The sequence below is a fragment of the Brevibacterium oceani genome (genome assembly GCF_013623835.1).
In the GTDB taxonomy this organism is placed as follows: Bacteria; Actinomycetota; Actinomycetes; order Actinomycetales; family Brevibacteriaceae; genus Brevibacterium; species Brevibacterium oceani.
The window spans coordinates 114,518-229,860 of record NZ_JABKDE010000005.1; the positions used below are offsets into that span (position 1 = coordinate 114,518).

At 65.9% G+C, this 115,343-nt stretch carries 95 protein-coding genes and 2 pseudogenes (1 of these 97 cut by a window edge); 41 read left to right on the forward strand and 56 right to left on the reverse strand.

Annotated elements, in window-relative coordinates; genetic code table 11:
- Positions 1-401 carry the 5' portion of an SDR family NAD(P)-dependent oxidoreductase gene (locus HK401_RS12455; RefSeq protein ID WP_181274990.1) on the reverse strand. The gene continues 361 nt to the left of window position 1, outside the view, so the window shows 401 of its 762 coding nt (coding positions 1-401); it begins with the start codon at positions 399-401; its stop codon lies beyond the left edge, outside the window.
- Positions 402-666: 265 nt separating this feature from the next.
- Complete coding sequence (locus HK401_RS12460) at positions 667-1,245, reverse strand: NADPH-dependent FMN reductase (RefSeq protein ID WP_181274991.1); 579 nt, start codon at positions 1,243-1,245, stop codon at positions 667-669.
- A 292-nt stretch (positions 1,246-1,537) separates the two neighbouring features.
- On the opposite strand from HK401_RS12460, the gene HK401_RS12465 reads away from it, so the two are divergent.
- Entirely contained in the window at positions 1,538-2,200 is a 663-nt protein-coding gene (locus HK401_RS12465; protein WP_181274992.1) for a TetR/AcrR family transcriptional regulator, read from the forward strand.
- A 69-nt stretch (positions 2,201-2,269) separates the two neighbouring features.
- On the opposite strand, the gene HK401_RS12470 is transcribed toward HK401_RS12465, so the two are convergent.
- The 4 genes from HK401_RS12470 to HK401_RS12485 all read right to left on the reverse strand — a co-directional run bounded on the left by HK401_RS12470 (position 2,270) and on the right by HK401_RS12485 (position 7,959).
- Positions 2,270-4,033 (reverse strand): dipeptide ABC transporter ATP-binding protein, encoded by a 1,764-nt coding sequence (locus tag HK401_RS12470; protein ID WP_181274993.1) that lies wholly within the window; start codon positions 4,031-4,033, stop codon positions 2,270-2,272.
- Positions 4,030-5,106: an ABC transporter permease gene (locus HK401_RS12475; protein ID WP_258234184.1), complete on the reverse strand. Its 1,077-nt coding sequence runs from the start codon at positions 5,104-5,106 to the stop codon at positions 4,030-4,032. Before HK401_RS12475 ends, HK401_RS12470 begins: the two co-directional genes overlap by 4 nt.
- Entirely contained in the window at positions 5,106-6,197 is a 1,092-nt protein-coding gene (locus tag HK401_RS12480) for an ABC transporter permease (protein WP_181274994.1), read from the reverse strand. Before HK401_RS12480 ends, HK401_RS12475 begins: the two co-directional genes overlap by 1 nt.
- Before the next feature lie 127 nt (positions 6,198-6,324).
- Positions 6,325-7,959: an ABC transporter substrate-binding protein gene (locus tag HK401_RS12485; RefSeq protein WP_181274995.1), complete on the reverse strand. Its 1,635-nt coding sequence runs from the start codon at positions 7,957-7,959 to the stop codon at positions 6,325-6,327.
- A 476-nt stretch (positions 7,960-8,435) separates the two neighbouring features.
- On the opposite strand from HK401_RS12485, the gene HK401_RS12490 reads away from it, so the two are divergent.
- A complete protein-coding gene (locus HK401_RS12490) occupies positions 8,436-9,974 on the forward strand; it encodes an alanine/glycine:cation symporter family protein (RefSeq protein ID WP_181274996.1) in 1,539 nt (512 codons plus the stop codon).
- Between the two features lie 26 nt (positions 9,975-10,000).
- Here HK401_RS12490 and HK401_RS12495 read toward each other — a convergent pair whose 3' ends face one another.
- From HK401_RS12495 to HK401_RS12505, 3 genes are all read right to left on the reverse strand, one after another.
- Positions 10,001-10,141 (reverse strand): hypothetical protein, encoded by a 141-nt coding sequence (locus HK401_RS12495; protein WP_181274997.1) that lies wholly within the window; start codon positions 10,139-10,141, stop codon positions 10,001-10,003.
- A 74-nt stretch (positions 10,142-10,215) separates the two neighbouring features.
- Positions 10,216-11,241: a class II fructose-bisphosphate aldolase gene (fbaA, locus tag HK401_RS12500; protein WP_181274998.1), complete on the reverse strand. Its 1,026-nt coding sequence runs from the start codon at positions 11,239-11,241 to the stop codon at positions 10,216-10,218.
- 264 nt (positions 11,242-11,505) lie between these two features.
- Complete coding sequence (locus HK401_RS12505; RefSeq protein ID WP_181274999.1) at positions 11,506-13,416, reverse strand: BCCT family transporter; 1,911 nt, start codon at positions 13,414-13,416, stop codon at positions 11,506-11,508.
- A gap of 175 nt (positions 13,417-13,591) precedes the next feature.
- On the opposite strand from HK401_RS12505, the gene HK401_RS12510 reads away from it, so the two are divergent.
- On the forward strand, positions 13,592-14,914 hold the full coding sequence (locus HK401_RS12510; protein ID WP_181275000.1) for an MFS transporter: 1,323 nt from the start codon (positions 13,592-13,594) through the stop codon (positions 14,912-14,914).
- A gap of 30 nt (positions 14,915-14,944) precedes the next feature.
- On the opposite strand, the gene HK401_RS12515 is transcribed toward HK401_RS12510, so the two are convergent.
- Positions 14,945-15,433 (reverse strand): SRPBCC family protein, encoded by a 489-nt coding sequence (locus HK401_RS12515; RefSeq protein ID WP_181275001.1) that lies wholly within the window; start codon positions 15,431-15,433, stop codon positions 14,945-14,947.
- A 159-nt stretch (positions 15,434-15,592) separates the two neighbouring features.
- Between HK401_RS12515 and HK401_RS12520 the strand changes: the two genes are divergently transcribed.
- Genes HK401_RS12520 through HK401_RS12530 form a run of 3 tightly spaced genes read left to right on the forward strand, consistent with a single transcriptional unit; the run spans position 15,593 to position 18,975 of the window.
- Positions 15,593-16,303: a TetR/AcrR family transcriptional regulator gene (locus HK401_RS12520; protein WP_181275002.1), complete on the forward strand. Its 711-nt coding sequence runs from the start codon at positions 15,593-15,595 to the stop codon at positions 16,301-16,303.
- Positions 16,300-17,235, forward strand: a complete 936-nt coding sequence (locus tag HK401_RS12525; RefSeq protein ID WP_181275003.1) for an ABC transporter ATP-binding protein — start codon at positions 16,300-16,302, stop codon at positions 17,233-17,235. Before HK401_RS12520 ends, HK401_RS12525 begins: the two co-directional genes overlap by 4 nt.
- A 3-nt stretch (positions 17,236-17,238) precedes the next feature.
- Positions 17,239-18,975 (forward strand): ABC transporter permease, encoded by a 1,737-nt coding sequence (locus tag HK401_RS12530; RefSeq protein ID WP_181275004.1) that lies wholly within the window; start codon positions 17,239-17,241, stop codon positions 18,973-18,975.
- Here the strand turns inward: HK401_RS12530 and HK401_RS12535 are convergent.
- Positions 18,965-21,256: a helix-turn-helix transcriptional regulator gene (locus tag HK401_RS12535; protein ID WP_181275005.1), complete on the reverse strand. Its 2,292-nt coding sequence runs from the start codon at positions 21,254-21,256 to the stop codon at positions 18,965-18,967. The genes HK401_RS12530 and HK401_RS12535 overlap by 11 nt on opposite strands.
- A 489-nt stretch (positions 21,257-21,745) precedes the next feature.
- On the opposite strand from HK401_RS12535, the pseudogene HK401_RS12540 reads away from it, so the two are divergent.
- A pseudogene (locus HK401_RS12540) lies at positions 21,746-22,543 on the forward strand (type III PLP-dependent enzyme domain-containing protein); the annotation flags it as partial.
- Between the two features lie 444 nt (positions 22,544-22,987).
- Here HK401_RS12540 and HK401_RS20745 read toward each other — a convergent pair.
- The 7 genes from HK401_RS20745 to HK401_RS12570 all read right to left on the reverse strand — a co-directional run bounded on the left by HK401_RS20745 (position 22,988) and on the right by HK401_RS12570 (position 30,999).
- Positions 22,988-24,028, reverse strand: coding sequence for an ATP-grasp domain-containing protein (locus HK401_RS20745; RefSeq protein WP_258234185.1), 1,041 nt, complete (start codon positions 24,026-24,028; stop codon positions 22,988-22,990).
- A 10-nt stretch (positions 24,029-24,038) separates the two neighbouring features.
- A complete protein-coding gene (locus HK401_RS12545; protein ID WP_181275007.1) occupies positions 24,039-25,484 on the reverse strand; it encodes an oligosaccharide repeat unit polymerase in 1,446 nt (481 codons plus the stop codon).
- A 48-nt stretch (positions 25,485-25,532) separates the two neighbouring features.
- Positions 25,533-27,080, reverse strand: a complete 1,548-nt coding sequence (locus tag HK401_RS12550) for a tyrosine-protein kinase domain-containing protein (protein WP_181275008.1) — start codon at positions 27,078-27,080, stop codon at positions 25,533-25,535.
- A gap of 87 nt (positions 27,081-27,167) precedes the next feature.
- Positions 27,168-28,346: a glycosyltransferase family 4 protein gene (locus HK401_RS12555; protein ID WP_181275009.1), complete on the reverse strand. Its 1,179-nt coding sequence runs from the start codon at positions 28,344-28,346 to the stop codon at positions 27,168-27,170.
- 4 nt (positions 28,347-28,350) lie between these two features.
- The gene (locus HK401_RS12560) at positions 28,351-29,712 is read right to left on the reverse strand and encodes a lipopolysaccharide biosynthesis protein (RefSeq protein WP_181275010.1); all 1,362 of its coding nucleotides are present in this window, start codon (positions 29,710-29,712) and stop codon (positions 28,351-28,353) included.
- Complete coding sequence (locus HK401_RS12565) at positions 29,699-30,382, reverse strand: sugar transferase (RefSeq protein WP_373563653.1); 684 nt, start codon at positions 30,380-30,382, stop codon at positions 29,699-29,701. Before HK401_RS12565 ends, HK401_RS12560 begins: the two co-directional genes overlap by 14 nt.
- Positions 30,382-30,999, reverse strand: coding sequence for an arsenate reductase/protein-tyrosine-phosphatase family protein (locus HK401_RS12570; protein WP_181275011.1), 618 nt, complete (start codon positions 30,997-30,999; stop codon positions 30,382-30,384). Before HK401_RS12570 ends, HK401_RS12565 begins: the two co-directional genes overlap by 1 nt.
- 457 nt (positions 31,000-31,456) lie before the next feature.
- Here HK401_RS12570 and HK401_RS12575 point away from each other — a divergent pair, with 457 nt between their 5' ends.
- Entirely contained in the window at positions 31,457-32,524 is a 1,068-nt protein-coding gene (locus HK401_RS12575) for an ATP-grasp domain-containing protein (RefSeq protein ID WP_181275012.1), read from the forward strand.
- On the opposite strand, the gene HK401_RS12580 is transcribed toward HK401_RS12575, so the two are convergent.
- The 7 genes and pseudogenes from HK401_RS12580 to HK401_RS21195 all read right to left on the reverse strand — a co-directional run.
- The gene (locus HK401_RS12580) at positions 32,513-34,000 is read right to left on the reverse strand and encodes a phenylacetate--CoA ligase family protein (RefSeq protein ID WP_181275013.1); all 1,488 of its coding nucleotides are present in this window, start codon (positions 33,998-34,000) and stop codon (positions 32,513-32,515) included. The two genes, HK401_RS12575 and HK401_RS12580, sit on opposite strands and share 12 nt — an antisense overlap.
- On the reverse strand, positions 33,918-35,138 hold the full coding sequence (locus HK401_RS12585) for a DegT/DnrJ/EryC1/StrS family aminotransferase (protein ID WP_181275014.1): 1,221 nt from the start codon (positions 35,136-35,138) through the stop codon (positions 33,918-33,920). The genes HK401_RS12580 and HK401_RS12585 overlap by 83 nt, the downstream gene beginning before the upstream one ends.
- Positions 35,135-37,036 (reverse strand): nucleoside-diphosphate sugar epimerase/dehydratase, encoded by a 1,902-nt coding sequence (locus HK401_RS12590; RefSeq protein ID WP_181275015.1) that lies wholly within the window; start codon positions 37,034-37,036, stop codon positions 35,135-35,137. Before HK401_RS12590 ends, HK401_RS12585 begins: the two co-directional genes overlap by 4 nt.
- Positions 37,037-37,294: 258 nt before the next feature.
- Positions 37,295-39,982, reverse strand: coding sequence for a helix-turn-helix transcriptional regulator (locus HK401_RS12595; protein ID WP_181275016.1), 2,688 nt, complete (start codon positions 39,980-39,982; stop codon positions 37,295-37,297).
- Between the two features lie 283 nt (positions 39,983-40,265).
- Complete coding sequence (locus tag HK401_RS12600) at positions 40,266-42,839, reverse strand: LuxR family transcriptional regulator (RefSeq protein WP_181275017.1); 2,574 nt, start codon at positions 42,837-42,839, stop codon at positions 40,266-40,268.
- Positions 42,824-43,573 carry a helix-turn-helix transcriptional regulator gene (locus HK401_RS21190; protein ID WP_258234195.1) on the reverse strand — a complete coding sequence of 250 codons (750 nt, stop codon included), beginning with the start codon at positions 43,571-43,573 and terminating at the stop codon, positions 42,824-42,826. Before HK401_RS21190 ends, HK401_RS12600 begins: the two co-directional genes overlap by 16 nt.
- A 1,380-nt stretch (positions 43,574-44,953) precedes the next feature.
- Positions 44,954-45,457, reverse strand: a pseudogene (locus HK401_RS21195) (ATP-binding protein); the annotation flags it as partial.
- Between the two features lie 217 nt (positions 45,458-45,674).
- Between HK401_RS21195 and HK401_RS12610 the strand changes: the two are divergent.
- Both HK401_RS12610 and HK401_RS12615 read left to right on the forward strand, forming a co-directional pair.
- Positions 45,675-46,868 (forward strand): acyl-CoA dehydrogenase family protein, encoded by a 1,194-nt coding sequence (locus HK401_RS12610; RefSeq protein WP_181275019.1) that lies wholly within the window; start codon positions 45,675-45,677, stop codon positions 46,866-46,868.
- A gap of 37 nt (positions 46,869-46,905) precedes the next feature.
- Positions 46,906-48,054, forward strand: a complete 1,149-nt coding sequence (locus HK401_RS12615) for an acyl-CoA dehydrogenase family protein (RefSeq protein ID WP_181275020.1) — start codon at positions 46,906-46,908, stop codon at positions 48,052-48,054.
- Between the two features lie 180 nt (positions 48,055-48,234).
- On the opposite strand, the gene HK401_RS12620 is transcribed toward HK401_RS12615, so the two are convergent.
- The 4 genes from HK401_RS12620 to pyrE all read right to left on the reverse strand — a co-directional run bounded on the left by HK401_RS12620 (position 48,235) and on the right by pyrE (position 52,164).
- Complete coding sequence (locus HK401_RS12620; RefSeq protein ID WP_181275021.1) at positions 48,235-48,882, reverse strand: TrmH family RNA methyltransferase; 648 nt, start codon at positions 48,880-48,882, stop codon at positions 48,235-48,237.
- Positions 48,879-50,519 (reverse strand): ABC transporter permease, encoded by a 1,641-nt coding sequence (locus HK401_RS12625; protein ID WP_181275022.1) that lies wholly within the window; start codon positions 50,517-50,519, stop codon positions 48,879-48,881. The genes HK401_RS12620 and HK401_RS12625 overlap by 4 nt, the downstream gene beginning before the upstream one ends.
- On the reverse strand, positions 50,519-51,400 hold the full coding sequence (locus HK401_RS12630; RefSeq protein ID WP_181275023.1) for an ABC transporter ATP-binding protein: 882 nt from the start codon (positions 51,398-51,400) through the stop codon (positions 50,519-50,521). The genes HK401_RS12625 and HK401_RS12630 overlap by 1 nt, the downstream gene beginning before the upstream one ends.
- 182 nt (positions 51,401-51,582) lie before the next feature.
- Entirely contained in the window at positions 51,583-52,164 is a 582-nt protein-coding gene (gene pyrE / locus HK401_RS12635) for an orotate phosphoribosyltransferase (protein ID WP_181275024.1), read from the reverse strand.
- Positions 52,165-52,500: 336 nt separating this feature from the next.
- Here pyrE and HK401_RS12640 point away from each other — a divergent pair, with 336 nt between their 5' ends.
- Entirely contained in the window at positions 52,501-52,773 is a 273-nt protein-coding gene (locus tag HK401_RS12640) for a GlsB/YeaQ/YmgE family stress response membrane protein (protein ID WP_181275025.1), read from the forward strand.
- Between the two features lie 172 nt (positions 52,774-52,945).
- Here the strand turns inward: HK401_RS12640 and HK401_RS12645 are convergent, their stop codons facing one another.
- Genes HK401_RS12645 through HK401_RS12655 form a run of 3 tightly spaced genes read right to left on the reverse strand, consistent with a single transcriptional unit; the run spans position 52,946 to position 54,439 of the window.
- Positions 52,946-53,302: an Asp23/Gls24 family envelope stress response protein gene (locus HK401_RS12645; RefSeq protein WP_181275026.1), complete on the reverse strand. Its 357-nt coding sequence runs from the start codon at positions 53,300-53,302 to the stop codon at positions 52,946-52,948.
- Complete coding sequence (locus HK401_RS12650; protein WP_181275027.1) at positions 53,295-53,879, reverse strand: hypothetical protein; 585 nt, start codon at positions 53,877-53,879, stop codon at positions 53,295-53,297. Before HK401_RS12650 ends, HK401_RS12645 begins: the two co-directional genes overlap by 8 nt.
- Positions 53,876-54,439 (reverse strand): RNA polymerase sigma factor, encoded by a 564-nt coding sequence (locus tag HK401_RS12655; protein ID WP_181275028.1) that lies wholly within the window; start codon positions 54,437-54,439, stop codon positions 53,876-53,878. The genes HK401_RS12650 and HK401_RS12655 overlap by 4 nt, the downstream gene beginning before the upstream one ends.
- Positions 54,440-54,703: 264 nt before the next feature.
- Here HK401_RS12655 and HK401_RS12660 point away from each other — a divergent pair, with 264 nt between their 5' ends.
- From HK401_RS12660 to HK401_RS12680, 5 genes are read left to right on the forward strand one after another with little or no spacing between them, the layout of a single operon-like run.
- A complete protein-coding gene (locus HK401_RS12660; protein WP_181275029.1) occupies positions 54,704-55,177 on the forward strand; it encodes an Asp23/Gls24 family envelope stress response protein in 474 nt (157 codons plus the stop codon).
- A 51-nt stretch (positions 55,178-55,228) separates the two neighbouring features.
- The gene (locus HK401_RS12665) at positions 55,229-55,411 is read left to right on the forward strand and encodes a DUF2273 domain-containing protein (protein ID WP_181275030.1); all 183 of its coding nucleotides are present in this window, start codon (positions 55,229-55,231) and stop codon (positions 55,409-55,411) included.
- 4 nt (positions 55,412-55,415) lie between these two features.
- Positions 55,416-55,847, forward strand: a complete 432-nt coding sequence (locus HK401_RS12670) for an Asp23/Gls24 family envelope stress response protein (protein WP_181275031.1) — start codon at positions 55,416-55,418, stop codon at positions 55,845-55,847.
- Positions 55,844-56,425: a DUF6286 domain-containing protein gene (locus HK401_RS12675; RefSeq protein ID WP_181275032.1), complete on the forward strand. Its 582-nt coding sequence runs from the start codon at positions 55,844-55,846 to the stop codon at positions 56,423-56,425. Before HK401_RS12670 ends, HK401_RS12675 begins: the two co-directional genes overlap by 4 nt.
- Positions 56,422-57,015 (forward strand): Asp23/Gls24 family envelope stress response protein, encoded by a 594-nt coding sequence (locus tag HK401_RS12680; RefSeq protein ID WP_181275033.1) that lies wholly within the window; start codon positions 56,422-56,424, stop codon positions 57,013-57,015. The genes HK401_RS12675 and HK401_RS12680 overlap by 4 nt, the downstream gene beginning before the upstream one ends.
- 545 nt (positions 57,016-57,560) lie before the next feature.
- Here HK401_RS12680 and HK401_RS12685 read toward each other — a convergent pair.
- Entirely contained in the window at positions 57,561-58,406 is an 846-nt protein-coding gene (locus HK401_RS12685) for an SDR family NAD(P)-dependent oxidoreductase (RefSeq protein WP_181275034.1), read from the reverse strand.
- Positions 58,403-59,227, reverse strand: coding sequence for a thioesterase family protein (locus HK401_RS12690; RefSeq protein ID WP_181275035.1), 825 nt, complete (start codon positions 59,225-59,227; stop codon positions 58,403-58,405). Before HK401_RS12690 ends, HK401_RS12685 begins: the two co-directional genes overlap by 4 nt.
- Positions 59,228-59,337: 110 nt before the next feature.
- Between HK401_RS12690 and HK401_RS12695 the strand changes: the two genes are divergently transcribed.
- A complete protein-coding gene (locus HK401_RS12695; RefSeq protein WP_181275036.1) occupies positions 59,338-60,132 on the forward strand; it encodes an exodeoxyribonuclease III in 795 nt (264 codons plus the stop codon).
- 108 nt (positions 60,133-60,240) lie between these two features.
- Positions 60,241-61,155 (forward strand): GTP pyrophosphokinase, encoded by a 915-nt coding sequence (locus HK401_RS12700; protein WP_181275037.1) that lies wholly within the window; start codon positions 60,241-60,243, stop codon positions 61,153-61,155.
- Positions 61,156-61,231: 76 nt separating this feature from the next.
- On the opposite strand, the gene HK401_RS12705 is transcribed toward HK401_RS12700, so the two are convergent.
- Both HK401_RS12705 and HK401_RS12710 read right to left on the reverse strand, forming a co-directional pair.
- Positions 61,232-62,104 (reverse strand): DUF1707 SHOCT-like domain-containing protein, encoded by an 873-nt coding sequence (locus HK401_RS12705; protein WP_181275038.1) that lies wholly within the window; start codon positions 62,102-62,104, stop codon positions 61,232-61,234.
- A 1-nt stretch (position 62,105) separates the two neighbouring features.
- Entirely contained in the window at positions 62,106-62,978 is an 873-nt protein-coding gene (locus HK401_RS12710; protein WP_258234196.1) for a DUF1707 SHOCT-like domain-containing protein, read from the reverse strand.
- Positions 62,979-63,055: 77 nt separating this feature from the next.
- Between HK401_RS12710 and HK401_RS12715 the strand changes: the two genes are divergently transcribed.
- The 5 genes from HK401_RS12715 (at position 63,056) to HK401_RS12735 (ending at position 68,662) form a co-directional block, all read left to right on the forward strand.
- The gene (locus HK401_RS12715) at positions 63,056-63,934 is read left to right on the forward strand and encodes a DUF5926 family protein (RefSeq protein WP_181275040.1); all 879 of its coding nucleotides are present in this window, start codon (positions 63,056-63,058) and stop codon (positions 63,932-63,934) included.
- Positions 63,934-64,713 carry a glycosyltransferase family 2 protein gene (locus tag HK401_RS12720; protein WP_181275041.1) on the forward strand — a complete coding sequence of 260 codons (780 nt, stop codon included), beginning with the start codon at positions 63,934-63,936 and terminating at the stop codon, positions 64,711-64,713. Before HK401_RS12715 ends, HK401_RS12720 begins: the two co-directional genes overlap by 1 nt.
- Positions 64,710-65,648, forward strand: coding sequence for a prephenate dehydratase (gene pheA, locus HK401_RS12725; RefSeq protein ID WP_181275042.1), 939 nt, complete (start codon positions 64,710-64,712; stop codon positions 65,646-65,648). Before HK401_RS12720 ends, pheA begins: the two co-directional genes overlap by 4 nt.
- A 363-nt stretch (positions 65,649-66,011) precedes the next feature.
- Positions 66,012-67,829, forward strand: coding sequence for an FAD-binding dehydrogenase (locus tag HK401_RS12730; protein WP_373563654.1), 1,818 nt, complete (start codon positions 66,012-66,014; stop codon positions 67,827-67,829).
- On the forward strand, positions 67,826-68,662 hold the full coding sequence (locus tag HK401_RS12735; protein WP_181275043.1) for an SDR family oxidoreductase: 837 nt from the start codon (positions 67,826-67,828) through the stop codon (positions 68,660-68,662). The genes HK401_RS12730 and HK401_RS12735 overlap by 4 nt, the downstream gene beginning before the upstream one ends.
- A 29-nt stretch (positions 68,663-68,691) precedes the next feature.
- Here HK401_RS12735 and HK401_RS12740 read toward each other — a convergent pair whose 3' ends face one another.
- Positions 68,692-69,624, reverse strand: coding sequence for an NAD-dependent epimerase/dehydratase family protein (locus HK401_RS12740; RefSeq protein ID WP_181275044.1), 933 nt, complete (start codon positions 69,622-69,624; stop codon positions 68,692-68,694).
- A 47-nt stretch (positions 69,625-69,671) separates the two neighbouring features.
- Positions 69,672-70,451: an enoyl-CoA hydratase gene (locus HK401_RS12745; protein ID WP_181275045.1), complete on the reverse strand. Its 780-nt coding sequence runs from the start codon at positions 70,449-70,451 to the stop codon at positions 69,672-69,674.
- 109 nt (positions 70,452-70,560) lie between these two features.
- Here HK401_RS12745 and HK401_RS12750 point away from each other — a divergent pair, with 109 nt between their 5' ends.
- Together HK401_RS12750 and clpB are read left to right on the forward strand one after the other, a co-directional pair.
- On the forward strand, positions 70,561-72,138 hold the full coding sequence (locus HK401_RS12750; RefSeq protein ID WP_181275046.1) for a Na+/H+ antiporter: 1,578 nt from the start codon (positions 70,561-70,563) through the stop codon (positions 72,136-72,138).
- Between the two features lie 250 nt (positions 72,139-72,388).
- A complete protein-coding gene (clpB, locus tag HK401_RS12755; protein ID WP_181275047.1) occupies positions 72,389-74,995 on the forward strand; it encodes an ATP-dependent chaperone ClpB in 2,607 nt (868 codons plus the stop codon).
- 100 nt (positions 74,996-75,095) lie between these two features.
- On the opposite strand, the gene HK401_RS12760 is transcribed toward clpB, so the two are convergent.
- The 3 genes from HK401_RS12760 to HK401_RS12770 form a co-directional block, all read right to left on the reverse strand.
- A complete protein-coding gene (locus tag HK401_RS12760) occupies positions 75,096-76,397 on the reverse strand; it encodes an HTTM domain-containing protein (protein WP_309135982.1) in 1,302 nt (433 codons plus the stop codon).
- Positions 76,387-77,175: a DUF5819 family protein gene (locus HK401_RS12765; protein ID WP_181275048.1), complete on the reverse strand. Its 789-nt coding sequence runs from the start codon at positions 77,173-77,175 to the stop codon at positions 76,387-76,389. The genes HK401_RS12760 and HK401_RS12765 overlap by 11 nt, the downstream gene beginning before the upstream one ends.
- Positions 77,176-77,416: 241 nt before the next feature.
- The gene (locus HK401_RS12770) at positions 77,417-78,592 is read right to left on the reverse strand and encodes a CaiB/BaiF CoA transferase family protein (protein WP_309135983.1); all 1,176 of its coding nucleotides are present in this window, start codon (positions 78,590-78,592) and stop codon (positions 77,417-77,419) included.
- A 211-nt stretch (positions 78,593-78,803) separates the two neighbouring features.
- On the opposite strand from HK401_RS12770, the gene HK401_RS12775 reads away from it, so the two are divergent.
- The gene (locus HK401_RS12775; protein ID WP_373563655.1) at positions 78,804-79,841 is read left to right on the forward strand and encodes an agmatine deiminase family protein; all 1,038 of its coding nucleotides are present in this window, start codon (positions 78,804-78,806) and stop codon (positions 79,839-79,841) included.
- A gap of 167 nt (positions 79,842-80,008) precedes the next feature.
- Positions 80,009-80,482 carry a hypothetical protein gene (locus HK401_RS12780; RefSeq protein ID WP_181275051.1) on the forward strand — a complete coding sequence of 158 codons (474 nt, stop codon included), beginning with the start codon at positions 80,009-80,011 and terminating at the stop codon, positions 80,480-80,482.
- Positions 80,483-80,637: 155 nt separating this feature from the next.
- Here HK401_RS12780 and cls read toward each other — a convergent pair whose 3' ends face one another.
- On the reverse strand, positions 80,638-82,134 hold the full coding sequence (cls, locus tag HK401_RS12785; RefSeq protein WP_181275052.1) for a cardiolipin synthase: 1,497 nt from the start codon (positions 82,132-82,134) through the stop codon (positions 80,638-80,640).
- A gap of 342 nt (positions 82,135-82,476) precedes the next feature.
- Here cls and HK401_RS12790 point away from each other — a divergent pair, with 342 nt between their 5' ends.
- Positions 82,477-83,178, forward strand: coding sequence for an NUDIX hydrolase (locus HK401_RS12790; RefSeq protein ID WP_309135984.1), 702 nt, complete (start codon positions 82,477-82,479; stop codon positions 83,176-83,178).
- Between the two features lie 31 nt (positions 83,179-83,209).
- Here HK401_RS12790 and HK401_RS12795 read toward each other — a convergent pair whose 3' ends face one another.
- On the reverse strand, positions 83,210-84,193 hold the full coding sequence (locus HK401_RS12795) for an enoyl-CoA hydratase-related protein (protein WP_181275053.1): 984 nt from the start codon (positions 84,191-84,193) through the stop codon (positions 83,210-83,212).
- 100 nt (positions 84,194-84,293) lie between these two features.
- Positions 84,294-85,583, reverse strand: coding sequence for an MFS transporter (locus HK401_RS12800; protein ID WP_181275054.1), 1,290 nt, complete (start codon positions 85,581-85,583; stop codon positions 84,294-84,296).
- Between the two features lie 206 nt (positions 85,584-85,789).
- On the opposite strand from HK401_RS12800, the gene HK401_RS12805 reads away from it, so the two are divergent.
- From HK401_RS12805 to HK401_RS12820, 4 genes are all read left to right on the forward strand, one after another.
- Positions 85,790-86,269 (forward strand): TM2 domain-containing protein, encoded by a 480-nt coding sequence (locus tag HK401_RS12805; RefSeq protein WP_181275055.1) that lies wholly within the window; start codon positions 85,790-85,792, stop codon positions 86,267-86,269.
- Positions 86,270-86,397: 128 nt separating this feature from the next.
- Positions 86,398-87,981, forward strand: coding sequence for an FMN-binding glutamate synthase family protein (locus HK401_RS12810; protein ID WP_181275056.1), 1,584 nt, complete (start codon positions 86,398-86,400; stop codon positions 87,979-87,981).
- Between the two features lie 46 nt (positions 87,982-88,027).
- Positions 88,028-88,615: a dienelactone hydrolase family protein gene (locus tag HK401_RS12815; RefSeq protein WP_181275057.1), complete on the forward strand. Its 588-nt coding sequence runs from the start codon at positions 88,028-88,030 to the stop codon at positions 88,613-88,615.
- Positions 88,616-89,171: 556 nt separating this feature from the next.
- Positions 89,172-90,140, forward strand: a complete 969-nt coding sequence (locus HK401_RS12820; protein WP_258234186.1) for a hypothetical protein — start codon at positions 89,172-89,174, stop codon at positions 90,138-90,140.
- Positions 90,141-90,531: 391 nt separating this feature from the next.
- Here the strand turns inward: HK401_RS12820 and HK401_RS12825 are convergent, their stop codons facing one another.
- Positions 90,532-91,335: a 3-oxoacyl-ACP reductase gene (locus HK401_RS12825; protein WP_181275058.1), complete on the reverse strand. Its 804-nt coding sequence runs from the start codon at positions 91,333-91,335 to the stop codon at positions 90,532-90,534.
- A gap of 352 nt (positions 91,336-91,687) precedes the next feature.
- On the opposite strand from HK401_RS12825, the gene HK401_RS12830 reads away from it, so the two are divergent.
- The 4 genes from HK401_RS12830 (at position 91,688) to HK401_RS12845 (ending at position 97,587) form a co-directional block, all read left to right on the forward strand.
- The gene (locus HK401_RS12830) at positions 91,688-92,734 is read left to right on the forward strand and encodes a hypothetical protein (RefSeq protein WP_181275059.1); all 1,047 of its coding nucleotides are present in this window, start codon (positions 91,688-91,690) and stop codon (positions 92,732-92,734) included.
- A 123-nt stretch (positions 92,735-92,857) separates the two neighbouring features.
- Complete coding sequence (locus HK401_RS12835) at positions 92,858-93,886, forward strand: 3-oxoacyl-ACP synthase III (RefSeq protein WP_181275060.1); 1,029 nt, start codon at positions 92,858-92,860, stop codon at positions 93,884-93,886.
- A 7-nt stretch (positions 93,887-93,893) separates the two neighbouring features.
- Positions 93,894-96,620: an alpha/beta fold hydrolase gene (locus HK401_RS12840; RefSeq protein ID WP_181275061.1), complete on the forward strand. Its 2,727-nt coding sequence runs from the start codon at positions 93,894-93,896 to the stop codon at positions 96,618-96,620.
- Between the two features lies 1 nt (position 96,621).
- Entirely contained in the window at positions 96,622-97,587 is a 966-nt protein-coding gene (locus HK401_RS12845; RefSeq protein WP_181275062.1) for an NAD-dependent epimerase/dehydratase family protein, read from the forward strand.
- A 27-nt stretch (positions 97,588-97,614) separates the two neighbouring features.
- Here the strand turns inward: HK401_RS12845 and HK401_RS12850 are convergent, their stop codons facing one another.
- From HK401_RS12850 to HK401_RS12870, 5 genes are all read right to left on the reverse strand, one after another.
- Positions 97,615-99,084 (reverse strand): hypothetical protein, encoded by a 1,470-nt coding sequence (locus HK401_RS12850; RefSeq protein WP_181275063.1) that lies wholly within the window; start codon positions 99,082-99,084, stop codon positions 97,615-97,617.
- Between the two features lie 69 nt (positions 99,085-99,153).
- Complete coding sequence (locus HK401_RS12855; protein WP_181275064.1) at positions 99,154-99,492, reverse strand: P-II family nitrogen regulator; 339 nt, start codon at positions 99,490-99,492, stop codon at positions 99,154-99,156.
- Between the two features lie 69 nt (positions 99,493-99,561).
- Positions 99,562-100,833: an ammonium transporter gene (locus HK401_RS12860; RefSeq protein ID WP_181275065.1), complete on the reverse strand. Its 1,272-nt coding sequence runs from the start codon at positions 100,831-100,833 to the stop codon at positions 99,562-99,564.
- A 56-nt stretch (positions 100,834-100,889) separates the two neighbouring features.
- Positions 100,890-103,379, reverse strand: coding sequence for an allantoate amidohydrolase (locus HK401_RS21060; protein WP_309135985.1), 2,490 nt, complete (start codon positions 103,377-103,379; stop codon positions 100,890-100,892).
- Between the two features lie 82 nt (positions 103,380-103,461).
- Entirely contained in the window at positions 103,462-104,652 is a 1,191-nt protein-coding gene (locus HK401_RS12870; protein WP_258234187.1) for a tyramine oxidase subunit B, read from the reverse strand.
- Between the two features lie 183 nt (positions 104,653-104,835).
- On the opposite strand from HK401_RS12870, the gene HK401_RS12875 reads away from it, so the two are divergent.
- Together HK401_RS12875 and HK401_RS12880 are read left to right on the forward strand one after the other, a co-directional pair.
- Positions 104,836-105,777 (forward strand): LysR family transcriptional regulator, encoded by a 942-nt coding sequence (locus HK401_RS12875; RefSeq protein WP_181275066.1) that lies wholly within the window; start codon positions 104,836-104,838, stop codon positions 105,775-105,777.
- Between the two features lie 42 nt (positions 105,778-105,819).
- Positions 105,820-107,751: an acetate--CoA ligase gene (locus HK401_RS12880; protein WP_181275067.1), complete on the forward strand. Its 1,932-nt coding sequence runs from the start codon at positions 105,820-105,822 to the stop codon at positions 107,749-107,751.
- An 18-nt stretch (positions 107,752-107,769) separates the two neighbouring features.
- Here HK401_RS12880 and HK401_RS12885 read toward each other — a convergent pair whose 3' ends face one another.
- Entirely contained in the window at positions 107,770-108,849 is a 1,080-nt protein-coding gene (locus HK401_RS12885; protein ID WP_181275068.1) for a hypothetical protein, read from the reverse strand.
- A gap of 86 nt (positions 108,850-108,935) precedes the next feature.
- Between HK401_RS12885 and HK401_RS12890 the strand changes: the two genes are divergently transcribed.
- Entirely contained in the window at positions 108,936-109,535 is a 600-nt protein-coding gene (locus tag HK401_RS12890; RefSeq protein ID WP_181275069.1) for a MarR family winged helix-turn-helix transcriptional regulator, read from the forward strand.
- A 12-nt stretch (positions 109,536-109,547) separates the two neighbouring features.
- Here HK401_RS12890 and HK401_RS12895 read toward each other — a convergent pair whose 3' ends face one another.
- From HK401_RS12895 to HK401_RS12915, 5 genes are all read right to left on the reverse strand, one after another.
- On the reverse strand, positions 109,548-110,033 hold the full coding sequence (locus HK401_RS12895) for an SRPBCC family protein (protein ID WP_181275070.1): 486 nt from the start codon (positions 110,031-110,033) through the stop codon (positions 109,548-109,550).
- 175 nt (positions 110,034-110,208) lie between these two features.
- Positions 110,209-111,678 carry an LssY C-terminal domain-containing protein gene (locus tag HK401_RS12900; RefSeq protein WP_181275071.1) on the reverse strand — a complete coding sequence of 490 codons (1,470 nt, stop codon included), beginning with the start codon at positions 111,676-111,678 and terminating at the stop codon, positions 110,209-110,211.
- Positions 111,679-111,702: 24 nt separating this feature from the next.
- The gene (locus tag HK401_RS12905) at positions 111,703-112,890 is read right to left on the reverse strand and encodes a MerR family transcriptional regulator (RefSeq protein ID WP_181275197.1); all 1,188 of its coding nucleotides are present in this window, start codon (positions 112,888-112,890) and stop codon (positions 111,703-111,705) included.
- Positions 112,891-113,085: 195 nt separating this feature from the next.
- The gene (locus HK401_RS12910) at positions 113,086-113,775 is read right to left on the reverse strand and encodes a HEAT repeat domain-containing protein (protein WP_181275072.1); all 690 of its coding nucleotides are present in this window, start codon (positions 113,773-113,775) and stop codon (positions 113,086-113,088) included.
- 83 nt (positions 113,776-113,858) lie between these two features.
- A complete protein-coding gene (locus tag HK401_RS12915) occupies positions 113,859-114,071 on the reverse strand; it encodes a hypothetical protein (RefSeq protein ID WP_181275073.1) in 213 nt (70 codons plus the stop codon).
- A gap of 136 nt (positions 114,072-114,207) precedes the next feature.
- Here HK401_RS12915 and HK401_RS12920 point away from each other — a divergent pair, with 136 nt between their 5' ends.
- Entirely contained in the window at positions 114,208-114,795 is a 588-nt protein-coding gene (locus HK401_RS12920; RefSeq protein ID WP_181275074.1) for a peptidoglycan-binding protein, read from the forward strand.
- Positions 114,796-114,944: 149 nt separating this feature from the next.
- On the forward strand, positions 114,945-115,304 hold the full coding sequence (locus HK401_RS12925; RefSeq protein ID WP_181275075.1) for an ArsR/SmtB family transcription factor: 360 nt from the start codon (positions 114,945-114,947) through the stop codon (positions 115,302-115,304).
- Positions 115,305-115,343 lie beyond the last annotated feature (39 nt).

Below are 115,343 nucleotides of genomic sequence, written 5' to 3' on the forward strand. Positions count from 1 at the left end.
TCCGCTTCCTGCTGCTGCATCGCGGCGGCCGCCAGGCGGCAGACGTTGACGGTGCCGACGATGTTGATGCCCAGCACCTTCTGGAAGGCGTCGAGGGGCAGCGGGCCTTTCCGCGAGACGAGCTTGCCGGGTGTGGCCACGCCGGCGCAGTTGACGACGACGCGCAGAGTTCCGAGTCCGGTCGCGGTGTCGACGGCGGCCTGGACCTGGTCTTCGTTCGTGACGTCGGCGGTGACGAAGTGGGCGGCGTCGCCGAGTTCGGCGGCGACCTGCTGCCCCACCTCGGCGTTGAGGTCGACCATGACGACCTGGGCGCCGGCGGCCAGGAGTCGTTCGGTGGTGGCGCGGCCGAGCCCCGAGGCTCCGCCGGTAACGAGGGCGACAGTGTTCTGCAGATCCATGGGTGTCCTTCGCATCTCTGAGTGAACGTTTCTTCGGTTCGACTCTAGCCCAGCCCTGTGTGACCGGTCACTCGCGGTGCGGCTCTCGATTCGGTCGCGGGGATCGGTCGCCTGATAGCCACCTCGGCGAGGGTGCCGACGGTCGCAGGAACCAGACGGTTCGGGTACGACGAGGCCCGCCGGTCATTCGGTCGGCGGGCCTTGATCCGATTGCCTGCGGTGTCGCGTCCCTGGTGGGGGCGAGCTCAGGCGAGCACGATGAGGCTCAGGCGGCCTGCTCCTCTGCGGCGGTCTCACGTACGGACTTCAGGGCCTCGCCCCAGGCCACGATGTCGGCGACCATCGAGGCGAACGGAGCGGCAGAGACCTCTGTCGGGGCGAACTGACCGTCGGCGACGTCGGTGAAGATCGAGAACGAGGTCTGGTCGCGGACGACGGCGAGCTTGTAGTTCGCGAGGATGTGGCGCAGGTGCTCGGCGGCTCGCACGCCCTTGTCGGCGCCGTAGTTCACGATGCCGGCGACCTTGTGGTTGAACTCGGTGGCGACGAAGTCGAGGGCGTTCTTCAGCGAACCGGAGATCGAGTGGTTGTACTCAGGGGTGACGAAGATGAAGGCGTCGAACTCCTCGAGCTTCGCGCCCCAGGCCTTCGTGTGCTCGTTGGTGTACATCTTCGCGCCGGCCGGAACCACCTCGTCGAGGAGGGGCAGATCGAAGCTGCCGAAGTCGACGACCTCGGCGCGGACGTCGTCGTTGCCGGCGAGCTGCTGCTCGACCCAGGCGACGATCTGCGGGTTGAGCGCCTGCGGGCGCGAGGTTCCGGGGATGATGGCAATGTTGAGCATGGACGTCCTCAAATCGGTTGGCGGTAACGGCCGGTGAACGACCTCGGTGGTCGAGTTCGCGGGCAGAGCACGGGGCGCTGGAGTGCCCGGCTCCACCTCACCGAACATGCTTGAACTCTCAATCATTCCCGGTCGTGCACGTGTCCCTGGTCACATCCTCGGCGCTCGCTTCGTCGACTTCCTTGCGAGTTCGGGCCCGACGGGACCGTTCGTCGTGTATGGTCGTGGGGCAAGTGAAAGATTGTTCGATAGAAGAGCAGGCTTCGACGGAAAGCCGGCAAGGAGCCCGACCATGGCGCGCTCGACCAACGGCCGCAACAACATCCTCCGCTCGGCCCGGGACACTTTCGCGGACAAGGGATTCGACGGGGCATCCATCCGCGACATCGCCCAGACGGCGGGGCTGAGCCTCTCCGCACTCTACTACTACTTCCCCTCAAAGCAGGAAGCTCTCTACGAGCTCGTCCACACCGCCTACTCGTGGTACATCGGACACGCTCGCGCCGTCATCGCCGAGGTCGACGACGACCCGGTCGATCAGCTGGCCGTGGCCGTTCGCTACCTCGCCCGCTACCGCATGGAGAATGTCTCGGTCTCGACCGTGCTGCTGCGCGACACCGAACGGCTGACCGGAGACAACGCCGTGACGGTCAAGGAATTGCAGAAGGAGGCACGCGAGGTCATGGGCGACATCGTCCGGGCCGGCATCGACACGGGAACCTTCCGCGTCGAGAGCTCCACTCTGGCCACCCGCGCGATCCACTCGATCTGCAACTCGCTCTCGCTGTGGTATCGGCCCACCGGCGACCTGACCCCGGACATGATCGAACGCGACTTCACGCAGTATTCGCTGCGCATCCTCGGCATCGATCCTTCCGAAGAGGAGCTAAACCGTCTGCTCGGCCTGCCGGTCAACCAGGCGGGCATGCTCGACTTCATCGCCGACACCAAATAGCCTCCCCGCACTACCTGACGGCGGCCCAGCACCCTCGCGCGAGGTTGCTGGGCCGCCGTCGGGTAGTAACTAGGGGGTGCGGAGGGTGCGGGCGAGCTCTCTGCGCTTCGCCTGCTCGGCCGGATCCGGGACCGGGAGTGAGGCGATGAGGCGCTTCGTGTAGTCCTCACGCGGCGCACCGAGTACCTGCTCCCCCGTGCCCTCTTCGAGCAGCTCCCCGTGGAAGAGCACTCCGATGCGATCGGAGAGCATGTCGACGACGGCGAGGTCGTGGCTGATGAACAGGGCCGCGAAGTCGAACCGGTTCTGCAGTTCGACGAACAGCTCGAGCACCTTCGCCTGCACCGACACGTCCAGCGCCGAGGTCGGCTCATCGGCGATGAGCAGCTCCGGATCGAGTGCCAGACCACGCGCCAGTGAGGCCCGCTGCCGCTGCCCGCCCGAGAGCTCATGCGGGTACCGGGAGGCATACTCGTTCGGCAGCTGCACCGAATCGAGCAGCTCGCGCACCCGCTTCGACCGGTCCGCGGCACTGAGTTCCCGACGATGGATCGCGAACGGTTCGGCGATGCATTCGCCGATCGTCAGGTGCGGGTTGAACGAGGCCGCCGGGTCTTGGAACACGAACCCGATCCTGCGCCGGATCTTCGAGAACGCACGCTCCTTGAACCCGACCATCTCGTGTCCGAGCACGGACAGGCTGCCGCCGCTGGCCCTGGTCAGGCCCGCGATCGCACGACCGATCGTGGTCTTGCCCGACCCCGATTCGCCGACGAGTCCGTAGACCTCCCCGGCTCGGATGTCGAAGCTGACCTTCTTCACCGCGTGGAAGTCCGATCGGCCGATTCCGCCGGGGTAGACGATGTCGAGGTCGCGCGCGGTGACGATCGACTCGCGCACTTCCCCCTCCCCCGCCGAGGCTGTGCTGGCTGACGTCTCCCCCGCCGAGGTGGCGCCGGCCGATGCCTCCCCCGCCGAGGTGGCGGCGGCTTTCCGGCTGCCGACCACGGTCGAGCCGATCCGCGGCACCGCGGCGAGCAGCTCACGCGTGTACTGCTCCTGCGGGTCGCTGAAGAGCTGCTCGACAGAGGACACCTCGACGAGGTCGCCGCGGAACATCACGGCCACGCGGTCGGCGAGGTCGGCGACGACGCCCATGTTGTGGGTGATGAGCACGATGGCGGTACCTGTCTCATCCCGCAGCTCGCGGAGCAGGTCGAGGATCTCGGCCTGGACGGTGACGTCGAGCGCCGTGGTCGGCTCGTCGGCGACGATGAGCTTCGCGCCCAGCGCGAGCGCCATGGCGATGACGATGCGCTGCTTCTGCCCGCCGGAGAACTGGTGCGGGTAGTAGTCGAACCGGTTCTCGGCATCGGGGATGCCCACCTGCTTCATCGCGGCGACGACACGAGCCTTGAGCTCGGCCCTGCTCGCCTTCCTATCGTGCGCGCGCAGGCCCTCGGCGATCTGCCAACCGACGGTGTAGACGGGGTTGAGCGCGGTCGAGGGCTCCTGGAAGACCATCGCCACATCGGATCCGCGCATCGACCGCAGCTGCTCGGCGGAGACGCTGAGCACGTTCTGGCCCGAGATGACCACGGCGCCCGAGCGCTGCGCGGTCTCCGGCAGCAGGCCGAGGATGGAGCGTGCGGTGACGGTCTTGCCCGATCCGGATTCGCCGACGATTGCGAGCACCTCACCGGGTGAGACGCTCAGCGAGACATCCTTGACCGCGTGCACGTCGCCGCCGTCGGTGGAGAAGGTGACGTCGAGGGCGTCGATGTCGAGGATGCTGCCGGTGGTCCGGGCAGCGGTGTCGTTGCGCTTGCTCATGCCGTGACCTCCGCAGGTTTGACGTTCTTCGTCTTCGCTTTCCGTCGCACGCGCAGACGCGGGTCGTTGAGATCGTTCATCGACTCACCGACCAGGGTGATGCCGAGGACCGTGAGCACGATCGCCAGGCCCGGGTACACCGCGGTCCACCACACTCCGGACGTCACGTCCGGCAGCGCCTTGTTGAGGTCGTAGCCCCATTCCGACGCCGAGGTGGGTTCGATTCCGAATCCCAGGAACCCGAGCCCGGCCAGGGTCAGGATCGCCTCGGAGGAGTTGAGCGTGAAGATCAGCGGCAGCGTGCGGGTGGCGTTGCGGAAGATGTGCTTGGAGATGATCCGGGTCTTCGAGGCACCGAGCACGATCGCCGATTCGACGAACGGTTCGGCTTTCAGACGTAGAGTCTCGGCGCGCACCACGCGGAAGTACTGCGGAATGAAGACCACGGTGATCGAGAACGCCGCCGCCGCGATGCCGCCCCACGCACTCGACTGCCCGCCGGAGATCGCGATCGACATGACGAGAGCCAGCAGCAGGGTCGGGAAGGCGTAGACGGCGTCGGCGATGACGACGAGGATGCGGTCGAGCCAGCCGCCGATGTAGCCGGAAACGAGACCCAGGATGACTCCGGCGAAGATCGACAGGATGACGGCGACGATGATGACGGCCACAGCGGTCTGTGCTCCCCAGACGACGCGGGAGAAGACATCGTAGCCGCCGACCGTCGTGCCCCAGATGTGAGTGCCCCCGGGCGGCAGCTTCGATCCGAAGTTGCCCTCCGAGGTGCCCAGCTGGTTGAACCCGTACGGGGCGATGAGCGGGGCGAAGATCGCGCAGATGAGCACGACACCGCACAGCACGAGGCCGGTGATGAGCATGCCGCGCTGCAGACCGACCGACTGGCGCAGGTGGGAGACGATCGGCAGGCGGGAGAACCAGGACTTCTTCGCCCTCTCATCGAAGGCGAGGGCGGGGGCACCGGGCCCGGGCGCCGCCTCGGCGAAGGTGTCGGTGGGTTCTGTCGCCTCGGCAGTCTCTGCCGATTTCGGACTGGGATTCTCAGGAGTGGACATCAGTACCTCACTCGGGGGTCGATGAAGGCGGCGATGACGTCGACGAGGAAGTTCGTGATCGCCACGATGACGGCGAGGAACACGACGATGCCTTGGACGGCCACGAAGTCGCGGGCGGTGAGGTACTCGGCGAGTTTGAAGCCGAGCCCCTTCCATTCGAACGTCGTCTCGGTGAGCACGGCGCCGGCGAGCATGAGGGCGATCTGCATGCCCATGACGGTGATGATCGGGATCAGCGCCGGGCGGTAGGCATGCTTGGTGACCAGGCGGTATTCGGAGATTCCGCGGGAGCGACCGGAGTCGATGTACTGCTGCTCGAGCGTGCCGATGAGGTTCGTGCGCACGAGCCGGAGGAACACTCCGGCGGTGAGGATTCCCAGCGCGATGGCCGGCAGCAACGCATGGGCGAGGACATCGCCGAGGACGGAGAAGTTCCCGATCCGGATCGCGTCGATGAGGTAGAAGTGCGTCGGGCCGACGACTCCGGACATGATGTATTCGGTCTCTGTGGTGCCGCGTCCGGCCACCGGCAGGATCGGCAGGAAGACGCCGAAGACGAGCTTGAGGATCATGCCCGCGAAGAACACCGGGGTCGCATAGCCGAGGATCGCGAGCACGCGCAGGGCGGCGTCCGGGGCCTTGTCGCGGTGATACGCGGCGAGCATGCCCAACGGGATGCCGAGGATGAACGCGACGATGAGCGCGTAGAAGACGAGCTCGACGGTGGCAGTACCGTAGTTGACCAGAATGGACGAGACGGGCTGGCCGTCGGAGACGGCGGTGCCGAAGTCGCCCTTGAGCAGGTTGCCCAGATATTCGAAGTACTGGACGAGGATGGGCCGGTCGTAGCCGGCGGCGTGGACGCGCTCGGCCAGCTGGGCCTTCGTCAGGCGCCCGCCCAGCGCCGCGGTGATCGGGTCACCGGTGATGCGCATGAGGAAGAACACCAGAGTGGTGAGGATGAAGATGGTGGGAATGATGAGGAGGAAGCGGATGAGGACGTAGCGTCCCAGGCCCCCTCCCGAGGGCTTCTTGACCGCGACCGAGGTCTCGGCGGCCTCCGCCCCTGGTTCGCTGATGGCAGCAGACATGTGTTCCTTATGTATGTGTTTCGGTGCGCGGACGTGCCCGAGTTCCGGAGCGCGAACGCGCCACGAGGTGCAGGTGGGCCGGGCGGCTCACCTGCACCTCGTGAGGGTGTTCAGCTCAGACGTGCGATCACTTGCTCAGCAGCGCCAGTCGGAACTGGAACGCGGGGTCGAGGGTGTCATCGACGCCCTTGACATCCTTGCCGGACACGGCGATCTGGTTGCCCTGGAGCAGCGGCAGGGTCGGCAGCTCGTCGGCGAGCTGACCCTGGATCTTCTTCAGAGCCTCTTCGCGCTTGCCCTCATCGGCGATGGACGACTGAGCGTTGAGCTCCTTGTTCATCGTCTCGTCCCGATAATGGTTGCCGAGGAACGACGGGGTGTCATCGGTGTCGTAGAAGAACGGCACGAGGTAGTTGTCGGCATCCGAGTAGTCCGGGAACCACCCCAGCTGGTACATCGGATACACGTCATCGGTGCGGTCCTTGTTGTACTGCACCCATTCGGTCGACTGCAGGTTGACCTTGAACAGTCCGGTCTTGTCCAGTTGGTCCTTCACCAGGGCGTACTCGTCGCCCGAGGACGGACCGTAGTGGTCGGGGTTGTACTGCAGCTTGAGCTCGACCGGGGTCTTGACTCCGGCGTCCTTGAGGGCCTTCTTGGCCTTCTCGACATCGGCCCCGCCTTCGCCGTCGCCGTATTCGGACTTCAGCGGTTCGTCGGCGCCGGGCAGTCCCTCGGGAACGTGTGAGTACAGCGGGGTGTAGGTGTCCTTGTAGACCTGGCTGGCGATGGCCTGACGGTCGACCGAGTCGGCCATGGCCTGTCGGACGGCGAGCGCCTTCTTCTCATCGGCGTCGTCGGTCTTCGCGCCGAAGGGCATCGTGTCCATGTTGTAGACGATGTAGCGGATCTCGCCGCCGGGGCCCTTGTGGACCTTGAGGTCCTCGTTCTTGCCGAGGTCGTCGATGTCGGTGGCCGAGAGCGAACGCCAGGCGACGTCGATGGTGCCTTCCTGGACGTCGAGCTTCATGTTGTTCGCGTCCGAGTAGTACTTCATCTGCACGGTGTCGGTCTTCGCCGGCTCGATGAAGCCCTTGTAGTCCGGGTTGGCCTTGTAGGTGAGCAGCTCGTTGAACTTGAAGCCGTCGATCGTGTACGGACCTGCGAAGGCCTTGCCGTCGACGATGTCCTGATCCTTCGTGACCTTGTCGGCTGAGAACACGTCTTCGTCGACGATCGGGCCGGCGGCACTGGCGAGGACTCCCGGCCAGGTCTGGTCGTTCTTGCGTTTGAGGTTGAACACGACGGTCTTCTCGTCCGGGGTCTCCACGGACTTCAGTCCGCCCAGCAGCGAGGAGGGTCCGTTGGGGTCCTGGATCTTCAGCTGGCGGTCGAATGAGAACTTCACGTCCGAGGAGGTCAGCTCGTTGCCGTTGGCGTACTTGAGCCCGTCCTTGAGCTTGACCTCGTACTTCGTCGGCTCGGTGAAGTCTGCGGACTCAGCGATCGAGGGGTTGAGCTCGGCCGTGCCCGGCTTGTAGGCGAGGATGAACGGGTAGACCTGCTGCTCGACGAGCGAGCTTCCGTTGTCATACGCCGCGGCCGGGTCGAGAGCCACGACCTTGTCCGTGGTTCCGACTGTGAGCATGCCGCCCTCATCGTCTCCGCCGCCGCCCCCGGTCGTCGAGGTCGAGCAGGCGGAGAGGAGCAGAGCGCCGGCCGCGGCGATGGCCACGGCCTTTGCACCGGTTCGTCGTTTCATGGTGTTCCTGTCGTTACAGATGTGCTCTTCGTGTCGTCTTTGCTCGAAGAGATCCGCACCACATCATACGGTTCCCGTCCCAAATAGTGAACTGATACACACGCTGTGACTCAGTTCGCAACGACTTCGCAACAATTCGCCGAGGCGGCTCTGACCTTCACAGCGAAACGTCCCTTGCCGGCCGGCCGGGACAGATATTCACGTCACCCCGGGTCACCCCCACGACCGCCGCGAATCTCGACCCTCCGCAGTGACGCCCGCCGCCCTGTCGGCGGGCGGCGCAGCGGAAGGCCGCCTCGGCGACTGCGATTTGCGCCACCGACGACAATCGGTTTGACTTATGAGGTGCATCACAGAGAACTGTCGAGAAACTCTCGAGATCCTGAACGCCCACACGGCAGTCAGCGTTCTGGCACAGACATTCCCGCAGTGACGTGAGTCGGGGATCCCGACTCGGAACCAACGAATGGAGAAGCGTGTCCGCTTTCATCGACTGGCTCAACGGGGTGGTGTGGTCCTCCGCCCTCGTCTACCTGTGCCTCGGCGCCGGTGTCTACTTCACGATCCGCTCACGCGCCGTGCAGATCCGCCAGATCCCCGCCATCTTCAAGCAGATGTTCACCGGCAAGAGCTCCAATGAGGGAGTCTCGTCCTTCCAGGCCCTGGCGATTTCGCTCGCCGGCCGCGTCGGCGTCGGCAACATCGCCGGTGTAGCCACAGCCATCGGCTTCGGCGGCCCCGGCGCTGTCGTGTGGATGTGGATCTCCGCACTGCTGGGCGCCTCGACGTCCTATGTCGAGTCGACGCTGGGACAGATCTTCAAGGAACAGGATCCCCGCACCGGCGAGTACCGCGGCGGTCCTGCCTTCTACATCGAGAAGGCGTACCGTCACACCAAGGCCAAGGGCCTGTTCAAGGTGTACGGAATGGTCTTCGCAGCGGTCACCGTGATCGCCATGTCCTTCATGCTGCCGGGCATCCAGTCCAATGCGATCTCCGGTGCCGTCGAGAACGCTTGGAGTGTGCCCACCTGGGGTACGGCGATCGCGCTCGTCATCATCATGGGCTTCATCGTCGTCGGCGGCATCAAGCGCATCGCGCACTTCGCCTCGCTGGCGGTGCCGTTCATGGCGGTCATCTACATCGTCGCGGCCATCGCCGTGACCTTCATCAACGCCGACCAGATCGTCCCTGTCTTCCAGCTCATGTTCACCTCCGCCTTCGGCATCGATGCCGGGCCGGAAGCAGCCTTCGGCGGCATCATCGGCATGGCCGTACAGTGGGGCGTCCAGCGCGGCATCTACTCCAACGAGGCCGGACAGGGAACCGGACCGCACGCGGCGTCGGCCGCCGAGGTCTCGCACCCGTCGAAGCAGGGACTCGTGCAGGCCGGTTCGGTCTACATCGACACCCTCTTCGTGTGCTCTGCCACAGCGTTCATGATTCTGTCGACCGGTATGTACAAGGTCTTCGACGCCGACGAGACGACGATCATCGGCACCGGCCGCGGACAGCTGGCCGAAGAGATCGCCGCCACCCCGGGCGAGAAGTGGCCGCAGGCCGGGCTCGACTCGATGATCCACGGCTTCGGCGCCGGGTTCATCGCGATCTCGATCTTCCTCTTCGCGCTGACCACGATCGTCGCCTACTACTACATGGCGGAGACGAACCTCGTCTACCTGCTCGGCAAGGCGAGGAACACCCTGGTCCTGGCGGTCGGCAAGCGCATCCTGCAGCTGCTCATCCTCATCGCCGTCGCAGTCGGTGCGATGTCGACCGCGGGCAGCGCGTGGGCGCTCGGTGACATCGGCGTGGGTCTCATGGCCTGGCTGAACATCATCAGCATCCTCATCCTGCAGCAGCCGGCGTTCAAGCTCCTGCGCGACTTCGAACGGCAGGCCAAGCTCGGTCTGGATCCGGTGTTCGAACCGGAGAAGGTCGGTGTGCGCAACGCCGACTTCTGGGATCAGCGGGTGGCTCGCCTCAAAGCAGGCGAGGCGGTGCCCGAAGGCTGAGGCCTGCTGCCGCGGGCGGTGCGGGTTCACAGGCTGACCCCACTGCCGCCGCGGTGCACGCTCACGGAGACGACGAGGCCCGGGACAATGGCGTCCCGGGCCTCGCGCCATTCACCCACCGTGAATAGGTCACCATCGGACTTCGGGCGGCAAATATAGGTCAGCATCGGACATTTCTAGCGTTCAGAAATGTCCGATGCTGACCTGTATTTCGGCGGCGCCGCCGGTCTGACCCCTCAGCTCACTTGTTCACGCTGGTGCCTACCGAGCCGAGGTTCTCGCACGCTTCGATGACGCGTTCGGCCATGCCCTGTTCGGCGGCCTTGCCGTAGGCGCGCGGATCGTAGAGCTTCTTGTTGCCGACCTCGCGGTCGATCTTGAGCACGCCGTCGTAGTTGCGGAACATGTGCTCGACGACCGGGCGGGTGAACGCGTACTGGGTGTCGGTGTCGATGTTCATCTTCACGACTCCGTGGCGGACCGCCTCGGCGATCTCCTCCGGGGTCGAGCCCGAGCCGCCGTGGAAGACGAGGTCGAACGGTGAGTCCTTGCCGACCTGCGCGCCGACCTTCTCCTGGATCTCCCCGAGGAGTTCGGGACGCAGCTTGACGTTGCCGGGCTTGTAGACACCGTGGACGTTGCCGAAGGTCAGCGCCGTGAGGTAGCGGCCCTTCTCACCGGTTCCGAGCGCACGTGCCGTGGCCAGTCCGTCCTCGACTGTAGTGTAGAGCTTGTCGTTGATCTCGTTCTCCACGCCGTCCTCTTCGCCGCCGACGACGCCGACCTCGATCTCGAGGATCGAGTGAGCGGCCGCCGAGAGCTCGAGCAGCTCCTCGGCGAGGACGAGGTTCTCATCGAGGGGAACAGCGGATCCGTCCCACATGTGCGACTGGAAGTAGGGCTGGCCGCCGTTCTTCACACGTTCGGTCGACGCGGCGAGGAGGGGCTTGACCCATTCCTCAACCTCTTTCCTCGGTGCGTGGTCGGTGTGCAGGGCGATGTTGACGTCGTAGCTCTTGGCCACCTCGGCGGCGAAGACGGAGAACGCGATGGCACCGCGCACGCGGTCCTTGATCGTCGGGCCGGAGATGTACTCGGCGCCGCCGGTGGAGATCTGGACGATGCCATCGGATCCGGCCTCGGCGAAACCGCGGATGGCGGCGTTGATCGTCTGCGAGGAGGTGCAGTTGATCGCCGGGTAGGCGAAGCCCTGGGTCTTCGCGCGGTCGATCATCTCGGCATACACTTCGGGGCTGGCGATAGGCATAGACGCTCCTTGGTCGTTGATTGCAGTGCGCTTGTCGGTTGCTCCCAGCCTACTCGTTTCCGCAACGGTGCCAGAAGCATTCCGTATCGTCCACACGGAATTCCCACGCCGAGGCGGCTTCCCCCGGCCCGGAACCGATTCCTCACCGACCGCCTGAGCCAAGCAGGGGCTGTTTCCCGTGCGGCCCCAGATCACTTGAGAACGACGGAACCGCCCGAGCCGCGGCTCGAGCGGTTCCGTGGGGAGGACCGGTGAGGTTCGAAGTCAGGACTCGGAGTCCGGTGCCCCAGTGTCCCGGGTCGGCACGTCGCGGCCGCTGCGCTTCTCTCTGCGGCCGCCCGACTTCGCACGCTGTTTGCCGAGCAGACTCTGACTTCGCGTCAGCCGGTAGTCGATGCGTTCGTCGACCTTCTCACCGAGGTATTCGTCGAAGTCATCGGCCAGGTGCTCACCGACCTGACGGAACCGCGCCGCCCGTTCGATCGCAGCGGTCCGTTTGGCCTCCATGCCGAAGGCCTTGATCGTGGACACACAGATGAGCAGCAGCACGATCGAGAACGGCAGCGCCGTCACCAGCGAGCCCGCCTGCAGAGCTTCGAGTCCGCCGGCCATGAGCAGCGCGATGGCGATCGCACCCTCCATCAGCGCCCACAGCACACGCGACCAGATCGGCGGGTTGGGGTGACCGCCCGAGGCGAGCATATCGACGACGAGCGAGCCCGAGTCCGAGGACGTGATGAAGAAGATCGCCACGAGGATGATCGCGATGACCGAGAGGATCGACCCCAGCGGCAGGCCCCCGAGGACGTCGAAGAGGACCCGTTCGGCCACGACCCCCTCGTCCGGGTCGACGAGATCACCGGCGCCGAAGAGCTGCCGGTGAATGCCGGTGCCGCCGAGGACGGAGAACCAGAAGAAGCCGACGATCGAGGGCACGAGGAGGACGCCTGCGATGAACTCACGCACGGTGCGGCCCCGGGAGATGCGGGCGATGAAGACGCCGACGAACGGTGCCCAGGAGATCCACCAGCCCCAGTAGAACAGCGTCCACGTCGAGTTCCATTCGGCGCCGTCCTCGCCGGAGTAGGCCCCGATGTCGAAGGTCATGTTGAGCACGTTCGCCAACCAGACGCCGAGCGACTCGACGAAGTTCTGGAACAGGAAGAGCGTCGGACCGAGCACGAGGACGGTGACGAGCAGAACGCCGGCCATCGTGAGGTTGATGTTCGACAGCCACTTGATTCCTGCGCCGACACCGGAGACCACAGAGGCTGTGGCCAGGAAGGTGATGATGACGATGAGGATGATGAGGAAGGTGTTGTCGTAGTCGCCGACGACGCCGATGTGCTTGAGCCCCGCGGAGATCTGCTGGACACCGAGGCCGAGCGAGGTCGCGATGCCGAAGACGGTGCCGAAGATCGCGATGATGTCGATGACATCACCGGCCCACCCTTTGACCTTGTTGCCGAGCAGAGGTTCGAGCGCCCAGCGGATCGACAGGGGACGGCCGCGACGGTGGATGGCGTAGGCCAAGGCCATGCCGAGCACGGCGTAGAGCGCCCAGGGGTGCAGTCCCCAGTGGACGAAGGTCTGGGCCATGCCCATCTGGGCGTTCTCGACATCGCCGCCTGCCCAGCTGGGCTTCGGCCCGGTGGTCGCGTAGGTCAGCGGTTCGGCCACACCGTAGAAGACGAGGCCGATGCCCATACCAGCCGCGAAGAGCATGGCGAACCAGGACATCACGCCGAATTCGGGTTGATCATCGTCCTTGCCGAGTTTGATGCTGCCGAACTTCGAGAAGCCGACGACGATGGCGAAGGCGACGAAGAGTCCGACGACGAGCATGTAGTACCAGCCGAGGTCGGTGACGATCCAGTTCTGGATGCTCGAGATGACCTTGCCGGTTCCCTCGGGCAATGCCACCGAGAAGACGACGATGCCGACGATGACGATCAGCGCCGGCCAGAACACTCGAGGGGCGATCATGCCCTTGCCGATGTGAACTCCTTGGCGCTGCAGCTTCTTCGTGATGGCATCATCGGAGTCGGATTCGCCGATGTGGAGCTTCTCCGGCAGATGCAACTCGACGGGATCGGGTTCTCCGAACAGCAGTTGCTCGTCAGGGCCCGGTCCGAGCCCGGCTCCCGATTCCGCACGGGTGTCGGGATCGCTCATGATTCCTCCTGATCAGTTGTCGTTCACTGAGCACACTCTGCCGTATTCCACAGGTCGCTTCAAGACAGCTTCCAGGGTAGCGACGAGCTCTTCCTAGGAACTCCCCGGGGCGCGCCCGTCATCGACCACATGCAAAAACCGGGTACCGCGACCTGGCATTCAGTACAGTGGCCTTATGGCCTCGACGAAGAATCCGCCCGCCGAGGGCAATCGCCTGCGCATCGTCAACTGGGCCCTGTGGGACTGGGGATCGGCGGCTTTCAACGCCGTCATCATCACGTTCGTCTTCGCTCCGTATCTCACGAAGTCCGTTGCCGCTACCGAGGAGGCCGGGTCCTCGGCGCTCGGGTGGGCAATGGCCGCGGCTGGGTTCATCATCGCCGTGGTCGCTCCGGCTGCGGGCACTCGCGCTGATGCCGGTGGTCGCCACCGGCTGTGGCTGGGCGTCCACACGGGCGTCGTCGTGGCCAGCATGCTCGGGCTCTTCTTCGTCCGCGACTCCCCCGACTATCTGTGGCTGGGTCTGCTGCTTCTGGCTGTGGGCAGCGTGTTCTTCGAATTCGCCGAGGTGTCCTACAACGGCATCATGGTTCGGATCACGCGTCCCGACAACGTCGGCAAGGTCTCCGGATTCGGCTGGGGCATGGGCTACGTCGGCGGGCTCGTGCTCCTCGTCCTCCTTCTCGTGCTCGTCATCCAGCCCGAGGTCGGCTTCCTCGGCGCCAGCGACGAGGAGGGTCTGCGGTTCCGCATCGTCGCCGTTCTGTCTGCCGTGTGGTTCGCGATCTTCGCGGTGCCCGTCCTCATCTCCGCGCCCGGGGCCAAGGTCAAGGGCACCTCGGCGGGGCATCCGATCCGGGCCTTCATCGCCGACTATGCGGCTCTCGTGCGTCGCTTGGTGCGGATGTGGTCGTCGGAGCATCAGACGCTGCGGTTCTTCATCGCCTCGGCGGTCTTCCGCGACGGCCTGGCCGCGATCTTCTCCTTCGCCGGAGTCCTCGCGGCGGGCAGCTACGGTTTCTCCGCCTCCCAGATCATCATCCTCGGTGTGGCCGCGAACGTCGCCGCCGGCGCGGGCGCGATGATCGCCGGCTGGTTCGATGATCGGCTCGGCCCGAAGCCCGTGATCATCGCCGGGCTCGTCATCATCATCCTCGGAGGGCTGCCGATCCTCTTCAGCGCCGAGGCGGCCGTGTTCTGGGTCTGTGCCCTGATCCTGAGCTTCTGCGTCGGTCCGGTCCAGGCGTCGAGCCGATCGTTCCTCGCTCGCATCACTCCGCCGGAATCCGCCGGAGAGAACTTCGGCCTCTACGCGACGACGGGGCGTGCGGTGAGCTTCCTGGGACCGGCGATGTTCGCCCTGGCGATCACGCTCTTCGGCTTCCAACGCGCGGGCACGCTGGGCATCCTCATCGTGCTCGCGATCGGACTGATCCTCATCATTCCGGTCAAGCCGGACGCCCCGAGGCACTCGATGCAGGCGCAGAGCGGCACCTGACCGCTCCACTCCACCCAGAATCACCGAGCCTCAGTTCTGCGAGAGCAGATCGTCGATCTGGTTGATCGCCCCGGTCGAGCCCTCGATGACACCCATCTCCAGGACGGTGCGCAGACCCTCGGACGAGTCGAAGACCGATTCGCAGGTCGCACGAGTGCCGTTCTCGGTCGCTTCGAACGTGTAGATGCACCGGCTTCCCGGCATCGACTCGACGACGGCGAAGTCCTCGTCAGCGAAATAGTCACGGAACTCCAGGCGCCGAGGACGGTCGACGGCAATCAGCTCCCATAGACCACAGAACTTCTCTCCCTCGGGGCTCGTCATGTAATAGGTGACTCTGCCGCCTGGTTCGAGCGAATGGTCGATGACCGTGGCGGGGTAGGTCGGAGGTCCCCAGATCTGCTCGAGTTGACGGGGATCGGCGTAGACCTCCCAGACTCTCTCGGGCTCCGCCGCGAATTCCGCGACGATCGTCAGGGTCAGTGTCTCTTCGTCATGGAATGTGTCGGTGACTGGCATGGCTGCTCCTTGAGTTCGACAAGCATGCTCCGCACGGTGCGAGACTCCTGTCGTGGTCGGCCAATCGTACAACCACACGGTTGAGCTCGGCCAGGGTGAGCCGAAGATCTCCGGCTCCGCCATTGACTTTCGCGATTGAACGCGCGTTTAATATTGAACATGCGTTCAACCACTTCTGATTCGACCTCCCGCCGCTCACCCAACTCCTCTCCGGAGACTGCGGAGAGAATCCTCTCCGCTGCCGTCGCGGAGTTCGCCGAGCACGGGTTCTCGAAGACGACGATCCGCGGCATCGCCGCTGCCGCCGAGGTCTCCCCCGGCCTGGTCATCCACCATTTCGGATCCAAGGAGGGGCTGCGCACCGCGTGCGATGAGTACGTGTTCGAGGCGATCACGGCATCCAAAGCGAAGAACGCCGAGTACGCCACCATGGCCGTGCAGATGATGTTCGACGATCCGGCGATGGCCACCGCAGTGCACTACCTCGTCAAGTCCCTGCTCGACCCCAGCGAGCACGGTCAGCGCTACTTCGACCACTACGTCGACCTCGTCGAGTCCTACATCACCGACGGTTTCGCCGGTTACATCTTCCGGCAGAGCGAGGACACGCGCGGACAGGCGGCGACCATCGCGGTTATGGCCTTGGCGCCTGCAATGCTCGATCAGCGCCTGCAGACCAACCTCGGAACCGCGGACACCACCGACACAATGACCCGGCTGGCACCGCATCTGCTCGATCTCTACCTGCACGGCGTCCTCGAAACCGTCCCCACGGACGCCGACATCAGCACGTCTCCCACCGCTGAGCACTCCGCGAAGGATCGCTCGGAAGCATCCGCTCGATCCGATCTGCGAGAAGAGGAATCATGAGCACACTGACCAGCACTCGCCGCGCCCACAACCAGGGCGCACCCGCCTCGGCGGCGATCTCGATGCGAGAGGTCGTGAAGTCCTACGGCCGCATCCGCGCACTGGACGGCCTCGACCTCGAGGTCGCACGCGGCGAAGTCCACGGCTTCCTCGGCCCCAACGGCGCCGGCAAGTCCACGACGATTCGGATTCTGCTCGGGATCCTGCGGCATGACTCTGGAACGGTGCGCCTCCTCGGCGAGGATCCCTGGTCGAAGGCGGTGCCATTGCACCGCCGTCTGGCCTATGTCCCCGGCGATGTGGAACTGTGGCCAGGGCTGACCGGCGGTGAGGCGATCGATCTGTTCGCCCGGTTGCACGGAGGGGTCGACACGCGTCGACGCGATGAGCTCATCGACGCCTTCGACCTCGACCCCAGGAAAAAAGGACGGACGTATTCGAAGGGCAACCGGCAGAAGGTCGCCCTCATCTCCGCTCTCGCCTCGGATGTCGAACTGCTCCTGCTCGATGAGCCGACGGCCGGGCTCGACCCGCTCATGGAGGCGGTGTTCCAGGACTGCATCCGGGAAGCGAAGGAAGCCGGACGCACGGTGCTGCTCTCGAGCCACATCCTCGCCCAAGTGGAGGCCCTGGCCGACCGAGTATCGATCATCCGCTCCGGGCGCATCGTCGAGACGGGAACCCTGTCCGAGCTTCGGCACCTGTCGCGGACGACGATCACCGTCGGGCTCGAGCATGATGTGCCTGCTCTGTCCGAGATGTCCGGAGTCCATGACCTCGTGCGCGAGGGCTCACGGCTGCACTTCAGCGCCGATACGGCGCAGCTTCCCCGTATCATGCGAGCGCTCGGCGAGCATGATGTCGAATCGCTCACCGCCACCCCGCCGACCCTCGAACAGCTGCTGCTGCGCCATTACGGCAAGGAGGAGTGAGCCATGAATCTGCTGGCCGCGCACACGGACGACGGGGATAGCCCCGTCCACGGCGGTGGGGCGACGGCGCCACGGTCCGGGCGCCATCATGGTGCACATGAACGCGAGCGGGGCGGCCGCCTCGGCGAGTCAAGCCTGGCAGGGCTGGGTCACCTGCTGAGGTTCATGCTGCGCCGGGACCGACTGTGGCTGCCGATCTGGGTGCTCGCCCTTTCCGCGCTCACCGCGTATTTCGCGAATGCGATCGCTGTGGTCATGGACTCGGATTCGCTGCAGGCGATGACGGTCTTCGCGAAGAATCCGGTGATGGCGCTCATCACGGGGCCGGGGTACGGACTCGATCAGGTCACGATCCCCCGGTTCATCGTCGGGATGTACGGGGTGTTCCTCATGATCGGATCGGCCCTGATGTCGATCCTCACCGTCTCTCGGCACACTCGTGCCGAGGAGCAGACCGGGCGGGCCGAATTCGTCCGCGCCGGGGTCACCGGTCGGCACACTCAGCTCATCGCCGCCCTCGTGCTCACGGTGTTCATGAATGTCCTGCTCAGCGCGGGAATGGCGGCGGCGTTCGGATTCTCGCAGGCCGAGCCTGAATCGTGGTCGGCGACGGTCCTGTTCGCTGTCGGGATCGGCGCGGTGGGATGCGTGTTCGCGGCGGTGGCCGCAGTCACCGTGCAGCTGAGCGCCTTCGCCAGGGCCGCCTCGTCGATGGCTGGTGCGGTGCTGGCGCTCGGCTTCGTCATCCGCGGCATCGGCGATATGTCGCACGTGTCCGGGGGTTCGCTCGATTGGCTGTCCTGGCTCTCACCCTTCGGGTGGGCGCAGCAGACGGCACCGTTCACGCTCGACCGCTGGTGGCCGCTGCTGTACGCGGCCGGTCTGTTCGCGGCCCTTGTCGTCGTGGCCGTCGTGGTGCAGTCACGTCGTGACTTAGGCGCGGGGATCGTCTCCGAACGACTGGGCCGGTCGCAGGCAGGACCGCTGTTGGCGACACCCCTCGGTCTGGCGCTGCGCCTGCAGGGCGCGAACCTCGCGTGGTGGTCGAACAGCATGCTGGTCATGGGCGTGGTGTTCGGTTCGTTCACGGGAGCCATGGACGAGGGCGCGGCGGGAATGCCGCCGGAGATTCTGGCGATCATGGGCGGACGGTCCGGAATCGTCGACGGCTACCTCGGCTATATGGCTCTGTACTTCGCGATCATCGTCGCCGCGTATGCGGTCATCGCCGCCGGTGGGCTGCGGTCTGAGGAATCCTCCTTCCACTCCGAACCGGTGCTCGCGACCGCGGTCTCCCGGAGCGGCTGGTTGGCTTCTTGGACCGCCGTGACGCTGGTCGGCGCCGGTTGGCTGATGGCCATGGCCGGTTTCGGCGAAGGGCTCGGTGCGGCGGTGTCGATGAATGATTGGTCCCTGCTGTGGCCGACGACCCTCGGGCACCTCGCGCAGACGCCGTCGATCTGGGCCCTACTCGGCTTCGCCTATCTGCTCTACGGCTTCGCCCCGCGGCTGATGAGCCTGAGCTGGATCGTCTTCGGAGCGTCGGCGGTGCTCGCGCTCTTCGGCGGGATGATGCAACTCGACGACGCGGTCCTCGACCTCTCCCTGTTCACCCATATCGGGCAGTATCCGGCTCAGGATCTCTCCGCCGAGGCGGTCCTGTGGTTCGTCGGGATCGCAGTCGTTCTCATCGGGGTGGGGATGGTCGGGTTCCGGAGGCGGGACCTCGTCACGGCGTGAGGTACCCCAAGGACCGGGCCCGGCTGAGCACCTCGGCTCGGCTCGACACCCCGAATCTGCGGTAGAGCGCGGACAGCCGATTCTTCACGGTTCCGGTGACCTGATGCAGCTCATTCGCGATCTCGGCGACGGAGAGACCGCGGCCCAGGAGGTCGATGAGCTGAGCCTCGCCCGCGCTGAGCTGCGGCATCGTGGCAACGTCCACGGAGACCGATCCGATCGTGCGCAGACGGGCGATGAGAGCTGCGGGTGAGTCGAAGGAGTCCGAGAACTCGACCGCAGCTTCGGCCCATGCGCGTGCGTCCGAGGTGAGATCGATGAGACGATCGCGATCGATCAGCGGCAGAAGTGCGAGCGGGAGCAGCGAACTCACCCACGTCGACAGGCTCACTGCCGTGGAGAAGTCGCTGCGTGCCGCGTCTTCATCTCCGCTGCGCAGCTTGGCCGCTGCTCTGATGGCAGCGAGCTCGGCCCGACTGCGCGGACTCAATGAGTGGTGATAGAACCAGGTGTCTGCGCATGAGATCGCTTCGTCGTTTCGACCGGCGACGAGCTTCGAACGGACGTCGAGGAGGATGCGGGCGTCACACGACGGAGAGAGTCGCTCGCGCTCGATCTCGGCCCACCGCAGCTGCCCCAGAGCGATGAAGACCGTGCTGCGTCCAAGTGCGATCAGGTCCTTCTCCGCTTCTGACAGGACACCGGCGTCGCGGAAACGCTCTGCGTCGTCGTTGACGAAGAGCAGACCGGATTCTGCTTCCACTGACAGGACTGCCGAGATACGGGCGATGAACGGCAGATAGACCCACAGCGTCCGCATCTCAGGGTAGGCGGAGAGTGCGTCGAACTCGGCGCCGGCCCGCTCAAGATCGAGTCGGTCCAGTGCCCGCAGCGCCGAGGCTATGCGCAGGGGCGGAGTCACCAGTTCATCGATGATGACAGTCGGCGGCGAATCCGAATGTGCGGCTGCCGGTTCCACTTGGGAAGCCGCGCGCCTGATCCCCGACGGAGCATCGGACTCCGCCAGATGCGCATCCGCCCGCTCATGGTCACCACTGACCGCCGCGATGAGGGCAGTCCAGGAGATGATCGCCGGCAGAAGAAAGTCACCGTCTACGTGGCCGGCTCGGGCGGGGCCCTCGATCTCATTGAGCACGGACAGCGCCCGCCGAGGTTCAGCTGCGTGGTGAAGGGCGATTGCGGTGAGGAGACGCACGACGGACCGTGCACGTACGCTGTGCATCTTCGCTGCCGCGCGAATGCCCATTTCCGCGGCTTCGTCGTGACGACCGGCATCGGCCAGCCCGATCAGCTGCCGGACAGTGCCGATGACATCGACCGACTTCTCGCCCGGACGCGCTTCTTCCTCCGCTTCCACGTTCGGTTCAGAATCGCCGAGCTTCCCCGGCAGTCGTGACCTCAGCACTCCCGGGCCGGTATGTCTGACCACAGCAGTCCGAATCCGAGCCGGGGTGTCATCGGCGGCATCAGCAGTGATGTCTTCGGCGAGCGTCCCGAAGAACTCAAGGCCGGGTCGGCCAACGCGCGCCTTGACCGGCAGAACTCGAAGAACGGTGCAGGCGGTCCGGGGAGTGAGCAGGAACATCGGTATGCCCACCGCCTCGCACACCCGCAGCAGCTGGGACCAATGGCCGCCGTGCCTGGCCAGAAGCAGCACGTCGCCGAGGAGTTCCGGTTCGACCATGCCTGCGGATTCCATGTGCTCGATCAGCACCTCGAGAAGATCGGCCACCACAGGCGCTGCACCGACTTCGGCCCTGAGGTCGTGTCGCAGCTTGGCCGCGATGAGAGTCGGGACCTGCAGCAGCGTCCCCCGCGCCGAATCCTCAAAGCGAGTGAGGATCCCGCTGGAGAGGAGTCGGATCAGCACCCCTTCGGGATCGTGTATCCCGATCCCGCCGAGGAGGTCGTCAGCCACAGCGGTCAGCGCCCGAACAGCGGTCGTCTCTGACACAGCGCTGAGTTGAGCGAGCACCGAAGCCGCCGCAGTGTCACCGGAGCCCGACGCAAGAGACAGCCGCGGACAGAGCTCGACGACCCAGTCGGCGAAAACAGACGATTCGGGATCCACGGAGACCCCCGCGGCAGCGGCGGCGCGGAGGACCGCCTCGGCGAAACGAGCACGACCGGCACATTCGGTCCAGAGCCGGCGGCAGAGGTCGGTGTCGGCGGGACCGGCCCCTGAGGCTTCGAGTTCGACGACGAAGTCGCCCAGGCTGAGGCGAGGATCCTGCGGCTCACCCTCGGCGGTCGAACTCATGATCATCCATCCTTCCGCCCGGCGGATCAAGCCCGCGTCGTGTTCGTCGACGTACATCTCAACTCTCCGCTCCTGCCCAACCTGACCCGACTGCTCCATCAGCCCATCGACTGCGGCGCCTCTCGGACTACCAATGTGCCCGCTCGGCAGACGTCGATGTGCCGCTCCATACCTCTTCTGCGGTAGTCCGCCATGGAATTGCGGGTGCACGAACCGCTGGGGAGCACCCGTCCTGGTACGGTCGAAAACAGCGGGAGCCGATCGTGGACTGCCGCTTCACATTCGCTGTTCTCATATCTGCCCAGGACCGTCCGCCCAGGTTCGTCTGCCCAGGACGCTGGCCTCTGTCGCGGAGATGACCACGCACACGCCGAGGTCGGTCCAATCCCCGACAGCAGCGATTGCGAGCCCCGAAGCAGTGCCGAACGTCCGCAGCGAGGTGTGCCCATGTGGCTGCACCTGCTGCCTGGAGATGAGGAACAGAGAAGCATGGCTGATGCGCTGAAGCAACTGGACGGACCGGGTGAGCCGACGACGCCTTCGTATGTTCTCGACCTCCCGGTCCTCGAAGAGCAGGTCGGTGGTTTTCGCCGTGCGCTCGACCGACACTGGCCGAACGCGATTCTGTCTTACTCGTTCAAAACCAATTCCCTGCCCTGGCTGCTCTCCTTCATGCACAGACGAAGGGTCTGGGCCGAAGTGGTCTCGGATTCCGAGTACGAATTGGCGCTGGCGGTCGGTTTCTCACCTGATCGGATCGTCTTCAATGGTCCGGTCAAGGGCCGTGATCGTCTCCGGCAGGCACTGCTCTGCGGGGCCGTGATCAATCTGGATTCGAAGCGGGAGGTCCGCTGGGCGGTCGAACTGGCGGCGGAAGAGTCGGACCGTGTGCTGCGTGCAGGATTGCGCGTGAACTGGGATCTTGATGCCCGCTGCCCCGGAGAGAACACGTTGGCAGGGGCCAGCAGCCGTTTCGGGTTCAACGCCGAGAACGGCGAGCTCGGTCAGGCGATCACCACATTGGAGTCCGCTGGAGTGCACGTCACGGGCCTCCATATGCATAGGAACTCGCGCACACAGAGCCTCGAGGTCTTCCGCGCCGCAGCGGGGGTGGCCGCAGAGCTCATCACCTCTCATCAGCTTCGCCTCGATTGGATCGACATCGGCGGCGGGTTCTTCAACAGTCCCGGAGGGAGCCCGACTTTCGGTCAGTATGTGTCTGCCATCCGAGAAGAACTCGATGGCACGATCGATGTCGAACAGACTCGACTGATCGTTGAGCCCGGAGGGTCGCTCATTGCCGTTCCCGTCGAATTCCACGCACGGGTGATCGATGTGAAGTTGATCGGAGGCCAGCGCTTCGTCATCACCGATGCGAGCCGCACCGACATCGATCCGCAGTTCCGGCGCGAGAAGGATTTCGGACTCCGCCTTGAAACGGCATCGACGGAGTCCGTTCCTGAGCAGGTGATCTGCGGATTCACCTGCATGGAGAATGACCGGCTGACCGTCCTCAAAGACGCCCCGCTGCTGCGCGAAGGCGATCGGATCGTCTTCGAGCGGGTGGGCGCCTACACCATGTCCTATCAGTCGTCATTCATCGAGTTTCCGCCCGCGGTCTTCGTCCGTCACGGAGAGTCCTTGGAACAGGTCAGGAGAAAGGGCACCGCAGAAGACTGCTTGAGAGGAAACATCTGGTCAGAATCGGCTCAGCCGATCACCGCGAAGCCTTCAGGCCCGGCCGAGCACCATGAAGTCGTCTCCTCGAGCCGAGGTGAGTCCGGGTTCACACCGCAGGAGAGACGGATCATCGTCCCACCCGACCAACGTTCTGAGGAGGTCAGCGGGGACATCGGCTCCGGCGAGATGGCAGAACGGGTAGCCTCCTCCGAAACGCGGATTGACGTCGATGATGAGCGGCTCACCTTCGGCTGACTCTTTGAAATCGACGTCGATGGGACCGACCGGTGTGAGGACTCTGCCGAGAGCAGCCAGGGCGGCCGCGAATCGTTCAGCGGGCACTGTTGTGGCGACGTCTGTGTCTCCGTTCCGCATGTGATCCTTGCGGCGTGCCAGCACTCCGCGCAGCTCTCCGGTCCCGTGCAGCGAAAAGACTCCGTCGACACCGTATTCGCTGCCTGGCAGCTGTTCTTGGATGATCACTGCGTCGAGACCGGCCGAACTCGTTCTGCCGTCGGGGCTCTTCGCGGATTGCGCCGCCTCGCTGACAGCCGCGCGAAGAGTCTTCGCGGAGGCGAACCCCAAACCTGCCGAACCGCTGCCGAACCGATGCTTGACGACGAAGTCGCCGCTGGGGTTCACGCTGATCGCCTGCTCGGCTTCGCTGCCCAGCCACGTCGTGGGAGTCGGGATGGCGCAGTCACGGAGAGTCGCAGCCATGAGGCGCTTGTCGAGGACGATCTTCTGGGCAGCCGGGCCGAGGGAGGCCACCGTGCATCCGAGTTCCCGGAGATCATCGGCAAGACCACCCGCAAGGATCTGCAGTTCATAGTCATTGAGCGAGATGAAGAGGTCAGGAGACTCGCTTCGGGCCCACTCCAGCACTGCTCCGCGATACTCCGGTGAGTTGTAGGCGGGCAGGATCACGCCGCAGTCTGCTGCTGCCAACGTCGGTGCCGATGACCGATACTCCAGAGCGATCACCTCACCCCGAATGCCCTGCGAGACCAGAGCATCCTTGAACCAGCGCACATAGTGCGCACGATAGGCGGCGGAGGCGATGGCGATTGTGAGGGGCTCGGTGGCAGTCATGGGCAGTCTTTCATTCGCTGTGGATCGAAGTTCGCGAGAGCGAACACCGTGACGGTGTGCGCCGTCCCTGCGTTCCGAAGGACACGTAGGAGGGAAAGTTCTGCACCGGGGAATAGAACGTGACCGCCCAGAGCAGAAGCAGTGCTGCGATCCGGGCGTACATGCGCACGATCCAGGTGTGGAATCCTGCCCAGACGATGTCTCCGACCCCGCCGAGCAACGAGGCGAAGAACACAAAGTACAGCAGGTCGCGCGGTCCCTGTGCCGCTCTCCGATAGCTGCGGACCGCCCACACATCGATGCGGTCAAGCATCAGAGCGAGCAGGGGGACCCCGATGACCAGTCCAAGTGCTCCGAAGTTCCACCACAGGTCGCCGTAGATGGAGGCGACGGTGGAGAACCCGGTTCCATAGAGTTCCGGGTCGGTGAGTGCCGCGAGTTCGTAGCCGATGGCTTCGGGTATCCAATGCGGGGCCAGGTCGTCGGGCAGTGCCGATCGCAGCGGAGAAAGAAGAGAAGCACCGAGGGTGGGCAGGCGTCCCAGTTCGGAGTCATGGATCAACGAGCCGAAGTTGCCGATGGCCACGAACATGGATGACAGTCCGGTGTCGTTGCCGTAGTCCCCGCTCAAGGACACCTCGTATTCTTTCCTCCAGGCCCCCAACCCCGCCAAGAGGATGGGCGCGAGGATGACACCCACGGTCTTCATCCAGCGCCGTCCGCAGCGGAGGAAGAAGACATAGGCGAGGGCCAAGATGAGAGCGATCGCTCGCAGTCTGCCCGTACCGGAGATGAACAGCGTCGGGTAGGTCACGAGTGCGCCGAGGACGAGGACGATGTTCCACACACTCTGCAGTCCCTTCGAGCTCAGCAGCGTCGCGACACAGATGAGCAGGATGGCTGAGAACCCGACCCCGTCGAGCACGGGCTCGAGGCGGTCACCGAGGGCCGCTGCGATGGTGAGTACGACGGCTCCGGCGCCCTGCGCCCACTGCACAGTTCGCAGCGGCAGCACCACCGGCTCTGGGCGTCCTGTCGAGTCTGATCGCAGGCACAGCGCTCCGATGCCGATCTGAGTGAGAGTGCTGGCGAACAGTGCCGCATTGAGGTAGACCTCAGGGCGGGCTCCTTCGATGAAGTAGGGGTCGGGGATGACGAGCAGTCCGCTGATCCCGACGATGGCGGCACTGGAGGCCATGAAGTAGCCGGGCATCGTGATGCGGTCACGGCCCAGGAGCACGAACAGCGTCATTCCATGGACGAACGAGACGATCGACATCACTTCGCTGGAGACGTTCACGACTGAGGTGTCTGTCGAGAACCACAGACGAGCAACGATGACGACGAAGAGGCAGGAAGCCGTGAAGACGATGATGAAGAGCGGAGAATGGACGGGCGGATCCGAGTCGGCGGGGCGATCGGCCGACAGCTTCCTCTCCACCAGTGTCAGGGACATGACCATCCACCTCCTGCCGCTCTCTCTGCTGTACGGAAAGCCAGGAGCTCAGCCATCGCCGGCAGCCCACAGCCCGTGCGATGCCGAATGTCGACTCCGGTTGCGCCCCGGCAGACTCTCCGTCCGTTCGTCCACAGCTGCGCGAACATCCGGTTCGACGGCTGACGCGACTGCACGCGGTTCCGATGCGCGCGCTCGACGGCGCAGACGACGTCGTGGCGCTGCAGTTTCAACATTCTGCGGGGCCTGTGCGGCATAGGCGTCTCTGTAGATCTGCGAATAGGTCGTGCTGTCGGTCTTCGGCATTCCGTTGAGCACCACGCCGAGGAGGCGCCGATCGACGAGCTGCAGCTTCCGCAGTGCCTGCGACATCTGCGTCCGGCGGACGGTTCCGCTGCCGGCAACGAAGATCGTCCCGGATACCCGCCGGGCGAGCGCGGCAGCGTCTGTGGCCGCCAGCAGCGGAGCTGAGTCGAGAATGACGACGTCATACCGGGCTGCGGCTTCGGCGAGGAAGGCCGTCATCTGGTCACTGTCGAGGAGTTCAGCGGGATTGGGCGGAACCCGACCGCTGGCCAGGACAGTGAGGTTCGGCAGTTCCACGGGCTGAACCACATTGTCCAGATCGGAATCGCCGATGAGCACCGTCGACAGTCCTGCTCCTCCTTCGAGCCCCAGATAGCTGTGCAGTGAGGGGTCCCGCAGGTCGGCGTCGACGAGAAGGACATTGCAACCGGCACGAGCGAGCGCAGCAGCGAGATTGATGGACGTCACCGACTTCCCCTCTCCTTTCACCGATGAGGTCACGAGCAGTGAGCGACTCGTCTCGCCCAATTCCAAGAAACGCAGATTGGAACGCAGTTCCCGATAGGCCTCGGACTGATCATCTTCAGTTCCGTACTGCGAAACGAGGGTGTGGTCGTCTCCTGCCGTCATCCGGGCCACGGTGCCGATGACCGCCGCATCGGTCAGAGCCTCGACATCGCTGCTCTTGCGGACCCTGTTGTCGAGGAGATCTCGCAGCACGGCAGCGAGGAGTCCGGCCAGCAGTGCTGCGAGCAGACCGAGAACGAAGTTCTGCGCCAGGTTCGGTGACGCCGGACTGCTCGGAGCGGTGGCGGGGGTGACGACCGTGAGTTGGACGGTTGCCGGCCCACTCGCCGTTTCGAGCTCCGCCACCTGCGACCGGAGACTCGCAGCCACTGCGTTCGCCAGTTCAGCCGAGGATCGGGCGTCGCCGGCCTGAGCCGTGATCGAGATGAGAAGGGTGTCTTCTGGAACCGTGGCCGAGACTCGTTTCGCGAGTTCTCCGGCATCGCTGGTCAGTCCGAGCGAGTCGATTGCCGGATCGAGGACGATCGGGGTGGTCACCAGGTCGGCGTAGGTGGAGATCTGCTGGCGCGCATAATCGGCGGCAGTGGAACGGTCCGCCACAGAGCTTCCGGGGTCCGTGCGCACGAAGACGTTCGCCGACGCCTCGTAGGTCGGCGGCTGCAGTGCAGTCACCCCACCGACGGCGGCCAATACGAGGACAACCGTCGACAATGCGGCGACCCACCGCTCGCGGAGAATTGTGAGATAACGCTGAACGCTCATGATCGGCCTTTTCCATTGGAGGGATTCTGATGGTTGTCTGTCGGGTTCCCCGCTCTGCTCCGGTGGAGCATGCCGGGGTGTGCGGGTTCAGCCGGCATCGAGGACCACCTCACCCAGTCGTTCATAGGTCACGGCACGGTCGAACCGTTCTTCGGCCATGCGGCGGGACCCGCGTCCGCGTTCGGCCAGCTTCCTGTCGGTCGCCATCTCCACCAGGGCCTGGGACATGGATTCGACGCTCGGATCACAGCTGATGCCGGCACCGTAGTCCTCGAGGAGGTCGCGGTACTCTTCGCATTCCTGAGAGTTGACCACGGGCAGGCCTGCCGCCGCGTAGTCACCGATCTTGTTGGTAATGGACTGTGCGGCTCCGGCGACGATGGGATTCATCGCAATATCGCAGCCGCGCAGGCGAGCAGCCATCTCCGGGAATTCGAGTCGTCCGTAGAAGATGACTTCGTCCGGCAGATCGGCCAGTTCGCGCCTCCATCGGCTTTCGAACGGCCCGGTGCCCATGACGTGCAGCCGCATGCGGATGCCATCGTGCTTCAGCCTGCGGACAGCACCGAAGACGGTGGGCAGATCATAGCTGTGGCCCAGGGTCCCGATATAGGCGAGTTCGACGTAGCCGTCGTCGCTCGGTCGCTCGGCGGTGAATCGGTCGAAGCGGCTGAGATCCGTTCCCAGGTAGACGGTGCTCACTGCTGAATCGTCACCGCGTGCATCGGCGACTCGGCTCGAATAGGTTTCGGAGACGGTGATCACTGCGTCGGCGCCCCGGTAGATCCGTTCGGCCGTTCGGCGCAGCGGCGCGAACAGAGGACGACCGGCCCACTGCGGTCTGAGCACCATTTCGAAGGCCTCTGGCCACAGGTCCTGGACATCGATGACGAATCGCACTCCGTGCCGCTCGGCATAGTCGGCAGCGACCTGCGCGACCTCGAGAGAGGGGACGGCACAGTAGAGAACATCAGGGACTCTGCGCTGTTGCAGATACTCGTCGAGTCTCTTGGCCAGCACACGATGACTGCGCAGACGTCCGATGGAGACATTGCCTCGGTAGTCCGGTTCAGCCAGATACGTCGTCAGATACTGCGGGTTCCGGATGAGAGTGAGGTCCCGCTGCGACTTCGACAGGTGATGGAAGGACGAGGTGACGAGTTCCACCCGCGCTCCACGCCGTGCGAGTATGCTCGCCAAGGCGTCGAAACGGTCATTGGGGTGGCTTCCACCGCCGGTGAAATGAGCGATCATCAGGATGTCCATGGGTTCACCTCCTCGTTTCGTCTGTGAATCGGTCGGTCGTCTCAGGGGCAGACTCCTCGGTCGCCGTCATCAGCGCGGGCGTCTCCGCGTCGCCCACCCCACCGACCGGCTCGCATGCCGGTGGTGGTGTTCGCCTCGTTCCCTCACTTCTGCTGCGCAACACCCTGGCAAGGGAGATCGCACCGGCCGCAGCGCAGACGCTGGAGCCGATGATCGATCCGTAGGCCGCGCCGAGCATCCCGAAGGGCGGAATCAGAGCGAGATAGGCCAACAGCGAGGCTGCGGTGCCGATGATCTCGACGATCGACACGGTTCCCGGCGCGTCGGCGGCGATGAGCAGTCCCTGTTGGACACGGGTGAGGCCGAATACGATGGCAGACACTGCGAGGGGAATGATCACCGTGGTCGCCGGAAGGTAGGACTCCGGAAGGACGAAGAGGATCATGGCCCAGGCTGCGGCCCCGAGCAGCCCAGCGGAGACGGCGAGCAGGAGGAGGCTGCCGCCGATGAGCCTGACGATGGGGAGCGGACGCGATGAGAACGACATCGACCAGCTGCGCAGGGAGGCATCCACCCACTGCTGCACCGGCCAGGTGGCCATCTCCAAGACAGTGGCCACGGTGACGTAGAGGCCGAGCGCCGCCGAACTGCTCAGCATGGGCAGCAGCAGTCGGTCCGAGCGGAGCATTGCAGTGTTGCTGAAATCCGAGGGCAGCAGGACCAAGCCGCGGCGGCGCAGCCCCCGCCTCTCCTCCCGCGACGGGGCCGCAGGCTTCCACGACTTGGGCACGAGAAACAGCAGCGCCACGGCCGGCAGCGCCGAGACGGCGTAGGCCCACATCCACAGCACCGGATCGTCCACGTCGAAGAGCACCAGCAGCATGGCACCGATGACGATGATGACCTGGGTGGCGACCGCATTGATCGTGAACCATTTCCATTCACGGCTGCAGACATAGGCGACGCGCAGCGCCCGCACCAGGGAATTGAGTGCGACATAGCCGGCGATCGCAATGACGCCCAGCCACAGCCAGTCGGCGCTGAATGGCGAGAACACGGCGGCAAGGACCACGACCGGCAGGATGCAGAGAGTTCCCGGTGTCACCATTCTGGAGAAGATTCGGTACTCGGTGCCGAATCCGCCGGAGCGTGCTGCGATGAAGGGGCGTTCGAGGCCCATGATCGCGAAGACAGAGAGAAAGTACGCAAGCTGAAGTGCGAATGCGAGATCACCGCGCCCGGCGGGGCTGAGCACGAAAGCGGCCAACAGGTTCACGGCCACGGCGCCGCCTGCGGCCAACACCTGCGAGGCGACCAGCACCGCGGCGGCGAGCCTGGCACCGCCGAATCGGTCACGTACGTTCATCGCCGGGGTCCTTCTCTCCCGTGAACGTCGGCATCGTATCGAATCCGCCCTTGTTGATGCCCTGTCTGGCCAGCACGGCCTGCACCGTCTGCAGCAGAATGTGCAGGTCGAGACACAGGCACCGGCGGTCGACGTACTCCACATCGAGGCGGAACTTGTCATCCCAGTCGAGTTCGTTGCGGCCTCGCACCTGTGCCAGACCGGTGATTCCCGGCAGAGTCTCGTGCCGTCGCGATTGCTCCGGCGTATAGCGCTCGAGGTATTCGACCCGCAGCGGCCGCGGTCCGACGAGGCTCATGTCACCCCGGAGGACGTTCCACAGCGAGGGCAGCTCGTCGAGACTCGTTGCCCGCAGAAACCGTCCGAGCGGGGTCAGGCGCTGGCCGTCGGTGACATGTCTGTCGTCGGGATGGAGCATGGTCCGGAACTTGAGGATCTCGAAGACCTCCTCCCCTCGCCCCGGACGAGGCTGGCGGAAGATCACCGGACGACCGTGCACGGCTAGGACGACCACAGCGACTCCCGCTTGCACCGGCGCCGTCACAATGATTCCGAGCGCGCTGCCACAGACATCGATCGTCCGCTTCACCGTGTCATACGGCCGCCTCCGGCCTACCATGGTCGGGTGACCGCGTCGCCGGCGCGTCGTCTTCGGATCGAACTCGCCCATCATTCTCCCTCCCCGAGGTTGAGCGCCCTCTGGAACAGAGCTGCGACCCCTTCCACCGCGGGAGCGAGCTGGAGCGCCGAGCGGGCGTAGGTGTCACGATCGCAGCCGTAAGGATCGATGACATCGTCGACAGTGACCTGTTTCGGGGACCGGCGCCGGCTCCGTCGCCGTGCGGCTGCACCGACGGCAGCGCGCAGGCGCGCGGCCCGGTCTGCTGAAGGCCCGCCGCCTTCGCTGATGATGTCGGCGTCGCGGGTCACCGCGGCCAGGCCGGCGAGCTCACGGATCGTGAAGGTTCTGCGGACGATCCGCGGATTGAGTTCGACCACTTCCCGCCTGTGGTCCCGTGTCATCACGAGGACGAGGTCGGCATCGCCGAGAGCCTGCTCGCTCACCTGCTTCGTGCGACGGGTACGGATCTCCTCGACGCCCATGTATCCGGCGATCTCTCGCACCTCCTCCGGAATCAGCCACCCCGAGGCGGCCCGTGTCCCGGCCGAACGCAGACGGATCTCGGATACATCGGCGAACCTCTGAGCGAGCGCCAGCTCTGCGATGCGCGACCGACAGATGTTGCCGGTGCAGACAGCGAGCACATGGAACGTCTGAGGTGTCACTGCTCCTCCGTACACTGCGTCGTCACCGTTGCGTCGGCAGCGACCGCCGACAGCGGACCCACTTCGGACTTGCCCATGAACGTGTCCTTTCACACTGCGGAACCATTGCGCGCAGGACTGCTGTCGATGATTGGGACCGACGACACCGGCGAGCTCTCAAAGACTCTTCTGCACGGTTCTGACCGGCTCGTAGAGCTCGGCATTTCGGGGTTCACGCTACCGGCGCGGAAGGAGGTCGGACCGGGGCTCCACATGAGCCTGCGGTGACCCGCAGTGACCCTGCGGTGACCCGCTCGAACGGGTCTGGAGCAGAGCGAATCCTGGTTCGTCGCCTCAGGGGTGGATAAGCTTCTGAGTACCCGGCCGATGACGGCCGTTCACGGGTCTCAGCCATCTTCGTGCCGAGGAGACATACGCCCAGAGCCCGCACTGCGCTCAGTGACTGCAGGAGGACCACATGACGTCGAAACCCGCCACCGTGGTGATCGGTTCAGCCGGTCGACGCCTGTATCTCATCGATTGGTTCCGGCAGGCCTTCGACACACTCGAGATCGACGGTCGAGTGGTCGTGACCGAGAACGACGAGACGAGTTCGTCCGCGACTTATGGGGACATCGGCATAATCATGCCGAAGTACTCGGACCCTGCTTATGAGACCGCGTTGTCGGACCTCATCGCCGACCTCGAACCGCAGCTGTTCGTCTCCGTCAACGACTATGAGCTCCTTCACCTTCATGTGAATACGGACCTCGCGGACCGGATGCGACAGTCGGGAGTGCTCGTCCCCGGCGTGTCCGTCGAATGGCAGCGCGGCTGCGTCGACAAGTTGCGGATGGCACAGATGCTCTCCGCGATCGGCGTGCGCACTGCGCCGACGTTCGCCGGCGGAGACGGTGCAGGACTGTCGGCACTTGCAGCGGATACCGATGACGTCGTCGTCAAACACCGGTTCGGCAGCGGTTCGTCAGGTCTCGCAATCGTGCCCGCTGGTCGGGCAGAAGAAGCTGTGGCCGAATCGCTGCTCTCCGCACCTGCGCAATCGGGCGGTGAGCCGACTGCCGACGATGTGGTGGTCCAGCCCAAACTCTCCGGCTCCGAACACGGTGTCGATATCGTCGGTGCACTTCATGCCCCCGGTGACCTCGCCGCGGTCCTTGCCCGACGCAAGCTGCGGATGAGAGCGGGCGAGACGGATAAAGCGGTGACGGTGGATCCTGCCCCGTTCGTCGCGAATTCTGCTCTCATCGCGGAAGCGGCCGGGCTCACCGGACTCATCGACGTCGACATGTTCCTCGACGAGGAGGGCAGTGCCACGGTCATCGACATCAACCCTCGCTTCGGAGGCGGCTATCCGTTCGTCCACCTCGCCGGCGCCGATGTTCCGCTCTACTATCTGGCTCAGGCCATGGGCAGAGACGACGGCCACGAGTGGAGTCGCTATGATCCCGGCGTCGTCTCGGCGAAATACGAAAGCATTCGAGTCGCGGGAAGGATACCGGTGACGCCTACCAGTTCAGTTGAGTGATCGGGACCTGAACAGACTCTCTGGATCGGGCATCTCGTTGATGAAGTGCTGCCTCTTCCCGTATCCGATGACGAGTTCTGCTGAGTCGTAAGAGAAATCGCAGCTCACGATGCCGCCGATGCTTCCGTTCAGCAGAGCGCGCAGGCGCGTTTCGATCTCGGCCGACTGCGGCGCGTTGAGCACCCATGTGAACTTGCCGAAATCATTCTGACGCAGCTGGAACTGCTGAATGTCCTTCATTCGATCGACCGGTTCGAGGATCTCCATGTAGAGCAACCGCCGTGGCGCTTCTTTGGTACCACCGATGGGGAAATCGCGTTTCCGACCCCGCAGTTCCTGCAGGACGCCCGGTACTGTTCGGCCTGTTTTGTCGACGGCGAACCGTCCGAGGTCCCCCGTGTCATACCGGAGGTAAGGCGACGCCCGATTGTACAAGTCTGTGACAACAATTCTTCCGAGGGCACCAGGTGGGGCCGGGCAGTCGCTCTCCAGCTCCAAGATCTCGAAATGGAACGCCGATGTGTTGAGTGTGTATCGGGACAGACCGCCGTCGGAGATCCCGAAGAGTCCGTTCTCGGTGTTCGAATAGCGCATAAACAGTTTGACACCGGCCTGAGACCGCACAAGCCGGTCCAGTGACTCGGTAGCTGGTTCGCCGATGCCGAGTACGGCGCCGATGACTCCCTTGTCGAACTCGATATCGAACTCTCGGAACCCTTCGAACAGGCTGTCGAGGTAAGAACACAGTGCGACGATGATAGTGCCTCGTCGATTCCTCAGCCACCGGGCAATCGACCTGATGCTTCGCTCATCATTCTCACCCGTATACATTCGTTTGCCCTGCAGCAGAAAGGCACATTTGAGGCGGCGTGACACATCGAGCCACGACGTACCATGGATCACCGCGGCAAAGGGGTCGGCACCCATGAACTTGTGAATTGCCACCATCTCTGACCGATGGCGGGCGATCCGATCTCTGTCAAAATACGACCGGTAGCGGATGCCGGACGTGCCCGAGGAGAACCTCACCGTCAGCGTCTCAGGGCTCACCCGCTCATCGAAGAACTGCGAACGATCCGCCACCATCATCGGCTTCGTGACCACCGGCAGCGATTCGAAACCCTCACCCTTCAAGTTCTGATAGAAGGGCACATGAGTGCGAGCATGGTGCGCGATCTGTTCCAATGCGGCAGAGGAAGAGCGGGATGCGGGGTTGTTCAGAGTCGAAAAGACCTCTTCGACGACTGACGGGGAGACTCCGTTCGGCAGCATCTGAGCCGCGAATCGGCGGGCTGTGGACAACATGAGGTTTCCCTTCTCCTCTTTCGAGTATCTGTGGGTGCGTTGGCGCGCTGAGGACTTCGAGTCTGGGACCGTCTGCCACTGGACTGGGTCACGGTGCAGCTCCAGCAACGGCTGCGCCTCGAAGCTCGAAGTACGCAGCCATGGCGGCAATGACTTGGTCGATGTCGGCATCGGTCATCTTCGATCCGCTCGGGAGGTTGAGGCCGTTGGAGAAAATGCGTTCGGAGACCTCTCCGCCGTACATCGGAACCTCTGCGAAGACCGGCTGCAAGTGCATCGGCTTCCACAGCGGGCGGGTCTCGATATCGTGTTCGGCCAGCCAAGCTCCCAGTTCGGTCGCTCTGAATCCGGCCCGACGCTCGTCCACAAGGATCGCAGTCAGCCAGGCGTTGTCGCAGTGGTCGTTCTCGTTGCCGAACACAGAAACCCCCTGCACCGAGGCGATTGTGTCGCTGTAGCGTCGACGGACTTCCCGTCGGCGATCGATCATCGCGTCGAGCCGGGTCAGCTGCGCCCGTCCGAGAGCAGCGAGCAGATTGCTCAGCCGATAGTTGAACCCGATCTCCCGGTGTTCGTAGTGAGCCACCGGCTCCCGGGCCTGGGTCGACAGGAAACGGGCGTATTCTGCCAAGCGGCAATCGTCGGTGAGCAGTGCTCCACCACCCGAGGTGGTCATGATCTTGTTGCCGTTGAATGACACGACCGCGGCGTCACCGAAGCTGCCGCAGGCGGCAGTTCCGTAGCGGGATCCCAGCGATTCGGCGGCGTCGACGAGGACGGGGACGTCGAATTCGGCCGCGATCGGCAAGATCCGGTCGTAGTCGGCAGGCCGTCCGAGCAGGTCGACCGGGACGATTGCCGCCGGCTTCCTCCTCCCTCGGATCGAGTTCTTCAAAGCCCGGTGCAGCTGTGCCGGATCCATGTTTCCGTCTGCGGAGCAGTCGACGAATACAGGTTCGGCTCCGCAATAGGTGATGGCGTTCGCCGTTGCGGCGAATGTCATCGTCGACGTGACCACCAGGTCTCCCGGCTGCACTCCGAGACCGAGAAGACCGAGGTGGAGAGCCGCCGTTCCGGATGAGAGCCCAACCGCATGAGCGACTCCGACTTCAGCCGCAAGCTCGGTCTCGAACGCTTCGAGGTCGGGACCGACAGGTGCTATCCAGCCGCTGCGAAACGCGCGCAACAGGAATTCCTCTTCGAGCTCCCCGACGTCGGGGCCCGACAGCAGGATCCGACTGACAGCTGGAACAGGCTGAGGCTCCACTGCGGTCGGCGGCTTCGTCGGTGCCGCGTCCGAGATCGTCATGACCTGACCTCGTCCGTGACCAATCTGGCCGGTTCCGGCAGGAGGGCGGAACCGCCGACGGGTTCTCGGTGACTCGCTCGACGGCCGAGTTTCGGTTGAGGACGGCAGTTCCGATTGCAGAAATCGTCGATGACGCTCCGCTCAGCCATGACGATGGGCAGATCGGCAGGAGCGAGCTCCGGCGCTTCGACCCGACTGATCTTGTCATGGATGCGGATGACGGTGCCTTCGTAGTCGCCGAAGAGCTCCTCGTCGAGCTTCTCGCCTTCGCGCAGCCCGGTATAGACGATCTCGGTGTTCTGATTCGACATTGCGACCAGGCTCCGCGCGATGTCGACGATGCGCACCGGTTCGCCCATGTCGAGAACCATGACGTAGCCGTCTTCGCCGATCGTCGCCGCCTGCAGCACCAGCTGGCAGGCCTCCGGGATCGTCATGAAGAAGCGTCTGACCTCCGGATCGGTCACAGTGATCGGACCTCCCTGTCTGATCTGCTCCTGGAAAGACAGCAGCACAGATCCGCGTGAACCGAGGACATTGCCGAAGCGGACCGAGAGGTAGGTGCCCGGCGACTTCGCTGCGAAGCCGCTGACCAGTCGTTCGGCGATCCGCTTGCTCCGCCCGAGTTCACTCGTCGGCGCGGCGGCCTTGTCCGTCGATATGTTGACGAAGGTTTCGACTCCCACCGCGTGAGCGGCTTCAAGGACATTGAGGGTGCCATGGACGTTCGTCTTCCAAGCCTCCTCAGGGAACCGCTGCAGCATCGGCAGATGTTTGAGCGCCGCGGCATGGAAGACGATCTGCGGCTTCGCCTCGGCGAAGATATGGTCAAGGGCGCTCCGGTCGCGGATGTCGGCGAGCACCGTATTCGGCGACATCAGCAGCGCCGAACCATAGAGCGTGAGTTCGACTCCATGCAGCGCGGTCTCATCCCGATCGAGCATGACGAGGCTATCGGGATGGAGAGCGAACAGCTGCCGGCAGAGTTCGCTGCCGATCGATCCCCCTGCTCCGGTGACGAGCACGCGCTTGCCGGCCACCTTCTCGGCGATCTCTGCCAGATCGGTGTGCACCGGGGCACGGCCGATGAGGTCCTCGACCTTGATATCGCGGATATCGCCGAGCTCGACCTTCCGAGTGACCATCTCTGCCAGCGGAGGAATCGTCCTCAGCCACTTCCCTGTCGGCTGCAGACGATCACGGCAGGTCTGCAGGAACTCCGCTTCGGAATCGGCGATTGCGACGATGACTCCGGAGACATTGAGCCATCCGGCCACCTCGGCGATCTCCTCACTCGTCCCACGGACACGAACCCCATGGATGCTCAAGTGGCGTTTGTGCGGGTCATCATCGATGAGCCCGACGGGAAGATAGGCGCCGTCAGGGCCGGAGAGCATCTGCCGAATGAGGGACTCGGCGGCGGCACCGGCACCGACGACGAGCACTCGCTCACCCTGCAGCGGGCGCGTTGCGATCTGGTGGGACCAGCGGACGAGGTAGCGGCTGCCGGTCATGAAGATGACGGCGGAGAACACAGTGAGCAGAACGAACGGAGAATCCCCCAGGGTGACAGCCATCAGACCGCACGCGATGATCAGAGCGATGACGGCGATGCCGCCGTATTCGGCGAAGCTGCCGTAGTGGTAGCGGCTGCGGTAGAGACCGATGAGCAGGCCGAGGAGCAGCTGCAGAATCACCGCGGCCGCGGCTGCGGATGCGAGTTCGACTGCGCCGACGGCACCTGTGCCCATGACGGCCGATGCGAGCAGTCCGGCAAGAGCCCATGCCGCGATGTCGAAGACCAGCTGGAACCTGGTCTTGCCCCTCCAGATCCGCGTTGCCAGCCGCGCCGCCCATCTCGCACCGGAGGTCACCGGGGCCGGCGGGGCCGCACTCACACTGCCCGTCCGAGTGAGTGGATTCGGATGTTCCGACACAGTCATCGTGATCTCCCATGCTCGACTGATCCGGCCCAGTCGTTGTGGCTGCCGGGCATCGTCGGTGAGAGCCGACGATGCAGCGATTCCGACTTCGGAATGCGTCGACTTCACGCTATGGGGGTTCGGTGGCTGCTCCGCCACTTGCGGCGGAGGGACTGCGGTCATCCGCGGGGTCCGTGCGGAATGCCGCGCAGAGGATTCCTCCCCCGCCTGTGCTCAGACGGCGGCAAGGCGCGGGTTGCCCGCCAAACGGGACACGAGTTCGGTTCGCGAACCGACGTCGAGCTTGCGATAGACAGCGGTGAGCCGGAGTTCGACGGTGCGCAGCGAGACGAAGATCCGTTCGGAGATCTCCCGGTTCTTCAGTCCGGCACGGACCAGCTCGACGACCTTGAGCTCCTCATCGCTGAGTTCGCCGAGGCGCGGCAGCTCTGGCCCTGCCGGCGCCTGAGGCTCTTCGACGATCTGCCCGGTGCGGAGGTGTTCGGCGAGTCGACCAGCCCCGACTTCGCGAAGCAGTGCCGCAGCAGCGAGCCGCTGTTCGCGGGCCCTCAGCGTCGAGCCGTTGTCGGTGAGCCTCGCTGCGAAAGCAGCATGAGTGACTGCCTTCTCGAAGACGAATTCGGAAGCGCTGGCCTGTCGCAGTGCTCGCCCGAACAGATCGGCGGCAGCATCTCCGGCAGCCAAGAGGGCTTCGCTCCGACCAACGACGAGTTCGGTCCACCGAGAAGGGCACGTCTTCGCGCGGTCACGCAGCTTCTGGAGCAGAAGAGTCGCATGCTCCCGCCTGCCCACACCCACCAACGCTTCGATGAGGTCGCCGTCGATTCGACGCACGTTCGGGTTGATCTCGTCCACGGACAGCTGCTCGCAGCGTCGCAGGTGCCCGAGCGCTTCGGCCGGACAGTCGATGCGCAGCAGGTATCTGCCCTGAAGCGCATTGAGCTCGGCCAGCAGGCGGTGGTTGTTCGTCGCCGAAGCCCAGACCGCCGTCCGTTCCTCGACGAGCCGTGCTTCGCCGGTGCGTCCGGTCAGCAGCAGCTTCCACGAGTGCAGCAGCAGAATCCGATCCTGCCGAACGACGACGAGTCCTCTGCGCTGGTCGGCCTCCGCTTCCGCGATGACCCTGTCGATGACCTCGACGGCCTGACTGATCCGGCCGAGGCGCATGTCCAGATCAGCACGGACACAATCCACCTGCCGCTTCCAGACCCTGGCCGCTGCACAGGTCTCACCGATGAGATCGAGTACGGCGGTCGCGGCTTCATAGTGCTCGGTGAGCACCAGCCCCTGGGCCACGGCGAGGCCGAAGCTCGGTCTGATCGAATCCTGATGTTCCTGCAGGCTCGCGAATCCCGCGAGCGCCGACCTGTCGTCCCCGCTGTTGCTGTCGAGCAGGATGCGCACGGCGCGGACAAGCTGCTCGTCGCCGTCACGGACGTGCTCAGCGGCGGCTTCGGCAAGTGTCAGAAGCTCCTGCGCTCGCACGAATTCGCCGCGTTCACAATGGCAGAGCGCCAGAGTCAGCTGCAGGCGCGCTACTTCGGCGGGCGCCTGCTCCGATTCGCAGCTGCTCCACGAAGTGAACAGCGAGGACGGCAGCGTCTGCGTCTCGAGGAAGACGTTGCGGACCTCGAGCGTCCGAGCGCGGACGACGACCGCGGCCCGGCTCGACCGGGAGGCGATCCGCACATAGCGGCGCGAGAAGGCGAACTGCCCGTGATCGGACAGTGTCTCGGCGATCTCGACCAACTGACCGCGCAGCTCCTCGACGTCGTCGCAGACTCGGATGGCCCGTTCGGCGAATTCGGCACCTCCGGCAGTGAGTCCGCGGCGCACCAGGCCGAGAGCGTGCGCCGCCAGCTGCTGCGCGGTCTCCTCACCCGGGTCGATGAACGAGACATGCCATGCCTCGATCTGCGGCCATGTGTCGGCACAGTCCTCGGCCAGGACGAGGTGGGTCCGGCGTCGCTCGCTCGCCCCCATCGACTGCTGCACCATGGCACGGACGAATCCGTGCGGTATCCGCAGAAAGGCTCCCCGACGTTCGATCGTGCCGCGCGATTCCAACTCATCGACGGCTTCCCAGAACCCGGGCAGCCTCCTGGCCAGAGGCCGCAGCGGAGTCAGCGGGGACAGCGACAGGCATCTGAGCAGCGCATCGGCATCGGGCGTCAGCCCCTCGACGTAGTCGGCGATCATCGGTCGGCTGGCCGGTCCCACTCGCACCGGGATCGACAGCGCGATCTCCCCGCGCATCTCACTCGGCGCCATCTCCTCGAGGATGTGGCTGACGGCCAAGGGACGACCAGCTGCGGCGTGGGCGGCGACCTGGGCCGCCTCCTCGGCGATCCTCGTGTGTCCGAAGCGGGCCAAAGCGAGTTCACGGGCGAGTTCGAGGAGCTCGGCGATGCTGAGATCCGCGAGTTCGATCTCCGGCACTGAGGCGAACGGACCATCATCGTCGATCGACCGAACCGTGATGACGATGTGCAGACGTCCTGACTTCAACCGGCGCAGCGCCTGACCGAGCAGCCGCTGCGAGTCCATGTCCATGTCATCGGCATTGGGCACGAGGATGAGCGTGTCCTCCTCCCCGGGGATCGATCGGAGAGCTGCCATCATCCTCGGCACGATCTCATCGGCGGCGAGCTCCGCCGGATCGGAGGGTCCGTTCGCGGATGCGCTGACTGCGGCGAGCAGACCGCCTAACCCGGACAAGGGCGTGTCCTCGTCAAGCGGACTCGATGCGACCCTGATGACCGTCCCGTCCCACTCCGACTCGAGTGCCCGCAGGATCGAACGCCTTCCGGACCCGAAGCCGCCGGTGAGAGCAGCGGCACGGTGTCGGGAGAGGAGGGAGCGGAGGTCGCCGACTTCCTTGCGACGAATCACCTGACGCATGATCCGCCTCCCGTCGTCGGGTTCGGGAAGATCGTTCGGAGAGGGAGTCCCGGCCCGGGAACGGCCGCCGCCAATCGCACGGCGCGGGGATCGGTTCGCAGAGGAGTCTGAGGTGTGATGTCCATACTGAGATACTGCTCGCCGACAGCCGTCTCGGACCAGGTGGTCGATACGGGAATACCCTTCAGGTCACTACTCAGTCACCGGCTGGTCACCACTGGAGCATCACTGCGAGTACTCACTCGTGTCCGAAATCCCGCAGTCGCGCATACTCGATTCGAGCTCAGGCGCGCAGTCGGCCTTCGGCATCTCGCATCGCCTCGGCGACCTGTTCTCTGCGCTCAATGCCGAGTTTTCGGAACAGCCGGTACGTGTGCCCCTCGACCGTTCGCACCCGCACGCCCAGTTCCGCAGCGATCTCCGCATTCGATCGGCCGGCGACGATGAGCACACTGATCTGCTTCTCCCGGGCAGTCAGCCCCGTGACCTGCCCACCCGGCCCGCGGCTCTGGCTGGTTCCGAATCGCGCAGACAATGCGACACATCTGCCCGCCAGGTCTGGCATCGCCGCTCCGTATTCCTTCGCAAGAGAGGTCAGGGCTGCACGATCATGATCACGCAATGCAGCGCCGAGGCGGCCGACGAGGTCGAACTCACGCCCGGTTCCGTGCGCGGCCGCTTCACACATCGCCTCAGGTGCGATCTCGCCGAAGTGCAGGAAGAGGTGCAGCCGGATGAGCACGACGATCGCCGCTGCCCCATCGGATTCGGCTTCCTCCAACATCCGGCGCAACTCGTGCTCGTACCTGGGCTCCCCGGTGCGTATCGCTCGTGCAGTGGTTCGCAGCACGAGTGCACGGCGATATTCGTGATAGAGAGCCGTGACCGGCAGTTCGTCGAAGCGGGCGTGCAGGTCGTCGGCTTCAGCGGCGGTTCCGACACGTGAGACCGCATATTCGGCCTCTGCCAGCGCGATTGCCAGCTGGGTGCCCATGTTCCAGTATGTGAGTGATTCGATCGCGGCTCGCAGCGCCTTCATGGCGCCCGGCAGATTGCCTTCGAGCAGGTGAGTCTTCGCCCACAGCAGGTCGATCGGCCCGGAGCGAGCCGACAGGTATGCGATGTCATGAGTCGACAGTGCCGTCATCAGCTCTCTCGCCTCAGCGATACGTCCCAGCTGCAGAAGTGTGCGGCCCTGCAGCATGGTCAGGTGAAGTGACCCCGTGCTCTCGTTGCTGAAATCGGATCGAGCGGATTCGAGGAGTGCGAGTGCTTCCAAGGTGAGCCCCGAGTCGAGCATGTCCGTTGCGTGCAGCATCGTTTCGAGCAGATGGAAGCTGCCCGTTGCACCGCTCTCGTGAGGGAGTCCGCCGAAGACGTCCACGGTGATCGGTCGTTCTTCGGCCACGACGGCAGCGACTCGGTCGAGAAACTCGAGTCCGAACTCTGCGCCCACTCTCCCTCCGGAGTGTCCGTCACCTTCCTCGTGCAGCCGATTCAGAGCGGTGCGGAAGTCCGCAAGTCGCAGGGCAGGAGACATGGATGCGAAAGCGCGGTTCATCCACACCACAAGCGCGTCGACGACCAGTTGGGCACAACATGCGGTACGGACCGCGTGGGCCAGGATGTCGAGACCGAGGGGAATCTTATTGCAGCCGCAATAGAGCAGAGCGACCGAGTGCAGCTCGTGAGGGCTCATCCGCTCCGTCGGGATCTCCGCGATCAGTCGCATAGCCCGATGCCAATCGCCGAGGCGGGCGGCGACCAGTGCGGCGTCGACGGTTCTCGACTCGCTGACCTCTGCTCCGCAGATCATTCCCCATTCGGCCCTGACCACCTGCGACCATTCCGAAGGTGCATCTCCGCACGCGTCGATGAAGTCGAACCACTCTCGACTCCGACCGGTCGGGGTTGTGTACCTGATCGTGTCCGAGGTGTGGTTCTCCACCGCCTCATAGATATGGGGTCTCTGCGTATCGATCTTCAGCTCTCCGGCGGCCACGAGCGCATCTGCAGCTTCCCCGAGGCCCACCTCGAGCAGTGTCGCAAGCTCCACCTCTCCCGCGAGGACGACCAGCTCGAGGGCTTCCGCCTCCCGCGGCGAGTGGTCAGCGAGACCGATCCGTGCATAATCACGGGCACGCGCGTCGTAGTCGGTATCGAATCCGTCGAGGATCCACACTCCCCGGCGCATGAGGAAGCGCGAACGTCGTGCGGTGTATTCGAGGAGTTCGATGAGCTTTCCCGGATTGCGCTTCGAATGGAAGTCGACGACATCGACCACGGCCTGGGACACGATATGACCGAGTCGGTGTTCGATCATCGACCGATAGTCCTCAAGGGGCAGAGGACCGAGGACGAGATGCTGGAGCACACGGTCTTCGACCAGAGTCGAGAACGGCATGACTCCGCCCTCGAGGTTGGACCGTGACATCGCGACGAGCCTGATCGAGCCGACGCTGGCCAAGTCGGTCAGGATCTCCTTCGAGCGGGAGTCGAGCAGGTGGGCATCATCGACGAAGACCGCCCGCGGGACTCTAGTCGAGGTGAGCCGGGACACGATTCGCCCCAGCAGCGTGGACGGGTCACCGTCGAGGTCGACGAGCAGACCGAAGACGCCGAACTCGGTGTTCTGGTGCACACGGTCCCCGCGGATCCAGATTCCGTCTCTCCCGTCATCGAAGGCCGTTCTCCCCAGGAGTGTCTTGCCGACGCCGATCTCACCTTCGATGAGAATGCCGGAGCATTCCGAACAGCGCAGCGACTGACGGATCAGTTCGAGTTCGCCCTTGCGCCCGAAGATCTTTGCTCCGTCACGAGCACTCGATGCGGCTGCTGTGTTCAGGTCCTCAGCCATTCCGCCACCACCTCTCGCAGCTCCTGCCGATTGGCCACGTGAACTCGGCGGTAGAGTCGACCGAGGTGCCATTCGATGGTTCGGGCCGACAGGTGCAGTTCTTCTCCGATCTCCGCGCTCGTTCGACCTTCGACGATGCCGGTGACGATCGAGTGCTCGAGCTCGCCCAGATTCTCGTGGAACCGTTTGCCGTCGGCATCGAAGTCGAGCACGCGCCGGCTCCGGCCCAGTAGGATCCGGGCTTCTTTGGCGGCTGCGGCGTCGCCTTCAGCGACGGCGCGCTTTCGGGCCTCGCCGGACAGTTGGGCGCAGAGCACGACGGCGCCGAAGAGCAGCGCCTCACGGGCCGCGGTGATAAGCGCCTGCAGTCCGTCGGTGCTGAAGGCATGGGCCACAGCACGCAGCAGGCGACCGAGGGCACCATCGACCCTGGCGGCCGACGCCGCCAGGCAGGCGATGGCCTGCTCATGCCCGAGTCGCCCGGCTTCGAGCCAGGCGAGGCAGGCAAGCGTATGCGCACCGTGCTCGTCCGCCCAGGCCCCGAGCTCGTACAGCTGCGGGCCCGCGGCCCCCGGCGACGTCTGCGCCAGTGCCTGCAGATCGAAGAGCCTGGATTCGAAGGACGCCCACCAGGAATGCCGACTCGCTTCGGCGTCCTCGTCGCTGGCGATCGAGACGACTTCGGTCCGCTGATGTGTCAGCACAGCGGAGAGAGACAGAGCCGACCTGGCCATTCCCGCTATATCGACGATGTCGCAGGGGTCGGCCCCGAGATTGAGTTCGTTGAGGAGGCGGTGGGCCTTCGCCGCGTTTCCAGTGCGCAAGTCGATGAGCGCGTTCGTCAGTCTGGTCAGCCGTCGACTGGAGGTCAGTTCATCCATCGCCGTTCGCGCCTCGGCCCAGTTGCCGGCGATGAAATTCGCCACGAAGAACTGCGGGACGGCATCTTCCCGTTCGAACGATTCAGGCCCGGGAAGTCCGAACATCAGCCGAGCCTGCGCGATATAGCTCAGCCCCAGTTCGATCCGACCGGCCATCACTTCGGCCACGCCGAGGAACGCACATGCGCGCAGACGGTGGCGCGCCGAGCTCGCATGGTTGAGATAGACGCATTCGGCCAGAGCGCAGGCAGCAGCGATGCGACCTCCTTTCAGATCGAACCGGGCACGCGTCGCGTCGAGCCGACCGACGTCGATCGGCAGCGAAAGCGTGTCCCGGACCCAGTCCAGCCGCAGATCCTCGGGCTTCCTTGGGTCCATCAGCCTCAGTTCCATCGAGGCGAGACGGGACAGATACTCATGTGCTGAGGTGTCCGGATTCAGGCAAGCCTCGGAGACCAGCGGGTCGACGATCTCCCGGGCCTGCCTGAGACGGCCGGCTCCCCATTCGCTGCGGGCGTGCTCGAGGTCGAGTTCGGGACCACGATAGCCGCTGGTCCGGACGATCTCCGCGGCTTCGCGGTACCTGCCCTGCGCGTTTGCCCAACCGGCGGCGTCCAGAACCTGTTTGGGAGTCGGCACCCGTCCCAAGGAGATCGACCACGCGGAGTAGCCGAAGAGCGCCCTGCCATGAAGCGCCGAAAGATCCGCTCCGGCATCGAACCGGGTGAGCAGCTCGAGGCTGCGAGAGGGGGGAACCATGGCTCGGACGTTCTCAGCCGTGACGGGTTCGTGCATGCTCACTTCGCCCCCTCGGCCCTTCGAAATCGAGAGCAGACCATCCTCCGCCAGAGTGTCGATCGTCTGCGGAGTGGTGAGCCCGACGAGCACGTCATAGGGCACCGCTTCGACGAGAGCGACGGTTTCGATGACCTCGCGGCTGGACTTATCGACCCGGGCGATCGCGGTTTCGACCCCACTGGTCCGGCTCCGCCCGAACAGCAGCCTCTCGAGCAGCCGCGGATTGCCATGGGCGAGTGCGGTCAGCTCCGAGACCGATCTCGTCTCGGTCTCCAGGAGCCCGATGCTGTTGATCATCGCCGCCGCATCCGCCTCGTCGATACCGTCCAGATCGATCCTGACAACGCTTCCGGACAGCCACAGTCCGGCGATGAGATCGACCGGCGGACGTGCGGATTCGGCGGCGGTGATGAGCTTGATCCTGTGTGCATCCGTCAGCTGGGCCAGCACTGCGAAGGAATGATCATCGACGAGATCGGCATTGTCGACGACGACCAGAGAGCGCCCGCCCCCTGCTCTGCGCTCGAACAGATCACCGATCACCGACAGCGCCCGACCGGGCGGGAGGTCTGTGTCGATGCCCTCCCGCGACAGCAGGATTTCGAAGATTCCGAGGTTCCGGACCCGCGCATTCTCCGAGCCGCGCAGGCGGGTGACCGCAAGGTCGGGGTCGAGACGGGAGAGTGCGGCATTCACCAGCGCGGTCTTTCCGATTCCCGCTGCGCCGATGATGAGTGCGCCCAGATGGCTCCGCCCGGAGAGCGCATCGACGACCGTCGAGAGTTCGGACTCATAGCCGAAGAGCCGACGCGACGGTGCGACCGGGGGGATGTGTGTGGTCCTGCCTGACACGTCACTCAGCTTTCCGTACCCCTGGGGATCTTCTGCGGTGGGGAATGCGGAGCCCAGCGGCGCGGGGTTCAATCCGGAGAGGCTCACGTCTCGGAATCAACGATGAAATTCCTCAAACAGTATTACCACTTGCGATAAGTGTAGTAATACTTTTCTGAAACAAAGTTAGGCGATTGTGACTTCAACGCCCAACTCCCATCGGAGGGTCGCCTCGGCGAGGCTCTCACCCATTGCCCACTTGTGGCCCGGAACACCGGACCGTACCATTGAAGGAAAGTTACTGAACGATCTATAAGGAGTTCGCATGGACACCCTACTGAGTGCAGAAGAGCGCGACTTCGCGCAGCAGATGCGTCAGTTCTACCGCACGGAGATCCCCGAGGAGCTCCGGTTCAAGGTCGCCACTGGTCAGGAGCTGACCAAGGATGACATGGTCACTTCGCAGCAGATACTGAACAAGCACGGCTACGCGGTGCCGAACTGGCCCGTCGAGTGGGGCGGCCAGGACTGGACTCCCGTTCAGCGCCACATCTGGCTCGAGGAGATGCAGCTGGCCTGCGTTCCCCAGCCGCTGCCGTTCAACGTCTCCATGGTCGGTCCGGTCATCGCGACCTTCGGCTCACAGGAGCTCAAGGAACGCTTCCTGCCGGCCACCGCGAACATCGACATCTGGTGGTCACAGGGCTTCTCCGAACCCAATGCCGGTTCCGACCTCGCCTCACTGAAGACCTCTGCTGTGCGCGATGGCGACAAGTACATCGTCAACGGTCAGAAGACCTGGACGACCCTGGGACAGTACGGCGACTGGATGTTCAACCTCGTCCGCACCGATCCGAACGTGAAGAAGCAGGCCGGCATCTCCTTCCTGCTCATCGATATGAAGTCCCCCGGCGTCACCGTCCGCCCGATCCAGCTCATCGACGGCGGCCACGAGGTCAACGAGGTCTTCTTCGACAACGTCGAGGTCCCCGTGGAGAACCTCGTCGGCGAAGAGAACAAGGGCTGGACCTACGCGAAGTTCCTGCTCGGCAACGAGCGCACCGGCATCGCCCGCATCGGCGGTTCGAAGGTCAACCTGGCCCGTGCCAAGGCCTACGCCGCGGTGACGAAGACCGCGAACGGCACCCTCCTGAACGATCCGCTGTTCTCGGCGCGTCTGACCAAGATCGAAGCCGAGCTCACGGCGCTCGAGATGACCCAGCTGCGGATCCTCTCGACCCAGGCCGCAGGCTCCGATAAGCCGGACCCGCGTTCCTCCGTCCTCAAGCTCAAGGGCTCGCAGCTGCAGGAGGACATCTCCGAACTCCTCGTCGACGTGCTCGGCCCGCAGGGACTCGACTTCGTCTCCGACCGGGTACAGGGCCAGGGACTGTCCGACCTGCCGCACGGCGCCGTCGATGCCCTCCCCGCCTACTTCAACACCCGCAAGGTCACCATCTACGGCGGTTCGTCCGAGGTGCAGCGCGGAATCATCTCGAAGGCGCTGCTCGGCCTCTGAGAGACCGACACCCACACGATTTCACAAGAGGACAACAATGGATCTTGAACTCAACGACATTCAGCAAGAACTCGCCAGCACTCTGAACAAGTACCTGCGCAGCGAGTACGACGCCGCCAAGCGCGAAGAGATCCTTCGCAGCGACGAAGGCATCTCCCGCGAGAAGTGGCAGGAATTCGCCGAGATGGGGCTGCTCGGGCTCGCCATCCCCGAATCCTACGGCGGCGCGGACATGACCTTCAACGAGGTGGCCGTGGTCGCCGAGGCGTTCGGCCGCTCTCTCGTACTCGAACCGTTCCTCGCCACCGCGGTCCTCGGCACCAACGCCGTCCTGCTCGCCGGCAGCGAAGAGCAGAAGCAGGCCATCCTGCCCGGCGTGGCCGAAGGCCAGACTTTCCTCGCCCTCGCCGCCTTCGAACCGGGACAGCGCTACGAGGTCACCACTCCGGCAACCCAGGCGACTGCCGGGGCAGACGGAGCCTTCACGCTCACCGGCGAGAAGACCAATGTGCTCGGCGGAGACGTCGCCGACCACTTCATCGTCACCGCTTCGCAGAACGGCGAGCTCGGCCTCTACCTCGTGGCCGCCGACGCCGAAGGTCTGACCCGGGTCGCCCAGCGCCAGGCCGATGGGCTCGGCAGCGCGAACCTCAAGCTCGACAACGTCGCGGCCCAGCGCCTCGATGCCGCAGATGCCCATTCGGTCCTCTCTGAGGTCATCGATCTCGGCAACGCTGCGATCATGGCCGAGGCTGTCGGCGTCGCCGAGGCTTCCCTGACGATGACCGCCGAGTACCTCAAGACGCGTGAGCAGTTCGGCGCTCCCATCGGCGCGAACCAGGCCCTGCAGCACCGTGCAGCCGACCTCTACGCAGAGCTCGAATACGCCCGCAGCATGGCCCTGTACTCGCGTCTGGCCGTGACTTCCGAGGTCGCCGGAGCCGAGAAGGATCGCCACCGCGACGTCATCGCCGCGAAGATCGTCCTCGACAGGGCCGCCCGCAACATCAGCCAGGAATCGATCCAGATGCACGGCGGCATCGGCATGACCATGGAATACCCCATCGGTCACTACGCCAAGCGCCTGACGGTCATGACCCGCACCTTCGATGATGCGGACTCCCTGACCGCCGAGCTCGCCGCACTCGGCGGGCTCATCGAGCCTCAGGCCGCCGACCTCAGCTGAGATCCGGCACCGGCGGAAGTCGGAGGCACTCTCCGGGCCCGCCCACGTCGGCTGAGTCCCGGATCAGCGGTCCAGCCCCGCCACACAGGAAGCGCCGAGGCGGCACGATTCCGATCGTGCCACCTCGGCGCTTCTCTGTGTTCGTGAGGCGCAGCCAGCCACGCCGGGCGGTCGGCCCGGTCAGTTCACGGGCTGGTCGAAGACGTGGCGGCGGATCCACGAGTGCATGGTGATCGCGGCGGCCGCAGCGGCGTTCATCGACCGCGTCGAACCGTACTGGGCGATCGAGAGCACGTCGCGGCTGGCCTGGTGGGCTTCCTCGCTCAGCCCCGGTCCCTCCTGGCCGAACAGCAGCAGGCACCGCCTGGGCATGTCGTAGGTCTCCAGCGGCACGGAGTCGGGGAAGTTGTCGATGCCGAGCAGCGGCACGTCGTTCTCGGCGCACCAGCTCAGCAGGTCATCGACGCTGGGGTGGTGGATGACGTGCTGGTACTTGTCCGTGACCATCGCACCCCGCCGGTTCCAGCGACGGCGTCCGACGATGTGTACGGCCGCGGCGTTGAAGGCGTTCGCGGTGCGCACCACCGAGCCGACGTTGAGGTCGTGCTGCCAGTTCTCGACACCGACGTGGAAGTCGTGCCGGGTGACATCGAGGTCGGCGACGATCGCGTCATGCTGCCAGTAACGGTATTTGTCGACGACGTTGCGCCGGTCCCCCTCGCGCAGCAGCTCCGGGTCGAAGTGCTCTCCCACAGGCCAGGGGCCGGTCCACGGACCGACCCCCACCTGCGGTTCAGCGCTGTCAGGCGCCGACGATTGTTCGCTCACTTCTCGTCGCCGGACTCATCCGCCGACTTCGCGTCCTTCTCATCGTCGACAGATTCCGACTTCGCATCGGACTTCTTCGCGTCCTTCGCCGCAGCAGAGCCCTTCGCCGAGGCGGCCGACGAGACTTCGTCGACGTCCGACTTCACGTCGGCATCGTCCGAGTCGTCCGAATCCGCATCCGCATCCGAAACATCCGAGGAATCGTCTTCAGCAGACGCGCCCGACGCCTTCTTCGCCGATCCCGACTTCGCGGCACCGACCTTCTGAGCCCGCTTGCTCATCTTCACTGTCTTGCCGCCGCGTCCGCCACCGGCGAGGACCGAGCGGACGTACGCGCTCGAGGCCAGGGTGTGGAGGATGAACGCGAGCACGAGCGCAATGCCGGCGGCGACGAGGCCCTCCCACCACTGCGCCTGCCCGGCGAAGAAGCGTCCGGCGATGCCCAGCGGTGAGGTGAACGGCGTCCACGACAGGATCTTCGCGGTCAGGCCGGAGGCTCCGATGAAGACCGGGGCGAAGAAACCTGCCACGGTGATGATGCCGACGATCGTCAGGAAGGTCGTGCGTGCCTTCGAGCCGACCACGGTCGACGCCCACACCAGAAGGGCGAACACCGACCACGCGGTCAGCAGCAGGGTCAACGCGAACCAACCGAGGCCCGGCAGCATCGAGAACGCCAGCGAGGTCTTGCCCGACAGCGACAGTCCGAGTTCGGTGACGACCGCGGCGGCGACGATCTGGACGGTGACCAGGGTCAGAGTTCCCGTGATCCGACCCGACGCCGAGGCGCGCGGCGGGATCGTGGCCGCGATGATCTCGGTGATCCGGTTGCGCTTCTCCAGGCGCAGGTTCTGGTAGAGCCCTGCACCGAGGGCTCCGACGACGAGGAGGGCGAAGGCGACCATGCCCCACAGCAGCGGGGTGGCCACGTCCGCCTGGACGGCGGGGGTCTTGAGCAGCGTCGCCTCGGTCTTCGGGGCGAGCTTCTCCAGCAGCGTCTCCGGCTGCTTGTCGAGAGCGATGATCGTCGGCTGTCCCTGACCGCTGGGGTCCTGGATGAAGGCGGCGTCGACCTTGCCCTGACGCACGAGCTTCTCGGCCGCCTCCGCGTCCTTCGCATCGGTGATCTTCACGCCCAGCTGCTGTTCGTACATCTGGGCCTGGTCGCCCACGCCGACCATCGCCATGCTCGGTGTGCCCGTGTCCTTCTGTGCGTCGGCCACGATGCCGGTGATGATCGCGGCGAGCACGCCCAGGATGATTACGCCGGCCGTGACGAGGAAGTAGGGGCTGCGCATCGCCGTGGTGCTCTCACGGTTCGACACCAGCCAAGCGGCCTGACGGTTGCCGACGTCGACGAATTCCGAGACCAGTCCGGTCTCGGGCAGTTCGTCCGGATCCGGAGTGTCCTCGGCGAGTTCGAAGGGAACGTCGTCGAGTCCGGCGGTCGCCCCGTCGTCCGCGGAATCCTCCGCGCCCACCTCGGCGGTGTCGCCTTCGGTCACCTCGTCGTCCTCGGTCACCTCGATGTCATCATCGATGGGGACGCCGAGGTCGTCGATGCCTTCGCCGGCCGTGCCCTTCGACACGAGCGGTTCGTTGGGCTCGTCGTTCGCACCTTTGTCCTTGCGCGCCATTACAGAGCCTCCTTGTACTGCTCGGCCAGTGTCGGGCGGACACTTTCGAAGTTCGTCACGCCATCGAGCGCCGCCACGGCGGCGGCTGCGGTCTTCGCATCAGCGGCGTGGAAGCTGATGACGTTGTCGTCACGGTTCGCGACCTTCGCCGCGCTGATGCCCGACCGTGATTCGAGAGCCGATCGGGCCGCCTCGGCGTCCTTGGTCTCAACCTTGTAGTGCGGATCGCCCAGCAGCTTCTCGACACTGCCGGAGGCGGTGACCTTGCCCTGGCTGAGCACGATGACGTCGTCGGCGAATGTCTGCGCGGCTTCCCAGTCGTCGGTGGCGACGATGACGGGCACTCCCGAGGAGGCATGTGCCCGCAGCAGCTTCATGACCAGGCGCAGCGAGGCCGCGTCGAGACCCGCGAAGGCGTCGTCGATGACGACGACATCGGGGTCGGCGGCCAGGGTGGCGGCGATGTCGACGCGTGCGATCTCGGCCCCCGACAGGTTCTTCAGCGGGGCGTAGCCGCGGTCGGCCAGGTCGAGGTGGGAGAGCAGGGTCAGAGCGTTGCGCTCAGCGGCGCCCAGGGTGATCCCGTGCAGGCGTGCGAGGTAGACGATCTGGTCGATGACGCGCATGTTCGGGTAGCCGCCGCGCTCTGCGGGCAGGTAGCCGAAGTTCTGCCGGTCGCCGAAGTCGAGCTCGAAGTCCTCGAGTTCGACGGTGCCCTCATCAGCGGAGATCAGCCCCATGATGACGCGCACCAGCTCGGTCCGCCCCGCCGAACGGGTCCCCACGATCGCGGTGATCCGGCCCGCCTCGGCGGTGAAACTCACCTCGTCCAGATATGTCCGCTTTCCCTTGCGCAGGGAAATCTCTTTCAGTGTGAGCACGCGTCATCCTTACTTATACATCAGGCAAATACTAAGGGAGTGTCTCATCTATCGTGTTGAAATGAGAGACGTCTTTCAAACCAGACCAATGATTTCGACCGAATTGCCAGTCGAGTCCCAGGTCGTGATCGGTGGGTCGGCCGTCGCATATTTATGGACGTCCATCCTCGCCGAGGCGGCTCTCAGTCGAGGCCGAGATCCTTCGTCGTCAGCGCGGTCAGGTACGGGATTCCCGTGGCCTCGACCCGTTCCTTGGCGCCGGTGTCGCGGTCCATGACCACGGCCACCGCGACCACCTCGGCGCCGGCTTCCTTGAGCGCGTCGACCGCAGTGAGCACGGATCCGCCCGTCGTCGAGGTGTCCTCGACGGCGACGACGCGCTTGCCGGCGACGTCGGGGCCTTCGACCCGGCGGGACATACCGTGCTTCTTCGCCTCCTTGCGGACGACGAAGGAATCGAGCGGGGTGCCGCGCACCACCGAGCGGTGCATGACCGCGGTGCCGACCGGATCGGCGCCCATCGTCAAGCCGCCGACGGCGTCGATCTTCTCCAGCAGACCTTCCGCCTCGAGCAGGTCGAGGACCACGTCGCCGACGAGCGGCGAGGAGCGGTGGTCGAGGGTGATCCGGCGCAGGTCGAGGTAGTAGTCGGCCTCCTTGCCGGAGGAGAGGGTCACTCTGCCGCGCACCACGGCGAGTTCGTCGATGAGGTCGAGCAGTTGTCGGCGTGTGTCTGCACTGCGGGTGTCTGCACTGTCGGTCATGGTCTCCAGTCTAATGCGCGGGTATCGGGCGACCATTCAGCGCTGTCCCAGGGGCCGGACGCCGGTGCCTCCGGTGGGCATGAGAGGGGCTGCCGAGGTGCGGTCTGCGCTCCCAGATGAGCTGTGACGGACAGCACAGATGCGATGCGTGAGGATTCGGTGCTGCGCGCGTCTGTACCGATGTCATAAAGAATCAACACGGGTTGGCTCTTTCTGTGCCCACAGGCGGTACAGTGTCACCAGCGCTGTGAGCACCGCGTGGAACGCACAGTCGCCGCACCACCCCAGTACCGCGCTTCCCAGCCGGTCGACAGTCTCAGAAGGGACGTGAGCAACATGGGTTTCATCGCATATCTCATCCTCGGCCTCATCGCCGGTGCCATCGCCAAGGCCATCCTGCCGGGTAAGCAGGGCGGCGGATTCATCGCCACGCTCATCCTCGGCGTCATCGGCGCCATGGTCGGCGGCTGGCTCGGCGGCATGATCTTCGGTGTCGAGATGGACAAGTTCTTCTCGCTGTCGTCGTGGCTGTGCGCCATCGGCGGTTCGCTGATCGTGCTCATCATCTGGGGCCTCATCACAGGCCGCTCGAAGTCCAAGGCCGCCTGAGGTCTGACAACTTCTCAACAGGTCGAGCCCGGTTCACACGAACCGGGCTCGACCCGTATGCGCGGACTCTGTATGTGCGGATAGGGACAGTTCGCGCTGAGCAGCCCAGTTTCGGAACTGGGCTGCTCACCCGAAACTGTGCCGAAACTGGTGGGCCGCGGGTCCTGGAGCCTCAGGAGCTGCGGCTGACGATGCGCAGATCGATGTCGATGTCGCCGACCGAGCGGAGATCCGCGTCCTGCAGGTCACGCGCGATGATCTCGAAGAGGTCGTCGACGACCCCTGACACGGACCGGCTGGCGTCCAGGTGCGCATCGACGCGCACGTGCACGCCCTCGCGTGTAGTCCTGACGTCGACCGACGGCGGTTCGCCGCCTTCCCGGCGCATCACGCGCGCCGCGGCGGTGGCCACGAGGTCGCGCAGACCCGGCGACAGTCCCGTGACTCCGGGGACGGCGAGGACCGCAGGGGTCATCCGCAGCGAGGCGGCCGCCTCGTCGAATGCTTCCGGTGCCTTCGGTTCAGTCATCGTCGGCCTCCTCGGTGGCGACTCCCTCGGCCCGCGCGACTCCCTCGGCCTCCTCGGTGGCAGCGCCCGCGGCGTCCTCGGCTCCCGCAGCTCCCGCAGCGCCTGTGGCACCCTCGTCTCCCCCGGGGACGAACACGTCCTCGGCGGTGATGTCGATGCTCGTCGCGGGAATCCCGAGTTCCCCGATCAGGGACTCGGCGACGCGACGGCGGACCGCCTCGGCGGTGGGGGCGAAGGAGATCCCGGCGCGCATAGCCACGGTCAGCACCACCTCAACGGCGCTTCCCTCCGGGTCGCCCACGGGTTTCGGATTCACACTGCGGGCACGGATCCCGTCGACGGAATCGACGGCGTCGCGGATGATGCCGCGCACCGTGGCGGTCGAGATCCGGAAGGCGTTCCCGCGTTCGGTCGTCAGTCGGGTCGACGGGGCCAACGAGGCGTCCTCGCGCACGATCCGGAGGATGCGGTCGCGCAGCCCGGCCGACTCCGCCGGGTCGGGTTCGAAGGAGCCCATGTACTCCTCGATGACTGCGCGCAGGTGAGCGTCGGTCTCTTTCGACGTTTCGTCGCTCATACCCATCCTTCCATCCCCTCGGCAATGGCGAGCCTGGCGCGATGGATGCGCCCGCGCACACTGCCTTCGCTGACTCCCAAAGTCGCGGCGACCTCGGCGTAGCTCAGTCCCTCCATCTGATGGAGCACCCACGTTACACGCTGCTCCGAGGAGAGCGTCTGGAGGACCTGGGTGAAGTGCTCGAGTGCGGTGCGCGCTTCGACGGACCGTTCGACCGAAGCGGCACCGTCGGAGTGGTGACCGAGGTCGTCGGGATCCGAGGCGTCGGACGGGCGAGACATGCGACGCCGCAGCACATCGGTGCATCGGTTCGACGCCATGCGGTAGATCCACGTGCCGAACGCGGCGGGTTCGGCCAAAGCGTCGAGCGACTTCCAGGCCTGGACGAGGGTGTCCTGGACGACGTCCTCGGCGTCCTGCCGATCGCCGAGCGTACGCCACGCGAAGCGCAGCAGCTTCCGCTCGTATTCGTCGACGAGCGATTCGAAGGCCACGATGTCGCCCTCACGGGCGCGCACCACCAAGGTGACGATGTCGAAGCGCTCATCTCCCCTTGTCATATGCCCATCGTATGCCACAGATCCGGCCCGCGGGTGGGAGTCGGACGGGTTCCCCGCGTTGGCCGCAGGAGAGTGCCGGGCAGGTGCCGGAAGCGCATCGGAAGGACCCCGGACAGGCACCGTTCGACCCAGTCCCGAATAAATTTCCGAAGAATCTGCGAAACAGTGCGTGAGGATTCTCCGGCACCTGCGTCTGTACCGATGTCAGGGTCCTTCCGAGGAAGGACTTGGAAACTGATGCCCCTCGAACGAATAGGAAGAACAATGCCAGAAGCAAAGCAGTCCGATTCGAACCAGACGACCCAGAACAACGCCGCCGACGTGCGCAGCCCGCTCGTGACGGACATGGGCACCACCACCATCGCCGAGAACGTCGTCGCCAAGCTCACCGGCATCGCCGCACGCGAGGTCCCCGGCGTCTTCGGCATGGGCAACGCCGCACGCCGCGCCTTCGACACCCTGACCGACCGCATCCCCGGCTCGCAGACCAACGTCTCCGGCGGAGTGTCCGTGGAGAAGGGTGAGAAGCAGACCGCCATCGACCTCACCATCGTCGTCGAATATGGCACCTCCATCGTCGACGTCGCCGAGGCGATCCGCCGCAACGTCGTCCGCGCCGTCGAACAGGGCACCGGACTCCAGGTCGTCGAGGTCAACATCGATGTCACCGACGTCCACCTGCCCGAAGAGGACGACACCGAGGACAAGCCCGCCAAGGACTCGCCCGAACTCAACTGAGACGAACTCAGCTGATCCCATCCGCAGCACCACCTCGGCAGAAGGAATGACATGTCGAAAACACTCATCGGACTCCTCGTCGGTCTGACGCTGGGAATCGTCGCCTACTTCGGCGGTTTCCTCGCCTTCCTCGTCGTCGCCATCTGCGGCGGGCTCGGGCTGACCGTCGGCCTCGTGCTCGACGGTCGACTCGACCTGTCGGCACTGAGTTCGCGTTCGACGACACGGAGGTAGGGCCGTGCCGTCAACTCTCGACGCGACCCCACCGTCAACCGCCTCCGCGACCGCCGACCGCGGCGATTCACCCGCCCGCCGAGGTGGGCTGACGATCGCGGACAAGGTCGTCGAGCGCACCGCCGGGCAGATTCTCAAGGACCTGCCCGGGGTCGGCGGGACGAGCTCGGGCCTGTTCGGAATCGGTGCGAACTCGAGCATGGACACCCGCCCATCGGTCGATGTCACCCTGTCCGGACGCAGCTGCACGCTCGCCGTGTCGTTGGGGCTGAGTTATCCCTCCCCCATCGCCGAGGTGACCGAACAGGTGCGTACGCAGCTGAGCTCCGAGGTCGAACGCCTCACCGGCGTCGTCGTCCGTCAGGTCGACATCGCCGTCCGATGGCTGGGGGTCCGTTCGTCCGGAAGCGACCAGGGAAGAAGGAGTCTGCAATGAGCACTCGTCTGCTGCGCAGGCGGCCCGCACGCATCGGCTCGGCCGTCGTCATCGCGATCATCCTCCTCCTGCTGGCCGTGGCACTCGGGTGGGCCGGAATCGCCGCCGTGGCGGCCTCGGGCTCATCCGCAGGCGCGGTCACAGCACCACTGACCGACTCGGGCGCCGGCCTGGACTCCCTCGATCACGTCCACTGGGGTTCGGCTGCGGTCATCGCCGTCGGTGCGATCCTCGCGGTGCTCGGCCTCATCGCGGTCATTCTCGGTGTCTCCCCAGGCGCCCGCCGGATCACCTCGATGCAGGCTGCCGCGCCCGATCACATCGGTGACCTCGAGGTCGCTGTGCCCACCTCGGCACTGTCGCATCTCGCGGCCGCCGCGGCCGACGGCGTCGACGGGGTCGAGGGAGTCAAGGCGGCGTCGAACGCGACGTCGACGATCGTGACGTTCTCGACGCCGATCCGCGACACCGATCCGATCCGTGACGAGGTCGAAGCCGTCGTCCGCCAGCGGTTCGACTCGATCTCGTTCGACCGCACCCCGAAGGTCAAGGTCCAGGCACGAAGGAGCAAGTCATGAGACGCACAGCCGCCGGCGCGAACCGCACGGGCTTGATCATCGTCGGCCTGCTGGCCCTGCTCATCGGGCTTGCGGTGCTCGCGATCGGACTCGGATTCGCAGCATCCATCCTGCCCGGCTGGGAGCCGGGCGCCGATCTCGGGCTGGCCACCTCGGTGCTGGCTCTGCCGTATTCGGCACTCGTGGCCATCATCGCCGCCGTCATCCTCGCCGTCATCGGGCTGCGCTGGCTGAGCGTGCAGATCCCGCGCAAGGACTTCGCGAAGCCGTTCCGGATGCAGGTCGATGCGCGGAAGGGACTGACCACCGTGACAGCGGAGGTCATCGCCGAGGCGGTCGCCGACGATCTCGAATCCACCGACGGGGTCTCCGATGCGCAGGTCATCCTGCGCGGCACCGCCCGCAGCCCCGAACTGCTCATCCACATCGATGCCGATGAACGCGCCGACATCGATGCCGTCGTCGCCGAGGTCGCCGATCGCGTCGCCGGCAATGCAGCCCTGGCACTGGGCGCCCCGCTGAACGCGGTGGCCCTCGAGGTCGGCATCGCTCGCACTCGCTCTCGCCGGCAGCGCAGCGTCACGCTGTAGCCGCTGGCCCAAATATAGGTCGCTATCGGATACTCTTCGGGCTCGGAATTGTCCGTTGGTGACCTACGTTTGGGCGGAAATCTCCGAAAGTGACCATAAGTCGGAGCGGTAGAAAAGTCCTGTGAATGACAAAGACCCCGGGGCGCGTAATCGCGACATCCCGGGGTCCTCGCAGCACTCCCCTCGAGTACCCGGACGCATCCCCATACGTCCGTTATGCCCACCCGATCCCCACCGGGCGGACACCACAATTTGACCACACTTTCGTGGCGCTTGTAAAGATTCTCACCGCTTGTCTTCGTTTGAGCAATGGCCTATATCACAGAAACTCGCGGAATAGAAGGCCTGGTGACAGGCTCAGTGAGCGATAGTTCAATGATCAACTCTCCCCGCCGACATCCCAGAGAATCCCACATAGGTCACATTCTCACAAGGAGTGTCTCCCCCGATTCGCGGGTGAGTGTGGACCAGCCGATCTCAGCGGCTGGCGGCGGAATGCGGCCAGCCGTTCTCATCAACGACATCCGGGTCTGTTCCAGGCGGACTCAGCGACGGCGGGTGAAGGCGAAGCCGCGTGAGCCCCAGCGCATGAGCGGTCTCGGCATGAGGGGCGCGGCCAGCGCCGCAAGCGAATACGCGCGCCCCGGCACCGAGACGACCTTCCCCGCGCGAGCGTCACGCAGCGATTCCCGCACGACCTGGTCGACGCTCAGCCAGATGAACTTCGGCCCGAAGCGTTCGACGCCGAGGCGGTCGTGGAATTCCGTGCGGATGAAACCGGGCAGAACGGCCGTGACCGTCACCGGGCTTCCGGCGAGCTCACCAGCGAGCGCCTCGGTGAAGACGAGTGCCGCGGTCTTCGAGGCAGCGTACTGACCCATCGTCGTCACCGCCGCCAGGGACGAGACGTTGACGATTCCGCCGCGCCCTCGCTCACGCATGCGATGGGCGGCGATAAGGGATAGCTCCCGCACCGTCCCGGACAGCACGCGATCCTGATCCTCGAGCTCACCGAGGTCGCTCTGCAGCAGCGAGCCCCGCAGCCCGTATCCGGCGTTGTTGATGAGCACGTCGACGGTCTCGGTCTCGATGACCTCACGGACGGCATCGATGCCGTCCCGGGTCGACAGGTCGGCCGCGACCACCTCGGCGCGGGTGTGATGATCCGTCCGCAGCCGATCGGCGAGCTCGGTCAGACGCTCCTGATCCCGGGCGACGAGGACGAGGTCATAGCCTTCCGCAGCCAGGGTGCGCGCATAGCCGCGCCCCAGGCCGGAGCTCGCCCCGGTGACGAGGGCACGCGGACGGGGACTCGGGTCCCGCCTCGGCGAGGAGTCGCCCCGGACTCGGGACGTCTCGCTTCGCTGCGTGGGCGGGACCTCGCGGCTCATACCGCGCCTTGTCCTCGGCGTACGGTCAGGGACTGTGCGGCGGTGCCGATCGGGCCGTTGATATCGCTGAGCACGCTGGTCGTCTCGCCCAGGCCGCTCGGTCCGAACGCGACCTTCGTGTCGAAGCCGACCCAGCCGGCGACGGGTTCGCGGGTGAGGTGGATCGAGAGATCGACGTTGGGGAAGAACGTCGTCTTCGGGTCTTCGCGCACGGCCAGGCCGTTCGCGGTGTCGACGTAGCGGACGAAGGCCGCCGTCGGCGGGTCGACCTCTCCGTCGACGAGCGGGTGCGGGCTGCGGATCCATGACTGGGCGTATCCGGGGTGGGCGTCGGCTCCCTGTCGACCCTCGAGGGAGGCGATGTAGCCGCCGCCCCAGCGATCGGTGAAGGGCATCTCGGGCATATCCTCGACCGCGGGCAGACGCGGCCATTCACTGCCGGCGACCTCCTCGGTGTCCGAGGACTGCAGCCGCCATACCCTGGCCGTGATGGAGATGCGGTCACCGTGGCGCATGTGGGCCTCGACGAGTTCGATGGTGCGGCCGGGGCGGATGACCTCGACGTCGATGGTGAATTCTCCGGAGTGGATGACGCCGAGGATGTCGAAGGTCACGCGGGAGACGAGCTTGTCGCTCGGCAGCCGACGTTCGACCTCGGCGAGCACGATGCCCGACGCCGGTGCCAGGTGCTGTTCGCCGGGCTGCCAGGCGCCCTGACTGTGCAGGGTCGAGACGAGGCGGTCCTCTGAGAGGCGCACATAGCAGGAGTCGGGGAACGCGGCACCGTCGTGGCCGAGGTGGTTGTTAGGAGCTTCAGGCATGCCACCAGAATATCGATTCACCCGCTGCTGTCCCCGCGTGGGTCGGTCGCTTAAGCTCTCCGCTGTCTCCGCGCTCCCGAGAACAGCAGATCAGCGGTTAGGGTGGGAGGGTGAGAATCGCTACGTGGAATGTGAACTCGATCCGCGCCCGCCACGATCGCATCGGGGCCTGGCTGGATCGTTCGGATGTCGATGTCCTGGCCATCCAGGAACTCAAATGCAAGGACGCGCAGTTCCCCGAGGAGCTGTTCACCTCTCGCGGCTATGAGGTCAGCTTCCATGGCCTCAACCAGTGGAACGGTGTGGCCATCGCCTCCCGCGTCGGACTGGCCGACACCGAGATCGGCTTCGCCGACATTCCCGCCTTCGGTGCCGAGGAGCCCGTCGTCGAGGCCCGGGCACTGTCGGCGACCTGCAACGATGTGCGCGTCTCATCGCTGTACGTGCCCAACGGCCGCGAACTCGATCACCCGCACTACGGCTACAAACTCGAGTGGTATCAGGCGCTGACGGCCGATGTCGCCGCGCAGCTGGCCGCCGAACCGGACAAGAAGCTCGTCCTCTGTGGGGACTTCAACGTCGCGCCCCTGGACGAGGACGTGTGGGACATGGCCGAGTTCGACGGCGCCACGCACGTCTCGGGACCCGAACGGCAGGCCTTCGAGAACCTCCTCGGCGCGGGACTGAGCGAGGTCACCCGCCAGTTCACTCCCGGCCCCGGCGTCTACACGTTCTGGGACTACCAGAAGCTGCGCTTCCCGAAGAAGCAGGGCATGCGCATCGACTTCCAGCTCGCCTCGCAGGCACTGGCGGCGACCGCGACCGCCGGGTCGATCGACCGCGAGGAACGCAAGGGCAAGGGCGCCTCCGACCACGCCCCGGTCATCGTCGACTACGACATCTGAGCCGCCGTCTCACCCTTTGGCATCGCCGCGGCAACATTAGCCGCCGAGCCATAGACATCCTCGGCGTCTTCTGCTGAAGTTGAAGCAGGAGCTAGGAAGGTGACGAAGATGTCAGCAACTGTCCGCGAACTGGTCGACGAAGCCTACGATCGGCGCGAGTCGACGTGGAGGGCCGCCCTCGAGACGGTCAACGACTGGGTCGAATCCGCCCGCGCCCCCATGGCCCTGCTCTCCGGCGACCGCGTCCGGGTGGTCGAGGGGCGGATCAAGGATCGGATGCGCACGGGCGAGAAGCTGCGCCGCAAGCTCGCCGACGCCAATGACGAGATCCACGAATCCGTCGAGGTCGAGAACCAGGTCGTCGATGTCGTCGGCGCCCGCGTCGTCTGCCGCACCGAACGCGAGCAGTCGGCCCTGTGGGATCTGCTCACCGAGGCGGTCGACGACGCGAATCTCTCCATCGCCGAGGTGCGCGACTACTCCGCAACCCCGAAACCGTCCGGATACCGCGGCCGGCACCTCATCGTCGAGGTCCCCTTCGACTCCGAACCCTCCGTCCTCGTCGAACTCCAGCTGCGCACGATCATGCAGGACGCGTGGTGCGTGCTGGCAGAGGAGCACCTGTTCAAACCCGGCCAGGCGCTCAAATCCGATGCCCAGCAGGAACGGCTGTCGGTCATCCTCGCCGGGCTCATGGCGCAGGCCGATTCCGTGGCCGGGTATATCGCCGACGACGTCGGCGCCTACCTCGGGATGGGCAACTCGGCACCGCCGCGAGCGTTCACCGAGGCGGTCGAATCCACCGACCCCGCCATCGAGGTCACGATCCGCGAACTCAATCATTCGTACGTCCTCGCCGCCGACGAGGTTGGCCGTCACGGCATCATCCGCTTGGAGACGCTCGGGCTGACTCCCGACAATCCCGAACGCTCGGCCTTTCCTCATCCCGGTGACAAGCTGCAGGTGAGGATGGACGAATCGCACAACACCCGGTATTTCATCCCGGTCTCCGACCAGCCCTGAGGCTAGGCGGCGAGTCAGGCCCGCCCTTCGGGTGCGACGGCCGACTCGATGGACGAGGGTTGAAGGAAGTGGCGAGTCAGCGGGTCGTGACGCGCTTGAGACCGTAGAGAGTCCACGAGAAGTACGCCGACCCGTCCGAGATCGTGATCAGCCACCGCTGGGAGAACGTGGCGTAGCCGATGTCGAGCTGGTGGCTCTTCTTGTCTCCAGCGAGTTCCGACTTCACCTCACGGTAGAGCTTGGCGACGTCGACGTCCGGAAAGTCATCGGGGCTGATCCACTTTTTCGAGGAATCGTACTCGTCCTCGTGGGCGATCGTCGGGCGCGAGTTCTTCCGAAAGTTCACGCTCATCCACTGGTCCTTCTTGTCCGTGCCGCTGACCGTGAAGTCGTCTCCCCCGCCGAAGATCCTTCCGACCATCGTCACCCCGAGTTCAGCCGCGTGCTCGACCGCTGAGGGGATCGTGTCCGCGCGCCAGTTCTCCACCTGCACCAGCTTCGTGGGAACGGTTTCGTCCCCACCCGCGGCAGAATCCGTCGCGGCAGAATCGGGCGGAGTCGCACCGTCCGAGGAACCTGCCCCTCCCCCTGACTCTGTCCCTTCTGCGCTGGTCACCCAGGTGCGGGTGCCCGCCCACGAGGCGGCGGCGATACCGACCAGCGCCGCCGCGCCGAGGATGAAACCACGACGATCGGATCTGCGCTGCCGTTCCAGCGTCGGATCATGCCATTCGAACGGAAGGTCGGCGACGAGACCGTCGAGGACGGCGAAACTCGCAGCCGCCTCGGCGCGGGACAAGCGGTCCTCGTGCTCATCGGGGCCGATACGTTCGTCGGCGAGAGCGTCATTGAGGGCATCGATGTACGGGGCCTTCTCATCACGGGAGGGCCGCCAGTCCTGTTTCTTCATCTTCTCGGCACTGTTCCGGCCGGACTTCTTCACTGCCATCTCAGTCCTCATCCGCACGGTGGACGGAATCGAGCTGCTTTCCGTCGCCGGTCCAGACGACCTCGCCCGTGCCGACGCCGTAGTCTCCGCCCTCGACGTAGACGCTGATCAGCGGTTCCGACTTGTCGTCGACCTGACCGGGCCCCATATTGAGCATCACGTGCAGGCCGTTCTTCCCTCCGATCTTCTTCTGCGCCGCCCGCGCCATCGCCGGAATGAGGTCGAGGGCGAAATCGTCGAGGGTGAAGAGGTCGATGTCCTGCGGCAGATGTCCGGTGGCATTGATCTCGAGCTTCCCGTCCCCGTAGTCGGTGATGGCATCGATCCCGCTCATCGACTTCAGGCTGCGGGCGGCTGCTTGGAACGTATCGGGATAGATGTCGATGCTCATGAAGTGGGTGTAGCCCTTGTCCTTGATCTTCTGCAGAACGGCGCCCAGCGCCGCGGGGTCGTAGACGAAGTCGCCTGCAGAACGCGTGTCTCCGCCGTCGTCCGAATCGTCGCCGTCGTCCGAATCGCCGGCGGCGTTCGCACTCCCGGGATTCCCACCGACGAGCTGTCCGATACCACCTGCGACAACGAAGCCGAGGGCCGCGGCCCCGCCGGCCAACAGTGCGCGTCGTCCGTACTTCTTGCCACCCGGGGCCTGCCGGCGACGGGAACGGTCGAGCGCCTCGGCGCGGGTGACGGTGCTCGGGAACTCCACCTCGGGCTGAGGCAGATCCGCAAGTGCCCGGCGCAGCTCATCGGCGCTCTGCCCGGTTTCGACGAGAATCGATCGGCGGGAGAACTCGCCCTCCTCGATCCGCCCGTCAGCGAAAGCCTGGGACAGCGCCGAACGGTACGCGTCGCGTTCGGCGAATGATGGTCGCATGCTGGTCACGAAGCTATGATGCCACCACGCGGTCGACGATGCGGGCACCGCCGCCACACCGACTAGACTTGACTCCCATGGGAAAGAAGTCGAAGCGCTCCAAGGAAGAACTCATCGCCAAACGCCTCGCCCGGGCGCAGGCCACGGCCTTCGTCGCCAGGCCGTTTGCGGACCTGCCGTTCGAGGCCGACCTCATCTGCCTGCGCGAACTCGTGCCCGCGGCCACCGCGACCGCGAAGCTGACCGAGGAGTACGGCGGCCACGAGGTCACCATCACCTCGCTCCTGCCCGCCGCGTGGCAGGCCTGGCGCCGTGACGACGGTGAGATCCTCGCCGGCATGCAGGTGCCCGTGTCCTCGACGGATGCCTCCCGCGACGTCGCCCGAGGCATCCTCGCCGCCGCCGAGGCGGAGCCGGGCACCTCGATCGAAGCGACGACCGAATCTGGAGAGGGACCCAGGCTGCAGGACATCCTCGACACCTCCCACCCGTTCGACGTCCGCGTGGCCGAGACCTTCGACTACTGGGCCTTGCCCGAGGCCGAGACCGACCCCGAGGTCGGCGCCGCCCTCCAGCAGGCCAACGACTCCGTCGCCCCGACCGAGAAGCTCGCCTCCGTCGACTCCGCCTACTGGACCGAGATGTCCGGCCGCACCTATGTCCGCTGGGCCCGCTCCGAGGGTGAGGACCGCGTCGTCGACGCGATGGCCCGGCTGCAGGCCGAGAATGCCAACGACCTCGGCGGCATCGGCTCCTTCCTCGGCTACTTCCGTGCCCACGGCATCATCATCCCGGTGTGGGAGCTCGAGTTCGGCACTCAGGTCGACGATGTCGAAGAGCCCATCGCCGCCTTCGGCAAGCGTCTCGACGAGGCACTGAGCACGACCGAGCCGATGAGCACCGAGGCCCGCCGCGTCCGCTCGGGCATCGTGTCCCGCCAGCTGACCATCCACTGATGTCGACACCCCAGGCGGTCGCCGCCATCATCCCCGCGATGAACGAAGCCGACCGCATCGGCGCCACCGTGGCTGCGGCCAAGCGGATCCCCGGGGTCGACATGGTCATCGTCGTCGACGACGGGTCGAACGACGACACGGGCCCCCTGGCCCGTCGGACCGGCGCCGAGGTGATCACCCACCCGAAGAACAAGGGCAAGGCCCAGGCCATGATGACCGGGGCCTTCGCCCTGCGCAATCGGGAGATCTCCGACGCCGATCCCGGCGTCGAACCGACCCATCGGGCGCTGCTGTTCATCGACGGTGATCTCGAGGACTCAGCCGTGAACACCGCCCCCTTGGCCGCTCCCGTGCTGGCGGGCGAGGCGGACATGACGATCGCGATCCTGCCCGCGCAGAAGCGCAGGGGCGGGGGATTCGGATTCGTCGTGGGGCTCGCGAAGAAGGGCATCGCCGAACTCTCCGGCTTCGAGGCGACCCAGCCCCTGTCGGGCATGCGCTGCCTCTCCCGACAGGCCTTCGACGCGGCCCTGCCGTTCGCCGCCGGATGGGGTGTCGAAACGGCCATGACCATCGACGTCGTCAACGCCGGGCTGCGCGTGGACGAGGTCGAATGCGACCTTCACCACCGGGTCACCGGGAAGGACCTCAAGGCCCAGCTGCACCGCGCCGCCCAGTACCGCGACGTCGCCCGCGCGATCGCGGTCCGCCGGGTCCGCCAGCTGCGCGACAAGCGGAACGGCGGTCCCTCCGATGCGAAGAAGGAGACCCGCCGATGACTCTGCAGCGTTTCGGATACCTCGGCCCGGAGGCCACCTTCACCGAGGCTGCCCTGTTGACGTTCCTCGACTCCCGGGGCCTGCGTGAGACCGCGTCGATCGAGCCGATGCGCAACGCTCCCTCCGCACTTGATGCCGTCCTCGAGGGCGATTGCGATGCCGCTGTCGTCCCGATCGAGAACTCCGTCGAGGGCGGGGTGCCGGCGACGATCGATGCCCTGACCGAGCACGGTCGCCTGCAGATCATCGCCGAGGTGGTCGTGCCCGTCCGCTTCGTCCTCGCCGTGAAGCCGGGGACGACGAAGGAGGAGGTCACCTCCTTCGGCTCTCACCCGCACGGTGAGGCGCAGGTTCGAGCCTTCATGTCGGAGCACTATCCCGATGCTGTGTACCTGCCGACCTCGTCGACGGCCGCTGCGGCCCGTGACCTGGCCAATGATGCCGGCGACCACATCGCCGCCGTGTGCCCGGCTTTGGCTGCGCAGCGCTACGGCCTCGATGTCATCGCCGAGGACATCGGCGATCGCCAGGATGCGGTGACCCGCTTCGTCGTCGTCACCCGTCCCGGCCCGATTCCAGCACCGACCGGAGCGGACAAGACGACGATCGTCGCGGCGCTGCGTTCCGACCGGGCCGGTTCGCTGCTCGAGGTGCTCGAGCAGTTCTCCAGCCGCGGCATCAACATGTCCCGCATCGAATCCCGTCCGACCGGAGACGGTCTGGGGCTCTACCAGTTCTCGATCGACCTGCTCGGGCACATCCACGAGGCGCGCATGGCCGAGGCGCTCCAGGGCGTCCACCGGGCTACGCTCAAACTCTCGTTCCTCGGCAGCTATCCGAGCTCCGACGGCACAGTGGCACCGGTCGACCCGACGACGACGGACGAGTCCTTCGCCGCAGCCGCCGACTGGCTGAGGTCGTCCCTCGGCGACTGAATGCTTCGGCTGCCGGGACTAGCGGGGTGGGCTGCGACGGCCTCCGCAACCACGCGCTTCGCCGCCCCGTTGATTCGTCTGTCCGCGGTACGCTGCTCCGTCCCTGGCGGTTGCGTCCCCGGCCGTGATTCGTCCCTGGCGGTTGCGTCCCCGGTCGTGATTCGCCCCTGGCGGTTGCGTCCACGACCGTAGGACCCGCTACCGCGTCCCCGGCCGCAGTTCGCCCCTGGCCGCCGACTAATCTGCGATACTGAAGCCTACTGGAAAGTAAGTGTGCGCAGATTGCCAGATTCTGGCCTGTTTTTGGCATTCTGTACCCACTGAACGTCGGTTCACCGGCCGACGGAGGCGTCAGAGGAGTCGATGATGAGTGTCCCCGGCAGCGAGAAGTCCGAGAACAACAATCCTGCCCGCGGCAGGGACACTTCTTCCGCGCCCGCACCCGATGCGATCATCGTCGGGGCCGGACTCGCCGGACTCGTCGCCGCCTATGAACTCACGCAGGCCGGCAAGCGCGTGCTCATCCTCGACCAGGAGAACCGGGCGAACCTCGGCGGGCAGGCGTTCTGGTCCCTCGGCGGTCTCTTCCTCATCGACTCCCCCGAACAGCGGCGACTGCGGGTGCGCGATTCGCTCGAACTCGCACGCAGCGACTGGGCCACCTCGGCGGGATTCGACCGGGAGGACGATCACTGGCCGCGGAAATGGGCGGAGGCCTATCTTGAGTTCGCGGCCGGCGAGAAGCGCCAGTACCTGCGTGACTTGGGCCTGCGCCTGACCCCGATCGTCGGCTGGGCCGAACGCGGCGGCTCCGGGTCGGGCGAGCACGGCAATTCTGTCCCCCGTTTCCACCTCACGTGGGGCACCGGCCCCGAGGTGGTCCGGGTCTTCTGCGAACCCGTCGAAGCCGCCGAGGCTGCCGGCCTCGTCGAGTTCGGCTTCCGTCATCGTGTCGACGAGCTCATCACCGACGACGGTGCCGTCGTCGGCGTCCGCGGACGGGTCCTCGCCCCGAGCCCCACGGCGCGCGGAGTCGAGTCGAATCGGGACGAAGTCGAGGACTTCGACGTCCGCGCTCCTGCCGTCATCGTCACCAGCGGCGGGATCGGGCACAATTTCGCACTCATGGAGAAGTACTGGCCGGTCGACCGCCTCGGCGAGTTCCCGGACACGATGCTCGCCGGAGTTCCCGCCCACGTGGACGGACGGATGCTCGCCATCTCCGGAGAAGCCGGGGCTTCCCTGATCAATCGGGACCGGATCTGGGCGTACACGGAGGGCATCGAGAACTGGAATCCGATCTGGCCGGGCCATGGGATCCGCATCATTCCGGGACCGTCGTCGATGTGGTTCGATGCCGAGGGCAACCGGTTCCCGGCGCCGAACTATCCGGGGTTCGACACGAACCGGACGATGAAGACGATCCTGACGACCGGGTACGACTATTCGTGGTTCGTGCTCAATGAGTCGATCATCCGCAAGGAGTTCGCGCTCTCGGGCTCGGAGCAGAACCCGGACATCACGGAGAAGGACATCCGGATCACGCTCGACCGGGTGCGCTCCTCTGATGCCCCGGCACCGATCCAAGCGTTCAAGAAGTACGGGTCGGACTTCGTCGTTGCCGAGACCACCGAAGAGCTCGTGGCGGGAATGAACGAACGCTCCCGCGGACCCGTCATCGACCACGACCACCTCGTCGCACAGATCGTTCAGCGGGATCGGCAGACCGAGCATGCGTTCTCGAAGGACGCGCAGGTGCAGGCGATCCACAATGCGCGGGCCTACCTCGGCGATAAGATCGTCCGTGCGGTCAAACCCCACAAGATCCTCGATCCGGACCATGGGCCGCTCATCGCGGTGCGGCTGAGCCTGCTCTCGCGCAAGACGCTCGGCGGATTGGAGACGAACCTCGACGGGCAGGTCATCGGCGCGGACGGTCGCCGTCACGGTGACGGCACGCCGATTCCCGGTCTCTATGCTGCCGGCGAGGTCACGGGCTTCGGCGGTGGCGGCATGCACGGGTACAACGCGCTCGAGGGAACGTTCCTCGGCGGGTGCATCTTCTCGGGGCTGCGCGCGGGTCGTGCGGTAGCGACCGGTGGCGGGTCCACCGGAGCCGGCGGGTCAGTCGGGGCAGCCGGCAACGGCACAACAGGCAGCGGATCGCGAGGAGAAGCGTGAACCCCGGAACAGGCGGGCTCACCGTCCTCATCACCGGCGGCACCTCGGGCATCGGCAGGGCACTCGTCGAAGCCCTGGCCGCGAAGGGCTGCACGGTGCTGACGACCAGTCGCAATACTCATCGCCTGTCCCCGACGGACAAGGTCGTCGGAGTCCGGTACCTCACCCTCGACCTGGCCGATCCGCGCGGTCCGGAGGCACTGGCCGAAGAGCTCAAGAGCCTCGGCATGCTCGGCGAGATCGATGTGCTTGTCAACAATGCCGGGGAGAGCCAGTCCGGTCCCTTCGAAGAGCTGCCGACCGAGGCTATCGAGCGTCTGTTCCGGACCAACGTATTCAGCCCTGTGCGGCTGAGCCAGCTCGTGCTGCCCGGGATGCGACGTCGCCGACAGGGCCGCATCATCATGGTCGGCTCGATGCTCGCGAGCTTCCCGCTCGCCCACCGCAGTTCGTACTCGGCAGCGAAGGCCGCACTGCGGAGTTTCGCCACGGCCGCCCGGCAGGAGCTCTCACCCTTCGGTGTGTGGGTGAGCACCGTCGAACCCGGCTCGATCGCCACAGGCATCGGGCTGCGACGGACGAAGTACCTTGAGGAGGGTTCGCCCTACGCAGAGGACATCGCCACGATGCTCGACCACCTCGATGCCAATGAGCGGAACGGGATTCCACCCGAGAAGGTCGCCGCCACGATCACCGACGCCATCGTCTCGCCCAGGCCGCGGGAGTTCTACGCCGTCGGCAGCCGCGCTCCGCTGCCGTTCCTGCTCAAAAGGGTGCTTCCACGCAGACTCATGTCGACGATCGTCGCCGCCCAGCACGGCTTGAAGCGGTGAGTTTCGTCGACCGCCCGGACCCCCGCCCCTTACTGGAACCGGGAGGGGATGAGGTGCTGCGTCGTCGAGATTCCGAGCACCCGCTGCTGACGTGAGAGGTTGTACGTCCGGTCTGACTGCAGGTATTCAACGAGGAAGAGCTTCGCGCCATCCCCGCGCTTGAACATGCCCTTGACCTTGAGTCCGAGCTTCGCCGCCACCAGTGCCTTGTCCTTCGCCACGCCTTCGATGACGACCTGCTCATAGCCCATCCGGGCGAAGTGCGTGACGATAGCGTCCTTGAGTCGGTACGGGGTGGGGTCCCCGATGTTGAACGGTCCAGCGGCCGAGGGCACGTCGAGGCAGGAGAGCGCGGCACGCACGACATTGTCGACATGTGTCAGTGTGATCTTCTGTCGTCCGCCTCCGGGCAGACGCAGCACGCCCTTCTTCGCCAGACCGCGCAGAAACGGCATGAGCATCGTCTCTCCCGGCCCGTAGACGGCTGCGGGCCTGAGGATCGCGGCGTCGGGTCGGATGCGAGCGATGAGCTGCTCGGCCAGGGCATGGGTGCGCGAGTACGCATCGGCGAACTCGGTCGGATCCTTCGGACCGGCCTCCTCCCAGAGTTCGGCATGCGGCGCCGCAGAGGAGTACACCGTCGTCGACGACAGGTGGACGATGCGTGCCTTCGGGAACGCGTCGAGGACGTGGCGGGTGCCCGTCACCTTCACCTCGTAGAGGACGTCGTCATCGGCGCTGACTGACGCGATGCCGGCGCAGTGGAAAACCGCCGTGGTCTTCGCCGCCAGCGAGGTCACAGCCTGCGGAGCGGGTTCGGTGATGTCCCACTGCTGGAAGTTCACTCCCGGAATCTCCGGGTCCCGGCGCCCCAGGGCGTAGACGGTCTCGTCCCGGTCGGCGAGCGCACGAGCGATGGCACCGCCGATGAAGCCGCTGGCTCCCGTCACTATCACTGCCACGTCGAAACCACTCCCGTCCTCATCAGCGCATTCTGCGATTCCTCAGTCTACTCGCGGTGGCGCCACTGCGGCTCTCGTTTGGTCAGGAACGCGTCGATCCCCTCCTGCGCATCGGCCGCAACCGCGTTGTGCGCCATCACCTCGGACATCCGCGCATACGCCTCGACCACCGGCAGTTCACGCTGCTCGTAGAACGCGGCCTTGCCGATCGCGACCGTGGCCGACGAGGCGGACGCGACCTTCCGCGCCAGGTCGAGCGTGGCGGTTTCGAGTTCGTCATCAGCCACGACGTCGGAGACGAGACCGAACCGCAGCGCATCCTCGGCGGAGACGAAGTCCCCGGTCAGCAGCATCCGCATCGCCGTCTTCGCCGGCACCGCACGGGACAGCGCCACCATCGGCGTCGAACAGAACAGACCAATCTTCACCCCCGGTGTCGCAAACCTCGCCGAGGCGGCCGCCACTGCCAGATCGCAGGTGGCCACGAGCTGGCACCCGGCCGCCGTCGCCACTCCCTGCACCTGCGCGATCACCGGCTGCGGGATGTGCTGGATGATCTGCATCAGACGCGAACAGGCATCGAAGATCTCCTGCTGCGTCTCGAGATCCGCTCCGCGGATCTCCCCCAGGTGATGACCGGAACTGAACACATGGCTAGCGGTTGACAACACGACGGCACGCACATCGGTGCGGCGGGCCACCTCGGCGAAGGTGTCGATGAGGTCATTCATCACGGACAGGGACAGGGCGTTGCGCGTGTTCGGTTCATTGATCGTCACGGTCGCGACTCCGTCGTCTGCCGGCGCGAATACAATTGATTCGGACATAGTCACATTCTGTCAAAGATCACACGTCCGGAGCAGTTGCTGTGTCGCCTTTCCGCCCGCGACCGATCTCATCCCCAGGTCGGCAGGGCCCGACGCGAGGGAGAGAACCATGACCACTCTGCTGATGATCATCGGATTCGGTGCCGCGACCTCGGTCGTGGTCGGGCTCGGGCAGAAGCTCAAACTCCCGTGGCCTGCGCTCATGGTCCTCATCGGCATCGCCGGCGCCTTCATCCCCACCTTCGCCGAGATCACCATCGAACCCGAGCTCATCCTGCCCCTGTTCCTGCCGCCGCTGCTCTTCGCCGCCGCGCAGAAAACCTCGTGGGCGCTGTTCGCCATCCGATGGCGGACGATCCTCGGCATGGCCGTGGCCCTGGTCGGGGTGACCGTGGCCGCCGTCGCCGGCTCCGCCCTCCTCCTCATCCCCGGGATCACGATCGCCGCGGCCATCGCCCTGGGTGCGATGCTCGCCCCACCCGATCCGGTGGCCGTCGACGCCGTCGCCGGAACCGTCTCGATCCCGCGCCGGATCATGTCGACCCTGCAGTCGGAGGGACTGTTCAACGATGCCGCCTCCCTCGTCATCTTCCAGACCGCGATGGCCGCGGCGATGGCCGGCACCGAGGTGGACTACGGTCAGCTCGCGATCTCCTTCCTCGTCTCCGCCGTCATCGCCATCCTCGTCGGCCTCCTCGTGTCCTTCGTCGTGTCGTGGGTGATGGAGAAGATCGACCACACGATCGCGCGCTCCTCGCTCATGCTCATGCTGCCCTTCGGCGTCTACCTCATCGCCGAACACTTCCACGCCAGCGGAGTCATCGCCGTCGTCGTCGCCGCCCTCGAGATGCGCCGCCGCGACGTCGAGGGCAACTCGGCCGAACGCGTCACCCAGAACTCGACGTGGCAGGTTCTCGAGATGCTCATCACCGGCATCGCCTTCGGACTCATCGGCCTCGACCTGCGCATGGTCGTCGAGTCCGAGCACGCCGACCTGGGCCGGGCCATCATCGTCGGCCTCATCATCGCCGTGGTCATCATCGGCGTCCGCTTCGGCTGGCTGCTGCTTGGCACCATCCTCAGCCGTCGGCACACCGAGGACGACCCGGATGCCGCCCCGCTCAACCTCCGCGATGCCACGCTGATGACCTGGGGCGGAATGCGCGGACTCGCCACGATCGCCCTGGCCCTGTCGATTCCGGCGACCACCGACACCGGAGAGATCTTCCCCGGACGGTCCTACATCCTCGTCGCTGCCGCCATCATCCTGCTCGTCACCCTCGTCCTGGCGGGGCTGACCTTCCCCGCCGTCGTCGACGGCCTCGGCATCGACGACGAGGCGGAGCGGGAACGCCAAGCAACGAAGGACATCGCACTGCGTGCCTACAAGGCCGCGATCCGACAGATCAAGAACGATGACAGCCTCCCCGACGAGGTGGCCGAACCCCTGCGCGCCCGGTTCAAGGCCCTCCACGCTCAGCTGCTCGGCACGACGGATGACCAGGCGAGTTCCGAACAGGCGACCGCGTTCAAGGAGCACCGGGAGCAGATGCTCACGGTGCAGAAGAAGGCGATGCAGTCCGCCCGCGCCGAGGTGCTCCGCGCCCGCCGCGAGCGAGGCACCGATCCGGAGATCGCCGACAAGGTCCTCCGCCGCTTCGACCTCCAGTCCGTGCTCATGCGGTAGGTGCGGGGCGGGCGAGCGCCCGCACCCGCGCCAGGGCCGGCACTCGGGTCCGCGCACAGGACCGCGCGCGTGTCCGCGCCCGGGTCCGGGCCAGGGTCCGCGCACGCACGAGACGACGAGCCGCCTCGGCGGGGGATCTCCTCGAAATTCTGCTTCGGAATCAAGATTGAGTGGAATAGACTCAACTTTGTCGATGTTGTTCTTTTCGAGAGCTGTAATCAGCACAGAACTTTGAGAAGGAGATGCGTAAATGGACGCTCAGATGACAACCAAATCCCGGGAGGCGCTGCAGACTGCGGTCAACGACGTCGTCGCCCGGCACAACAACCAGATCGAACCGGCCCACCTGGTCGCCGCGCTGCTCAAACAGCCCGACTCCCTGGCCTCGGCCCTGCTGACGAAGGTCGGCGCCGACCCGCAGTCGGTGCTCACCGCGATCGAGGCCGTGATCGGCGGATTCCCCACCGTCAGCGGTTCCTCGGTCAGCCAGCCGGGCCTGTCTCGGTCCGGACTCGAGATGATGAACCTCGCGCAGGAGGAGATGACCGCTCTCGGCGATCAGTTCGTCTCCACCGAGCACCTGCTGCTGGCTGCCGCCGCCGGCAAAGACGGCGCCGGCGATGCGCTGCGTGAGTCAGGAGCCGGACGCGATGCGCTGCTCGCGGCGCTGCCCGAACTGCGCGGAGGCAAGAAGGTCACCTCGGAGAACCCCGAGGAGACGATGCAGTCGCTGGAGAAGTTCGGCGTCGACCTCACCGCCACCGCACGGGAAGGCAAGCTCGACCCGGTGATCGGTCGCGACAAGGAGGTGCGCCGCGTCGTCCAGGTGCTTTCGCGGCGGACGAAGAACAACCCTGTCCTCATCGGCGAGCCCGGTGTCGGCAAGACCGCCGTCGTCGAAGGCCTGGCCCAGCGGATCGTCGCCGGCGACGTTCCCGAATCGCTGCGGGACAAGACGCTCATCAGCCTCGACCTCTCGGCGATGGTCGCCGGTGCGAAGTACCGCGGTGAGTTCGAGGAGCGGCTCAAGGCCGTGCTCGAGGAGATCAAGAACGCCGACGGGCAGATCATCACCTTCATCGACGAGCTCCACACGATCGTCGGTGCCGGCGCCGGCGGCGATTCGTCGATGGACGCGGGCAACATGCTCAAGCCGATGCTCGCCCGCGGTGAGCTGCGCCTGATCGGCGCCACCACCCTCGACGAGTACCGCGAGAACATCGAGAAGGACCCTGCCCTCGAGCGCCGGTTCCAGCAGGTGTTCGTCGGTGAGCCCAGCGTCGAGGACACGATCGCGATCCTCCGTGGACTCAAGGAACGCTACGAAGCCCACCACAAGGTCTCGATCAACGACGGCGCCCTGGTCGCCGCGGCCACCATGTCGAACCGGTACATCACCGGTCGGCAGCTGCCGGACAAGGCCATCGACCTCGTCGACGAGGCGGCGTCCAGACTGCGGATGGAGATCGATTCGGCTCCGGTCGAGATCGATGAGCTCCGTCGTGCCGTCGACCGCCTGAAGATGGAGGACATGGCGCTGGCGAAGGAGACCGACTCCGCCTCGGTCGAACGCCTCAGCGCTCTGCGTGCCGACCTCGCCGACAAGGAGGAGGAGCTGCGCGCCCTCGAAGCGACCTGGGAGTCTCAGCGCGCCGGGCTCAACCGGGTCGGTGAGCTGAAGACGAAGCTCGACGAGCTGCGGTCGGCGGCCGAGAGGGCTCAGCGCGACACGGACCTCGAGACCGCGTCCCGTCTGCTCTACGGGGAGATCCCAGCTGTGCAGAAGGAGATCGCCGAGGCCGAAGCCGAAGAGGCGCAGGCCGAGGCCGGTCAGACCTCGGATCCGATGGTTTCGGACAAGGTCTCCGGCAACGACATCGCCGAGGTGGTCTCGTCGTGGACCGGCATCCCTGCGGGACGACTCATGCAGGGTGAGATCGAGAAGCTGCTCGGGGCGGAGAACGTCCTCGGTGAGCGTCTCATCGGTCAGAAGGACGCCGTCGCCGCGGTCTCCGACGCCATCCGCCGTTCGCGTGCGGGTGTCGCCGATCCGGATCGACCGACGGGTTCGTTCCTGTTCCTCGGGCCCACCGGTGTCGGTAAGACAGAGCTCGCGAAATCCCTCGCCGACTTCCTCTTCGACGATGAGAAGGCCCTGATCAGGATCGACATGAGCGAATACGGTGAGAAGCACACCGTGTCCCGCCTCGTCGGTGCTCCTCCCGGCTACGTCGGCTACGACGAGGGCGGTCAGCTCACCGAGGCGGTCCGCCGTCGGCCCTATTCGGTGGTCCTGCTCGATGAGGTGGAGAAGGCGCACCCGAGTGTCTTCGACATCCTGCTGCAGGTCCTCGACGACGGTCGGCTCACCGACGGTCAGGGTCGCACAGTCGACTTCAGGAACACCATCCTGATCCTCACCTCGAACCTCGGTTCGCAGTTCCTCGTCGACACGTCATTGTCCGATGCGGAGCAGCGAGAGAAGGTCATGGATGTCGTGCACGCGACGTTCAAGCCCGAGTTCCTCAACCGCCTCGACGACATCGTGCTCTTCGACGCCCTCGGCAAGGACGAGCTCGCCTCGATCGTCGACCTGCAGATCCAGCACATGGCGCGCAGGCTCTCCGATCGCAGGATCTCGCTCGAGGTCACGCAGGGTGCCGAAGACTGGTTGGCCCTCGAAGGCTACGACCCGGCATTCGGTGCCAGGCCGCTGCGCAGGCTGGTCCAGCGCGAGATCGGCGACAAGCTGGCCCGCGCCCTGCTGGCCGGTGACATCGTCGACGGTGACACCGTCGTGGTCGACCTGCCCGAAGACCCCGAGACCCGAGGCCTGGAGCTGCGCCCGAAGCGGTAACGCTCCGGGGCACATTCTGCGCTGGGCAGCCCAGTTTCGGAACTGGGCCGCCCAGCGCAGAGTGTGGAGAACCGGAATCTGCTCAGCGAAAGGAGACGGCTCAGGCGCGCGACTTCGCTGCGGAACTCGACTTCCCACCCGCCTTCGCACCGGAACCCGCCTTTGCACCGGGAGCACCCGCGGCTCCACCCGCGGGTCCACCCGCGGCCCGCGGCGCGGTCGACGTCCACCAGTGCCTGAGATATGCGGCAAGCTTCGCGAACGACCGGTCGCGGATGAAGATCGCGTCGACGGCGATCATCGTCAGGGAGAACCACGGCAGGCCCATGAGCAGCGCGATGCCGAGGTGGAAGGACAGGATGCCGAGCAGCGCGACGATCCGGGTGTAGCGGTTGAAGAGCATGAAGGGGAACGCGCACTGGAAGAGGATCGACCCCCACGAGATCGCGACCACCATCGGCCCCCACGCCGTCATCAGGTCCGAGAGCACCGGCCAAGTCCCGAACTGCTGCGTGTGCAGCGGGTTGTAGACGGCGAAGCCGTGCTGCCATGCGCTACCGCCGGCCTTGTACAGGCCGCCGGACATGTAGATCGCACATACCTGGAAGGCGAGCACGACGATGGCGAGGTTGTTCGCCATGACGAGCGCCCACCGCCACGAGCCTCCGTCGGCCTCGGGGTCCCGCCCGGCCCGTGCCCGCCGCCTGGCATCGAGCGACCACCTCCGGGTTGTGTCCGCGAAGAGGAGGGCGATCATGAACATGCGGTAGGCGTTGTCGCCCTGGTCGCCGGCCCCGTCGTTGAGCTCGATGAAGCTCACCCACAGCACGAGGTAGAACGGCAGGACGATCCGCGTCCGCCACCCGAGGATGATCACCACGGCCAGGACCGCCAGACCGAGCATCATCGCCGTGAACAGCGGCGGCACCGTCACCGCCCGGTGGAAGAGGGAGAAGAGCCAGATGTTCGGGAAGTCGCTCTTGGGTTCGGCGATCTCGCCGTTCCAGGCCGCCCCCACGCCGAACGTGTAGTGCCGTGCGTTGAAGTTCGTGAGGATGAGGCCGAGCCCGGTGATCCCGATGAGTATCCGCGTCACCGCGAGCCCGTAGGTCGCGTGATAGCGGCCGGTGAGCATCTCCTCGAGCCAATTCCAGCCGTTCGCGATCTTCGTCCGCACGAGCGTCGTCAGCGGAACGAGTCCGACCGCGCCGACTCCGTCGTCACCGTGATCCCGCGCCGAGGCGGCCGTTCCGTCATCGCGCACCGCGTCGTCACCGTGAACCGTTCCGTCATCGCGCACCGCAGAGTCCTTCGCCCGCTCCTTCGCCGAGGTGGCCGTGTCCTCCTCGTAGATCGGCACCTTCCCTGCCCCGTCCTTCGGGGTCGTCTTATCACTGTTCACCGACGCACCTCACTTCGTCGGAGGAGCAGAAGTACTTCGTGAACTCCTCTTGGGACTGATGCTTCTCGGTCACCAGCGCACGCCATCCCACCGGCACCGGCTGGATGTCCGGACGTTCGGCGTTCTTGTCGTTGCGGTCGGCGAAGGGCACGACGTTCCGGCGGGCCGCCTGATACTGCACTCGCTGCACGTCATCACCCCAGATCGCCTTCGCCACCTGCGTCGCATAGGCCGTGGCGGTGTGCTCGCTCTCGAGGTAGGACGACACCGTGTTCTTCGGATCGTCGTACTCCCCCAGCTTCGTCTCCAACCGGTCGACCGAGTCATCGCCCTTGAAGTAGTCGAGCTTGACGATCGCCTTCTGATCGTCGGGCAGGTCCTCCCACGAGCCTTTGATGTCCGAGGCCACACCAATGCCCAGCCCTGCCGACCGCGGCGGGAACAGCTTGTACGTCGAGTGGTCGAGCTCGACGTCGGTGGCCCTGACCCACTGGGTGATCTCCTCGCCCTTATCGGTCTTGATCACCGCACGGACATCGAAGTAGTAGTCGCCGTTGATCGGCTCGGGTGCGAACACGCTCCAGGACTGGCCCCACATCGGGATCATGTACTTCGACAGCAGGTCTCCGGGTATGACCTCTCTCAACGTCGAGGAGGGGGCGATCCACAGGAAGCTGGCGAAGAGGTGGAAGCCGGTGATCGCCATGGCGATCACCATCAGGGTCCGCTTCACCACCGAACGTGGCCGAGGCGTGTCCTCGGTCGGCTTGTTGTCCATCTCGGTTCCAAATTCTCTTAAGCGAATACTCGTGCCGGCACCGGATCAGGGGCCCGTCCGGGCCGCTTTCCGACGCCCGTGGTGACGGCACACAGTCATTAGGGTACTTCAGCCGTGGCTATGATTGCCCTGCTCGGCGGACATCTCTGCCCTGACGACTGCGGCAGAATCCCTGGTCGAACGATCATTCCACCACCTCGCCGGACCCGTTCTTCCGCACCGCCCAGGGCGCCAAGCAGCCTTACCGCAGCGAGCGCAGCCAGCCCTTGACCGCCTCGGTGCTCTCCCCCAGACGCGGCGGCGCCAGCTCATAGCTGGCGGGCGTCTGCGAGAGTCGGATCGGGTTGGCGACGGTGGGGATGACACGGTCGCCGGCACCCGCCTCGGCGACGGGGTCGAGCCCCAGCGACGATGCCAGGTCCACGCCTTCGGCGATCGAGTTGATCGGTGCGCAGGGCAGCCCCGCCTCGGTGAGGATGTCGAACCACTCCTGGTTCGTCTTCTCACTCAGCGCCGCGATCAGCCCGGGCTCGAGCTCGGCTCGGTGGACGTTGCGGTCGGCGAAGTTCGCGAACCGCTCGTCCTCGGCCCATTCGGGGTGGCCGAGCACCTCGGCGAGGCGGACGAACTGTTTGTCGTTGCCACAGGCGATGATGATCTGGCCCTCGGCAGTGGGCATCGGCTGGTACGGGTAGAGGCTCGGATGCTCGTTGCCCATCGCCTGCGGCACCACTCCGCCGGCCACATATGCCGAGGTCTGATTCGCCAGGCCCGACAGCGCCGAGGACAGCAGATTCGTCTCGACGAGTTGGCCGAATCCGGTGTCCTTCCGGTGGTTCAGCGCACCGAGGATGCCGACCGCCGTGTGCAGTCCGGTGATCACGTCGACGACGGCGACACCAGCCTTGACCGGGCCCGATTCCGTCGAGCCGGTGACGGACATGAACCCGGACAGGCCCTGGATGAGCAGGTCGTACCCGGGCATCGGATTGTCCCGGCCGAACCCGGTCACCGACGCGTAGACGATGCCCGGATTGACGGCTGAGACCGTGTCGTAGTCGAGGCCGTACTTCGCCAGTCCCCCGGCCTTGAAGTTCTCGACGAGGACGTCGGAGCGTGCCGCCAGCTGCTGCGCGAATGCGAGATCGTCGTCAGCCTTGAAGTCGAGCACGACCGAATGCTTGTTCCGATTCGCCGTGAGGAAGTACGTGGCATCGTCCCCTCGCCGAGGCGGCGCCCAGTGCCGTGTGTCGTCCCCGGTCTTGCCCTCCACCTTGATGACCGTGGCCCCGAGGTCCGCGAGCATCATCGTCGCGTAGGGTCCGGCGAGCACCCGGGAGAAGTCGGCGACGAGCGTTCCGGCCAGCGGACCCGTCCCCTGCCGGCCGAACGACTCGTGCTGATCCTGCTCTTCCACTTCCTGCCTCCTTCGGCACCTGCGAACACTGACTGCGCGCCAGGTCATTGACTCCACGCCAGACTATACGGACTCCCGAACACGCCCACTGCCCCGGTCTCGGCACTGTGCTTCGGCGGATGTGCGGCACCGGGCGGAGGTACGGAATCCGTCGCGCCCGAACGCTGCGAAATCGCTAGACTCGAGCCAAGCTCCACCGTCGAAGGGACCGATGATGACCGTGCACATGCCTGCCGAGACCGCCGCCCAGGACCGCGTCTGGATGGCGTTCCCGTCCTCCGGCTACGCACTCGGCGATACGGAGGCCGAGGCCGAGGCGGCCCGCGCCACCTGGGCGGCCGTCGCCCGCGCCACGAGCGAGTTCACCCCCGTTACGGTCGTCGTCACGAGTGCACAGGCGGACCAGGCCAAGCGCCACCTCGGCGAGGGGACGAATCATCCGATCGAGATCGTCACTGCCGATCTCGACGATGCGTGGATGCGCGACATCGGGCCGAGTTTCGTCGTCGACGACGAGGGCGGGCTGCGCGCTGTGGACTGGGTGTTCAACGGCTGGGGTGCGCAGGAGTGGGCGAAGTGGGACCACGATGAGCACATCGGACGATTCGTCGCGGAGCTCGCCGGGACTCCCGTCATCGACTCGCAGCTGCGCAACGAAGGCGGAGGATTCCATGTCGACGGCCGGGGCACAGTGCTGGCCACGCGCAGCGTCCAGCTCGACCCGGGCCGCAATCCGGGAATGACCGAGGCCGAGGTCGAGGCGGAGTTCGCACGCACGATCGGGGCGAAGAAGGTCATCTGGCTCGACCGCGGACTGCACCGGGACAATCAGACCTTCGGCACCCGCGGCCATGTCGACATCGTCGCCACGATGCCCAGCCCCGGAGTCGTACTCGTCCACGATCAGCGCAATCCTGAACACCCGGACTTCGAATTCAGTCGGGCGCTGAAGGAGCAGTTCGCCGCCGAGACCACCGCCGACGGTGTGCCCTTCGAAGTGGTGCCGATCCCCGCACCCGAGGTGCTGCGCGACGAGGAGGGGTGGGTCGACTACTCCTACGTCAACCACCTGGTGACGAACGGCGGAGTCATCGCGTGCACCTTCGATGATCCGATGGACGCCGAGGCGGCCGCGATCCTCGAACGCGTGTACCCCGGGCGGACGGTCGTCGGGGTCGATGCGCGTGAGCTCTACGCCCGCGGCGGCGGGATCCACTGCATCACCCAGCAGCAGCCGAGCGTGGGTTGAGCGCGGATTCGGCATGGACGTGTCTAACAGCAAGCCTCACGCAGCCCCCACGGTATAAGCTGGTGAGCAAGGACACAGTGCACGTGCGCTGATCACACCGAAGTCCGGATCTGTGTCCCGCAGCAGTGCGGGCCACAGCGACAGCAAGTTGCGAAGAGGAGCAGACAATGAAGAAGAGATTGATTCTCCTGGCCGGTCTCGGAGTCGGATTCATTCTCGGATCACGCACCGGTCGCCAGAGCTATGAACGGCTCAAGGCGCAGGCTCAGGATCTGTGGACCGACCCGCGTGTCCAGGACACCGTCGAGAAGGCCAACCAGTCCATCCGCGAGAAGTCCCCGGCCGTCGCCGACGCCGTGCAGACCGCCGCGGACAAGGTCAACGCCGCAGCGGCAACGGACTCCCCCGTCTCCGGATTCGACGGCGACGATGACGGTTCGGCCGCCTCGGCGAGCTCATCGGGCGGTGCGACGAAGAGCGCCTCGACGGGTTCGACCGCCTCGACGGCTTCAGCCGGCGGAGCGAAGAGCACTCCGAAGACCGCGTCCAAGAGCGCTCACGAGAAGACGCACGACTCGATCGGCGACCCCGAGCGTCACCTCGACGACGAAGGGCCCGCCGGACTCTCCGACGACGACTGAGCCGCAGCCGATGCGCATTCGACTGTGAATGCTTGAGAGTGAAAGGGCGGCGGAACTGGTCACGGTTCCGCCGCCCTTCGCTGTCCCCGCCGACGCCCCGCGCACCCGTCCGTGTGAACGCATGCCTGACCGTTCCCGCCGCGCGCGGCCGGCGTCTACAACAGCGAACTCGTCAGCCGCGCGACGTTCTCCACGTATTTCCTCAGCAGCGGCCGGTTCGCCCATTCCTCGGCGTCGAGTTCGACGGAGTTCGGGGCGTAGCGTTCGGCCTCGAGGTCGTACATGCGCTGAGTGAACTCCTTGTTGACGATGAACATCGTGGCCTCGAGGTTCATCGCGAACGACCTCTCGTCCATGTTCGAGGAGCCGACGATCGAGACCTCGTCATCGATGATGAGGAACTTCGAGTGCAGCACCGTCGGCGCGTGGTACATGAAGATCCGCACCCCTGCCCGGACGAGGTCGTCATAGTAGGACTGCTGGGCCTTGTGCGTGAGCCAATGGTCGCTGGTCTCACCCACGTACAGGCGCACATCGACACCCGACCGGGCCTCGGTGGTCAGGGCGTGGAGCAGCGACTCGTCGGGCACGAAGTACGGGGAGCACACGACGACGGTGCGGTTCGCGTTGTAGATGAGGTGGTTGAACAGGCGCAGGTTGTTCTCGTCCTCGAACCCCGGCCCCGAGGGCACCACCTGAGCCTGGATGCCGCCGGACTCGGGTGCCTCGAGGTCGAAGCTGTCGGGTTCGTCGATGATCTCGTTCGTCTCCGAATACCAGTCGGTGACGAACACGGCATCGAGCTCCTCGACGACCGGTCCTCGGCACTCGAGCGACAGGTCCTTCCACTGGAAGCCCTTCCGCAGATTCCGCCGCTTGTTGTAGGAGCGGTCGATGATGTTCTGCGAACCGGTGAACGCCACGTCTCCGTCGACGACGAGGATCTTGCGATGATTGCGCAGGTCGGGCCGCTGGTACTCGCCTCGCCAAGGCCGAATCGGCAGCGCCCGCCGCCAGCTCACTCCCGAAACGTCGAGGCGCTTGACCAGCTCCGAATAGCCCGGGTATCCCAACGAGCCGACGTGATCGATGAGTATCCGCACCCGCACCCCGCGCTTATGCGCGGCCAGCAGCGATTCGAGCAGCCGCCTCGTCGTGTCGTCGATCGCGACGATGTAGAACTCGAAGTGCACGTACCTCTCAGCCCGGTCGACGGCGTCGGCCATCGCGTCCATACATGCGTGGTTGTCCACGTGCAGGTCGAAGGCGTTGCCGTGGGTCATCGGCAGCGCTCCGAGGTCGAAGTTCAGCTGCGCGGCGGTGCTCAGCGGCTCGGGCATGTGGGCATGTTCGCCGATGATCGCCCGGTTGCGCAGCTGGTCGCGGATGAGGTCGTTGATCTGTGACTGCTTGTCCCGCCGCCGCTTCGGCAGTTTCGCCGAGCCGAGCAGCAGGAACGCGAGGATGCCCACATAGGGGATGAGGAAGATCGCCAGCAGCCAGCCGAGCGCGACCGAGGGTTTGCGGTTGTGCGGGATCCACCCGAGCGCGATGATGCGGATCACGAGGTCGATGAGCAGGAGGACGAAGATCAGCCAGTTCGGCCACGCCTGATCGATCGTGATGAACGGATAGATCCCGAAGTTGTTCATAAATTGCCCGTTCAGCCCCGCCCTGGTTCGTCAACGGATGGGTTCCGCGCCTCGCCGGGAGGCTGTCGCTTCGCCTCCCATCGTATCGTGGCGTCTCTTCCGTTCACACGAGGCCATCCCCTCTGACCATGGAAATCATCCGTCTCCCACTGTCGGGCCACCTCGGCGAGGATGCCCAGCGCCGCGTCGGGGAACGTGGAAGGATCAGCCCCGCGGCACGGCCACACGACCGCCCCGCACCGAGGTGGGAAACGTGAACGGAACCGCCCCGCCGTCCCTCGCCGAGGCGGGGGTGGGCATACTGGGAGGTGACGTGTGCAGGCGAGAGCGAGGGTGCTGAGAGTGATCCGAGACATCAATCCCGAGGGTTCCGACCGTTCGGACATGGCCGACGCCGCCAGCCGCGGTCCCGACGTCACCGATCCCGAGGCGGTGCCGGTTCGGCCCGCCGTGAGCGTCCTCATGCTCCGCGACGGGGCCGAGGGTCTCGAGGTCTTCGTCCAGCACCGGGTCTCGACGATGGACTTCGCGGCCGGCGTCGTCGTCTTCCCCGGCGGACGAGTCGATCCCGTCGACCGGGAGTCCTCCCGGACCATCACCGTGTCCGATCCGCACGTGCACACCTCCGCGTGGTCGCAGTCGACCATCGCCGAGGAGGCCGAAGGGTGGCGGGTCCTGCTTGCCACCGCCGTGCGCGAGGTCGAGGAGGAGACGGGTGCGGTGCTCGATCCCAGCGGGCTGGCTCCGTGGGCGAACTGGGTGACCCCCATCGGTCGGCCCAAGCGCTTCGACACCTACTTCTATGTGACCGCCGCGCACGAGCTGGCCACCGCCCACCATCAGACGACGGAGGCGCACACGAGCGAGTGGCTTCCCGTCGCCGGAATCCTCGAGTCCGAGGGCCAGGGGGCGCTCAAGCTCATGCGTCCGACATTCGTTCTGCTGCGTGAGCTGTCCGGGTTCGCGAACGTCGCCGAGGTGCTCGGAGCGCAGCGGGTCATCGATCCCGTCCGCCCGGACTTCCCCTCCAACCGCGGGTCCTGAGCCGGGGCTGCCGCACTGCGGCCGATTCTGGTCAACCCTTCGCGCGTGCCTTCATGGCCGCGAGGCGCTCGGCGACGACCTGCTGCTGTTCCTCGGTGCCGAGCAGCGAGGCCAGGGCCTCCTGTTCGGCGTCGAGCCCGCTGCTGAGATCGGAGTCGTAGGAGAGATCGACGAGCCGCTTGGCCCACACGAGCGCCGAACGCGACTGTCCGGCGATCTGCGCGGCGAGTTCGAGGGCGCGGACGATCGGATCCTCGGCGACCTCATCGACGAGGCCGATGCGGAACGCTTCATCCGCGCCGATCGTGTCGGCGGTGACGATGAGCTTCTTCGCCTGTGCCGGTCCGACGAGGCGCGGCAGCAGCTGGGTGCCGCACATGTCGGGGATGATGCCCCACTTGAGCTCCATGAGGGAGAGCTTCACATCGGGGGCGGCCACTCTCATGTCCGCGCCGAGGGCGATCTGGAATCCGCCGCCGAGCGCGGCTCCGCGGACCGCGGCGATGACCGGCACCTCGACGAGCGACCAGATGTGCACGGCCTTCTGTGCCAGTGCCCGAGCCGAGCCGAGGCGGGTGCCGACCTGGACCACCGTGGCCAGGGAGTCGCCGGAGTCCCCGGAATCGCGGGGGTCCCCGGACTCCGCTGTGCCAGCGGCACCGTCTCTCGCCTCGGAGGTGGACGCGGCCCCCTCCTCTTCACGAGCCGAGCGAGCTTCCTCGTCTTCGCTGGCCGGGCCAGTCCCCTCCTCTTCCGCGGCCGAGCGGGTCGCGGCTCCGGACTTCGCGATCCGGGCCATTTCGGTGAAGTCGAGTCCGGCGCTGAAGGCCCGACCCCGGCCGGACAGGACCACGGCCTTGACCTCGGTCGACTCCCTGATCGCCAGTCCCGCCTCGACGAGGTCTTCGAAGACCTCGCGGGTCAGGGAGTTGAGCTTTTCGGCACGGTCGATCTCGACGTGGGCGACGCCGTCGCTGAGGCTGTAGACGACGGTCTCGTTCGCGGTCTGGGGCATGGCGGACCTTTCGGTGACGGGCCGGACTCTGCGGATTCCGGCATCGGCGTGATGATGACCGCCGGACCGGGCGGGGACTCCGTCAGCCCTGAACGATCGATCAGTTGCGTTTCCTGAAGCCTATCGGAGCTCCGGTCAGCGTCAAGACCAGCACCGCGATGAGGGAGGTCGCGCACATCGCGACGACGCCGGGCCAGGCGAAGTCGGTGAACAGGACCGCCGACAGCCAGGCACCGAGGCTCGTGCCGAGGTAGTAGACGGTGAGGTAGATGGCAGCCGAGCGGGTTGAGTCGACCCCGGGGCGGGCGGCGCTGGCAGCCGCGGAGGCGCCGGTGTGTCCGATGAAGAACCCGGCGGTGAGCAGGGACATGCCGAGGACGATGACGACGAGCGAGTCGACGAGGGTCAGGCCCGCGCCGGCGAGCGCGATGACCATGCCGATGAGTGTCAGCCGGGTCCGCGAGAATTTCGTGGCCAGTCGCCCATAGTAGGTGGTCACGACGGTGCCGACGAGGTAGATGAGGAAGAACAGGGCGACCGCGCCCTCGCTGAGGTTCCACGGATCCTGCTGCAGCCGGGTGCCGAGCATGGTGAACGATCCGCCGAAGACGATCATGCACAGGAATCCGGTGAGGTAGATCCGCCACAGTCCCCCGCGGAGGGGAATCGCCCGCCGAGGCGGCTCCGGGTCGGCCGTGCCACGATCAGGGTCGGCGGTCCCACCGCCAGGGTCGGCAACCTCGGCGGGGATGGGGTCAGTGTCATGGCCGAGGGGATCACGGTCATGGGCGGCGCGGTTGCGTGCGGTGGAGAACAGGTCGTGGCGCAGCAGCCAGACGACGATGAGGCCGAAGAGCAGCGAGATCCCAGCGGTGAAGGCCAGGCCACCGTGCCAGCCGAGGAACTCGGAGGCCAGACCGGTGAGCAGGCGCGAGCACAGACCGCCGATCGTGTTGCCGGCGATGTAGACCCCGATCGCACCGGGCAGGGCCTGTGGCGGCAGACGCAGGGAGAGGTAGGCCATGGCCGTCGCCGGCACCGAGGCGATCGCCACCCCCTGGAGGAACCGGACGGCGATGAGCAGCTCGGGAGTCGGAGTGAAGGGCAGGATGAGGGCGAGGATCGCGGCGACGATGACGCCGGCGCCGATCTGCCGGGCGTGGCCGATGCAGGGGGCCAGGGCCGAGAACGGGATGAGGAAGACCGCCATGGCCACGTTCGTCGCCGAGACGGTCAGGCTCGCCGTCGGTCCGTCGATGCCGTAGGCATCGCGGATGGCCGGCAGCAGTCCCTGGGTCTCGTAGAGGATGAGAAAGACGGAGACACCGGCGAGGAAGACCGCCGCTACGGTTCGCCGAGTGCTTGTCGGACTCGGCTCACCAGTGCTCATGGATCCAACGCTATGCTTGTCCAGAGCATTGCCCCAAACGATTCCGGGGTGCGGACCATGTGAGAACGGACACCGCCGGGTCGGACGCGGAGGATAACCCCATCGCCGAGACGGCCCCCGCCTTCTAGGCTGAAGTCAGACCTTGAGACGACGGTGAGCTCCGCTCGTCGGCGCACGCACCGCAGATGAGCGAATGGGAGAACAGGATGTCCGCGACCACCGAGATTCCCGTGACCTCGCCCTGCCCCATACCCGACACCGACGCCGGCAACGCTCCCGACACCACCAGCGCCGCACCCACCTCCTCCCCGGCCATCGACGCAGCGCTCGTCTCACCGCTGGCCGATGGCGCCGGTGCCACCGACACCGAAACGCGTGGGAACCGGTCCTTCGTCATCACGTGGATCCTGTCCCTCTTATTGGGATTCCTCGGTCTCGATCGGTTCTACACCGGGCGATACCGCACGGGCGCACTCAAGCTGCTCAGCCTCGGCGGGTGGGGGATCTGGTGGATCATCGATCTCGTCACGGTCCTCGCCGGCGGACTTCGCTATGATTCGCGGCCGCTGCGCGGGTTCGGTCAGGACAAGGAGATCGCGTGGATCGCGACGGGTCTGACGATCATCGTCGCTTACTCGATGCAGGTCGATGAGCTGCTTCTCGCGCTGCTGACTCGTCTCGGCTGATTCTGCACCGCCCGGCCCGGCTCTCCCACCTCCTCATCCCGGTCCTGAACGCTTTCTCAGGTCTGCCTTTCCTGAAATCCCCGCGCCCTGGGGATAGTCTCGGAAACAGGACAGTTCAAGGAGGCACGATGAAACGGCAGTTCCCTACCGTCCGGATGGCGGGCGGCGACTCGACAGGCAAGGCTTTTGCGGGGTGGGCGGCGGCCGCCTCGGCGCTCGGGCTCGGTGCACTCGCAGCGTGGGACCTCACGCAGAAACGACATTCGATCCTGCGCAACTACCCCATTGCCGGGCACGCCCGATTCCTGCTGGAGTCGATCCGGCCGGAGATCCAGCAGTACTTCATCGAACGCAACTGGGACGGGCGTCCCTTCAACCGCGACACCCGCACCACGATCTACGAACGTGCCAAAGGCACCCACTCCGAGCACGCATTCGGCACTGAACACGACGTCGACCGGCCCGGCTACGAAGCGCTCATGCACTCGAATCTGCCGATCGCCAACTCTCCTCGCCCGCCGCGCGTGCGCATCGGCGGCGACGAATGCACCCAGCCGTATGACATCTCGCTGCTCAACGTCTCGGCGATGAGCTTCGGTTCGCTGAGCAACAACGCCGTGCGGGCGCTGAACAAGGGCGCGGCGATGGGCGGGTTCGCCCATGACACCGGCGAAGGGTCGATCTCTCCCTACCACCGCGAATTCGGCGGCGACCTCATCTGGGAGCTCGGCACCGCCTACTTCGGCGCCCGCACCTCCGACGGCCACTTCGATCCTGACGTCTTCGCCGAGAAGTCGCAGGATCCGCAGGTGAAGATGGTCTCCCTCAAACTCTCCCAGGGCGCGAAGCCGGGCATCGGCGGCGTCCTCCCCGGAGCCAAGGTCACCGAGGAGATCGCCGAGATCCGCGGCATCCCCGTCGGTCAGACGTGCATCAGCCCTCCCGGTCACAGCGTGTTCTCGACCCCGATCGAGCTGCTCCAGTTCATCCGGACGATGCGCGAACTCTCGGGAGGCAAACCCGCAGGCTTCAAGCTCTGCGTCGGCTCCCGCACCGAGTTCCTCTCGATCGTCAAGGCCATGGTCGAGACCGAGATCCTGCCGGACTTCATCATCGTCGACGGCTCCGAGGGCGGCACCGGTGCCGCTCCGCTGGAGTTCGAGGACAACATGGGACTGCCGCTGACGCAGGGGCTGATGATCGTGCACAACGCACTCGTCGGCGCCGGCCTGCGCACCAAGATCAAAATCGGTGCCTCGGGAAAGATCGCCACCGGCACCGACATCGTCAAGCGCCTCATCCAGGGCGCGGACTTCACGAATTCGGCGCGGGCGATGATGATGGCCGTCGGCTGCATCCAGGCCCAGGCCTGCCACACGGGAAAGTGCCCGGTGGGCGTGGCCACGCAGAATCCCCGACGAGCGCGAGCCATCGACGTGCCCGACAAGTCCGAGCGTGTGAAGAACTATCACGATGCCGTCGTCGCCGAGGCGGCCCGCCTCATGGCGTCCATGGGCGCGGCCGCCCCGGAGGACCTAGAACCGACGATGCTGCGCCGCAACGTCTCGGTGTCCGATTCGTGGTCGTATGCCCGTCTCTACGAGTGGCTGGAACCCGGTCAGCTGCTCAAGGACGCACCCCAGGCGTGGGCCGATGACTGGGCGACGGCCCGCGCGGACTCCTTCGCCATCCCCCACGGCCACAGCCGCTGAGCGTTCCAGCCGTGCCGGTCCACGGCTCCTGTCGAGAGGAATCCTCATGAGCACCCTCGTTCTGCTGCACTCCGCTCTGGGCCGCACACCCGGCATGGAGGGCATCGCCGAACGCTTCACCGCGGCCGGTCACACCGTTCATATCCCGGACTTCTACGAAGGCCGGACCTTCACCACCGCCGAGGCGGGCGTGGGTCATGCGCAGGAGGTCGGATTCTCGACACTGGTCGACCGCGTGAGTGCCGCCTGTGAGGGTCTCGGCGACGAGCTCGTGTTCGCTGGGCTCTCGTTGGGCGCCGCCATCGCCCAGCAGATGGGCAAGAACGACACCCGGGCCCGCGGCGTTCTGCTCTTCCACGGCGGAGGCTTCCCGAAGCCGACCCGCTGGCAGGAGCAGGTTCCGGTGCAGGCCAACTTCGCCGTCGATGACGAATGGCGCACTCCCGGCACCATCGAGACCCTCATGGAATCGGCCACACGTGCAGGAGCGCAGGCCGAGCACTTCCTCTACCCCGGCAGCACGCACCTGTTCAGCGACCCCACACTGCTGGACTACCGCGAGGAGGCCGCCGACCTTCTCTACTCGCGAGCCCTGGCCTTCCTCGACCGCGCCCAAGATTCCGGCCGGCCCTGATGCCGGGTGCCGCCGGCGACTGATGCCGCTGCTGCTGGGGACCGCTGATGCCGGGCAGACAGGCGGCCTCCCCGCTGAGCACCGGCCTCCCTCATCCATTGTCGATACCGCTGACCTCGCCGACCGCCCACTTCACAGCCGGCTTCTTCACCGACCGCTCAGCTTGACGCCCACCGCTCACATTAGCGACGGCTTCTTCGCCGACCGCTCAAGTTAGCGCCCACCGCTCGCCGCATAGCTTGATACAGCGTCGTTAACTCGAGCGGTCGGCAGATGCTGCCCACAGGAGGCCGCTCTCATCCCTGCCGTCTCGTACAGACTTCGCTATCCAGTCCACCCAACAAGCACCTCTCTCCCTCGCGGCTTGATACTGCCCACCTCGTCCACAACTGCGCTCAACAGCCTCAGCCCCACGATCCCGTACCCCACGGCACAGTCTGTGTCTCACACACTCGTGTGCCGCCAGCCCATGCACTCAAGTAGCCCGTCATGGTCATTTGTGGCTATTTGATATTTAATATTGATTTTTAATGAACTTTAATACACCATTTATGTCATGGTGACAGTCTTCAGCACCAGCAAGCTTCGCGACTTCGGGTTTGCGGACAGAGACATCCGCTCCGCTCTGAATTGTTGCCTTGAGAAAGTGCGGCGGGGTAAGTTCACTCTCCTCGAAGAGTGCGCGACCGAGTCTCACGCGATATTGCATGCGGTGCATGCTGCGTCGAACACGTCCTACCCGAAGACCTTTGGGGATATGCGAGACAAGTCCGAGAGGCTCAAGAAGCTCATTCGGTCCTATGCCGACGACCTGCTGCCCGGCGCGGCCTACTCTCATGTCTCCGCAGCACTCCTGCACGGACTCGATCTGCCCTACACTCCAGTCAAACAATGTGAGATGCTCAGGGCCGACACCCGCCGCAGCACTCCGACTCTGCATATCCGCGACCGCAAGGTTTCACCGGACGACATCGCCACCATCGGAGGTCTGCCTGTCACGTCCCTTGTCAGAACGCTCATAGACATAGCCCGCGACTACGAACTCGAGTTCTCTGTTCCCCTCCTCTCAGAGGCGCTCCGCAGCAAGAAGATCGACAAGTCGGAGCTGCTCGACGCACTCACCCCGGCCAGCAGAGGCTGTCGATCCGCCGCCCTGGCTATCGAACTCTCCGACGAGAGGCATGACTCGGCGGCCGAGTCGATCTGCGCGGTCAAATTCTTCCGTTTCGGAATCACTGGGATGGTTCCACAGGTCACGACTGTCGACAGTGACGGTCGTTTCATCGGAATCAACGACTTCCGCCATGAGAGATACATGCTGATCGTCGAATGCCATGGGGTGGGCAAATATTTCATGGGTCGCAACAGCCCCGATGCGGCGAGCAAGAAGAACCACGAGCGGCATATGAGACTCCTTAACGAAGGTTTCCGAGTCTTCAACCTCGTATGGGCAGACCTTTTTCAGCCGCGCGAGTTCATAAAGATCAAGGCTGCTCTCGATACCCTGTCCAGTCGCGACCACTGAGAGGACCGAGTGCAACCGCGGCCCTTTCACCCACCGCGCACCTTAGCAACTCTGTACCAAGCTATGCGGCGAGCAGTTGTCGCTAACTTGTGCGGTGGCGGGGTGGCAACAGGCTAAGACGCGCGGTCGACCGTAACTTGTACGGTCAGCGAAACAACGCTGGCGGACGTGACAGATTGTCGGCGAAACGGAAGTGGACCGGGACAGCGCTTTCCACCTCCGGGCACCGGGCCCAAGGCAGCCGATTCCGAGCCCTGGCCTTCCTCGACCGCGCCTGAGACTCCGGCCGGCCCTGATGCCGGGTGCCGCCGGCAACTGATGCCGCTGCTGCCGGGTGCCACTGACTCCGGGCAGACAGGCGGCCTCGCCCACCACTGATGCCGGGGTTGGCTCAGTTCATGACGAGGCCGTTGTCGACGATGAGGTTCTGGCCCGTGATCGCACGTGAGGCGGGAGAGGCGAAGAACACCACCGCCGAGGCGAACTCCTCGGGTGTGGTCACACGTCGCAGCGCACTCGCGGCAGCGATCTGGTCGAAGACCTCCTCCGGGGTGGCCGAGGACGCATCGGTGGTGCGAAGCAGACCTCCGGAAACCATGTTCACGCGCACTCCGACCGGGCCGAGGTCCTTCGCGAAGGTCCTGGTCAGCGACAGCAGGGCCGCCTTGGCCGCGGTGTAGTCGTGGTACGGCACGACGGGATCCTGGAACAGATTGGTCCCGATGTTGATGACGCGACCGGAACCGATCTCGCGGAAACCATGCATCGCAGCCTGGATGGTGTTGACCGCTCCCTCGACCGTCCCCTGGAACTGGTCGGCGAAGTCCGAATAGTCGATCTCATCGGCCGGTTGCCGATCCTCGCCGTTGAACGAGAAGTCAGCGAGCGCATTGTTGACCACCGTCGACACGGGAGACCCGAACTCGGCGGCCGCGGCCTCGAACATCGCGTCGACCTCACGCGATTCGGAGACGTCGGCCTCGATGGCCACGGCGCGTCCACCGCGAGCGCGGACCGCCTCGGCGAGTTCCTCTGCGGCTCCGAAGGAATAGCGGTAATTGATGACGAGCGCGGCACCTTCGGGGGCGAAGGCCTTCGCGATCGCTGCGCCCAGGCCGCGCCCGGCCCCGGTGACGAGGACGACCTGCTCATTCAACGGCAGAGCCTCGGAAGTGAAAGCCTGGGCATTGCTCATCGGGTTTCTCTTTCGAATGTCGGTGGGCGGACCTGGCGGACCTGTTCCCACCCTACCCATGAACCGCAGATGCCGGGTCCGGAAGGCGCCGAGGCTACGAAGCGAGCGGCCGGAAGCGCCAGGGCGAACGGCGCCAGGGCGGAGACCCTGCGCCGCTCGACCTGCCGGGCTTGGAAGACTCCGGGCAACTGTTTGGTCGATCCACCACGTTCACCGCCAGCCGAAACCACGGTGGATCGACCAGTAAACCGCCTCCGAACCGCGCGCACAGGCGACAGAACGTGCCACGCACGGCAAGAGTCCATAGACTTACACGAACGACCACCATCGTCCATCCCAGGAAGTCACCCCTATGAACGAGCTCGGCGCCGGCATCTCCATCGGAGTCCTCGCAGCACTCGTCGTCTTCGTCATCTACATCATCGGTGCGAAGCTCGGACGATGGCAGCCACGGTCGGCATCCAGCAGACCGACCACTCAGGGCGGCTACAACCAGGGTGGGTACAGCCAAAGCGGCTACCAGCAGGGCGGGTACCAGCAGAACGGGTACAACCAGCCCACGCGTGCCTACAGCAGCGAGGACGAAACCCGCGTCCTGCCGAACAACTCCGGCTACGGCACCGGCTACGACAATTCCCGCGACGACGAAGCCGACGAACCCCGAGCCACCAAGGCCGAACTCGCCGCGAACATCCAGCACTCCGGTCAGATGGTCGAAGCGAACCGCCGAGCCGCGACCGCCTCGAACGGTGACACCTTTGCCGTGTTCACCTATATCTTCGGTGCCGCGCTCATCGCCGTCGTCGCCTTCGTCTTCTTCAACAACCTCCTGCTGCCGGCCACCATCGGCGCGCTCACCGGCGCCATCATCTGCGTGGCACTGTCGGCGACCTACACGCTGAAGCACCTGGATTTCTGGCCGGACAACGCCACGATCACGATCATCAACCTCATCGTCGCCCTGGCGGCCTCGATCTTCATGTACATCGGCTCGGTGCAGACCCAGCGCGACAACGTCAGCCTCGGCACGATCACCGACTCCTTCGACGCACTGCCCTTCAGCGACGGATTCTCCGCCTTCGCCCTGGCCATCGGCGACCGCGTTGTGACCTTCTTCAAAGACTTCGGGTTCTTCGGCTTCGTGTTCCTGCTGTTCATGGGCATCGGCTGCATCATCGTCTTCACGCTGGCCGCGAAGTCCCTCGTCGACGTCATGGACTGGCGGATCTTCGCCCAGTTCGGGCATTTCGTCACCGATCGGCCGATGTCGTACTCGCGTGCCGTGCGCTTCCAGACGAACAAGGTCTCACACACCGTGACCTCGATCGTTCTTGCGATCGTCGCCGTCCTCGCCGCCACCGGAACCCTCTACGACGCCTTCACGTGGTTCACACGCTGATGAACATCTCAGAAACTGGGCGGTAAGATAGACCCGGACTTCCCCCGTCGTGCCGCGCCACGCGCGCGTCTCAGCGGCCCAGACCGACCCGACGAACGACCCGAAAAGGGATGAGTACCTCAATTGGCGAACGGCAACGCAACATTTCGGCACTCGAACGTGGCCCTGCTCGGCCTGACCGAGACACTGGCCCCGAACGAAGTGACCTCACAGGAATTCGACGAACGCCTCGCCGATACTCTCAAGACCCTCAGCCTGCCGCAGGGCCTGCTCCAGCGGGTCGCCGGCGTCTACGCTCGCCGCAATTGGGACCAGCCCCATCAGTTCGCCGAGGGCGCGATCACTGCGGGCAAGAAGGCCCTCGCCGAGGCCGATGTCCCGGCCCAGGCCATCGGACTCATGGTCAACACCTCGGTCACCCGTGAGCACCTGGAGCCGTCGGTGGCCGTCGGCGTCCACGCCGGCATCGGTCTGGGCCCACAGGCGATGAACTTCGACATCGCCAACGCCTGTCTCGGCTTCGTCAACGGCATGACTCTGGCCGCGAACATGATCGACGCCGGGCAGATCGAATACGCCCTCGTCGTCGCCGGCGAAGACGCCTCCCGGGTCCAGGAGGCCACACTGCGCCGCCTCAACCGCCCGGAGATCACCCGCGAGGAATACCTCAACGAATTCGCCTCGCTGACACTGGGTTCGGGAGCCGCCGCCGCCGTCCTCGGACCGGCCGACAGACATCCGGAAGGCCACCGCATCCTCGGCGGGATCACCCGTGCCGCCACCCAGCACCACGAACTGTGCGTCGGTGACCACAACGGCATGTTCACCGACACCAAGGGCCTGCTCGCTGGGGGCATGGAACTCGTCGTCGCCGCGTGGGAGGAAGCCCACAACGACGGCTGGGACTGGCAGGAGATGGACCGCTATGTCATGCACCAGGTCTCCGATGTGCACACGAATTCGATCACGAAGGCCGCGAACCTCGACCCCGACCGGATCCCCGTGACCTATCCGGAACTGGGCAACGTCGGCCCGGCCTCCCTGCCCATCACCCTTGCCCGCGAGGCCGACAACCTGCAGCCCGGCGACCGCATCCTGTGCATGGGCGTCGGGTCCGGCCTCAACACCGCCATGACCGAGATCGAGTGGTAGAGATTTCATGAAGTTCCCTGCACGGCCGGCTCAGATTCCCCCGCAGCTGCCCGAGTGGGACCCCTCCTGGTCCCGGATCGTCGAGGCCGCGACTCCGGATGGGACACACGAGTTCCACGTCCTCGACACCCTGCCCGTTCTGCGTGCGGCCGGCCTCGAACCCGAGGGCACGATCCTCGCCCTCCACGGCAATCCGACCTGGTCGTATCTGTGGCGCAGGCTCGCCCGCGCTACCGTCGAGACCGCCCGTGCCGGTGGCCGCGTCTGGCGGCTCATCGCCCCCGACCAGCTCGAGATGGGCTTCTCCGAACGGTTCGCCCACGAGGCGATGCCGACCCCGAAATCCGACGAGGTGCGCCGGATCGCTGATCGTCTCAATGATTTCGACGCCGTCGTCACGACGCTGATCGCCGAGGTGGCCGGCAGCGGATCCGCCGCCCACCCGATCGTGACGATCGGTCACGATTGGGGCGGTGTGCTCTCGCTCGGTTGGGCCGCGCGCAACAGCGACATCGTCTCCGCGGCGATCAGCCTCAACACCGCCGTCCACCAGCCCGAGGACACCCCGATCCCGGCACCTCTGCGCGCCACGCTCGCGGGACCCATGCTGCCGACGGCCACCGTGCTCACCGACTGGTTCCTCAGGGTGACGATGAGCCTCGGCGATCTGTCCGCCGAGACCAAGTCCGCGTTCAGCGCCCCGTACCGGAGTGCGGCCGACCGGTGGGCGATCGGCAATTTCGTCGCCGACATCCCCGTCGATGCGAACCATCCTTCGGACCCCGAACTGCAGCGCATCGGTAAGGACATCGCCGCCTTCGACAAGCCTGCGCTGCTCGTCTGGGGGCCGAAGGATCCGGTCTTCCTCGAACGCTATCTGCGGGATCTGCGCTCCCGCCTGCCGCAGGCCGATCTGCACCGGTTCGAAACCGCCTCCCACCTCGTCAGCGAAGACCACGCCGTCCCCGGCCTCGTCCTCGACTGGCTGGACGCACAGTTCGGCACGGCCGCAGCAGCCTCGGCGAAGGAATCGACAACGGGCGCCGACGACGACCCCGCAGCCACCGCCGCGCCCGCTCGTGCGGTCACCGCGATCCTCGATGCGCGCCGCGACGACGAGGCGATCGCCTCGGTCGACTTCGCGCAGAACCCCGCACAGCAGATCAGCTGGCGCCACCTGTGGCACGTGACGACCTCGATCGCGAACGGCCTGCTCGGCCTCGGCGTCAAGCCGGGTGACCGGGTGTCGATGCTCGTCCCGCCCGGCAACAATCTCACCGCCGCGCTCTACGCGTGCCTGAAGATCGGCGCGGTCGCCGTCGTCGCCGATGCCGGCCTCGGCCCGAAGGGGATGACGCGGGCGATCACCTCGGCGGACCCGCAGTGGATCATCGGCGAGCTGCCCGGACTCACCTTGGCCCGTGCCTTCGGCTGGCCCGGCAGGCGGATCTCCGTCACCCCGCTCGGCCCCGTCCGCTCCCGCCTGTTCAAGGCAGAGACGAGCCTGACCGCGCTCTCCCGCACCGAGCACCGAGCCGAACTGCCGGCACCGGCCGCCGGCGACGATGCGGCGATCCTGTTCACCTCCGGCTCGACGGGCCCGGCGAAGGGTGTGCGCTACACGCATGCGAACATCTCCGCGCTGGCAGCGGTGCTGACCAGGGTCTTCGACGTCCGTGAGGGCACCGGGCTGGTCGCCGGGTTCCCGCCCTTCGCACTGTTGGGACCGGCTATCGGGGCCACCTCGGTGACGCCGGACATGTCCGTGACGAAGCCGAAGACGCTTACGGCGAGCGCGATCGCCGATGCGATCATCGCCGGTCGGGCGACGATGGTCTTCGCCTCCCCCGCCGCGTACCGGAACGTCGCCGCGACCGCAGGGCAACTCGATGCGCAACAGCGTGCCGCGTGTGCACGGGTCGAACTCGTACTCTCCGCTGGCGCACCCGTGCCGCTGGAGCTCATGGACGCCATCGCCGAGGTGTTCCCGAACGCATCCATCCACTCCCCCTACGGCATGACCGAGGGACTCCTGCTCACCGACATCGACCGAGCAGGAGTGGCCGAGGCGGACGCGACCGGTGGGCTCGGCGTGTGCGTGGGTCGGCCCATCGACGGCGTCGAGCTCGCGCTGGCACCGATCGATGATGCCGGGAACTCCGCCGAAGAGCTGCTGCAGGGAGAGGCCTCGCGGGGCCGCCTCGGCGAGTTCGTCGTCAGTGCCGCGCACATCAAGTCCGGCTACGACAATCTCTGGCGCACCACAGCGGATTCGGCTCGCGATGGCATGCACGGTCTGACCTGGCATCGGACGAACGACATCGGCCACATCGACGACGCAGGTCGGGTGTGGCTCGAGGGTCGCCTGCAGCACGTCGTCACGACTGCCCGGGGACCGGTCGGACCGGGCGGCCTCGAGGCGCTCGTCGACACCGACGCACAGGTCAGCCGCAGCGCCGTCGTCGGCATCGGTCCGGTCGGCACGCAGGCGCTCGTCGTCGTGCTCGATGCCGAGGGCACCGCGCTCTCACCCGGCGTCGCGCCGCTCGACCTGACCGCCCGACTGCGGGAGCAGATCGCAGGGGTCGGCGGTCACGATCTCGCCGCCGTGCTCGTGGCCCCGGAATTCCCCACCGACATCCGCCATAATTCGAAGATCGACCGGTCCCGACTGGCGGCCTGGGCCGACCGTGTCCTGGCCGGCGGTCCGGTGCGCGGAAGGATCAGAGGATGAAATGAGAATCACCGTCACCGGAGCCTCCGGGCTGCTCGGTTCATCCGTCGCCCGCGCTCTCGTCACGTCAGGTCATGAGGTCACGACCCTGCAGCGCCGTCCCTCCGGAGTCGACGGGGCTGCGGATGTGCTGGGGTCGGTGACCGATGCGAAATCGGTCGAGCATGCCGTCACCGGCGCCGAGGCGGTCGTGCACTTGGCCGCGAAGGTGTCCATGATGGGTGATCCCAAGGAGTTCGAGGCCGTGAACATCGGCGGCACCCGCACCCTCGTCGACGCGGCGCGGACCGCCGGCGTGCCCCGTCTGGTGCACATCTCCTCACCGTCGGTGGCGCATACGGGCGATTCGATCATCGGCGACGGCGCCGAGGCGGCGACTCCCGAGTTCGCCCGCGGCGAGTATGCGCGGACGAAGGGCGCCGGTGAGCGCATCGCCCTGGGCGCCGATTCCCCGGATTTCCGTGTGCTCGTCCTCCGGCCGCACCTCATGTGGGGTCCCGGGGACACGCAGCTGACCGAAAGGATCATCGACCGTGCGCGGGCCGGGCGGATGCCGGTGCTCGGTTCGGGTGCGGCGCTCGTCGACACTCTCTTCGTCGACAATGCCGTCGAGGCGATCGTCGCTGCGGTCTCCGCTGTCGACACCACTCACGGCGAGTCACTCGTGGTGACGAACGGTCAGCCACGGGCGATCGGCGAGCTGATGTCACGCATCGCGATCGCCGGTGGTGCCGGGGAGCCGAAGCTGCGCATTCCCGTGGCTCCGGCGCTGGCGGCCGGATCCGTGGTCGAGAAGGTGTGGGCGCTCGGTGAGCATGATGATGAGCCTCCGCTGACGAGGTTCCTCGCCGAGCAGCTGTCGACCGCGCACTGGTTCGACCAGCGGCGCACGCAGGAGGTGCTGGGCTGGACTCCTCGAGTCAGCATCGAAGAGGGCATGGAGATCCTCGCCGCGCACTACGCGTAATCGGCTCTGGCCGGCGGGGCCGCCCGATCAGAGGCGGTACTGGTTGTTCTCCTCCGCCGAGGGCCCTCTGCGGGTGGCCTGTTCGTCGTCTTCGGTCTCATCGGCTTCGTCATCGCCCGAGTCGTCGGACTCCGGTTCGGTTCCGGCGAGGGCACCGGCCGACATCCCCGGTTCGCCGGCCGGTGGGTTCTCGAGCGAGGAGCCGCCGGCTGACTCGTCGAAGTCCTCCGGATCGAGCGTGGGTGTGTCCTCGTCTGCGGTCGGGGGAACCTCGGTCTTCTCCGCATCCGTCTCGCCGGACTCTGCTTCAGCGGCCTTGTCGGCGCTGATCCCGGCGGTCTCCGGAGCGGCGCCCTCTGAGGGCTGCGCGGTGGTGTCCTCGGCAGGGGGTGTCGTCGGCGTGGTCGGATCCTCGGCCTTCACCGATGGTGCCGCGTCGGGCATCGGCGGTGCCGCGGGAGTGGGATCAGCCTTCGGCGCGGCAGATTCGCTGTCGGCGGCAGCCGCGTGCGGGGCGGTGTCAGGTCGGGCGGGGAATGCCGGCGGCATCGGCGGGGGCGCCGGCAGGTCGGACTTCTCGGACGACTCCGCTTGCGGCATCGCCGGGGCAGGACGCGGCGAGTCTGCGTCGTCGTCTCCTGAACTCTCGATGGACGACTTCTCATCGCTGTCGACTGCCGATTCCGACTCCGGAGCCGTGTCTTCTGACTGCTCTCCTGCCTCGGAAGTCGGCGCAGCCGAACCGTCCGGGTCGGCACTGTGCCTGCCTCGGGCACGCCTGGGTGATTCGGTATCGACAGCGGTTTCGCCGACCGGTTCCGCGGCACCGTCGAAATCAGAGGTCTCTGTCTCGGCGGAGTCGACCGTCGACGTCGCCCCTGCAGAAGACTCAAGGTCGTCCGAGGAGTTCGAGTCCTCTCCGCTTCCGGCTTCCAGTGACGAACCAGTGTTGTCGGATGCGTCGGTCGCCTCGGCCGACTCATCGCCGGAAGAGGCCGCGTCGCCGTCACCGTCGCCGGGCCGGACACCGATCGCTGTCGTCTCGTCGGAACCATCCTGGCTCCGGGTCGCAGCCTCGTCAACGGAGGCAGCTGTCCTGTCCTCGTTGTCTGAAGCAGCCGTGCCGTCCTCACCTGAGCCCGCAGCCTCGCCCGAACCGGCCGTGTCACCGGGCTTCGCCGACGAACCGGGCAGGGCACCGTCGATTCCCTCGAGGCTCACCCCCGCCTCTGCAGCCAGACGTGCGCGTCGTTCGGCACGTGCCTGAGCACGTTCCTCTTCGCTCTTCTGAGCCTTCGCCTTGGCCTTCGCCGACTCCCCCTTGGGCTGGGTCGGGCGGACGGCCTCCCAGACGAGGAGGACGATGAGCATCGTGACGCCGACTGTCAGTCCCATGAAGATCGACATCCAGGGCTGGTCCATCGAGAAGAAGTCCACGAATACGTTGAGTCCGAACAGGACGCCGAAGCCGAGGATCAGTGCAACCAGGAATCTCATATCCCCATTGTGCCTTGTCCGCCCTCGCTTGCCGGGGAAGACCCCGAATCTTTCACCGAGGCAGGCATCTCAGACGGCGTCTTCGTCGGTCTCTCCCGTACGGACACGGATGACACGGGAGACCTCTGAGACCCAGATCTTCCCATCACCGATCTGGCCGGTATGGGCGCCTTCGCTGATCGCCGTAAGCGCGGCATCGAGCGTTGCGTCGGTGACGATGACCTCGATCGAGATCTTCGGCAGGAACTCGACGAGGATCTTCTGCGAACGATAGACCTCGACCTTTCCCGCCTGCGCCCCGTGGCCTTTGGCCTCATAGACGGTCATTCCGGTGATTCCCGCCTCGGCGAGCGCCGCTTTGACCGGGGCGAGCGCGCTGGGCTGGAGGACGGCGGTGATGAGCTTCATGTCGTAGTTCCCTTCTCGGAGATCATGCGTCTCCGGCCTTGGCGCCGAAGACATCTTGCGGTGGTGGCGTCAGGAGCGGATGTCGTCGACCTCATAGGCGGTCTCGGCGTGGATGCTCGTGTCGAGGCCCGCTCTCTCCTGCGTCTCGGACGCCCGCAGACCGATCGTCGTCTTGAGCACCCAGGCGATGAGCGCGGTGACGGCGAAAGTGTAGACGAAGACCGCTGCCACGGCGAGGACCTGAGCGCCCAGGAGTCCGAGCCCACCACCGTAGAGGAGGCCGGCGGCCCCGGCCGGTGACGAGGGGTCGGCGAGGACGGCGATCGCGAGGGTGCCGAAGATGCCGGGGAACATGTGGATGGCCACGGCGTCGAGGGCGTCGTCGTAGCCGAAGCGCTCCTTGAGCCCGAGCGTGAAGAAGGCGATCATTCCGGCGACGAGACCGATGACGACCGCACCGACCGGCGACACGGAGTTCGCGGCAGGTGTGATTCCCACCAGTCCGCCGAGGACTCCGGAGATCGCGCCGAGGGAGGTGGCAGAGCCGCGGCGAAGACGTTCGACGATCAGCCATCCCAGCAGCCCCGAACAGGCGGCGATGAGCGTGTTCGTCAGCGCGACACCGGCACTCTCATCGATTCCTCCCGAGGAGCCGCCGTTGAACCCGTACCACCCGACCATGAGCAGACCACCGCCGAGGATGGCGATGGGAAGGTTCCCCGGTCGCCCCACAGCGGGGAAGTCACGCCGTCTGCCGAGGAAGACGGCGAGCACCAGCGCGGCGACACCGGCGTTCATGTGCACAGCGGTGCCGCCCGCGAAGTCGAGCGCGCCGACGCGATTGGCGATCCATCCGCCGACCGTCGATCCGTCGTCGGAATCGAAGGCGAACACCCAGTGGGCGACCGGGAAGTAGACCAGGGTGGCCCACAGTCCGGAGAAGATCAGCCAGGCAGAGAACTTCATCCGCCCCTCGACCGCACCGCCGATGATGCCGACGGTGAGTCCGGCGAAGACGAGTTGGAAGACGGCGATGAGGATCGCCGGCACGGCGCCCTCCGGTGTCGGCGCACCCATCAGGGACGTCAGGCCGAAGAGTCCCGACGGGTTGCCGATGATGCCGGCTCCACCGGCCGAGTCGCCCAGTGTCAGGCCATAGCCGTAGAGCACCCACAGCACGGCGGTGACGGCGAATCCGCCGAAGACGACCATGACGGTGTTGAGGATGTTCTTCGTGCGCGACAGCCCGCCGTAGTAGAGCGCGAGGCCCGGGAGCATGAAGGTCACAGCGACCGTGGCGGTGAGCATCCAGCCGGTGTTGACCTGTGAGGTGATGTCCATCGTGTTGTCCTTCGTCGGTGGTTGGTAGAGGGTGAGAGGAGGTCCGTCGCGGTCGATCAGCCGACGAGGAGCTCTTCGAGGACGTCGGCGAGGGCGTGCTGCCCCGCCAGAACGTCCTCGGGGGCTACTGTCTCCGTCGGTGCGTGCGAGGTGCCGGTCGGGTTGCGGACGAAGAGCATCGCCGCCGGAACGGCCTCGGCGAGCGCCGCGGCATCGTGGCCCGCCCCGGAGTCGAGGACGGGAGCATCGGGCAGCACGGTCTGCAGGCGAGTCCGCAGCCCCTCGTCGAAGTCGACTTCGGGAGCGAACGATTCCTCGACGAGCGTGGCCGAGCATCCCTCGTCCGCGGCGAGCGCAGTGAGCGCCGCGGCGATCTTCGCGACGATGCTCCGCACTACTGCCTCGTCTCGATGGCGCACGTCGAGCCATAGGTCAACCGTCGCGGCGATGACGTTCGTCCCACCGGGCGTGACCTGGAGACGACCGACGGTGCCGCGGGCGTCCTCGTACCCGAGCACCTCGGCGCGCAGCTGCGTGATGATCTGCGAGGCGACGACCATCGGGTCGTGTCGGCCCTGCATCGTCGTGGTGCCCGCATGGTCAGGGGACCCGGCGATCCGGATGTGCCACCGTCCGTGGGCGAGGATCGCACCGGCCAGCGCCACCGGCTGACCGAGGTCGACCAGCCCCTTGCCCTGTTCGACGTGGAGTTCGACGAAGGCGCCGATCTGGTCGAGCCGGTCGGGGGTCGGTCCGATCCGGGAAGGATCGAACCCAGCCGCGGCCGCCACCTCGGCGTAGGACCGGCCCGCGTCATCGCACAGATCACGCACGGTCTCGGCCGAGACCTGACCGGTCATCAGACGTGATCCGAGGCAGGCAACGCCGAAACGCGATCCCTCCTCCTCGGGGAAGACAGTGATGGCGAAGGGGCGGGCAGCCGGAAGCACACCTCGCGAGCGGAGGTCGTCGAAGGCCGCGAGCGCACTGGCGACTCCCAGCGGACCATCGAAGCCTCCTCCGCCGGGAACCGAATCGAGGTGCGAACCGGTGACGATCGCCTGCGGCGGCAGCTCGCGGTCTCCGTCGACCACATCCGGTCCGGCGGCATTGCTTCCCTTGCCGCCGGTCGGGACCGCGGCCCGCTCCTCGCACCAGGCCCAGATCACACCGTTCTCGTCCGTCGTCGTGTCGAGACCGCGGGCGAGGGCGGCGTCGATGAACCACCGGCGCAGTTCGAGCTCGGCGTGGGAGAACACCGGGCGGGTGTATCCTCCTCGCTCTTCGTCGACGCCGATCTCAGAGATCTCGTCGAGGAGTTCGGTCGCCGTCGCGACAGCGGGAGCCGCCGTGTCCGAGGACTCTCCTCCGTCGAAGCGCTGCCCGGTAGCTCGGAACTGACGGTGCGGACGTTCGGAGCGCAGGACGAGGTCGACGACGAGGTCACCGAGCAGCGGCGCGAACTTGGCTCCCTGCCCCGAGCAGGGCGAGACGACGGTGATCCCCTCGGCGCGATCGATGATCATGTCGTCGTCGGGCACGTTCGTGAACAGGCAGGTCGTCTCCGCGTAGGCCTCTGGCGCGAGTCCCGGCAGCGTCCGCTCGACGAATCCGGTGACTCGGCGACGATGGTCCGGGTCGATGATTCCGTCCTGTTCGTAGCCTGAGTGGATGACGCGTCCGCCGTTGTACTCCGCGACCTTCTGTCCGCGGTAGTCGGCGTCCCGTCCCCCGGGCAGCCCGTAGACCTGCATCTGCGGACCCTTGTAGATGAACGTCGGCCAGGACGTCGGTCGCCCAGGCTCCGCCTGCCCGAGGTCGCGCGGATCGCGGTAGGGGAAGTGGAACGCCGTTTCCTGACGGACCTGGAACTGAGGCATCCGAGCCCGGAAGTCGGCGGGCATGTCGAGACCTTCGAGCAGCGCCGGCAGGAACGGTCCGGCGGCCACGACCACCTGCTCACATTCGACGCTGCGGCCGTCGAACGCGGTCACGGTGTAGCCGGAGCCTGTGGCAGAGCCGCCTCGGTGGACTCGGGCGACCTCCCAGTTCGACAGGATGCGAGCGCCGGCCGTTACCGCACTCTCGAGCATCGCGGCCACGGCCGCCTCAGCATCGATGACACCGGCGTCCGGGTGCCAGAGCACATCGGTGTCGAAGTCCAGCTGCGGCCACCGCTCCGCTGCGGCCTGACGGTCGAGGAGTTCGCAGTCGATCCCCTCCGCCTCGAGCACCCTGGCCAAGCCGTGCGGATCGCGGACGGCCCCGAAATCGAGGGCGCCGCTGGGTGTGATGAGCTTCCTGCCGCATCGGGCCTCGAGTCCCGTCCACCCGCTGCGCGACTCGGCGACCAGTCGGGTCAGCGCCCGAGACGGGTAGGCGTAGCGGAAGATGCGGGCCGAACCGTGCGAACTGCCCAGCTCCGAAGCGGGCCGGTCGCGTTCGAGGACGAGCACCTCGGCGCCGGCCTCGGCGAGCCTCCAGGCGGCTGCCGCACCCGAGAGGCCCGCCCCGATGACGACGATCTGCGATGTTTCTGTTGTCACTGCTATCCGATCTTCAGTGCCCCGGTTGGGGCGCGAACGATGAGGTGCACGACGTGCGGGCGTGATTGCCCGCGGTACGAGGTCACGCGAGGTCGGGAGTCTTCCATAGGTTGAGCGCAGTGCCGAGACCCGCTTTCACGGCGTTCTCGTAGACCGTCTTTCCCCAGGCGACGTCTTCGACACCCATGCCGCCGACGCTGAAGAGGATGGGCTGGTCATCGAATTCGCGTCCCGGGGCCTTGCCGGAGAAGACGTCGCCGATGTTGACGACGCGGCTCTCGTCGAGTGCGCCGTCGTCGATGAGGTCCTGCCAGTAGAGTCCGATCATCCCGAAGGCGGTCTCATGGGATGGGGCAGGGTACTCCTCGGACCAGGCCTCATAGATCTTCTTCGCGTCGACGAGCAGTCGGGCCCGGCCCGAGAGCGTGTAGTCCTTATCCATCCGCAGGTTCGCAGGCAGGCTGAGGAAGGCGCCCGGTTTGATCCAGTCGCCGTCGATGTAGGGGTAGTTCTCCGATCCGACGAGCCCGGTGACGGCCTCGGAGACGATGTCGCAGTCGCGCACCGCACCTTCGACACTGTCGCTGATCTCGATCGTCGTGAACTGCGGATAGTTCGCGCGGACGTAGTCGGCGAAGGACTCCGAGGTGCTGTGGCGGCGGCCGTGGATGACGATCTCGGAGAGACTCGGGCGGGCGAGGGTCATCGCGTGCAGGGCCGACTTATTCATCGCCCCGGGACCGATGATGCCCAATCGCGCGGCATCGACGGGGGCCAGCTTCTTCGCAGCGGCTCCGGGCACGGCTGCGGTGCGGTACGCGCTTTCGAGGTTGCCCGACATGATCGCGAAAGGGGCGCCGGTCTCCTTGTCGTTGAGCACGATGAGGTGGATGGAGCGCGGCAGGCCCTTGTCACGGTTGTCGACGTTCGATCCGTACCATTTCACTCCGGCGGTGTCGAAGCGTCCGCCGAGGTAGGCGGCCATGGCCATGAACCGGCGGTCGGAGGCGTCGAGCGGCATCGTGGGGAACGGGCTGGTGGCGGGGAAGGAGATCTGGGCGCCGTGTGAGTTCGCGGAGTTCCCGGCCATCCGGTAGTCGCCCTCGGCGACGAGGATGAGGACCTCCTCCATCACCTCCATGCAGGATTCCATGTCCTTGACGCCGGCGACGATCATCTGCGGTTCGTCGAGGTAGAGCATGTCGATCGTGGTGCCGGTCGGTGCGGTCGTCGGGGCGGTGTCGGCGGTGGGGATCATGGTGTCTGCGCTCATGGCTGCTCCTTGCGGTGGGGGTCGGTCCTTTTCCAGACAACCCCGGGCAGCAGACCGGCGTCCAATACATTTTCAGGGCCGACTGTGAGCGAATCGCTCTCAATCTGACCAGGCAGAACGCCCGAAATATTGCGGAAACAACAGAGAAATCTCCGCTCCACAGCGACTGGCTATCGTAGCCCCATGGAACTTCGACAGCTGCGGTACTTCATCGCCGTCGCAGACGAGCTGCACTTCGGCCGCGCCGCAGAGAAGCTGCATATGTCGCAGCCGCCGCTGAGCCTCCATGTGGGCAAGCTCGAACGCGAGCTCGGGGTCAAGCTCTTCGACCGCAGCACCCGCAGCGTCTCTCTCACTCCGGCGGGTTCCCGGTTCCTCGACAACGCCTCGCGCCTCCTCGGTGACCTCGATCATGCGGTGGAGGAGCTGCGCGACTTCTCCGACGGCAGGGCTGGTCGGCTCACCGTGGGATTCGTCAGCTCGGCCGGATATACGTTCCTTCCCGAGGTCGTCACGATGTTTCGACAGAGCCGCCCTCGGGTCACCCTCGATCTCGTGCCCTTGGCCTCCGGTGAGCAGCTCGATCGGCTGTCTGCCGGTCAACTCGACGTGGGGATCGTCCGCGATGACATCTCCACGCTGGCTTCCGAGGCTCGGGCCCCCGACGGCCGTGGCCGGCTGTCGTCCGTGCCCGTCTATGACGAGCGGCTGGTCGCCTGCCTGCCCAAGGGGCACCGATTGGCGCAGCAGGCGGAGGTGACGGCCCGTCAGATCAGCCGCGTGCCGATGATCGCCTATTCCCGGGATCTCATGCCCGGGTTCGTCGATCGTGTGTCGATGGCCCTGGGCGAGCACAGCACCGAGGTGACCGTGGTCGAGCAGGTCATCCACCAGGAAACCGCTCTGGGATTCGTGGCGGCCGGAGTCGGCACGAGCATCCTCCCCGAATCGATTCGGCACCTGCTGCCACCGTCCATCGTCGCGGTGCCGCTCGCCGCTTCACCCGTCACTCGACTGTTCGCCGTCACCGGGCCGACCACACAGCCGCCCGCCCTCGTCGAAGGGTTCGTCGACTGCCTGCTCGAGGCGTCGAACATCGGGCTCCGGTCGGCCGCGATCGCCTGACCCACCTCGGCGCCGCGCTGTGCCGTGCGTCACAATGGGATCATGGACACGAAACCCGACACCACCGCACCCAGCTACGACGACGTCGTCACACGCATCGATTCGGACCCCGAGGGCTTCTGGCTCGACCAGGCCGCAACCCTCATCGACTGGGTGAAGGAACCGACCCGCGCCGTCGACGACTCGAACGCCCCGATCTACCGCTGGTACCCCGACGGCGAACTCAACGTCTGCTACAACGCGCTCGACCGACATGTCGAGAACGGACGCGGCGACCAGACCGCACTCATCTACGACTCGCCGGTCACCGACACGGTCCGCTCGATCACGTACGCCGAACTCCTCGACGAGGTCTCCCGCTTCGCCCGCGCCCTGTCGGAGAGGGGCGTGACCAAGGGCGACCGCGTCGTCATCTACATGCCGATGATCCCCGAGGCGGCCGTGGCCATGCTCGCCTGCGCCCGCCTCGGCGCGATCCACTCAGTCGTCTTCGGCGGCTTCGCCCCGAACGAGCTGGCCGTGCGCATCGACGACACCGCCCCGAAAGCCATCATCTCGACCTCCTGCGGGGTCGAGAAGAATCGCGTCCTCGAATACAAGCCGATGCTCAACGAAGCCATCGAGATCGCCGAGAACAGACCCGACTTCACCGTCATCGTCCAACGCGACGAGCACCGCTGCGAACTCGGCGAGGCCGATGTCGACTACGCCGAAATCCTCGCCCAAACTCCGGAGGGCATCGCCCCGGTGACCGTCAAGGCCACCGATGAGCTGTACGTCCTCTACACTTCCGGCACCACCGGCAAACCGAAGGGCATCGTCCGCGATTCCGGCGGCTACGCCGTGGCCGGCGCATTCTCGATGCCGGCGATCTTCGGCCTCCACCCGGGCGACACCATGTTCACCGCCTCCGACGTCGGCTGGGTCGTCGGGCACACCTACATCGTCTACGCACCGCTGCTGGCCGGCGTCACCTCTGTGCTCTACGAGGGCAAACCCGTGGGCACTCCCGACGCGGGCGCCTTCTTCCGCGCCATCGAGCAGCACGGTGTCAACGTCCACTTCACTGCGCCGACGGCCATGCGTGTGGTGCGCAAGGAGGATCCGAACGGCGAACTGATGAAGAAGTACGACCTCTCGAGCCTGCGCGCGGAGTTCCTCGCCGGTGAGCGACTCGACCCGGATACGTACGAATGGACGACGAAGACCCTCGCCGAGGCGACCGGACGTGACATCCCCGTCGTCGACAATTGGTGGCAGACGGAGACTGGTTGGCCGATCGCGGCGAATCCGCTGGGCCTGACCCGATTCCCGCTCAAGGCGGGGTCACCGACGAAGCCGGTGCCCGGCTATCAGATCGAGGTCCTCGAACCCGGCGGAACACCCGTCAAGGCCGGTGAGGAGGGGCTCATCGTCATGAAGCTGCCGCTGCCCCCGGGCACGATGGCCACCGTGTGGGGCGACGACTCCCGGTTCATCTCCTCATATCTCGCCGCCTTCGACGGCTACTACCTCACCGGCGATTCGGGCTATCTGGACGAGGACGGCTACGTCTACGTCATGGGACGCACCGACGACGTCATCAACGTCGCCGGGCACCGCCTGTCCACAGGGATCATCGAGGCCGTGGTCGCCTCCCATCCCGCCGTCGCCGAGGCGGCTGTCATCGGCGTCCATGACGACGTCAAAGGTCAGATCCCACGTGCCCTCGTCGTGCTCGGCGACTCCGCCGAGGCGGCCGATCCCGCGACCGTCACCGACGAACTCGTGGCGCTGGTGCGCAAAGAGATCGGCCCCGTCGCCGCGTTCAGACAGGTCGACGTCGTAGCGGGACTGCCGAAGACCCGGTCGGGCAAGATCCTGCGCAAGACCATGCGCGAGATCGCCGACGGCGCCGACAATCCGGCAGTGCCGTCGACGATCGAGGATCGCACGGTGCTCGATGATCTCTCATCGGTGCTTGCGCGAGGGTGATTCACCTCCGCGGGTGACTCAGGAGTTTCGGCCCTGTTCGAAGCCGGCTGCGAAGCCGCGTTCGAAGGCGTCCTGGACTTCGCGGTCGTGATCGCGTTCCCGGTCGCGCCGGTCCTCGGCCCAACCGAAGGGGTCGAATCCTCGGCGTCCGGGACCGAAACCGCCGCCGAAACCGGGACCGAACCCGGGCCCGAAGCCGCGTCGACCGCGACCTCCTCCGCGTCGATCGCCATGCCCGGGGCCTCCGCGACCGGGGCCTCCGCGACCGGGGCCGCCGTGCGGACCGTCATGCTCGGCATCGCCGTGATGGTGTCCGCGGGGACCGCTCTCGTGATCAGGGTGGTCGTCGCGATCATCCCAGCCGCCCCGAGACTCGTGGTCGCCGCGTGCACCACGGCCGCCTCGGCGATGCTCGCCCCAGCGAGAGTCGTCTCCGCATCGATCAGCCCCGAAGGCGTCGACGATCTTCGACAGCGAAGCCTTGAGGTCCTCGAACTCCTCGGAGGACAGCACGTCTTCGACTTTGTCGCCGACGTTGTCGCGCAGGTCGCGCATCCGGCGGCGCAGCTCCTCGGGGTTGACGTCTCCGTTCGGTCCCCAGCCGCGGCGACCGCGGGGCGGCCCGTAGCTGACCGGCTCCTCCGGGCCGGGGGCGCCGTCGGCGACCATCTCCTCGTCGTCCCAGTCTCGGCGCCCCCGCCGCATCCGACCGAAGTCACGCGGGTCGAAACCGCTGTCCTTCGCTGCGGCGCGGAATTCGCGACGCATCACGCGGCTGACCTGGCGGAGCAGCTGCGGAAGGTCGACGTCGGAATCGTCGCGTGCCGTCGAATCGCCGGCACCGGCCTCATCACCGTCGGTGTCATCGCCCGTTTCGTCGAGCACGGTCCCGTCGGTCACGTCATCCGCGGCCGAGTCGATCGTGGTCTCATCGTCGCCGGCGGTCGGATCGCCCTGCGCGTCGTTCGATCCGTCGTTCGTGGACTCTGACTGGTCGACAGCGTCGGCGCTGGAGTTCGAGTCGACGTTCTCGTTCACATTCGACGCGGAGCGTTCGACGTCGTCATTGTCATTGCTGAAGTTGTCGTAGGTATTCATGTCATCTCCTTTAGTTGTTATCTGACATGTATATGCAGAATGACATGCATTACAGGAGCATGTCAAGTAACATGTAAAATGCGGTTATGAGCTCAGACGATGACATCCAGACGATCGCGGAGGCGCTGACGCGCCTGCAGTGGCGGCGCGGCCCCGGCGGTCCACGTGGCTTCGGGCCTCCGCGGGGGTTCGGCGGGCGAGGCGGTTTCGCCGATCCGTCACACGGTGAGTTCCCCTTCGGCGGGCGGCACGGCGCAGAAGGCAGAAGCCGGACGGAACATGGTCCCGGCCGCCGCGACGGGCACGGCGATCCTGGATTCGATTGGCGCGAGAAGTTCAAGGGCCACTTCGGCGGCCGCGCCCAGTGGCAGCTGCTCATCGCCCTGGTGCAGGCGGGCACAGCGCTCGGGGTCAGCGCTCTCGGTGAGGCGATCGGCGTCGACCAACCGCGCGCGTCCCGGCTCGTCTCTCAAGGAGTCGAGCTCGGGCTGCTGCAGAGGGAAGCAGACCCCGAGGATGCCCGGCGCACCCTCATCGCCCTCACCGACAAGGGGCGGGCGATCGTCAATCGATTCCGAGGCGCCCAGCGTGACAGTGTCGATCAGGCACTCAGCGAGTTCACCGCCGATGAGCGTGCCCTGCTGGCCGAGCTGCTCACGCGCCTGGCCAATGCCTGGCCGAAGTGAACCTGAGGTGGCTCAGCTTTCGGCGAGCGCCTTGAGCCGCTTGAGCGACGCCAACAGGTTCGCTGCCGTCGTCGATTGCGCTCGCGGTAGGCGCTGCGGGTCACGCAGCTCCGTCCAGTCATAGGTGTGGCGAACGAGGCAGGAGTCCTGGCCTGCCGGTTCGATTTCCCAGATCCATTTCTGTCCGAAGGGTTCTCCCCCGACCTCAGAGGGCTTCCACGCAATGAGGCGGCCCTCGTCGAAGTCGACGACGTGATTCTCCCGGTCGACGCCCTTGGTCAGCGTCGCGACGAAGGAGTCGCCGACTCCGTGCACACGCTGATCGGCAACTGCGGATCCGAGGTTCTCGTTGCCGTCCCATTCGGGCTGCCGGGCAGGGTCGGCGATGAGCTCGAAGACCACCTCGGCGGAAGCGTCGATGTCGATCTCTGCGCTGACGACCTTGAGAGCGGGGTCGATCGAGTCGAAGACGGAGGGGTCGGAGGTCTGTTCGGTCATGCGTCTCTACCTTCTCGTATGCTCCCGGGCCCTGTGATCACGAGTCTGGCGGCGGGCTCTGCGTCGGCGTGGATCAGACATAGTCAGCATACACAGACCCGACGCGCCGGCCGCCGCCCCTCACCACCCGGGGGCGGCACCACGCGCGCACCGCCTGACCGCCTCGGCGCTTCTGTCAGTCCTCGAGGGCTCGGTCCTGGCGTTCCGCGCGAAGTGCAGCGGTGCTGAACCGGGTGAACATCCGGGAAGAATCGCTCGACAGCGACAGCAGCACGGCGACCTGCATCGCGATCGTCGTCAGCGCATACATGTTCGTCGCCAGGTCGCGGTCGCCGGTGAAGTAGTTCGTCATCGACACGATCACCGAGATCGTCGAGAGGGTGAGGATCCACAGTCTCGCGCGGTTGCTGCCGCGGAAGACCCGCGCCGAGGCGATCACCTGCAGGCAGCCGATGAGGAGGCTGACCCCGATGAGCACTCCCGCCGCGATGCGGGTGGCCGTGTCGTCGCTCAGCGCCGCGATGTCGGAACTGTAGTCGGTGACCTCCGAGCGCAGTCCGTTCCAGTCCAGAAGCGTGCCGATCACGTCCCAGGCCTGGAAGATCAGCAGCACGAGGACGAGGGCCGCGCCGACGACGGTCTGCAGCGGTCGCCGCCGCCACAGGGTCTTCGTCACTTCGGCCACCGACCGCGATTCGGAGTAGATCTGGGTGGCGTCGAGCGCGAGTTCCAAGCGTTCGGGGTAGTCATCCTCATCGGCGACGACCTCGGCAACATCGACGATCGGCAGGTGTCCGTCGGTGATGATCGCATCCCCACCCCCGTTGCGGGAATGGTAGCCGGTGGAGAAGTCCTTGATCCGATCCACGGTGATCGAATCGTCGACGGCCGTGACGGTGCTGACGATATGGTCGCGTTCGACGTCGGTGTTCTCTTCGATCTTGTGTGTGAACTGCAGGGTGAACAGTGAGATCCCGACGGCTTTGTCGTAGGTGCCTGCGGCCAGCCAGTCGGCCTGGTGTCCGCCGGGCATGAGCCAGCCGCTCGGGCACTTCCAGAAGCGCACGTGATGCCGCTGGCCCGGGTCGCCGTCGACCTCCTGCTGGTAGGCGAAGTCCTGTCGCCGGCCGAACAGCAGCAGCGGTGACACCGGCGCCTGCGGGTAGCTGCGCTTCGTCACCGTCGAGCGGATGATCTCCCAGGTCGACGCGGGCGTGATGCTGTCGGCGAGGATCCATCCGGCCGCTCTCATCGCGTGATGGATCTGCGCTTCCTCACCGCGCCAGGCGAGGTTGACCGGGTCTCCGAGCAAGCCGTCGGAGGTGCGGGTGCGGCCGATGAAGTAGTTCGGCACGTAGATCTGCGAGAGGATGCGGTGCAGCCTGGGCAACGCGAGGTAGGACACGACGCCCCAGAACACGAGCAGGGTCAGCACCTGCCACCACCCGAGGCTGAAGCCCTTGAGCAGGATCAGCAGCGCCAGCCAGGTCGAAGCCGCCCCGCCGAAGAGGAAGAACAGATAGTCGAGGATACCGGTCGGTGTGAAGTGGTGACGACGGTAGACGAACGACTGCTTGAGCCGCCTCTTCTGCCCGATCGGCGCATCTGCGGCGCCGGATCCGTCCCCCGCTCCTCCCGAAGTCATGGGTGCCAGTTTAGACAATCGGATTCAGGCGTCGGAATGCGGAGAACCCGAATTCCCCTCGCCGAGGTTGCCCGACCGTCGTCGCAGCTCCGCGGCCGCCGTTGCGGCGACCTGTCGATCATCGTCCCCTGCCAAATGTGCGAGCAGCTCTGCCGCCTGCCTCCGATGCGATCTGGCCATGGCACGGCCGGCCTGGTCAATATCGGCCTGGGCCCTGCCGGCCTGGCCACTGTTGATCCTGTTATCGCCGACCCACTGACGCCCGGCCGGCTCATCGACGATCTCGATGAGGACCTGCAGAGCGCGGAAGCGCTCATCGGCCCGATGCGAGCGGGCGGCACGGTCCAGCTCGATCATGATGTCGGCGGAGGCCGGTGAACCTGCTGCGACGAAGTCGGAGAGGGCCTCGGCGGCGTCGATGTCCCGCGGACCGTTCATCGCGATCGTCAGAAGCTCGGGCACCGCAGCGGCATCGCCAAAGCCGGCCAGCGCGAAGGCGCAGAGTCCTCTCACCTCGTCGTCCTCATCACCCAGGCACGAGCGCAGAGCATCGCGGATGCGATAGGCGGTCTCGTCGCCGAGTTCTTCGCGTGCGGTCGTGCGGCGGATCTCATCGAGTGCGCGGATCGCTCGGATCCGCACTGCGACAGACGGATCGTCGACTCCGGCCAGGAGTGGCGCAACAGCGGCCGAGCCTGCTTGAGCGAGAGCCCACCGCATAGCCCCGGCCGCATTGGGTGCGGGTTCGTCGAGAACTGCCGACGAGAGCGCTTCGATCGGCACACTGCCGTCGATCCCTGCTCCCAACGCCGCCTTGTGCCGTTGGATGACATCGGCGGATTCGAGAGACCGCATGAGATCGACCGTCCACAGCAGCGCCTCGGGATCGGTTCGGCCGAGGCGGTCGATGCGTTCGAGGTGCCCGAGCAGGCGCTCTTCGGCAGCGATGCGTTCGCGTGTCTCGGCGATGAGGTCGCGAAGCAGCCGCGTCGTGTCGAAGCTGGGGTCGGCGAGCACCTCTCGAACCTCGGTGAGGCTCATGCCGAGTCGGCGCAGGCCCTCGATATGGAAGATCCGTCCGATGTCGGCGTCCGAATACTCCCGGTATCCGGCGGAGGTCCGCTCACTGGGTTCGAGCAGACCGATGGATTCGTAGTGCCGGAGCATCCGCGCGCTGACGCCGGAGCGCTGGGCCACCTCGCCGATGCGCATATCCACCTCGCTTCCCTTGCCACTATAGGTGCGGACCACGGAGGCGCAATCCGCACAGGCGCGACGAACTGTACCGGCGCAGCCTTGACGGGCTCGACCCGCGTCCGGAGGAAGGAGTCCGAGACTCCGGCCCGGTGTCGTCGAGCTTGCCCCACTCGACGACACCGGATCGACCGGCACTTCCCTGAAACCGATCTAGACCGAAGTCTCGGACCCCAGTGCGGCCACCCGCTTGGCTGCGTCCAAGGCGTGAGCGAAGCCGGCGTCCGGGTCATCGAACATGTCCCGGGTCGCCATGGCGTGAGCCCGCACTGTGTCGTCCTCTGCTCGAAGCCTCTCATCGACCACTGACACGAGATCCTCGCCGAGGGCCACGATCGCCCGACTGAGGCTCTTATGCATCTCGACATCTCCGCGTCCCAGCTGTGTCACCAGGGTCGATGCCAGATTCTCACGATCCTCACCGGGCACCAGCGCGACGGCGGATCGCCACGCACTGCGGGCCACCTCGGTGTCGGGGTGCGCGATGAACCGCGTTCCGACAGCGGCAGGATCCATGGCCTCCCAGGCGCGGGCATCACCGATCTTCGACAGCGTGTGCAGGGCCTGGCTGAGTCCCTGCGGGTTCGCGGAGTCGAGTTCGGCGATGAGGCGCGGGACCACCTCGTCGGCGGGCAGCCTGGTCAGGGCCCAGGTGAGCATGTCACGGACGAAGAAGTCCGGTTCGTTCCGGCTCCGGTCGATGAGGACCTCGAGGTCGTGGGGCTCCGCTCGGGTGCCGATCGCCAGGGCGGCCTGCAGGCGCTGCTGCGGATTCGGTCCCGCCAGCGCTCGAACCACTGGGTCGTCGAGCTTGTGTGTCGGGTGCGTGTGTGGATCTGTCATGGTCTCCACCTCCTTGCCACCCAGTGAAGTCCTTGACATCGTGACAAGGTCAAGGGCGGGGAGGCACGGGGCGACCGCGACCTTCAGCCTTCGCCCGACCAGCCGCCCTCCACCGGTGCGGTCGTGCTCACTGCCGGGGTGCTCCCGTCGTCACCGGAACTCGAGGAATCGACGACCACGAAGAACACGACCACGGCGGTGATGAGCACTGTCGTGGTGACCGAAACGAGGACGAAGGCGACGATCAGGCAGCTGACCCACGGAGGGCGCCGGTTGCGCCTCTGGAAGAGATCCATGGCCCGATCCTATGTCGGCTCCGCCACCGCACACCGGCGATACCGCCACTCACCCTCAGCCGCCGTGACCTTCCTGTGACAAAAGGCACGGCGTGGATACATTGCGTCCACAATTTGTTGCATTATCGTTATATTCATGCCTCGACAGTCACGCCAACGCACGGGCCGCCGGTCCGCCGTTCGTGGTGCCCTGATCGGTCTCGGGGCAGCTGTGGCGGCACTGGTTCTCGCAACCGTCGTCATCGTCAACTCACCCTTCTCGTTCGGCTCGACGAAGATCAGGCAGATGCAGATGGCCTCGGTCAGTCAGCTCACCGAGCACCAGATCGACAACGCGCGCCTCATCATCGGTGTCGGTCGCGGCGGCGACTTCAGCGACGAGGCGATCCGCATCGCCCTGATGACCGCGCTCCAGGAGTCGTCGCTGCGCAACCTCGACTCCGGCGACCGCGATTCCGTCGGCCTCTTCCAGCAGCGCCCCTCGCAGGGCTGGGGCGATCCGACCAAGCTCACCGACCCCATCTACGCGGCGAAGGCGTTCTACGGCATCAACCCTGAGGTCGAGAATCCCGGGCTCGAGCAGATCGACGGCTGGACCACGATGTCACCCACCGAGGCGGCACAGTCGGTACAGCGATCGGCCCTGCCCGATGCCTACGGACAGTGGGAATCGCTCGCCGATGACCTCCTCGGCACCCAGAACGACGTCGAAGCCCTGAGCTGACGCACCACCTCGGCGAGGGCGCGTCTCACGTCGGGCAACCTCGGCGAGCGTCCGGCCTCACGTCGGGCAACCTCGGCGGGAAGTGCCGGCGTCGCCTCACACCAGCCCGGATGCGGCGGGCGGGCGCGGTTCTCCGGTAATCTGCACTCATGGCTTCCACAACCGAACCCGAACACGTCGACGACGAGGTCGAGCAGCTCCTGCTCAATCCCGAGGACAACCTCGAAGCCATCACCGAGACCGCCGACCTGTTCAAGGCACTCGCCACCCCCTCGCGGCTGAAGATGCTGCTCGTGCTCACCCACGGTGAGGCGACGGTGACGCACATCGTCGAATCGACCGGACTGTCCCAGCCGCTCGTGTCCCAGCACCTGAAGTTCCTTCGCGGGCTCCACCTCGTCGGCGTCAATCGCATCGGCCGCGAAGCCTACTATTCGCTCAAGGACGACCACGTCGCCCACATCATCATCGACGCCATCGCACACACTGTCGAGGCCCACGAGCACTGATCAGAGATGGGATGACCTCGGCGCACTGACCTCGCCGAG

Bases quoted from the DNA above. Each gene is read 5' to 3' on its own strand.
- HK401_RS12460 (WP_181274991.1), bottom strand. From the start codon at position 1,245: ATGCTCAACATTGCCATCATCCCCGGAACCTCGCGCCCGCAGGCGCTC.
- HK401_RS12465 (WP_181274992.1), top strand. From the start codon at position 1,538: ATGGCGCGCTCGACCAACGGCCGCAACAACATCCTCCGCTCGGCCCGG.
- HK401_RS12470 (WP_181274993.1), bottom strand. From the start codon at position 4,033: ATGAGCAAGCGCAACGACACCGCTGCCCGGACCACCGGCAGCATCCTC.
- HK401_RS12475 (WP_258234184.1), bottom strand. From the start codon at position 5,106: ATGTCCACTCCTGAGAATCCCAGTCCGAAATCGGCAGAGACTGCCGAG.
- HK401_RS12480 (WP_181274994.1), bottom strand. From the start codon at position 6,197: ATGTCTGCTGCCATCAGCGAACCAGGGGCGGAGGCCGCCGAGACCTCG.
- HK401_RS12485 (WP_181274995.1), bottom strand. From the start codon at position 7,959: ATGAAACGACGAACCGGTGCAAAGGCCGTGGCCATCGCCGCGGCCGGC.
- HK401_RS12495 (WP_181274997.1), bottom strand. From the start codon at position 10,141: ATGCTGACCTATATTTGCCGCCCGAAGTCCGATGGTGACCTATTCACG.
- fbaA (WP_181274998.1), bottom strand. From the start codon at position 11,241: ATGCCTATCGCCAGCCCCGAAGTGTATGCCGAGATGATCGACCGCGCG.
- HK401_RS12505 (WP_181274999.1), bottom strand. From the start codon at position 13,416: ATGAGCGATCCCGACACCCGTGCGGAATCGGGAGCCGGGCTCGGACCG.
- HK401_RS12510 (WP_181275000.1), top strand. From the start codon at position 13,592: ATGGCCTCGACGAAGAATCCGCCCGCCGAGGGCAATCGCCTGCGCATC.
- HK401_RS12515 (WP_181275001.1), bottom strand. From the start codon at position 15,433: ATGCCAGTCACCGACACATTCCATGACGAAGAGACACTGACCCTGACG.
- HK401_RS12520 (WP_181275002.1), top strand. From the start codon at position 15,593: ATGCGTTCAACCACTTCTGATTCGACCTCCCGCCGCTCACCCAACTCC.
- HK401_RS12525 (WP_181275003.1), top strand. From the start codon at position 16,300: ATGAGCACACTGACCAGCACTCGCCGCGCCCACAACCAGGGCGCACCC.
- HK401_RS12530 (WP_181275004.1), top strand. From the start codon at position 17,239: ATGAATCTGCTGGCCGCGCACACGGACGACGGGGATAGCCCCGTCCAC.
- HK401_RS12535 (WP_181275005.1), bottom strand. From the start codon at position 21,256: ATGAGTTCGACCGCCGAGGGTGAGCCGCAGGATCCTCGCCTCAGCCTG.
- HK401_RS20745 (WP_258234185.1), bottom strand. From the start codon at position 24,028: ATGACTGCCACCGAGCCCCTCACAATCGCCATCGCCTCCGCCGCCTAT.
- HK401_RS12545 (WP_181275007.1), bottom strand. From the start codon at position 25,484: ATGTCCCTGACACTGGTGGAGAGGAAGCTGTCGGCCGATCGCCCCGCC.
- HK401_RS12550 (WP_181275008.1), bottom strand. From the start codon at position 27,080: ATGAGCGTTCAGCGTTATCTCACAATTCTCCGCGAGCGGTGGGTCGCC.
- HK401_RS12555 (WP_181275009.1), bottom strand. From the start codon at position 28,346: ATGGACATCCTGATGATCGCTCATTTCACCGGCGGTGGAAGCCACCCC.
- HK401_RS12560 (WP_181275010.1), bottom strand. From the start codon at position 29,712: ATGAACGTACGTGACCGATTCGGCGGTGCCAGGCTCGCCGCCGCGGTG.
- HK401_RS12565 (WP_373563653.1), bottom strand. From the start codon at position 30,382: ATGGGCGAGTTCGATCCGAAGACGACGCGCCGGCGACGCGGTCACCCG.
- HK401_RS12575 (WP_181275012.1), top strand. From the start codon at position 31,457: ATGACGTCGAAACCCGCCACCGTGGTGATCGGTTCAGCCGGTCGACGC.
- HK401_RS12580 (WP_181275013.1), bottom strand. From the start codon at position 34,000: ATGCCGACATCGACCAAGTCATTGCCGCCATGGCTGCGTACTTCGAGC.
- HK401_RS12585 (WP_181275014.1), bottom strand. From the start codon at position 35,138: ATGACGATCTCGGACGCGGCACCGACGAAGCCGCCGACCGCAGTGGAG.
- HK401_RS12595 (WP_181275016.1), bottom strand. From the start codon at position 39,982: ATGCGTCAGGTGATTCGTCGCAAGGAAGTCGGCGACCTCCGCTCCCTC.
- HK401_RS12600 (WP_181275017.1), bottom strand. From the start codon at position 42,839: ATGGCTGAGGACCTGAACACAGCAGCCGCATCGAGTGCTCGTGACGGA.
- HK401_RS21190 (WP_258234195.1), bottom strand. From the start codon at position 43,573: ATGGCCAGGTCGGCTCTGTCTCTCTCCGCTGTGCTGACACATCAGCGG.
- HK401_RS12610 (WP_181275019.1), top strand. From the start codon at position 45,675: ATGGACACCCTACTGAGTGCAGAAGAGCGCGACTTCGCGCAGCAGATG.
- HK401_RS12615 (WP_181275020.1), top strand. From the start codon at position 46,906: ATGGATCTTGAACTCAACGACATTCAGCAAGAACTCGCCAGCACTCTG.
- HK401_RS12625 (WP_181275022.1), bottom strand. From the start codon at position 50,519: ATGGCGCGCAAGGACAAAGGTGCGAACGACGAGCCCAACGAACCGCTC.
- pyrE (WP_181275024.1), bottom strand. From the start codon at position 52,164: ATGACCGACAGTGCAGACACCCGCAGTGCAGACACACGCCGACAACTG.
- HK401_RS12640 (WP_181275025.1), top strand. From the start codon at position 52,501: ATGGGTTTCATCGCATATCTCATCCTCGGCCTCATCGCCGGTGCCATC.
- HK401_RS12645 (WP_181275026.1), bottom strand. From the start codon at position 53,302: ATGACTGAACCGAAGGCACCGGAAGCATTCGACGAGGCGGCCGCCTCG.
- HK401_RS12650 (WP_181275027.1), bottom strand. From the start codon at position 53,879: ATGAGCGACGAAACGTCGAAAGAGACCGACGCTCACCTGCGCGCAGTC.
- HK401_RS12655 (WP_181275028.1), bottom strand. From the start codon at position 54,439: ATGACAAGGGGAGATGAGCGCTTCGACATCGTCACCTTGGTGGTGCGC.
- HK401_RS12660 (WP_181275029.1), top strand. From the start codon at position 54,704: ATGCCAGAAGCAAAGCAGTCCGATTCGAACCAGACGACCCAGAACAAC.
- HK401_RS12665 (WP_181275030.1), top strand. From the start codon at position 55,229: ATGTCGAAAACACTCATCGGACTCCTCGTCGGTCTGACGCTGGGAATC.
- HK401_RS12675 (WP_181275032.1), top strand. From the start codon at position 55,844: ATGAGCACTCGTCTGCTGCGCAGGCGGCCCGCACGCATCGGCTCGGCC.
- HK401_RS12680 (WP_181275033.1), top strand. From the start codon at position 56,422: ATGAGACGCACAGCCGCCGGCGCGAACCGCACGGGCTTGATCATCGTC.
- HK401_RS12685 (WP_181275034.1), bottom strand. From the start codon at position 58,406: ATGAGCCGCGAGGTCCCGCCCACGCAGCGAAGCGAGACGTCCCGAGTC.
- HK401_RS12690 (WP_181275035.1), bottom strand. From the start codon at position 59,227: ATGCCTGAAGCTCCTAACAACCACCTCGGCCACGACGGTGCCGCGTTC.
- HK401_RS12700 (WP_181275037.1), top strand. From the start codon at position 60,241: ATGTCAGCAACTGTCCGCGAACTGGTCGACGAAGCCTACGATCGGCGC.
- HK401_RS12705 (WP_181275038.1), bottom strand. From the start codon at position 62,104: ATGGCAGTGAAGAAGTCCGGCCGGAACAGTGCCGAGAAGATGAAGAAA.
- HK401_RS12710 (WP_258234196.1), bottom strand. From the start codon at position 62,978: ATGCGACCATCATTCGCCGAACGCGACGCGTACCGTTCGGCGCTGTCC.
- HK401_RS12715 (WP_181275040.1), top strand. From the start codon at position 63,056: ATGGGAAAGAAGTCGAAGCGCTCCAAGGAAGAACTCATCGCCAAACGC.
- HK401_RS12720 (WP_181275041.1), top strand. From the start codon at position 63,934: ATGTCGACACCCCAGGCGGTCGCCGCCATCATCCCCGCGATGAACGAA.
- pheA (WP_181275042.1), top strand. From the start codon at position 64,710: ATGACTCTGCAGCGTTTCGGATACCTCGGCCCGGAGGCCACCTTCACC.
- HK401_RS12730 (WP_373563654.1), top strand. From the start codon at position 66,012: ATGATGAGTGTCCCCGGCAGCGAGAAGTCCGAGAACAACAATCCTGCC.
- HK401_RS12745 (WP_181275045.1), bottom strand. From the start codon at position 70,451: ATGTCCGAATCAATTGTATTCGCGCCGGCAGACGACGGAGTCGCGACC.
- HK401_RS12750 (WP_181275046.1), top strand. From the start codon at position 70,561: ATGACCACTCTGCTGATGATCATCGGATTCGGTGCCGCGACCTCGGTC.
- clpB (WP_181275047.1), top strand. From the start codon at position 72,389: ATGGACGCTCAGATGACAACCAAATCCCGGGAGGCGCTGCAGACTGCG.
- HK401_RS12765 (WP_181275048.1), bottom strand. From the start codon at position 77,175: ATGGACAACAAGCCGACCGAGGACACGCCTCGGCCACGTTCGGTGGTG.
- HK401_RS12775 (WP_373563655.1), top strand. From the start codon at position 78,804: ATGATGACCGTGCACATGCCTGCCGAGACCGCCGCCCAGGACCGCGTC.
- HK401_RS12780 (WP_181275051.1), top strand. From the start codon at position 80,009: ATGAAGAAGAGATTGATTCTCCTGGCCGGTCTCGGAGTCGGATTCATT.
- cls (WP_181275052.1), bottom strand. From the start codon at position 82,134: ATGAACAACTTCGGGATCTATCCGTTCATCACGATCGATCAGGCGTGG.
- HK401_RS12795 (WP_181275053.1), bottom strand. From the start codon at position 84,193: ATGCCCCAGACCGCGAACGAGACCGTCGTCTACAGCCTCAGCGACGGC.
- HK401_RS12800 (WP_181275054.1), bottom strand. From the start codon at position 85,583: ATGAGCACTGGTGAGCCGAGTCCGACAAGCACTCGGCGAACCGTAGCG.
- HK401_RS12805 (WP_181275055.1), top strand. From the start codon at position 85,790: ATGTCCGCGACCACCGAGATTCCCGTGACCTCGCCCTGCCCCATACCC.
- HK401_RS12810 (WP_181275056.1), top strand. From the start codon at position 86,398: ATGAAACGGCAGTTCCCTACCGTCCGGATGGCGGGCGGCGACTCGACA.
- HK401_RS12815 (WP_181275057.1), top strand. From the start codon at position 88,028: ATGAGCACCCTCGTTCTGCTGCACTCCGCTCTGGGCCGCACACCCGGC.
- HK401_RS12820 (WP_258234186.1), top strand. From the start codon at position 89,172: ATGGTGACAGTCTTCAGCACCAGCAAGCTTCGCGACTTCGGGTTTGCG.
- HK401_RS12825 (WP_181275058.1), bottom strand. From the start codon at position 91,335: ATGAGCAATGCCCAGGCTTTCACTTCCGAGGCTCTGCCGTTGAATGAG.
- HK401_RS12830 (WP_181275059.1), top strand. From the start codon at position 91,688: ATGAACGAGCTCGGCGCCGGCATCTCCATCGGAGTCCTCGCAGCACTC.
- HK401_RS12840 (WP_181275061.1), top strand. From the start codon at position 93,894: ATGAAGTTCCCTGCACGGCCGGCTCAGATTCCCCCGCAGCTGCCCGAG.
- HK401_RS12845 (WP_181275062.1), top strand. From the start codon at position 96,622: ATGAGAATCACCGTCACCGGAGCCTCCGGGCTGCTCGGTTCATCCGTC.
- HK401_RS12850 (WP_181275063.1), bottom strand. From the start codon at position 99,084: ATGAGATTCCTGGTTGCACTGATCCTCGGCTTCGGCGTCCTGTTCGGA.
- HK401_RS12855 (WP_181275064.1), bottom strand. From the start codon at position 99,492: ATGAAGCTCATCACCGCCGTCCTCCAGCCCAGCGCGCTCGCCCCGGTC.
- HK401_RS12860 (WP_181275065.1), bottom strand. From the start codon at position 100,833: ATGGACATCACCTCACAGGTCAACACCGGCTGGATGCTCACCGCCACG.
- HK401_RS12870 (WP_258234187.1), bottom strand. From the start codon at position 104,652: ATGAGCGCAGACACCATGATCCCCACCGCCGACACCGCCCCGACGACC.
- HK401_RS12875 (WP_181275066.1), top strand. From the start codon at position 104,836: ATGGAACTTCGACAGCTGCGGTACTTCATCGCCGTCGCAGACGAGCTG.
- HK401_RS12880 (WP_181275067.1), top strand. From the start codon at position 105,820: ATGGACACGAAACCCGACACCACCGCACCCAGCTACGACGACGTCGTC.
- HK401_RS12885 (WP_181275068.1), bottom strand. From the start codon at position 108,849: ATGAATACCTACGACAACTTCAGCAATGACAATGACGACGTCGAACGC.
- HK401_RS12890 (WP_181275069.1), top strand. From the start codon at position 108,936: ATGAGCTCAGACGATGACATCCAGACGATCGCGGAGGCGCTGACGCGC.
- HK401_RS12895 (WP_181275070.1), bottom strand. From the start codon at position 110,033: ATGACCGAACAGACCTCCGACCCCTCCGTCTTCGACTCGATCGACCCC.
- HK401_RS12900 (WP_181275071.1), bottom strand. From the start codon at position 111,678: ATGACTTCGGGAGGAGCGGGGGACGGATCCGGCGCCGCAGATGCGCCG.
- HK401_RS12905 (WP_181275197.1), bottom strand. From the start codon at position 112,890: ATGCGCATCGGCGAGGTGGCCCAGCGCTCCGGCGTCAGCGCGCGGATG.
- HK401_RS12910 (WP_181275072.1), bottom strand. From the start codon at position 113,775: ATGACAGATCCACACACGCACCCGACACACAAGCTCGACGACCCAGTG.
- HK401_RS12915 (WP_181275073.1), bottom strand. From the start codon at position 114,071: ATGGATCTCTTCCAGAGGCGCAACCGGCGCCCTCCGTGGGTCAGCTGC.
- HK401_RS12920 (WP_181275074.1), top strand. From the start codon at position 114,208: ATGCCTCGACAGTCACGCCAACGCACGGGCCGCCGGTCCGCCGTTCGT.
- HK401_RS12925 (WP_181275075.1), top strand. From the start codon at position 114,945: ATGGCTTCCACAACCGAACCCGAACACGTCGACGACGAGGTCGAGCAG.